This is a genomic window from Curvibacter sp. Hmag1.1, from assembly GCF_059769165.1.
The window spans coordinates 55,695-147,753 of sequence record NZ_JBMBGX010000003.1 but is presented as its reverse complement, the minus strand read 5'-3'; the positions used below and the strand labels follow the sequence as shown (position 1 = coordinate 147,753).

The window sequence follows — 92,059 nt, the reverse complement described above, 5'->3', positions numbered from 1 at the left end:
CGCCGTTTCATTTGCAACATTCCTTCCGCCTATGCGGTGGTTAGTGTGTTGCATCGACCGGTTGAATCCGCCCTGCATAGGCGACCTCCGCGAGCCCGCCTCTTTTGTAACAGATCGGATGTCCGCTTTTGGGCAGGAAATCCAGGGACTCAGAAGTCCGCTTTGACAAGTAGCTGGTCTTATAAAATGCTAGGCTCGCGGGATCAATAAACTATCTTGAAAGTCGGCGAGTCCGGTGAGCGCGTCACCCGACGGTCATAGACTCTTGTGGTGTTGATGTTGGCATGCCCAAGCCATTCTTGGACCTTGGCGATATCGGCATTGTTTTCCAACGCGCAGGTTGCCGCAGTAGTGCGCAAGGCGTGGGGCCCCAAGTTGTCGCCCGCCAAGCCCAATGGCAACATGTACTTTTTGACCACCTCGGAGTAAACGGCGCCGGGGGTCATTCCGCTATTGGGATTTTGGCTATGGTGGTGGCTCACTGATTGAAAGAGCCAATAGCAACTCTGACCTTTGTGACCGGCAGCTGATAAGTAATCGTCCACCAGCTGTAGCGTGTGTGGGTGGACTGGCAGATACCGAACTTTGCCGCCTTTACCGAAGACTCGCATACGTGGACCATCCCGGTCAAGTTGCGCAAAGTCCTTGACCTTGAGCTGGCAGAGTTCAGCGCGCCGCAAACCGTGGTGCAGCATGACCGACAAAATAGCCCGATCCCTTTTCCCTTTCAAGGTGTCAGCCGGCGGCGCCTCCAACAACTGAGCCGCCTGAAGGTTGCTCAAAGCCGGCGTCTTGCCTGTTTGGCTTTCAACACGTGGCCGCTTGACGCCCTTAACCGGGTTGTAACTGACAGAGTTTTGGTTGCAGAGGTACTCAAACAGAGAGGCAAGGGCGGCAAGCTTGCGGCGGATCGTAGAACCAGACAGCGCTTGGTTTTCTAAATCGGTTCTCCACGCTAGGACATGGGCACGAGTGACTTCTCGAAATTCAGCCGGCGCCTGGATACCAGCAAACTGCATGAAACCGGACATGTCATTTTGGTACGCCCGTCTTGTTTGGGGGTTGTCGATATTGGCGAACCACTGGCTCTCGGCAGGGACCTCTGTGAGTTGCTGAAATTCGGGTGCGCTGAGGATTCTTCCGTAGGAAGTAGGTACCAACTCCTGATTTGATGGAGTGATAGCCTGAGCCTGGAGAGGGGATGACCGCTGCTCGGACATGGGCAGTAACGCTAGTCAGAGAGACTCTTCAGTCAGCGCTTTACGAATCGTGTCGAGAGCCTGGCGCATGGCGTCGGCCTCCAAGTCGTCGCCGGACCATTCCCGAATTTGGTGGGCAGGGATCTGCTTGACCAAGTGGGAAAGGGCTAGGGCTTGAGCCTCTGTGAGCTCGAGTTGGAGGTGCAGCATGCGAAGAATTTTACTATTGATAAAATATGTTATCAATAGTAAAATTGTGTCGTTCTTTAGGTTTATTGGGCAAAGGCTTCGGCATACCGGAGCTGACAAAAGCGATTCCAACCTTTAGGCAAGCCAATGACTGCGGACCAAAACTGGTCCCATTCAGGTGGAACAAACAACGAATCTCTCCGTTTTTACAAAACGGCTCTGACAATGAAGAGTCGACTAGGCTCAGAGTCTATGTAGCTGCTCGAGATGCAATTAGCCGATGTGACTCAAGAGTTTTTTAATGAGTTCGAAGCCTTCAGGTGTTTTGGCAACCGCCTCTGGAGCGAGGCCTCCTAACTCGTCTAAAGGTGTATCCAACCAACTGCGCGCCCCCGACAAGGTACCTATTGCTTTGCACGCCAAATTGTCCAACTCCTCCAATCGTTCGTAGTCTGGACTGCCAAACTCCCGACCAATGGGGACAATGTTGTTCCAATCGCTGTTGCATTCGGCCAAATTGCTTGAGTCAACCGGATCAGTCGGATGATGAGCTTTAAAAGACGCTTTTGTCATAAAGATAAGATCCTCGCGGTCTACCTGGATGTGTCGTTGGAGGCAGCAATTGTCGGATATTGAAACAGTGCGGCTGCCCCCGCTGTCTGTGGCATTTAGGTTTGGAGATTGGGGTTAATTGAACTGATTCTTGACTTGCACCACTGCAAGCACATTTGTAGAATTATCACGCTCGGGCTTGCAAAACCCGACCGCACAGGTTTGAGACCGTGCACAGCCGATACGCGTGCGCGACGGCTCCCGCGAAGCTGTGACAGCAACCGGGGATCTGCTTGTTTACCCAAGTATTTTCCCGTGAGTAAAAATCCTATCCAAAAACTTCGTCGTCTTGCTTTTCAACGTCAAAACTGCCTCTGTTACTACTGCAATCTCCCAATGTGGGAAGGCGATTTGACAGAGTTTTGTCAATCGCATGGCCTGTCCTTGCGCCAGGCAAAGTATCTGCAGTGCACGGCGGAACACTTATTGGCCCAACAAGACGGCGGAAAAAATTCACCAGAAAATATCGCTGCAGCCTGCCAGTGGTGTAACCAGCGTAGGCACTTAGGCCGACGGAACAAAGCACCTGATCCGCTCCAATACAAACAGCGTATTCAGCAACTGATCAATAGAGGCCACTGGCACCCCTTAGCCGGGCGACTTTGAGCCCCAAGGGACCAATTGCGGTTCTTGTTCACTTAGCCAATGACTGCGCGCATATTGGTATCCGGGGAATTCCGCTTCTAATGTCGTTTCCCGCTTGAGTAGCCGCTTGGCCAACTGTGCGACCTCTGCCAGATCTCTTTCGTTTCGAACTTCTAGTGGAGCCACAAGACTCACTCCCATGGCCCACCAAAGTCGTTTTGGCTTCCAGTTCGCAGTGATACTGCAATCAATTCCCTCGTCTCTCATGCCTATGTATGTTGCATAAAGCAGATCATGGTGCGCGCGTTCCGCAGGGGAGGGTTGTCGCAGAGTGGTGGAAACATGTTTCTTTCTGGACCTACCCACACATCGGTAATTCTTCGTACCACCTTCGATGAGCAAGTCATCTTGGGGGCCGTCTCCCACGATTTCCCAGACTTTGTCCCACACCGCTTCACCGTAAACATACCTCGGGTGCTGAAACCATACGATGACCCGCCTTCCGTTCAAGATGAATCCTACGTCATCCCAACCTGTAAGACTGTCTGCCGTCTTCTCTTCATAGTTGTGAGGAATAAACAGACCGCCCTGCGATAGTTGCCACGGATGGCTGCGGTGATGCTCGGCCTGCGTTCGGCGCATAGCTTCAAGACGGGGAACTTTCATAGGGCGTTCGGTTTAGGATAAGAAAAAACAATCTTCGCATGTTGTCTTGGTGGACGTTTGACGACCCCGAATCTGGCTAAACCAAGTCATGGCAAGGGACATGGTCTGGCCAGGAAGCAGTAAGTTCGCCGCACGGAGCTTGCAACTCGTACTCCAGAGATGCTCGAAGCTGTTCAGGTCGCCCTCAAGCCATAAACCCTTGCAGGATAGATGCTTGAGGCACGTGGGAGCTTAGGGACTTTTGCATTTCCGCCCTGCAAGGGCCCCATATTAATATTCCTATATTTGTAGGAATTTTAAGTGAATCAAATGTCCAACTAACGTAATTCCTAAAAAATTAGGATTTTATTGCGCATTCCAATTATCTGATCCATAATTCCTACGAAAGCAGGATTTATGAAATACAGAATCACAGACGTCTCCGAACTCGGCACATTACTGCGCGCTACGCGCAAGAGTGTAGAAATGCGTATTGATGATCTGGCAGGGACCTCCAGTCTCAGCAAGCAGTTTGTCAACGACGTGGAACTGGGCAAACCTGGTGTCCAGTTGGGTAAGGTTTTACAGGTGCTGCATGAGCTGGGCATTCACATGTACCTGGATGTACCAGACCGAGTGGGCGATCAGCTAGACAGTGCACGAGCCCAGATCATCAATACCACGCAGCGGCGTAAAGCTCGCAGCGCAAAGAAAGATACCGAGTGATGGCTAGCGCAAGCACCGTCTTTACTCCGATACCGATGCCACGTGCCAGCATGGCACATGAGGTAAAGGACATGCGCTCTCTCAAAGTCTTCAGCAATGAGCGGCTCATAGGCTGGCTCTCTGAATTCAACGATATCTGGCAGTTCGAATATGCACCCGAATGGGTGACATGGGAGCATTCGTGGGACATCTCGCCACCGATTGCACGAGCGGCTGGCAAGATCGTAGACGGTAGCACCATGCGACCGGTGCAATGGTTCTTTGACAATCTGCTGCCAGAAGATCGTATGCGCACGGCGATTGCAGCCAAAGCGAAAATTGCTGAGGCGGATGCATTCGCGCTATTGGAATACATGGGGGCAGAGTCTGCGGGCTCTCTCGTATTGCTTCCGCCTGGTGAGGACATGCCAACGGAAGAGGGCTATCGACAGCTTTCCGATGAGGAATTGGATCAACGAATCAAAGACATGCCCAGGGTGCCAATCGCATCCACAGGACCTAAGCGGATGTCATTGGCAGGAGCTCAACACAAGCTTCTAGTGAATTGGGATGGCACGCAACTATGGGAGCCATTGGGTTTGACGCCATCGACGCATATTCTCAAACCAGAGCATTTGAGCAATGACTATGCCCATTCGGTGATCAACGAATACGCAATGATGAAATTGGCAGCTCGCTTAGGGATAGCGGCGCCTGAAGTTTGGCGCCACTACTGCCCCCAACCGGTCTACATCGTGGAACGCTTCGACCGACACGTCACGTCCATCAAGAACCCCATGCGGGCCCGAGACGGTACAGGCAAACAAGTAACAGATCGGTTGCATGTAATAGACACGTGCCAATTGCTGAATAAGGCACACACCTACAAATACACACAAGCTTCATTGACTACGTTGATGGAAGTGGTCAATGCAACACGAAATAAGCTCGCCACGCGTCTTGGGTTGTTCCGCTGGCTCCTGTTCAATGTTCTCATCGCCAATCACGATAACCATCTAAAAAACGTGTCGTTGATGGTCGCTGAGGATGGAGTCAGCTTAGCCAAGACATACGACTTGGTATGCACTGGTGTGTATCACACTGAGGCCTTCTACAACGGTGGCACAAAGTGGCCCGAAATTGACTTGGCAATACCGCTCCCCAATCAGCACCGCTACTCCGACGTAACTCGTCAAGGGGTGATCGCTGCTGGTGCGGCATTAGGTTTGCCAGAGCGCATCTGCAAAAGAGAAATTGATGCCATGACAGACCGCATAGGCCCGGAGCTAGATGACATCATCGCTGGGATAGAGGAAGAAAATGCTGAGTTACCGGAAAGTACTCGCCAGTATCAAGGCGGAGAGTTACGACTGCTCAGAGCGATCCGATACGTCATCGTTGCGCAGATGCTTCTGAAAGTTTCCTGAAGCGGATTTGACTTAGAAAATCTTCTGTTCAGTCGATCTCATACAAAACAGCTGACACATATCGTGACGTAGATACCGCGGGGGAGGGGGCTTCGTGCAGCTAGCTGGTTTCTATACGCGCTGGGTGTGAATTTAAGGAATTAACTTGTCCGTCGAATACGTGGACAGGCCTGTGAATAACTCAATGAATAAACAGCGAGATGTCGACCCCATGCGGGTTCGCAAGCGGCGCCCAATTTTTAAGCAAGAGTAATTTGCATTCGCGCTCGGTTATTTGGTTTTCCATGACCTCTGCCTCTGTCATAGGAGGCCACTACATGCCTCCGAAGCCGCCAAAGGTCATAAAAGCCGTACTTGCGGGCGACCGGCTAGCCCGCCTTCACTTCGCGACGGAAGCTAGGGATTTTTTCTTAAGTAAATCTCTTGTTCGCTCCCAATCTCCTGTCGCATGGGATTGGACTCCAACATCACCGGCTAACCAAGAACAGGGGGCCGTCGCCAGTCTCAGGTCGTCGATACAGCACTTCTGAACCTCTGCAATGTCCGCCTCGCCAATACGACAGCTTTCGAAAACACACAGTGCACTGATCTGCGACGAACCAAGGCCGTGATGCATGTCTTAGTTCAAGCGCTGTCGCTCGTCACTGAGATCTTGCCGGGCCCCGCTGAAATTTCCTCATCAGCGGCAGCCATTGACCTTTGAGAGGCTGCTGATAGCATCAGGCCCATATCTACTAAGCGAATAAAAATGGAAATTTTGTTTTTAAGCGTCGTGGCTGGATTGGCTGTCTTTGGAGGACTCTGGATTGCGACCAGAGACAATGAGCCCGTTGTAAAAGCGGACCGTGTGGATTCCGACTAAGTCTTCAACTCTTCGAGCTTTACCGCCAACTTCATATTCCCTCTGAAGCTTCTTTAGCTTCACATCCTAGGCTTTATCGCTGGCCAGTCGTAAGTTTTAGCCTGCACTTAGCAGGGCTTCCTTGTTTTTTTGTGGTGGGCGATTAATTTGTCGTTTTCGTCTACTGCGAACTGAAACCGGCATGAAGGCAAATCGAAATTCTTGGCTAAGCCGGACTTGAAGTTCTACAGTTCATTCTCAAAGTTGGTGACGTCAATCTTCCGTGATTTGAATCGTGTCAGTGCGTTTTGATACTTGAGCGAAATCAACGACGCATTGCGCATCATGGTGATGATCGCAATATAGAACTGCGGCAGGATGACACACATATTCGGGTAACGGTACGAGACATCCACAATCCTCGTGTTGTAAGACTCGCTCTCCGGCTGCAGAAAGAGCATCAGAATGGCATACGAGTGAGCCTTTTTCGATGCGGTCCTTGTAAAGCCATGAAAAAGTCTTCGCCACGCCTCTTGGTGGCGATGGTCTCGTTCTTCATCTCGAACATGATGGACGTGATCTCAGTTCTCCTCTCATCCATGTCTCGGGACACAAAGTTGCCTTTGCTGCCGGTGCTGGCTTCGTTGTCTTTTTCGTAATAGGCCTAGGGGATAGCAGTTGCCCGGAATCGGTTGAACTCGGTTTCGCAATGCTGTTCCAGCGTCTCGCTCGCCATCACGGTGAGGGGGCGGACTTTCATATCGCGCAGGCGTTCGATACTCTTCGTCCCAATCTTTGAAAAAGAGCTTCGTACTTGTCTTTCAGGGACCTTTCAAATTGATGGTGTGTAGGTAAAATATGAGATAGGTCGACGCTACTTAACCGTCCCACAATGGGACTTCTCAGACCTTTTTGCTTCACTGGCGAGTCGAGGCAAAGAAAAGTTTGAGATTTATGGTTTTAACTACGCTACTCGCTTTGCCGTTTCATAGTGGCCCCGCGGTTTATAAATCGACCGCATTACGACTGATTGCAGCCAGGAGCAGTGGCATACCGCTCGCGATCAATATCAACGCCGTTTTATCCGTTGGTGGTGGGCATCAAAAACCCCATCTGTGTGATTCAGGTTTTGCCAGCTTACCTAGCGCAAACCAGAAAGCCACATTTCCACAAAGCACTTGGGCTATAGCGATATGAGTGCACCTATCAATCAGCAAAATCATGCGTTCGATTTTGGTGAGAACGATTTTGCTTCAAGCAATCGCACAGGGTTAACTATACGATCATCAAGTGTATCAATCGGGGTAGCTAACGGTGAGGTAGTTGGACAAGAGGTCGCGCAAAGTATCCGACAGGTATACCGCGGACTAGATAAATCCTCAGCAGGTACGCATATTGAAGCCACCTCGAATTCCTGAACCATTCAGAAGTAGAGGTTGGGGAATTTTGTCACACGATATTCGACCGGCGGAACTGACCCCAATGCTTCATGGGGTCGGTGGTGGTTGTAGCGATGGAGCCAGTCCGCAGTCATGTCTCTGACCTCCTGCAAGGAATCGAAGACGTAGCAGTCCAGCACCTCGGTGCGATACGTCCGATTGAATCGTTCGACATAGGCGTTTTGCGTTGGTTTGCCTGGTTGGATGTGATTGAGGGCAATACCCTTGGTCTTGGCCCACTCGGCCAGCGCATGTGCAATGAATTCCGGGCCGTTGTCCAGACGAATGAACAGCGGCGCACCACGCACCTCCACTAGTTCGTCTAAGGCCCGGATAACCCTGGCAGCGGGCAAACTTGTGTCAATCTCGATGCGCAACGCCTCCCGGTTGAATTCGTCGATGACATTGAAGGTGCGGAACCTGCGGCCCGACCACAAAGCATCGGACATGAAGTCACAACTCCAACCCTGATTGGGCTGCTTTCCCGCCTCCAGAGGCTGTCGGATGCGCGCAGGCAGGCGCTTCTTACCCCGTCGTGGCAGATTCAGATTGAGCTGGCAGTACACCCGCCACAACACTGTCTTGCCCCAGGGCTGGTTCTGATGGCGGGCGCTTGCGTAAAGCAGGCCAAAACCATGCCGTGGATTGGTAGCCATATAGGTCTGCATGAACTGGATGACCCCGGAGTCGTCAGGCTGCTTGTGGCAATAGCGCAGTGTGGAGCGGGCAATGCCACTGGCAACACAGGCTTTACGTTGGCTCATGCCATGGTCGGCCATGAGCGTTTGCACCACATCAATCCGACGCTGCGGGGTCAGAGCTTTCGGTCAACGACGTCCTTCAACGCATGGTGCATGAGTGCAAGGTCGGCATACATGCGCTTGAGCTTGGCGTTCTCCTCCTGCAGCTCTCGCAACTGAGAAAGATGCGGGACAGTCATCCCGTTGAACTGATTCTTCCACTTGTAGTAGGTGGGTTCGCTGACGCCGTGCTTCCTGCAGGTCTCACCGACCTTGGCTCCCAATTCGACCTCTTTCAAGATGCCGACGATTTGACTTTCGCTGAACTTTGATTTCTTCACGTAGAGACTCCGTTGGGGGGATTTTCTCTACTTCTACCTGGCTCAAGCTTTCAAGGAGGCTTCACATAGGGGTGATCAAAGTACAGCCAAGGTATCAAGCAGTGCAGGAAAAGGCGCTGAAGGTACGCAAGAAGTCTCCAGAGATACAGAATTGGTATCCGCCAGGGCAGAAGAAAGTGCAACTTTTGAACTGGAGGCCACCAAAGGGTCTGCACAGGTACTCGAAGGTACTCAAGAGGTCTCCCAAGGTGCTGAACTGGTACCCGAGGGGGCAGAAGAAAGTTCAGCTTTCGGAGTTGAGGTTCCCAAAGGTGCGCAAGTGGTCGCCAAAGGTACAGAAAAAGCCCCAACAAGTACAGCAAAGGTCCCCAAAAGAGCGGCTGGTGGCTCGGTTGGTACTGGCGAGGGCTTCAAAGAGCATGAAGTGGCATCCCAGGATTCCGAAGTGGTATCGATTAGTGCTGTTGAGGCCAACAAAAGGCCTTTAAAGGTCACGAAAGGTGCGCAAAGTGGTCTCACAAAGGGCGCTAAAGGTCGCAACCACGCCTACGAAATCAACCCTAACGTCATCCTTGGCGGGACATTCTTTGACATCGACCCACCCAAGCGCCGAAATGCCGGCTACCGAGTCCGTCGAGATCTGGTGCAAGAACGGCAAATCGACATGCCGTTGTTCGTCACTGGCGTCGAAATCAGGGCTGGAATAGCCCAGGATGACAGGCATTGGAACCAAAAATTCGTCAACCTGAGGGAGCAAATCGTCAAAGAAATTGGTGATCTGCGCTTCGTCATTGGTGACCGGATGACGATCGAAGTTAGCTGGAATCTGCCCCTGAACTGGCCCTATGTCGCCCTTCGTGCGCCCGATGGACGCCGTATTGTGGAGACAGATTCCGCAGAGCTTGGCTCTTACGGGCTCCGATCGGTCACCATGCTGTGGAAGCGGATCATCGAAAAGCAAAAGGCCATGCAAACCATGGCCCGGAACTACTCAGCGATGCTGAGATGGTCCGAAAAACTCCGTACCAAAGTTCCGGTGGCCATGGATGGGAGCCGCACTTGCCGGCTGCTGCTTGATCCTGAAATTCATAAGCAAATCAACAGCTTAGAGTGGCCTAGCTACCTTCGGGACTCCGCGGTTGGGCCGTTTTCGCCGCTACCGTTCAATGTGTACGAGTCCATGCGTGTGCGCCTTTGGGCGCACGTTAAAGCAGTCAAACAGCATGTACATGCGATGAACCTGAACTACAACCGCGTGTCAAACGAAAACAGGCTTTCGCTGGGGAAGACCAGGAGCGCAGCACTGGCTGTCGCGATCATGAATGGACCTGCCCGAACACCTCAGCACTACTGGGCGCTTTGGGTGCGTAAAGGTCAGGAAAACTTGTTCTACAAGGTAGTCACTCCAAGATTTTTTAGTCTTGAACGCGGCAAATACATCACCAAAGAGTCATTTCCTGTGTCGGATGGTAATGGTCGTCTACACAACTACGCCATAGACCGTTGCCACATGACCCATATGAAGGACCTTTACAAGGCTGCTGACCATGTATTGGCGGACCTATTGGCCTTGTCCCAAAAAACAGCCGATTTGTTGGTCGAAACAGTCGGTAAAAGACACGGCAAAAAGAGCACAGCCGTAAGCGGAAGGGGCTCCTGGCGCGGCTCTGGAGTCCTTTTCAGATGGATTCCAGGCCAGTGAACCCCCACGCCATTTTGTAAAAAAAGAACCTTTAACTTGTCTACTAAGGCAAAAGAATAAACACAAATACGCGCCCAGCTTTGACGCAATCAACTTTTGGGCAGAACAACCGTATCGAACTAGTAGGGGCCAATCTGGTACTGAGCAATTTATTGGAGTTGCAATTCGCACATTGTGCGTGCACAATGTGCGAATTGCCAATGGGAGTGCTTTTATGAATGATCAATTTCAAGAACAGATGCAAAGTGGACGTTCGCGACTCATGCGCCTTTCAAGCGAGTTTTTTAAGGACGACATTGATTCGGTCGTGAGAGCAATAGAGTCCGTATCAGGACAACATATTTCCGTGCGATCTGTCCAAGCATGGCTCATTGATCCGCGTCGAGCAAGCCATCGCAAAGTGCCAGAGTGGGCCATCCGCGCGTTAGAGGAATACGTAGCGAACCCAGAAAACCAACAAGAATTTCAGCAGCTTGCAGAGCGATTTGACAGAAGGCTTAAAGAGCCTCGCAGCGATTTGGATTGGGTAGATGACGTACGCCAAAAGCATGCTGTTGCCTTTGCGACTTCAGAAATAGAGGCCAAGTCTAGACATCTAGCGAAATGGCAGGAAAAGCTCGGAGTCGTTGCCGGCGAAGCTATCCATGAAGAACTTTGGAATTCAGAGCGAGAGTTAAGGTCGATGTCAAAGGGATTAGCCGCAATCGCGAGGGCATTGAGGGAATCAAAGACCTATGAAGAATTCGCCGCCAATGCAAACAACTCCATGAGGTCCGATGACTTGACATCGTTATTGGTGCGCGAAACGAAAACCATACTGGAACAGAAAACAGGTGAGTTCAGCAATGACGAGGGATTGCCAGTTCCTTCCGGGAAGTAGCGTGTGTCCCACAGCCAATTCATCTTTCAAAAAAATGCCCTTGTCATCTAGTTCTGACTAGACTGACCAAAATCAACTGTACCTCGAATGAAAATAAAGTTTATTGGCGCAATCGGACGCGTCACGGGCTCATGCAGCCTTTTAGAACATCCTGCTGAAAATCTCAGCTTTTTAATAGACTGCGGCATGGCCCAGGGCGAACCCAGTGCTGATGCGTTCAACAACAACCCTTGGCCTTTCTTCCCCTCCCACCTTGACTTTGTCTTGCTTACGCATGCGCATCTTGATCACTGTGGCTTGCTGCCGCGCTTGGTTCGCGAGGGCTTCACTGGGCAGATTTACTGCACCAGATTCACTGGTGAGCTCGCTCGGTTGAACCTATTGAGTGCTGCAGCAATGCCTGGGTCCATCTTCACTCGAGTGGATGTCGAGCGTCTTCAGTTTGAATATGTCGATGTATCAGATGCCTTTGAGTTTGATAAGGTGATCCCAATTTCTAAGGGACTTAGCGCTGCATTCCGAACTACTTCGCACATTGGTGGGGCCTGCAGCATCACGATCAAATGGAACGATTCCAACAAGGAATCCAAGGAGATGGTGTTTAGCGGAGACCTTGGACCTAACACCGAGAGTCACGCTCATCAGCCCCTTCTTGTCGGTCGCACACCGTTACCTCGATCTCCGCAATATGTACTTGTTGAGTCAACGTACGGAGGCCGGGTACGCGAAGAAGTTTACGGTGATGCCAATCGTCGACTGGAAGAATGGAAACGCATCATTAGCCGTGCGATGGAATCCCCCACTTCATCGATTGTGGTTCCGAGTTTTAGCATCCACCGTTGTCAGGAGTTGTTGATCGACATACACGCTGCTTTGGATCTTCACTTGCAAGATGAGATTGTCATCATTGGTCCTTTGTTTGGATCTGATGATCATTGTTGGCAGGCCCTTAAGTCAGGTATCAACGTAACCAAAATCGAAAGAAGCGGAGCCCTCAATCCGATGGCTCATTGGACGGAAAGTCGAAGATCTGACTTCTTCAAGTATTTTGAAAAAAAGAAAATTTCCGATCCCTCTGGCAAAGTCAGATCCGTCTATTTGCCCATCGCTTCCGCCGATGCTCCATCAGTAGAGGCGATACAGCTGCTTCGAGAAATGCGTGCATGTCGTAAGAAGAAGCAGGTACTGGTAATCGTAGATTCGACATTGGCTCAGTCAGCCACCGCTATCTATCGGAAAGCGCTGAAACGTCGTCTGAATGACGGTTCTGACACTTTGATGTATCGAAATCCAGGCTTGGCAAAGCTGCTTGGTGTTGATTCAGAGGCTGATGTTGACGCTTTACTTGATCAAATCTTGCTGGGGAACACGCCTGATCAATCTGCCTTTGCCACATACAACTTGAAATTTTGTAAGCCCGAGGACACGGAAGCTGCAATGAAGGGCAGCGAACTGACGATCATTCTCAGCAGTAGCGGAATGTGTGACGTAGGCCCCATCGTTGGCCATTTGGCGAGGGAATTACCCATAGATAGCTCAACTATCGTTTTGACGGGTTATGCAGACCCATCAACATTGGGGGGCAAGCTGCGTGAAGTTTCGCGCTCGCAGCCTGGCCAAGCGACGGGATCTTTGAAAGTCGGAAAAGAGGTCATTGAAGTAGCCGACGTTCGCGCAAAGATCGAGGACTTGGGGGGCTTTTATTCAGGACATGCCGATAGCGTCGGCTTGCTAGATTTCATATTCAAACGGGAAAATGAGCACCTTGCTCCGCAACCCAAATGCCGAGTCTTCATTAACCATGGAGATGATAAAAAGCGTCTAGCTCTCAGTGACCTGATCACTTCGAGAGCATCCGCGACGGTGACAGGTGATTGCGCTGTTGAGAGCGTCGAGATACCCGGGAGAGACTCAGGTTGGTTCGACTTGGATCGCGGTGAGTGGTTGGAGCACGAACTCGTGAGCCAACATGATGAAACGCAATCGATGCTTTTGCGGCTATTGGTTGAACAGCGGCGAACGAATGACTTGCTATCTGAGATGCTGAAGATGCAACGTTTCCAAATGCGGTCTCAACATTCCAAATAGTGGCTCAAATGTTGGAGGTCCAAGGTCTACAAGCCCTTGGATCATTCCTTTATCAAGGACCCTGGTAGGAATTCAACCCCAGTACGCCTCACTAATTCTCCATAACTGATAGGTTTGGAGCCGCGTGTTTCGTCACTGTTGGCATGCCAATGGGCCCAGGCGACGTTGCGTTCTTCGTCATACACAAGCTTGAAGAGGTAGGTAGGTACTGCTACCCGACCGGCACCGATAGTGAGATTGCTGTCAAAAACTGGCCCTGTGATCACGTATATATTGCCACGCGCTCTGGCCGCGTAGTGGCGGGTTGCCTTCTCAACAGTGTTTGCCCACGCCCCTCCGTTGTGCTTGATTGCTTGAGGAACCATGTTCGCCAAAGAGAAGCTTTGAGCCATCGCTGAAGGAGTCGGCATGTCACCTGCAGGCGCCATATGCCCGCGTGACCAGCCACTGTGCTTGTAGTCGTCCAGTGTGGCGCGCTCGTCATAAGGCAAACGTGCTTCCTCATAGAACTTGTCCCGGCGCTTTTCATCAGCGTCCGCAACAGATTCGCGACTAAGCTTTTGAGCCACATACACAGGTGTCTTGCGCACACCTGAGTGCAGGATGGCGAAGGCATCAAAGCACAGGGCGCGCAGCTTCGGTTGTGGTTTTACTATCGGAGGCTTCGCCTTCGCAAAGAACTCAGAGCAGGGGTCTCCTCGTTTTCAGTGCAATAAGTGACGGTACGAAAAGGGGTCTCCTCGTTTTCAGTGCAATAAGTGACGGTACGAAAAGCTAGCACTGGCGCGGAGGTGGTGTTGGTAGATCGTTGATTTCATTGACTTTCCTGTTCACTTTCAAATCTGCGATTCGTGGCGTCAAACCGTGGTCGGTTTCATCCATTGGTGCCAGTTATCGATGCATTTGGCCGCGAAGGCAGGATTTGGTCAGCATAGCGGTCAACCGGGAAGCGAAACACACCCCGCAAGTTGATGCTCTCCAGCCTGGTGGGCGCAATCTTCCCGATCAGTTCCGGTGGAATGACCTGGCGGCGGTTCGACCAGCGATCCAGGACCGCCTGCATCTGTGAGGTATTCCACGCCATCACGATGTTGGCCATCAGGCTCAACGCATCGGCCACAGCCTGCATTTCATCGACACGTTTGGCCTGCGCCGGGCTGATCCGGCCGGTATAAATGGCGCGCTTGAGGGCGTTAACAGCCTCGCCCCGATTGAGCACCCGGCGCAACTCGTTCCTGAAAGCGTCCTTGACAAAGTAGTCAGCCAAAAACGCCGTACGCAGCAACCGCCCCAATTGCACGCCAGCCTCATAGATTGGATCGCCCTGGGCGGCAGAACCGAACCGCGCAAGAGCTGCCACCGCACTGGCATGTCCGCTCATGACCGAGGCTGCCAGGTGCACCAGACTATCCCAATGCTTTTCGATCAAAGCGACGTCGACATTGGCTTCGCACACCGCAGCGATTTCTGCGGGCACTTTGGTGCCGCGTGGCACAAAGAGGTGGCGCTGTTTGAGTTCCTTCAACCGCGGGCAAAGATCAAAACCAAGCAAACGGGCATGTGACATGGCAAAGTCGGTGTAGCCATGGGTATCCACAGCAAGCTGGCTGGTCTCCAGCTTTTCTTGGCGGATGACACCTTCAATGGCCACGCCCGCCTGGCGCTCATTGAGCACAAAGGGCTGCGCATGGAAGATGCCCCACCGGTCTTTTACATGGGAGTAGATTCCAATGGAAGGTGTGTTGCGCCGAGGATCAAGCCGGGCTTGCCACACCCGTTTGGTGGTCTCCATGCTCATCATGTCAGAAGATGCCAAATCGGACCGCCCCCAGGTGGCGGCAATCGGGTGTCGCTGCATGAATTCCAGCACAGCCTGGCAGGCCTGGCTCAGACGCCGTTCGTCCCGCGCCCAGCGCATGGCCTGGCGAATGCTGGTGGCAGACAATTGCGGAATCATGCGCGCGCATTCGACCGCAGTCAGACTGGTGCCGTGGGCCATGATGCCGGCATAGACCATCAGCAGCTCGTCGGTAGAGCGCGGCTCACGTCCGAGCATGATCCAGCTAAAGCGCACCTGGGCGTCAACGGCCAGAATCACTTCCGGCAATTGAACCTCACCGATGCGGTGATCCAAAGCCGCGCGCAGCTTGGTCACTTCTGGGTCTTCGTCCTCTGCGGGCAATGGCGACAAATGGAGTTCATCATCCACGCGCAGTACGCCACTGCGGGCTGCAGCGGCCACCGCATCGACACCGGCAGTTACTCTGGCCAGCAAAGGCTTCAAGAAAGTGGCAGCCTTGCTGGGTAACGATAGACGGGCATAGTGTTTCTTGGACTCTGCCTGCCAACGCTCGTCCGTGAAGAACAAGCGCGCACGACCCCGAAAGCTCAGGCTGTGCTCAATCCAGACCGAGCCATTGCGCACCGCGCGGCGCAGGGCAAACAGGGTGGCCACCTCCAACGCCTGAAACGCCCGTTCCCGGTCTGGGCTGGAGATCGAAACCTGCCAGATCATTCCCAGACTTGGTGCCACCACTTCAACTGGCAGCTTTCTGGATCCTTTGAGATATAAAGCTTGCAGCTTGGCAAGGTACTCGATGGCAGGATGCTCGCCGGTGGCCTGCCAGGGCAGCTTTGCAATGGCGACGAGCAACGACCGCACGGGGCGAATTCCATCAATCAATCCCTCGCGGACCAGGGAGGCCCTGCTCGGTGGTTTGCGTTTCTGGGTTTCGGTGATCAAGGCTTCAAGACGGGCACGCAACTCAGCATCTGGCACCGCACCTTGCGCGCTCAAGGCAACAAGTTCGCCGAGCAGCGTTTTGTACATTGCGGCCCAATTGACGGTAGCGGGGACATCGGCGGCAGCCTGACGCCACAGATCGGCGATCCGGCGCTGCACCATAAGGATCAACTGGTCTGTGGTGGTGAACAGGCAATACCGAAGAAAGCATGCGACCTCCACGGTGCGCGCTGGCTCTTTGATCTTGGCTCCGGCTGAGGGCGGCCTGGAGACAAGTCGGCGCGCGTAGCGGCGCAAGATGAGATCGGGGATGTCTGCCAGGTGCTTATGAACGTCCAGCGTGTAAAGCAGGTCGATGCGCTCCAGTACCTCGCTGATTTGGCGGGTTGAGTGTTTCGCCGGTGCAGCCCATAGCCAACTCTGCTGGGTTTGTCCATCTGGGCGCAGCTCTGAAACTGAGGCTCGCCAGCGATCAAGTGTTGCTGGATCAACGCTGGCGGCGATGGCGGTGCCTGTTTCAACTTCAAGCTGGGCAAGTGCCGCCGCAATCAGTGTCCGAATTGCCCGCTCGTGCACGATCACCAGCTTGTTCTTGTACAGCCATTGACGCGCCCGCACGAGTAGCTGATCGCGGTCGGCGCAGCGCGCCACTTCGTCGCGCAGTTCACGTACCAGTGAGCGGCGCTGGTGCTCGCTCATCCACTGGAATCCAAGGACCGTGCAGGCTACTTGTTGGTGATCGAATAGCGTGCGCCCGCGTTCATACATGGCTCTCAGCGAGGCGACTTCTGGTGCTGCAATGCCAAGCTCGTTGCCAAGGTGGCGCCACAAGGCTACTGGAATTACCCGAAAGGCACCGAGCAAACGCCCACTCATGCGCAGGAAACCAATATGGAGCGCCAGACCAAGCTTGTGGGAATCACCTCGGCGTGCATTGATTGCGTCGCGCTCGGCACCATCGAAGGTGAAAAATGCCTTCATCTCGAAGTCGCTGATATCGCGGGGGAGCCCACGCATCCCCAAAAACGTTGTGTGCCAACCCTGCATCGTGAACCTCAAAAGTGGGAGGCCACCATACCCGTTTACAAAGCGAACAGGAAAGTCAATGAAATCAACGGTCTACCCAGACCACCCCCGCGCCAGTGCTAGCTTTGCGTACCGTCACTTATTGCACTGAAAACGAGGAGACCCCTTCATGTAGGCGATGGGCTTGCTGCGGGCGGCCTCGGTCGTGCAGACCGGGGGAATCGCGTAGTAAAGGTGGCTGTGGCCGCTTTGGCGGTTGCGGACGATCAGGTTGGGGGCAGGAAGGCCAGCGTCCTCCCAAATCATTGCCTTGGTGTGGTCGAGGTCGAATATCAGCCAGCTCACGAAGCCGGGCCGATTGACCTGCATGTAGGGGTAGCGAATGGCGTATTCGCGCGGCCGGACTCTGGTAGCCGTCTTGTCGTCAGAGCAACGCGGCAGATAGGGCGCTTCCGTGAGCACGCGATTGAGCGCGGTGCCCGCCTGGAAAAAGCGATCTGCGGTCTGGTTGTCTTGTTTTTGTGCCGTTGTACCTGCCATAACCCTTCATCACACGTCCCATAGGGGCGTGCGCACGCTTGCGCGCAGGGCTTAAGACACGTACAATCAAAGCATCGTTAGTCGCTTCGTTGCGTCTTTACAGAGTTCACCCGCCAAAGCGAACGCTGTATGTGTGTGTCTGGGCACCCTGCCCGGTTTATCTGTCAAGGCCCGCTCGCCAAAGCGGGCTTTGTCGTTTCTGACTCTCCAGTTTTCTGCTGTCTGGTCAGCTTTCTCCTTCGCCATTACGGTCACTCAGCTTCCATCGACGCCGGTGCTTGCTTGTAGCCACGCACCATCGTCTTGGGCACCCAGTGCTCCGTGTTCACATCAAACTTCATGATCCCGTAGCCCTGCAAAACACTTGCAGCGCCATCGAGACTCTGGAAGTACCGCAGGCCGCCACGGGCAGCACCCAGCACTCGCTCGTTCATTCCGGCTCGCACCACGATCAGAAGTCCCTTGTCACCGGGCTCCACTCGGGCGGCCGAAACCGACCCAGCGGCGATGAGTTCCTTCAAAACCTTCGGCGCGACCACAGTAGCAGTTGTCGTAAGCATCGTTTATACCCTATTCCGCGCCCATTCGCAACAATATCAGAATTCGTTGCGCTTGTCGCTGCATGATGTTGGTGTCTTCACACGTATATACCATAGTCTATACTGGAAGTCGTTATATATATAGATAGGTATATATATACCTATCAACCCTTCAGGAAGGCTTCCAGCGCCTCGACCACGATGTCCTTCTCGGTCACACGGCCACCCTTTTCGCGTGAGCGAAACAGCGCCTCATCGCGCAGGCGGTCAGCCAAATCCTCGGGGAAGTTGAAGATTTTTTGCACGCGGCCACGGCTGCGGCGGGGCGCTTCTTCTGCCTCGGGGTTGGTTGCGGCCGGCGCTGGGGTCGTCAGCGGCTTTTCTGCCTTGTCGGCCTCACCACCTTCGAGGAAAGCGGTAGGGTCTTTGGGCGGCTTGAACTGAGCTGTGTTCGGCTTTCCCTTCATGCTCATGCCATCACCTCCTGGAAGAATGCTTCCATTTCAGCGATAGCGGCTTGGTCGCGGCCCAGCTCCTGCACGCTTGCGCCTTCGCCGATTGCACGACGAAAAGCCACTCGCTCACAAACTTTTGTAGGCAGCACCGTCAGCTTCTGTTCGGCCAAGAATTCCAGCATCTCTGCCGCATCCTTGGTGCGCGGATCAACACGAGTCAACAGCACGCGCACATCCAGCTCAGGGTTGTAGTCGCGGGCCAGTTCCACGACTTCAAGCAAGTCAGTCATGGCGGCCGCATCCAGGTTGCTCGCGCCAATCGGAATCACGGCACGCTGGGCCAGCAGCAGCGCCGAGCGTAGACCGACCGAATCGCGGCCGCCCGCATCTACCACGACATGCTCAAAGCCGGTGGCCAACTGCTTGCCTTCGGCCAGGATCGCTTTGCCAGCCAGGCAGGTCGTGGTGGGTGAGGGATCGTATTGCGTCTCTCGACGCCAGGCGGCCCAACTCGCGGCCGAGGCCTGCGGGTCGCCGTCGATCAAGAGTGTCTTGCCCAAGCGGGCCAGCATCACCGCTAAATGCACTGCGGTCGTCGTCTTGCCGACGCCGCCTTTTGTGTTCACACACGCGAAGATCATTGCGAGACTCCTATATGTATATATACCAGTGGACGCCCAAGCCGGACGGGTCTGCCGGATTGCTACCGGAGACGCCATAGGTATGTATATATATACCTAATGGGCAAATGATACCACAGTGCAGCCGATGTATATAGGTATATATATACCGATGCCGTAGCGGATGTTTGCTGGGGCTTGCGGACGTTGGGGCTGTCGCTTTGGCTTTGCTACTGGCCAGAAGCCGGTCAACGTGGTAGACTTGTCTTATCGCACTCCGTTTTGGTTTTTGGCTCGCGGCCTTTGGTCAAGATGGGTTGTTGATGGTCTTTGAATCGCCCGGCCTGCTCGCCGGGCGTTTCTCTTTGTGGGTCGGCATCAAGCGCCGGCTGCACGGTTTTCCCTTGGGCCAGCGCCATTTGACGTTGTGCCGCCTCCGAGTCTCCCGGCTCTCCATCGCGCTGAAGCTGGGCTATGTACTCAGCAGCAAAGGTCGGGTCTTCCTGGAACAGCTCGGCCATTGCCTCGTCGTGGCTTCGGTCTTTCATGCGGTTCGCACTTCATGGAGTAGATCGGGGTGGCGATCCAGCAGCTTGAACAGCTTGACCAGCGACAAAGGTGGCTTGGTCTTTCCGTTCTCGTAGCGCGAGAATGCGTTGACGCCACCGCCGAACAGCTCGGCGGCCTGGCGCTGGTCGAGGTCGAGCTTCTTGCGCACCTTGGCGATGTAGCTGGGATCGACATAGGCGGCGTTCACCTGGCGCTGGAACAGTCCGATCAACTCGCTGTAGCGGTCGCCGTGTTCGCGGTTCAAGACCACCTCACCGCAGGCAGGGCAAAAGTCCCCCGTTACCCCTGGGATCGTGGTCGATTCGCCCTTGTAGATGTAGGGCATGTCGCGCGTGTCGTGAATCAGTTCCGCCGCGCCGCAGCATGGGCATTTCATGGTCACAGCTCCTTGAATGAAACGATCAACACGTCTTCAATGACGGTCAGCTTCAGATACACCTCATCACCGCTTGCTGTCTTGGCGTGATACACGTCCTGCCAGACACGATGATCCGCATGGGTCGTCATGCTCTTATAGAAGTTCTCGCTAGTCAGAGCCATAACGATGGCGCACATTCCAGCCAGGTCGTTGATTCCAAGCTCACGCGCGCCCACGTAGGCGCTGCCAGTGGCATTGACCTTCCCAGCCTCTACCAAGGCCTTGACGACAGGCAACTTGCAATGTGGTGTGCCTTTTTCCATCCCGTTATTTTAACCTAATCGGTGAATTTGTCAAATAGGTGAATGGAGCCTGGAAGCCTCGAACGCAAAAAGAGCGCAGGGGCAGTAGACCCGTGCGCTCGTGCATGTGATTGGAGGGCTGGCAGCCTACACATCGCGGCTTAGAAACCTGCTTTTCTCTGCCTTGGGCCGCCAGCCTCCGCTCATCGCGGCGATGGCGTCCTGTTCTGCCCACATCCATTCCCTAACCGCGTCGTCATCCAAGTAGCCCAGCTTGGCTGTGATCTGCTGGAGCTTCCGGTAGGCCTCGCGGTCAAGGGGTTCGTGCCTGGCCAGATCGTGATCGAGCTGCTGGCCCCAAGTGCGTGGGATGTCCTCGCGGCGGACGAAGTAGATGAACACCACGGCCGCCACGAATGCCGGCAGAACGTCGATGGCCATCCGCGCGTATTTCCACGGCAGATCGTGGTAGTCGAGCCCGAGCTGGCCAGCTCCCCATGAGAGCCCCAACAGGCACAGCACCGACGCACCGCACATCGCCATCGCGCGCCCAAAGCGCGGGCCGATGGTTTGCATCCGCCGCATGGCCAGCGTCTTCTCGATGCGGCGCAGGTTCTTCGCCGCTGCTTTCCAGTCTGCGGGATCGCCAGGCGTGCCGGGCGGGCCACCCTGGATGACGCGAAGTTGCTGGGTCATGTCGAGCCCTCCAGCATGAGCGACATGCCGCTTCCCGGCTTGCTGAGCACCAGGGCGTTGTAGTCCTGAGAGACTTCCAAGGGCTTCAGGTTGTACTTACGCATCGTCTGGAAGCTCCTTTGCATAAAGTCGGACATAGCCCCCGATCCGAGAAGGCTCCAGGCCTCGTCCACCATGACGAACTTGGTGCGAACGAAGCGCGTGACCGCCCTTGTCAGTCGCTTCCCGTAGCGTTCCTCAAGGGCCTTCAGCGGCCAGCCCATTACCGTGATACCACCGGCTGTCAGAACGTCTAGGCCAGGGCCTGCGTGAATTTCGCGGGCAAGCACTGCTGCGCGCTGGCCACGGATGCCGGCGCGATAGAGGCGCTTCTTGAGCGCACCGATGCTCAGCGTCTCATGAGGTGTCTTGCGCGTCGTGGGCTTTGTCGGTCGCGGGTTGGCCAGCTCGTGATGCGCGTAGAAGGCATCAGGGTGAGATTGCCGCGTCGGAGCGGTATCGTTGCTCCAAGCCTCGTGGTCGTAGTCCGGTTCAAAAGTGATGCGGTAGCGTGGTTGGTTCCTCGCTCTGTGTTTCGCTGACTTGCGGATATTCATCTGCCTATCCTTTCAAAAGTTTGGCGGCTTTGCGCACCGCGTTCTTGGTCTTCTCCAGCGCCTCGGCTTTCTTGTCCTCATCCGTGCAAGCCTTCAGGGCATCCAACAGGCTGGCCACTTCGAGCGCCAGGTTCTCCGGCATTTCCAAGGTCACACTCACCACGGCGTTCCCCGTGGCGGCGGCTTGTGCCATGTAGTTCCGCTTGAAGTCGCCCATCAGGCTGTTCACGCGCTGCTTGCTGACACCGTACTCGGTGGCAACGTCAGCCTGAGTGCGACCGTCAACCAGTACGGCACGCAGGATCGACCAGGTTTGGTCGTGGAAGCGCGTCTTGGCCATCCAGGGCAAGCCATCGAATTCGTCCGGGGACAGGCGCTTGAGTTTCATAGTTGTTTTCCTGGGCGAGCGAACTTTCGCGCGCGAAAGTTCAGTTGAAGGTCTTGTAGTTGCTCTGCTGGAGCAATCGCAGTATTTCAGCGGCCGTGCGCGAGCCGTTCTGCATGGCGTAAGCCAGCAGCACCTCGGCACGCTCACCACTCGAAGTCGTCTTCGGGGTGGCCATGCTGCCAGGCACGCGGGTAGCGGCGATCACGGCAGTGGCCAGCAGGCGGCCTGCTTGATCTGCCCATTGCGGCAGGGAGTTGCCAGCCTGGAGCCCACAGGAAGCGACGTTCGCGGAAAAAATCTCGCCTTGAGCGTTGGCCGTCACGAAGTCGGCGCGGGCAATCGTGCCGTTTAGTTGCTGCTCCTGCTTGGCCAGAAAGTCAGCCTTGCAGAATGGGTGTGGGTTGCCGGCGCTGGACTGCACCTGGAGCGCATTACGGGCTTGGTCGTCGGTCACTTCAGCGCTGGCCAGGCTGGCAAAGCAAGCCAGGAATGCAGCGGCGATCAGTTGGGTTTTCATCTTGTGTCCTTTCTTCAGTTGCGATGTTTGTACTTGTCCAGGGCCGCCTCGTACTTGTCCACCTCGATAGGTGGCATGTAGCTGCCGTTGTAGACCACAGCCACCATCAAGTCGATGCTGCGGCGATTGCAGTGCAATGAGTCGTCCTTGTTGTCGGCCTTCGGTGCATAGGCGGAACTGTTGACGCACTGCTCATAAAGCGCCGTTCGCACCTGTTCTTTGGTCGGCGTGCTGCTCACGGCATTGCCGATCACGGCACCGGTCAAGCCTGCGGCGATCACCGCCAGGCCAATCAGGGATTTGGTTTTCGTATCCATCGTCTTCACTCTTTAAGTTGATTCATTACGCATTGATGCCACCGGCCGCTCGATACATGCGGCTCACCAGCTTGCCGTTGATGTGTTTGAACACCACCACACCGGCACCATCCTCCAGCTCGTACACCCGCATTGCCGTGGCCGGTTCTTGCCGCACGATCTGAACGATGCGAGGGGAAGGCGCTGGGGCAGGATGACCAACACCTGCCGACGCCATCATCAGCACGCCTGCCGTGCCGGCGAGCACACTCCCAAGCACGGCAGGCGCAGCGAATGCGGCAGCAACCAAAACCAAGAATCCGACCATTGTTTGAAAAGTCTTCATGATTCGTGTCCTATGTTGTGCAACGGCCTTGCGGCCGCTGCTGCTCAGAATCGCCAGCCTTCCGGCATCGAGGGAATCTCGATGCGCGGGCCGTTGTCGTCCTCGGGGTCAGCCTCGGGAGCCAGCGGATGCTGCTCGCGCCACATCAGCAGCGGCGTCTTCGTTTTGAATTCGTCCTGGAGCTTCTTCAGGTAGGCCAGGGCCTTGTTCTCGCCTAGGGCCACCATCATGGGCAGCACCATCGACAGAAAGCCGCTCCACTGCACCCACTCGGTCTGGTTCATGTCGAAGTCCAGCTCGGCCATCTTGGTCTTCATGCTGTTGAAGTGCGCCAGGTTGGTTTCACCCCACTCGAACACGTCCTTACGCAAAGTAGTCAGCGCCTTCTCCGTCTGTTGGCGTTCGGCGGCCGCAACTTCTTCCGGGCTCGGGGTCAGTGTCGGCAGGTAGGTCTGGCCAGGCTTGACGGCTTGCACGCCCTTGCTTGTCGATGCCTCTTGCTGCTCGCCCACGGCATCCGATTGATCGCCACCACCCTGGGCTTTCGCCTTTTTCTCGGCCTTCTTGTCAGCCTTGTCCTGCTTGGCTTGCTCCTGCTGAGCTTGCTGCACTTCCTCGCGGCGCTTCTGGAATTCGGCCTGCTCTCGCTTGAATTGCTTGACGGCAGACACCTTGTTGCGGGCCTCGTCGCGCGACAGCGGCAAGCCATCATGAAGTCGGCGCAGCATGTGGCTGAATTCTTCCTCGCTCTCGACATGAAGCTGGTTGAGGCTGTGCAGTACCTCGAAGTCTTCGCACAACCCATCTTTCAGGAGGCCCAGGACAGGCTCAGCGTAGCGAGTCACAGCCATGCGCTTGCTGATCCAGCCCTCGCTCTGCTTCTCCTTGCCTGGGTTCTTCTTGTCCGTCTTGTTCCAGATGCGGCTGGCTTCCTCGATGCCGTACCGTTCCACGTCCTCGATCACGCCCATCGCCTGGTCGTAAGCCGACAGGTCTTCGCGGTCGTTGTTCTCCGACACCTGCATCCGGCGAATTTCCAGCTCGGACATGCCGCGCTTGATAACCACCGGAGCCTTGCTCAGACCGGCCAAGGGTGCTGCGCGGAAACGGCGCTCACCTACGATGATCCGATAGCGGCCGTCAGCTTCCTCATGGACAACCAGCGGCTCAATGATGCCGTTCAGCTTGAAGCTCTCGGCCAAGTCTTCCAGGTTGCCGAACTTGGTACGAACCTGCTTGACGCTGTAGATACGGCTCAGGTCGATTTCAGCATCCGGCGCTTGCGTGGCCACGGGCTTTTGCACGGCGATCTGCGCCACTGCGGACAGTTTGCCCAGGTTCAGGCCTAGCTTTTTGGGTGCGGTTGCATTCATGTTCTTGTCCTTTTAGATCGTGGCCTTGTCGAAAATCTGGCTGCACACAGCCTTCATTTCTTTCGCGGCGAGAATTTGGCTTTCACCGCTTTGGACGCGCCACACAGGGCGATCCTTGGCGTATTGCGTTGCGGCCCGGTCGTACAGCACGCCATCAAACACCACGTCGCCCAGCTCATCGCGCAGTTGATCCAGGGCGTTGCGGTCGAAGGCTCGCCGGGTGTTGACTCGGTTGGCCAGCAGGCCCAGCGTCACCAGGTTGCTATTCCATTCGAGCTGCTGCACGCGGGCGATGTCCTCAAACAGATCACCCAGGCCGTCGATGGCGTCTTGATCCATCGTGCAGGGGCACACCACGAAGTCAGCGGCGATCAGCGCGGCATAGAGTGGCTGCCCCAGGGTCGGCGCAGTGTCGATCACGCACAGGTCGAAGTTGCCAGCCAGTTTGGCCAGCGCCGCGCGCGGGGCGTGCATGTCTTCCAGCGGCCGCGTGGCCACGTCCACCAACTCACGGTCAGCGGCAACCAGGGCAGCGCCTTTGCCGCACGGCATGGCTTGCTGCTCAATGTTGTCGCCCTCAAAAAGCGAGCTGGCCATCAGGAAGGCCTCGCCTTCTCCGGTATCGCCCAGGTTGCGCTCACGGAAGGCGCGCAGGGTCTTGCTGAAGTTCTTTTGCGGATCGAGGTCAACGCACAACACACGGTGGCCTTGCTCAATGCCGTAGAAGGCCAGATTGCGTGCCAGCGTCGTTTTGCCAACACCACCCTTTTGGTTCGCAATAGCAATGGTTTTCATTGGGATTGTTCCTTGGATGTTGATTCAGGCCAGGGTCAGAGCCGGGGCGGCGACGGGCTGGAAGACCGAATGCAGGTTGAGCATGATGGTCAGCCAGTTGACGGCAAACAGGTTCATCGGAAGACGGCGCGGGTTGGCGCGGTTGTCCTCGGAATAGACCACCTCGTAGCGCCACTCGTCCTGCACTGCCAGCAGCTCGGCTTGCTGGTTCACCACATCGACGCGAAACACCATCCAGGGCGCAGGCTGTTCCTCACCCTTCACTACCTGGTCATGAGCCATTTCCAGCTCGATCACGCCGTCCTGCACGCTCGATACGCTGCAATAGATGGACATATCCCCGGCGATGCGCGGAGGCGCAAAAAAGGTGCTGCCCAGGGTCACGTTGGCCAGGTCAGGCACCAAGTCGCTCAGGCGTTGGTACAGGCGGTGAAAGAGGTTCGGGTTCATGGTCATAGCTCCAAAATTAAGGTTGATGAGGTCTTGCGGGTGGACTTTCGCGCGCGAAAGTCTTTGCCTTGTCCTACGGTCTGCTCACCGCTTTTGGGGGACAGGATCAGCGCCCCACTGAACTGCTGATGTGTGTAATTCTACGCCATAAAGGGGGTGACGGTCAACCCTTTTACAATGTTTTTTGCACTTGGGACGTAAATTTTTTTGCACCTCAATGGCCACGCGGTTTGCCAGCGTAGAGCGCTGTCAAGGGAGCCACCGGAAGCCGCACGCGGAGCGCAGCCGCAGGCGAGCACCGAACGGGTGAGGATGGCAGCGCAGCGGCCCTTGATAGGGATCGAAGCGACAGACGCTCACCGTCTGAGGTGCAGGGGGTTCAGGCCAAAGGCCGCGCCCTGCACCTCTGACGACAGAGGGCGACTCGCTCCCCTCGCTGGGCGAGGGGCGGGGGGGAGTGGGATAGCTCGCGCTGAAGCTATGTATTTCTACCAATCAGGTTTCTCAGCGGTCGATATAAATGCAACAGCTATATCTACAGAGTGAAATGAACGTGCATTAAGGGATAACCGCGATGATTCCTACTACCTGGTTTCGCAGACTTGTTTTCTTCCTGTTCGTCATGGAAGTGGGGGGTGGCGTCCTTTGGGCGACTGCGAAGCTGGCCCCGGATCAAAGCCATACCAATCTGCTACAGACCATTGGAAGCCTGGTCTTTCTATTTGGCTTCTATGCTGGGATGCCCCTGCTTGCTCGCTACCTAGCTCCGCAGCCATGCACGGATGCCGTCAGGCAAGCCAGACTGGCCAGGCTGTTACAGCGGTACGGCAGCTCGTGCCCCGTCTTTCTGTATGACCATTCAGATAAGGAAGCCAACACCGTGGGCTTATGGCCATCGCAGTCCCGCATCTACATCACCACAGGTCTTTTTGACCGCATGAGCGATGACGGGTTGATCGGGGTCATTGGCCATGAGAACACCCATGCGCGGGAGCGCCACATCCTGGTTGCCTTCGTCTATGCCTGCATTTTTGCGCTCGGCTCCAACGCCTCGGCCAGCCGCGCTGTCTTCATGGCTGGATTCCTGCTTTTCCTCGGATTGAGGCGCTACATGGAATACCGTGCGGATGCGGGCGGTGCGCGGCTTGCTGGTCTGGCCTCGATGAGCACCAGCTTGCGTGAGTTGGCGATCCTCTACCCCAGCGCGGCGTGGCATCGCTGGCTCACCATCATCATGGCCTACCCAACCTTGCCCATGCGATTGCGTGCCCTAGAGACAAAACGCCCCGCACTGATTTGACGGCATCTTGCCGCCTTTGTGACGGCCAGTGCATCATGTCGGTTATTTGCATGACTAGGAGAACACGTCGATGAAGGTAATCCAGCGGGCAGCAGTTGCTGCGCTACTCTTGGCCACCGTAGCCGCGACGGCTGCGCCCTTGACCCAGCAAACCACGCAGCTCACCGAGTTCGTGCGCGACACCTGGAAGGTGCCGGAATTTCAACTTGGCAGCTCCGTGGTGTTGTCTACCGTTGCGCTGCGCGTGTCCACCTATTCATCGCCCTTCTTTATCCATAGGTCGCAGATGGACGCTCTCGGTAAGAAAGCTGGTGAGCTGGAGCAGCTTTGCACTGGCCAGACTGGGAGCTGGCAGTACGTTGGTTTGCCACTCACCGAGAAAGGCGAGCCGCCTCAGTACGGCCTCTCTGATGTCGAGGTCTTCCGCCAGATTGTTGTGGCCATGCTGCGGCAACCTGAGCCGCTTGTCGGTGATGCCCTGGAATACGCCCTCAAGAACAAATGGCTGGGCCGCTATGAGTGCTCAATCGGTGGGGCAGTCGCTTGGCGGGCCGCCATCAGTTTTGATCGTGCCCAGGCTCGCACTACCGGCCCAACCACCACATACCGCGACGTGACGCTGAAAATCGGACTGACCGATGGCGGGCAGACTGACCAACAGAAAGCCGTCAATGCCACCCAGCGCTGAGAGTTCATCCAGAAACTGGTTCGCTCAAGGCGGCAGCGCCTATGCGAAGTTCCGTCCTTCCTACCCCGCTGAGTTGGCCACCTTTTTGGCCTCAGTGGCGCCGGATAACGGCCTGGCGCTAGACGTGGGCTGCGGCACCGGCCAGCTCACGGCGCAGCTCGCCTGCCATTTCAGCCAGGTTATCGGCCTCGATCCGAGTGCCGATCAGCTTGCCAATGCGATCCGCCATCCGCACGTCCGCTATGAGTGCGCGCCGGCGGAAAAAATCCCCCTCGACGCCGGCAGCGTGAGTCTGGTGACAGCGGCTCAGGCCGCCCACTGGTTCGATCTGCCTGCGTTCTATGGTGAAGTGCGTCGGGTCGCTGCACCTGGTGCGGTGGTTGCGCTGGCCACCTACGGCGTGCTGGAGCTGGAGCCGGAAGTGGCCCATGTGTTCCAGCGCTTTTACCGCGATGTCATCGGCCCGTTCTGGCCTCCTGAACGCGCTTTGGTGGACAGCGGATACGCCACAATCGAATTCCCTTTTCAAGAGCTTCCAGCGGCTCGCATGGCCATCAGGCAGACCTGGAATCTCACAGAGCTGCTGGGCTACGTCTCCACCTGGTCAGCGGTGCGTGCGGCCGTTGTTGCCGGTCAGCAGGATTTGCTGGCCAGCTTCGCGGATGACATCGGCGGGGTGTGGGGGGATGCAGGGGCTCGCCGGTCGGTGTCGTGGCCCATCGCGTTGCGGATCGGCCGGGTATAGCTGGTCAGGAGCTGGCGGCATCGCGTTGTAGCAGCTCTTTTAAGGACAAGTACCAGGGGCCGGCCAGCGTATCGTCTAGCTCGGCCAGCACAGCGGCCGCCTGCATCAAGGCGAAGCCGAAGCGGCCGGATTCAAGCAGCAGCTTCGGCTTCATCACGATGCCTTCCTTTCCGTGACTGGCCAGCAGCGTGGCCAGCTCGTCGGCCGTAAGGTGCGTTTCCTCGCCACGGCGGTTGATGGAGTCAGCGAGCAAGGGGAGGTAGAACGGCAAGATCACTTCCAGCTCGCGCCAGATGCGCGCGGCCGTCTTGCCATCCGCCAGGATCGTCTTCAGCGTGCCTGCGTCTGCCGCTTCGCACAAGGCCTGGCCAATCTCCCCAAGGTCGCGGACAAATTGCCCGTCATCTAAGCGAGCAGCTTGCGCGCGAACATCCCGAATTAGCCAGTCAGGCACCCCTGTCGATTCCGCAAATTCCATACTTCACCCCCATACGTATTCATCTGAAATAACGACGGAGATTGCAAGAACTTAAATTTTTAAGCGCGTGCTTAATGCTCGCAAAAAGCGAACACAGACCGAGTGCAGCGGATCAGAGGGGGAGGGCGGTTGTATTTCGCGCGGCGACCAGGGTGGCCAGCTCGGTGTGGAAGCGCTCGGCGGCCAGCTCGGCGGGCCAGGGCTCCCAGGGCGCGCAGGCGTAGATCGAGGCCAACGGATCGACGGACAGGATTGGATGCGTGATACCCAGCTCGTGTCGAATCTCTGGCAAGGGGTCTCCTCGTTTTCAGTGCAATAAGTGACGGTACGCAAAGCTAGCACTGGCGCGGGGGTGGTCTGGGTAGACCGTTGATTTCATTGACTTTCCTGTTCGCTTTGTAAACGGGTATGGTGGCCTCCCACTTTTGAGGTTCACGATGCAGGGTTGGCACACAACGTTTTTGGGGATGCGTGGGCTCCCCCGCGATATCAGCGACTTCGAGATGAAGGCATTTTTCACCTTCGATGGTGCCGAGCGCGACGCAATCAATGCACGCCGAGGTGATTCCCACAAGCTTGGTCTGGCGCTCCATATTGGTTTCCTGCGCATGAGTGGGCGTTTGCTCGGTGCCTTTCGGGTAATTCCAGTAGCCTTGTGGCGCCACCTTGGCAACGAGCTTGGCATTGCAGCACCAGAAGTCGCCTCGCTGAGAGCCATGTATGAACGCGGGCGCACGCTATTCGATCACCAACAAGTAGCCTGCACGGTCCTTGGATTCCAGTGGATGAGCGAGCACCAGCGCCGCTCACTGGTACGTGAACTGCGCGACGAAGTGGCGCGCTGCGCCGACCGCGATCAGCTACTCGTGCGGGCGCGTCAATGGCTGTACAAGAACAAGCTGGTGATCGTGCACGAGCGGGCAATTCGGACACTGATTGCGGCGGCACTTGCCCAGCTTGAAGTTGAAACAGGCACCGCCATCGCCGCCAGCGTTGATCCAGCAACACTTGATCGCTGGCGAGCCTCAGTTTCAGAGCTGCGCCCAGATGGACAAACCCAGCAGAGTTGGCTATGGGCTGCACCGGCGAAACACTCAACCCGCCAAATCAGCGAGGTACTGGAGCGCATCGACCTGCTTTACACGCTGGACGTTCATAAGCACCTGGCAGACATCCCCGATCTCATCTTGCGCCGCTACGCGCGCCGACTTGTCTCCAGGCCGCCCTCAGCCGGAGCCAAGATCAAAGAGCCAGCGCGCACCGTGGAGGTCGCATGCTTTCTTCGGTATTGCCTGTTCACCACCACAGACCAGTTGATCCTTATGGTGCAGCGCCGGATCGCCGATCTGTGGCGTCAGGCTGCCGCCGATGTCCCCGCTACCGTCAATTGGGCCGCAATGTACAAAACGCTGCTCGGCGAACTTGTTGCCTTGAGCGCGCAAGGTGCGGTGCCAGATGCTGAGTTGCGTGCCCGTCTTGAAGCCTTGATCACCGAAACCCAGAAACGCAAACCACCGAGCAGGGCCTCCCTGGTCCGCGAGGGATTGATTGATGGAATTCGCCCCGTGCGGTCGTTGCTCGTCGCCATTGCAAAGCTGCCCTGGCAGGCCACCGGCGAGCATCCTGCCATCGAGTACCTTGCCAAGCTGCAAGCTTTATATCTCAAAGGATCCAGAAAGCTGCCAGTTGAAGTGGTGGCACCAAGTCTGGGAATGATCTGGCAGGTTTCGATCTCCAGCCCAGACCGGGAACGGGCGTTTCAGGCGTTGGAGGTGGCCACCCTGTTTGCCCTGCGCCGCGCGGTGCGCAATGGCTCGGTCTGGATTGAGCACAGCCTGAGCTTTCGGGGTCGTGCGCGCTTGTTCTTCACGGACGAGCGTTGGCAGGCAGAGTCCAAGAAACACTATGCCCGTCTATCGTTACCCAGCAAGGCTGCCACTTTCTTGAAGCCTTTGCTGGCCAGAGTAACTGCCGGTGTCGATGCGGTGGCCGCTGCAGCCCGCAGTGGCGTACTGCGCGTGGATGATGAACTCCATTTGTCGCCATTGCCCGCAGAGGACGAAGACCCAGAAGTGACCAAGCTGCGCGCGGCTTTGGATCACCGCATCGGTGAGGTTCAATTGCCGGAAGTGATTCTGGCCGTTGACGCCCAGGTGCGCTTTAGCTGGATCATGCTCGGACGTGAGCCGCGCTCTACCGACGAGCTGCTGATGGTCTATGCCGGCATCATGGCCCACGGCACCAGTCTGACTGCGGTCGAATGCGCGCGCATGATTCCGCAATTGTCTGCCACCAGCATTCGCCAGGCCATGCGCTGGGCGCGGGACGAACGGCGTCTGAGCCAGGCCTGCCAGGCTGTGCTGGAATTCATGCAGCGACACCCGATTGCCGCCACCTGGGGGCGGTCCGATTTGGCATCTTCTGACATGATGAGCATGGAGACCACCAAACGGGTGTGGCAAGCCCGGCTTGATCCTCGGCGCAACACACCTTCCATTGGAATCTACTCCCATGTAAAAGACCGGTGGGGCATCTTCCATGCGCAGCCCTTTGTGCTCAATGAGCGCCAGGCGGGCGTGGCCATTGAAGGTGTCATCCGCCAAGAAAAGCTGGAGACCAGCCAGCTTGCTGTGGATACCCATGGCTACACCGACTTTGCCATGTCACATGCCCGTTTGCTTGGTTTTGATCTTTGCCCGCGGTTGAAGGAACTCAAACAGCGCCACCTCTTTGTGCCACGCGGCACCAAAGTGCCCGCAGAAATCGCTGCGGTGTGCGAAGCCAATGTCGACGTCGCTTTGATCGAAAAGCATTGGGATAGTCTGGTGCACCTGGCAGCCTCGGTCATGAGCGGACATGCCAGTGCGGTGGCAGCTCTTGCGCGGTTCGGTTCTGCCGCCCAGGGCGATCCAATCTATGAGGCTGGCGTGCAATTGGGGCGGTTGCTGCGTACGGCGTTTTTGGCTGACTACTTTGTCAAGGACGCTTTCAGGAACGAGTTGCGCCGGGTGCTCAATCGGGGCGAGGCTGTTAACGCCCTCAAGCGCGCCATTTATACCGGCCGGATCAGCCCGGCGCAGGCCAAACGTGTCGATGAAATGCAGGCTGTGGCCGATGCGTTGAGCCTGATGGCCAACATCGTGATGGCGTGGAATACCTCACAGATGCAGGCGGTCCTGGATCGCTGGTCGAACCGCCGCCAGGTCATTCCACCGGAACTGATCGGGAAGATTGCGCCCACCAGGCTGGAGAGCATCAACTTGCGGGGTGTGTTTCGCTTCCCGGTTGACCGCTATGCTGACCAAATCCTGCCTTCGCGGCCAAATGCATCGATAACTGGCACCAATGGATGAAACCGACCACGGTTTGACGCCACGAATCGCAGATTTGAAAGTGAACAGGAAAGTCAATGAAATCAACGATCTACCAACACCACCTCCGCGCCAGTGCTAGCTTTTCGTACCGTCACTTATTGCACTGAAAACGAGGAGACCCCAAAAATGCACCGATGCCTTGATCCCAGACGCTCAGGTGTGCCTCTTTCTCCAGCCTCCAGACAACTAGCTTTGAGGTGTTGAACTTCGCAGATGCCTGGATACCAGCAGGCAAGACGTTCAAGAGTAAACCCCGTAATCGATTCGCTGCAACAAGGTTTTGACGGCTGCGATGCCTGGCGGCGTAGTGAGCAAATCGATTGGGCGGCTATTCTCCAAGGCGACAGCAGGTCGCAAAAGCCAAGCCTGTGCCTCTTTATCGCTACCAAGTACGTTTTCCGCAAGCTCTGCTATTTCCATGAGTGCAAGAGCAGATCCAGAGTGCGCAAGGCTAAGCTTGTCCGTGGCATTACGCCCAATGGTCTTAGAGCTGATGCCAATGGCCTTCAGTAGGTCATTACTGGGTATGTTCTCCAGTCTTTTAACCAACATCATGAGCTCAGAAGTCTTTACTCCAGAGGACACCAGTCGATGTTTTGCGACATCACTCACGTCCGAAAAGTGCGAATCAAAAGCCCTTACAGTTACCCGTTTATCGAGCACCTCTTTGATAACAAGCCCTTTGAGACTTTTGACCTGAAACACGGAAGTTCCAACGGGAGCCATTTTCTTTGCAACCCGCAACCCGGTAGTTGGACGCCGAATTGAAGCTTTCTTTGCGACTAGCTTTTCAGGGTGTGTGATCTTCATAGGGAACTCCGCGACACGTGTCCATTAATTCTAAGACATTTGTCCATAAGAGTCGATCCTTTTCCTTTAGCACTGCTGGCTAGGTACACTGAAGAAACCAATTAAACGAATGCTACGCAAGAAGGCGGGGATGATGAATTCCCTTAACTTTGAGTTTTCGGGGATCGGGCAACTTTATCTAACTTGAGCCAGACTTTAACTGTGTCATGGTTCCCTCTACCCCGAATGCGGCCGAAAAGCGGCCAAATCAGTCCACCAAGGCAATTTGGACGGTAGGTCGAAGGGCATGGGGCGGGTTATGGATCACACATGCCTAGCGTCGTTTACCGCATCTAGCCGCACCATGGATGCCACCTGCTCTTTTGGTTAACTTTGGGGGGTGCCGCGCAAGGGCTTTGCCCGCCAGCGTGGGGGGCGTAGCCCCCGGGGGGCCGGGGGGCCGCAGGCCCCGCCGTGCTGGGAGCTGCTCGCAGCGGCGCGTGAGCGCGGGGGATTTGCATTGCCCCCTATGGGGGCCATTTATCGTATGCGTGAGCGGTTACGCCACGCGGGGGGACAGTGCGTAAGCACTCTTCCCTTCCCCCCTTTGGGGGGACTATTTATATGTATCTCGCGCTTTGCGCGCAGGGCCTAACTTTATCCACTTAATTCACAGAAAGACAAGGTCAAAGACAGGTATATACCAGGTAGAAATACAGAAAATACAGGGTTAAAGTAGATTGGGAGAAAAATCCTTTATGAATCATAGACTTAGCGAACAAATGACGGATTTTTGCGGGAGTTCATCTGCGCGATTCGGGAGTTCATCTGCGCGATTTCGGGAGTTCATCTGCGCGATTTCGGGAGTTCATCTGCGTGGATAACTCAATCGATTAACAGGTTTATCACCAGCCGATTTGCATTCTTGCGGGAGTTCATCTGCGCGATTTCGGGAGTTCATCTGCGCGCATAAGAGCTGACAAGCTAATAAGACGGAGCAGCTGTCGGGAGTTCATCTGCGTGAAAAACGATGAAGTCACCAATGATCACTAACGATTGAATTTCTGGGAGTTCATCTGCGAACTACACTCATAACGAGTAGTCACAGCAGGTCTAGTTGCCGAGGGATATGTGTAGGCGATGGCAAAAGCACAAGACCTTTCGCCGTCGAATCTTCATCGACGCGAAGCGCAGGATAGACAATCCGGACAAGCTCGAGATTCTTCAAGAAAGCCTTCTTAAAGTCTCGCAGACCTTGATCCGTGAAAGGCAAACCTGATCCAAACTGAGCCTGCAGCGCTTGCCACGGAATGGGGCGCGTAGCTTTCCTCACATAACTCGCCCGATATGTAGCCCACGCATAAATATCCATCGCCATGGGTGCATCGGATAGAACGCGATACGCTCGCAAGTCTATCGGCACCGGACTGTTAATGCATTCATGATAAAAAGACTCCGTTAGTTCAACCGTCGAGTGCCATTTCCCTGCGTTTTCGTGAGGAGCTTTCCATATCGTACTTTCCGCGTCATCTAATGTGTCGCCTTGTTCTAGGGAGTCCAAACGTCGCATATCTCCTTCATCAAGTTTGCCTCGCAAAGCCAAAGATATGTTTTCAAAAGAGAATCCGCGTCCTGGCTCTCTGCTCTGCTGAATAATCGTCACGTTTGAAGTAAACAAACGCTTCATCTGCTCACTGAGAAGCGTACCCGTTCCTCTTTTGCCCCCTGTATGGCTGACATTTGCAGTATTTCTCAAGAACGTGGCAAGTGTGTCACCTAGTTCTATCACCCTTGATTTCTTCTGCACAGTCTCCGTAACTAGATAAGACATCATCAAGCGAGGATACTTGCCGTACGGCACACCAGCTGGAGAAAGCATCGTCATGGTCATGTCGCCATTCTTACGCTCAAAAACCTTTGTCTTCGGATCTTTGTACGGCATCGTTGCATTCACCAAAGCACGCGTCATGAAGCCGACCGAGCCCGCCCTTCTTGCATCTTCTGATTCGATTGCGAAGGCTTCGTCAATGACGTTGCGCACCCATTCCGGCATTTCGTCACGACCGTAATCCAAGCGCACCAATTTTTCCGTTGCCATCTCGATCCCTTACTAGAATGCCTCTTTAGTCATTGTGCGGCATAAACATTAATATCGCTGCCATTACTTCCACCAATACGAAAAGGGGGTTGGACCGTCCAACCCCTCACTCTACATCAGCATTTTTCTCTGTGCGACCAAGGAAACCGGTAATCAGTTCCTGCACTTCATTAAATCTCGATGGATCTACATTTTCCACAGTAATGACTGCAGACCGCTTACTACGATTGAACTGGATTTCACCATATTGACCGCCCTTCCCTTTCAATGAAACCTTCTTCACTTTCGGAGTAGCAACTACACTTCCAACTTTGCTTTCCAGCAAGCGAGTTACGACGTCTTTTGCAGACAGGCTCTGACCCTCGGCTTTAATTTCCCTTGCTCGCAAAAGAACTCCTTCAGGGTCCTTTTCAATCGCATCTTTCAAAGGTTTAGAGAATCTGAATTGAATATCCAAAGGGCTGCTAAATGCGCCTACAACATCGCTAGGCAATCTCGCTAGTGCAATAGCTTTCCCAATGTGTCCAACATCCATGTTGATACTGTCAGCAAGTTTTCTCGCCGATAGAAACAAACCATCGTCCAGCGCTCTTGCATACGAAACACCCTGCTCCCAAGCCGACAAGTCTTTTCGACCTCGATTCTCGCGCTCCATCTCTATAAACAGAGTGGCATCATCCATAGAGGATACAAATGCGGTCACCTGTAGACCGAGCTGCAGACAGGCGGCATGTCGCCGATGGCCAAAGACCAACTCATAGTCATAGCCATCTATAGTGTGGGCCATTTTTCGCAGCTTCACCGGTACTGTGTTGCCGCCTGCCGAAGCAATTTCATCCTTAAATGCCTCGAACTCTATCCCGCCAAAATTTTCCATGATTCGATTGGCGTAACGACTGGCCCGGATTCTTCTAGGGTCTACGAGGACCGGTTCTGCGCTATCAACATTAACCGGCAGGAGAGGGGGGTTGGACTGTCCAACCCCCCCACTCTCAGCTCGCGCTAACATCTCCTCGACGCTGATGTTGTTTGCAGTGGAAGCTGCTTCATTCAATCGCATATTGAGAGCAGGCCTTGTTGCTGCAGCCTCCTGAATCTGTTTTGTAAGGGTTGCAAGCATTGCCGTCTCTCCCATTTGTTTACTCATAAAGGTCCTTTAAATTAAAGAAGTTTCATACGTTCCGCAATGATCCGTGTCGCCTTTCGAACATCGTCCGCAGCAGGTGAGGTGGGCCTTGATAGGAGCAAAGGCATTTTTGGCTCATCATCTAGCGCCCTGGGGAAATCTTCACTTCTTCGCACAGTTTGACCAATCAGCGCATCTTTGTATCTATTGGCAATGGTCGCGATATGCACACTGGATCTGACCCGCTGAGAGTCATGCGCATTACCGAGAATCATGAGTTCTGGACACCTGCCATAACTCTCATTCATATCTTTCAATACAAACGATAAGTACGACAGAGCCTTCGTACTGAAGTGTTCAAAATTTACTGGACTTATCACGCAATCGCTTCCCAGCAGCGCAGCACGAGTAAGCCGGTTCTTTGACGGAGGACAGTCAAAGAGAATTACGTCGTATCCAGAAAGATCACACCCACTGTCCCTTCCGCTGCGTCCTTCTACGATCCACTTAGTCAAGACAAGATCCGACTGCTGCCCCTGTAAAGTCGCTGCGAGTAGCTTGTAGTCCACCATGTCTAACAAAATATCAGCTGGTATCAAATGGGGGCCATGCTCTCCGAAGGGCTTCTTGATAACCTTTTCCAAAGGCTGCTTGTTGTCACTGCCTGGCAACAAGTTCCCAAGGTGATGTTCGACGACCACAGACGGAGACTGGCCCAGCTCAGCCGCCTCATCGGAAGTCATCTCACTGTCGTAACCATAAGACAAGGTCAACGAACCCTGAAAGTCCAAATCAATCACAAGGACCTTCATTCCCATTAAACCCAAAGCAACGGCGAGATTGCCACTCATCGTTGTCTTACCAATACCACCCTTCGGCCCCCATACCGCAGCCGAGACTTTTTTCAAAGGGGAGGGCGCCAGTTTGTTGTTCATTCTCCAGCGCGCAATAGAAAATAAATCGGCAGGATGAAAGATTCGAGCCATTGAGGCACCAACCAGTTTCCTGTCGATCTTGATTCCAGCGTCATCCGCGTTACGGCGCAGCGTGTCTACCGTAACTGAAAGTGCCGCTGCAGCTGCAGCTGCTCTGTAGTTTATGCTCATGGTTAAATCACCTTTTCTATGGAAAAGTCATTTTATCAATAAAACAATTTGGTGCAAGCCAAAAACCTGCTTAACAGCATTTTGGCTTGCACCAAACCCCGCAACTAACGCGTGTTTCCACTTTCAGTATTTGCGCAGCCAACAAGCGCTTGTGGAACGGACACCAGTCATGAAGTGCCATTTACTTCAGCGTTGTCAGACGTACAGCGTTGAGTACTTCTTGTTCATAGCACTACTTTGATGAAGTAGCCGCTGCTGGCAGCACTGGCATTACGGCACCGACTTGCCATATCCAGTGTTGGATGGCGTCATTTTGGGTCAACGAATCAAGCTCAGCCATATATTCAGCCGACGTGTCACCAGGCAACACATACAAAGCTGTTGGCTTCTCCTCGGTGTCATGCAACACCCCAAAACTCATTGGTTTTTTGTGAGGAAGGTTATAGCGGAGCGACTTTACAAACCTTCGCGCGCGCAGCAGATCCAATAGCTCTGCTTCACGCATGTGTTCGAAAGGAATCCAGTTTTCATTCACAAGCATGAGCGAGTGCTGTTCGATTGTTGCCAAGCCTGAGGAATCAATACCAAAAGTGCAGATGCAAATCATGTGCGCGTCAGCCCTAGAGTCCCACAACGAATAGAGATTTTTGAACCTCTTGCGTGACGCTTCGCATGACTTGGTGTCAATCATGAATGGCAATTCAGGTAGGTGTTTAAAGACGAATTTCGATCCATAGCGTGCAGATTGAATGTCTTTCAACTCTGCGATTAGCACCATCAGCTGACGGCGACCGTTATCAATTTTTGTGAGCGGCACGATTCGGGCTTTTCGCGCCTGAATGATGACGTCTTTCTTTTCGCTGTCCCAGGGCTCGGGAATAAAAATCTGCGCGGCCAAATCCTGGCCTTTCGTGTACTTGGCCGCTACCGCAGCGGTCAAATATTTAAAGATCGTTCCCCAACCCCTTTTGCCTTGCATGTTGGGCGTCCACTTTGTGAACTCTGCCTCATCCCAAAGGTAATGCAGTAAGCCCAAGATCGAAAGACGTTGTGTTTCATTTTTCACAACATCGGACGGTTCACCTGCAGAGACTGGGGGAGGGCGGTTACCAACTTTAGTGAGTGCAAAGGCAAGGCTTAACGTGGTAGTCCCGTCGTCTGCGTTTTCCTTAATTGCATGCCCCAAGACTTCACCCAACCCAGACAAATCGCGTGGTGGTTCGTAGGAATCGCAAGACGCTGTGTGATTGCCTCCACCATCGGGCATGCGCCGGAGTCCATATAAGCCATCGCGTTTCACGATCACCATGGCTACACCCTCAGGGACGCATAAACATAGGGGGCGCATTTTGCCTCCGTACATCGTTGCCAACTGAATCTGCATACGTGGGTCGCTACCGCATAACGTCAGATCAAGGCACTTGTACATAGCTCTCTCCCACGAAAAATTGCAGGCTATTGGGTCAAAATGACATTGCAAACAATGTATAACTATATTACAGTTTCAATAAATGAAAAATTTTAATGTTAGATCACTAACGTTGCTGTGGGGTAACGTTTTACTTCAGGTGTTTGATGGCCTGCTCACGACCTTATGCCTCGATCACGGTCTTCACGAGAGCAATCGGCTATTGAGACTTGTTGCTAGTGCTTTCCCAAGCGAGGGCGCAATTTATTTTTCTGTTTGGGTTGGCAAACTTGTTGCAATTGCAGCTTTAGTTTGGTGGTGGAACGTGCTGAGTCGACGTGCTGCTGCACACAGGCACCAGAACGCTCTTTATGCATGCATGGCGATTGTGATGTTCGTGATAGTAGCTCGCAATGTATATATTTTTAACAGCTAAATAATTGCAAAAGAAGAGCATTTAATGAACATTCGCTTCCGAACATCGGTACACACGTTCTTAAGGCAGTCCTGCGCACCATTGATTCTTAGAATCAATGGATATGGAAGATGCGCTGATTTCACTCAACAATTTGCGGTTGGCAGCGCACGCGAAAGCCATCAAACTGGTAGTTATCGAGCGCGTGGGAGATCGGCACGTTTTGAAAGCCCAACTTCAGGCTATCGACCATCTGTTCACAGTGAAGGGCACTCGTGGCGGGGTACGCACCTGGAAGTCTGTCGACAAGCTCTTGGTAACATTAGCTACTCTTTGGCACGGCGAGTCAGAGAAACCCTGCATCGAACTGCGCTTGTAGGACATTCTTTAACAGCGACTTTGTGTCGCTCCCAGAGCGTCCCATTGATGTTGCTGGCAACGGTCGCAAACTCTTATGTTTTTGCACAAGAACCGCCCTCAGCTCGAGGGCAAACGTCACCAATCTCCGCAGAAGAAGTAAGGACGGCTTTAGTACAGAAGTTCCCCGCGACTGCAGGCTCCCGGGTGACGCCAGCATTCTTCAATTTCTACCGTGTAACCAAAGGCAACGAAGTAGGGTTCGTCAGTGATGACTTACGCTATTTAATTCGCGGAGAAGTTTTCGACTTGGCAAGCGGTATTTCCTTAAATCCGGCACCAGATAAAGCGGTGCAACCAGAGCAGGCCATAACAAAGATTGATATCAATCGCCTTCCGCTGGCAGATGCAATTCGAATCGGCTCGGGCAAGAAAAAACTCTTTGTCTTTTCAGATCCGGATTGCCCGTACTGCAAAAAGTTTGAACTAACGCTAGCCGCACTAAAAGATGTTAGCGTGTTCGTATTCCAGTTTCCCCTTGAGCAAATTCATCCCAATGCGAGAAAAGTCAGCACAGATATTTGGTGTCGCCCGGAAGCGCTGAGGGGTTCTGTGTGGCGAAACTACCTGGTCTCGGGCATATACCCCAAAGTCTCCACGGCCAAGGACTGTCAAACACCCATAGACAGGAATTTACAACTCGGTTCCAGCCTTGGTATCAGAGGTACTCCTGCTGTAATTTTTGAAGACGGCAGTTTGCAAATGGGCGCAATGGACGTCGCAAGAACACAATATTTCCTCGACCGTGCTACTAGTCAAGAGGGTGGTAAGTGAAGCGTCTGGTCGTCAGCGTTTTTTTGGTCATGAGTACCAGCTGCTACGCAATGTGTTTCGAGGAGGCTGCGCGAGAACAAGGGCTTCCCGAAGACATCCTCAGGGCAGTGGCATATGTCGAATCGCGTGGCTGCAAAAACCTGAACCACCAAAAAAACAGGGACGGCTCGCTTGACTACGGGTGCATGGGGATAAATTCGTCAAACATGCCCACACTGACCCGTTTTGGCCTCACCGAGAAGATTCTCGTCACAGATCATTGCGCCAACATACGTGCCGGCGCTTGGATATTGGCCGGCATGGTGGGCTTATTCGGTCCGACATGGCGCGCTGTCGGGGCTTATGGTGTCGGCATCGCGAGAACAAACGCTGCAGAACAAGCCAGACGCGTTTATGCCAAAAAGGTTTTCGAGGCACAAAACATCCTCAAGATTAGGGCGCCTCAATGATTTCCCGCTCTGCGAACACTATCGGAGTTTTTTCGGTGTTCAAGGTTGCGCTCATTGGATTTGGCGTGGCTCTGTCATCGACCTGGACTGTTGCAGAAAATCTCGGGCAAAGGGGTGATGTATCAATGCCCGATCGTGACGGGCGTGAACAACTCAAAGATCGTGCAAGGCAGATTCCGAAAGCACAGCTGGATCGCTTTTGGCAAGACTACAGAAACAAAACAGTTGACGCCATCATCAACCCAAAATCCCTAGGTATCCGTACAGACTTAAGTGTGCGAGAGGTTCAAGTCGTACCAACTTTTCGCATGCCATTTGACGCCATTGACAGTCAAGGCAAGGTTGTGGCCAAGCGTGGCTCAGAAATCCGGCCCTTGGATATCAATCCCTTGGTGTGGGGCCTCATTTTTATTGATGGCCAAGATCCGGAACAGGTCCGTTATGCAGTGGAGCAGGGTAGGCGCAAACGCTTGAAGATCGTTCTGACCGCAGGGTCGCCATATAAGCTGCGCCAACAATACAAAAACGCCCCCTGGGTAGGAAACACGTCATCCGTGCCGTTTTATTTTGATCAAAAAAAAATGATCATCACGCAACTGCAAAAACTCTACGGCATTGATATCAATAGCGTCCCTGCGCAGCTTCAAATGGTAAGACAGGGCAGGATTAACGCGTTGCGTGTTGTGTTTGGTAAGGAGAAATCTTGAGAACCATTCATAAACTTAAGAAGACTCTCATATTTGTATTTGGCACATTCGTCTTCATCGTGGCGACCGCGCAGTCGCTGTGCCAAGGCTCTTTCCCGAATCCAATCACCGACGTGTGCTGGGATTGTTTTTTTCCCGCAAAAATTGCGGGTGTTGGTATTAATTTCGAAATTCAGGGTGATGACTACGACTCTAACACCACGGGGTTGCTTTGTCTTTGCGCACAGTCACTCCAAGCTGGAGTAAGTACCAGCTATTGGGAGCCACGCTACATGGCGGATATGACAAACATTCCTGGATGCATGCCAATGCTTGGTGGTGTAGATATAACCCCCCCCGTACAACTCTAGCGAAATGGGTGGCACAAGCCAGCCTTTAGCTTTGATTGATACAAACAACCGTGGCAGCTTTCAACATGTGAATCTCTACGTCAATCCTATCGCCACTGCGTTGGGGATTATTAACAACTCTCCCTGCCTTGATAGTCGTGCTTTTGACACACCGTATGTTAGTTGGGCTGATCCGACATGGGCTGATGACGCGCTTTCGTTAATGCTCACCCCTTACGCATACGCGTTTGCAAACCTGGCAAGTGTTGCCGCTGAAGGCGTGGACGGTATTGCGGCTACCAGTGGCCTTCCTTTGCCGCAGTTGTTTTGGGTTGCGGGTTCATGGGGTCCCATGTACCCCTTGACGGGCAATGTGGCAGTGGCAACTACTCCCGAGCAGGTAAGCCATCTTCTTATCACCAGGGCACTCGCAAAAATGCATGCGGCCGGCGTGCAATTTACATCTGCAGGGTCCGATGCTATGGCGACCTGCGGTCCCTATGGAGTGCCGGAATTAATCATGGATAAGCGCCAGTACAAAAGCAACCGTACTTTCCCATTTCCCGATAACACCTGCACTCCCATTGGACGTCCTCTGGCGTTTCAAGAATCAGGTGCAGCACGCCCGAATGACAAAGATTACGGGTACTTCATTTTTCAGAAAAAGGATTGTTGCACTCCTGTCGTCGGGTTTTAAACATGATTCCCATAATTCGCAATGCTATTTTGAGTGTTTGTTTTCCACTGATTTACAACGCGTCTGCGTCCGCGCAGATGTTTGATTCGATGACGGCAAAACCGGTGTTGTATGTGATGGTGAGCACCAGCATGCCTGAGAGTGTTCTCAATGGCATCGTCTTGGATGCATCACATTCAGGTGGCTCTGTAGTTTTGGTCTTGCGCGGGTTTCCTGTCACTACAGGCCAAAGATTTGATGGATCTATGGGCCAAGCCAGCAATTGGGTCAGTCGGGTAAATAACCAGTGCTGCTCTCATCAAAAGGGGGGCACCGCCTCGTGGATGGTCGATCCAAAGCTTTTTGACAAATATGGTGTTCAAAACACGCCAACATTTGTGTTGGTACATCCTGCGCTGGGCTCTGGTGATGGCAGCTTTACCAAGGTTTCTGGCAATGACTACAGCCTGGGTGACGCGTTGAAGACCATGGCAAAGGTCAGTCAAGTTCCCCGGCTACGGCAAGCGGCCGCACAGGTTTACAACAGGACATTTGCGCGTGACTAAGGTGACGCGTGGGAAGTTTTCCTCATAAAAGCGAAAAATAAATCAATGTTATTATGTATTGTGATATAAATAGAAACATGCGATCCACACTCTGTAAAACCCTATTAGCCGCTCTATTTGGTTGGTCACAGGCGATGGCGCAAAACATCACATTTTTACCAATGCAAAAGCGCGCTGATAGCCTGTCGGTAGTGATCTTTCAATCCAATGGTGAATGGGTCTATTCAAGCAAAGAGGTGCAGCTACCCAAGAACGGTAAACCGAGCTTGCTCGGCGCACCCAAACGCGAAAGCTATGACCTGCTGACAGCCCAAGAGCAAGACGGGCTATCCCGTTTTGTTGCAGACCAACAAGCAGACCTAGCGCGCATAAAAAAGCGACTAAGTGAAGAGCAAGTCGTTGCTACGACACTGCCTGCGAAAGCCCACGTAATCCATCCAACGCGTGGCCACAGCATTAGTCAGCCTTTGCGCTTGGCTTGGCCACTGGTAGTTATACAAAGCCCAAACACAGTGTGCGTGCCTCAATTGGAATGGGCCAAGTCCGCGAGTTGGCAAGATCATTTGACGTGTGCGGAGGTGCCGCAATGAGCCTTCGAAGGGAACCGTTTTACCAAATCCCGGAGTACCCGGATGCAGATCCGCTGGTGCTTGGAGCGCAGCTCCGAGATATCTATCTTTTCCTGTTTTGCCTTGTCGTAGGTCTGGTTCTCTTGTTGGCGGACCAGACTCTGGCAGGCCTTGCTTTCTGGGTTGTTGGCTATTGGGTTAATAAATATTGGATTAAGTTCAAACGCGCCCAGCTGGGTGATTTAACGAACGTGCTTTTTTTCCGGTTGGGTCTCAAGCAGTTCTCAAAAGCGTTTACTCGGCCTTGGCAGTTATTCATAACCGACACGCCTGTTCGCGCTGAAGGAGTAAATGTTGAAAATTAGTGAACGATCTCAGTCGCTAAAAGACAAAGACCGCACTATAGGATTCCTCGCATTGGCACTTTCTCTGCTCGGCGCGGTTCTTGTGGGTCTCATTGTGTACATGCACCTTTATGGCGTCATCGTTATTCAACGAACTCCTGGCATACCATCTGAGTCGGTCATTGAGCGATCAACGCTAGATATGAAGTCGCAAAAAGCGGTGCTCGCGGCCACTTCCAACGCTATTGGCAGCATTAACCCACAAAATGCAGAGTATGTAAAAGCGCTCGCTCAGGTTTTCTTCGCCCCAGAGATATACACCCAATTAACAGGTGAAATTAATAGTCTGGTTCAAAAGATGGTTGCCGAGCGTGAGACCGGTAGTCACTACTTTGTCCTTATTAGCTCAAACTACAACCCACAAGAAAACCGTCACTATCTTTTCGGGGAATATCACACAGTAAATGCAGCGAAGGACACTTCGCAAACCTACGTATTTGAATATCAGCTTCGAATGGAACAATATCGCCCTGTGATAGTGGATTACAAGTTTTATCCTTCTGATACAGCTCCAACCATGAAATATACAGATAAGGAGCAGAGATGAAAACCACTATGATAAATGGATTTCAGAGAATGGCACTGAAGGGGATTCAGTGGGTGTTTGTCATTGTCATTTATGGCCGGGCGATTGCAGATGGTATGCCTCCTCAAAAAGACGTTCCGGCACAAATAGACGAAAACCCCACCAAGGGTAAAACAGCATTCAAAGAGGCATCGTACTACCGTGACACCCCAGCGCCCGCCATTGATCTTCCGGGGGTGATGCGAATTGATGGGATTGATCCTGCCGCATTGGATTTTACAAAGACACGTGTAGTCACTATGCGTCAGTCAGTGGAGCCGGTTTTTGTATCGCTAAATGATCCCAACACCATTATTTTGCCGTTTGCAAATCCTGGCGCGCAGCACTACTCGACATTTGACGTCAGAAAAGACGCAAGCAACCTCGTGTTTGTTTTTACGAAGAGTCAGGAGCCGGGAACTGTTTTTTTCTATCCACCTGACCGCTCGACGGTATTTGGGCTCCAGCTCATTCCCAAAGATATTCCGGCGCAAATGATCATCGTTAAGAACGAGGAAAAGACAGTTCTGGCGGGCTCATCAGTAGATGGCAACACCTATAACGCAAAATTTCAACGTCTATTTGAAACTGTTGCTACTGGGGGCACACCCCCGGGATTTGCCGCCTATCAAATCGAAACCGGCGCTATTCTTTTGGCCAAGGGCGCCTTGATTGAGCGGGTGCGGCGTTATTCCAGTCGCGAAATGGAAATCCACGCGTATGTGGTTGGCAATCCAACAGATCGTCGTATTTCACTGCTAGCACAAAGTTTTGATGGTCCTAACGTTTTGGGCGTCTCGCTTACCCCATCCGGAGAAATTGACCCCGGCAGTAAAGTCACTGTCGTTGTGATCTCCACCAGAGGGGAGGGTGGTTATGTCGGACGTTGATCGCGACGCGAACGCCCTGGGCGAGGCCGGGATACCGCAAGGAAAAATTCGGAGCATCCTGAAGACGTTTTGGGACGATCTGGTCGCGTTACCCTTACCCTTCAAAATCTTGGTGATCTTCATTGTGGCTGCTGGCGTTAGCGCATCCGCTTATGTGATGTTTATTGGAATGTTGGCGAAGCAAGCATCTCCCTCAGCCGAGATCAGAGACATCACGCGCAAGGCCAAGAGTGATCAACAGCAAGGGCGGCCGTCTCCTTACTACGAGCCGAATTTGCCGGTGAGCAATCGAAATCAAGGCCTCGAAGAAGTGCTTGCTAAGTTTGAGACGCTGAACCAACGTCTTGATCAAATGGAACGCAATCAGTCACTCGCTTCAACAAGGTCGGCACCAGGCACGCCTGGTGCTGCACAAGATGTTAGTTCTCAGGACCAAGCCTCCAAAATCGATCTGGATAAGCCAATACGGTCGACCCCGACTTATTCGATTCCAGCTCGTAATCCAACAGCAAACGCACCTACAGCTGATTCAACACAATCCGTGGCCACACTCAACTTGGATCAGGCTGCGGCAACCGCTCCAGCGGTACCGGCGCAGCCAGTCAAGGAGCCTGTTTCTAGCCCGCCCATCCCAGAGACTCCAACGAAGAAAAAAACTAGAGTTATGAGTGTGGCTCGCTACAGCGCAGTAGAAAGCGTCATATTGGTTGGTTTTTTTGCAAGAAGTGCGGCGTCACCCAATGCGGCTGGTGCTGCAGATAGTGGGAGTGGCACTTCAACCAATGCTGCTTTAGGGGTGGGCGCCCGATTCGTTGCACTGATTAAGGGTGATTTGATGATGCCCAATGGCTTTCGTTCCGGCGCACTGGACTCTTGCTTTGTTGGCGGTTCAGCCATTGGTAGCTTGAGCGATTCACGGGCCAAAGCAATTGCTGAGGCCATCTCCTGCATCAGCCCTGACGGACAAATCACGGACATACCTGTCAAGGGTTACGTTCAGGATGCGGATGGCACTAACGGTATTGCTGGCAACCTCGTCAACAAGCAAGGGCCAATTGTGATGCGCTCGGCTCTTGCTGGGCTGGCGTCGGGTATCGGGCAAGCAATTTCGCCCTATCAAGTTCCAGGGCTCAATTCAACAGCTGGCGGCATTGCGTTCCCAAGCGTCAGTGAAATTGCCCGTACCGCAGCCGGACAAGGTATTTCAAACGCGTCAAGTCAACTTGCAGCGTTCTACCTTTCCTATGCCAAGGAAACATTACCTGGCGTGGAAGTAACAGCTGGGTCGCGCGTTACTTGGGTGTTTACTGAACCCTTTGACATTGAACTTCCAGCTTCGGGAGCCAAGAAATGAAACTCATCCACATAGTCTTGTTGTGCGCTGGCAGTACTTTCCTGAGTGCATGTAATTTTGCGCCAGTAGGAAAAAGTAACTTTGATTGCAATCGACAGGAAGACGCCAATTCGCCCTACTGCAGAAGTTTTAAGGCTGTTTTGGTGGGAGCCAATCCGCCGCTCGCACCAACCCGGTTTGATCTCAGGGCGAACCAACAGGAGTACGAGCGCATGGCTGGCATTGCTCCCATAAGCGAACAATCAGGAATGCCTTTGCAGGGCACTACAAAAGACGCTATTGTTTTACCTCATCTCAGTTCTGGACCGTCATTAGTCAGTAGCAGCACAAGGCACATGCCAGTTCGCCAAGCGCCAACCCTCCAGCGTGCTTGGATTAAGCGCCATGTAGAGGGCGACACCCTTGTGGATGACACCGAAATTACCTGGGAGACCTCACCATCGCGCTGGGTCGGCTTACCTAGTGTCACCACTACTCAAGGTTCGCAAACCACAGGGCAAATCATTCCTTTCAGAGCAGACAAAAGTATCGTCGCGCCTGGACTTGCATCGCAAGTCATCAATGACAGCAATGGCTACACGCCTCCTCAAACTCAAGAATTCAGACAACCTGGTGTTGTCGATTCCGCCGCGCCGCCTGCGGTTAAAGGCAGCTTGCCCCTTCCTCAGTAATCAACATACGAAAGTGTCACAACCATGAAATACGCACCCACTGAAAATACTAGCCAAGGCAACGTTTTGGCGATCGGTATTGTCGTTACCCTTGGAATACTCGCGCTGGCAGCAGCGGTAAACGGAGGTACAGCTCTTTCAAGTTCCGCCTGGGCCGATTCCATCATTACATGGATCAAAACCAACTTTTTGGCCTCCACCTTTCTCATCATGCTGGCCACCATCATGACCGTGGTCGGTGTTTCCCAAATGGTAAAGGGTGGGAACTATGGTTGGCTCTTGCTCGGCCTTGGTGTCATTGTCGTCGCAGTGTTGGCGCCCTCATGGTGGACTACCGTTTCGACATCTGTTCCGACCGAGCAACAGATGCTAAGTATTGATCTATCTAGATTCGTTCAAAAACGCTAAACGCGCCGACCAATGAGAGTACGCGCCCCTTCGTTGGCAGTCGCACCGGCATCGCTGATTGTTGGCCAAGAAGCCGTTGCGCGCGATCACCTGATCCTAACCAAATTGGAGCCATCCGACCCCGTAATGTTGGGATGTGCATACCTTTGCGCACCTCTTACGGGAGGCGGAGCCTCAATGGGCGATGCATTGGAGGCGTTGCTAAAAGAACTGCCAGAACAGACGGTGCTGCAGTGTGTGCAGATTATCGCGACGGACCACCACGCTGTTTCCATGTACCGAGAAGGCAAAGACTCAGAAAACCCTTTTATCGCCGAACTGGTAAACCGACAGGCACGCATTTTCGAAAAAATGAAGGAACCTGGTTGGTCAGATACAACCCCCATGCTTAACCAGCGGCATGTTCTTTTAACGTTGTCGACACCGTGCGACGCCACCGATCCCACAGACGATGACATACAAGATGCCCTTCGGCATCAGCTTACCTTTCGCGCAACATTAGAACAGTCGTTCAAATATGAAATATTGCCAGCAGAGCAAGTTCAAGCGTACCAACGTTTGCAGCTGAAACCGTTCTCAGAATTTGAAACATTCGATCTCGATCCCGACGTTGAATTAAATCGTCAGGCGTTTCCGACCGGCGATATCTTTGACTGTCAAGACCCCTATGCAGTTGTAGTCAACCAAGATACCTGGATAGCAGGACTGGCAATTCAGGCTTACCCGAAACCGCCTAACAGTGTGTTCTTTGGGATCATGAACATGCTGTCGGGCGCGAACTTCGAAGGTCCTGATGTACTGGAAGGTGAAGGAAAACGCGTGAGCGGCCCCGTGATGTTTGTAACGACCATTGTTGTTGAGAAGCAAGCCGCCCATATTGAGAGAACTAGAAACTCTTTAAATTCGCGATCTCCAACCGCGATGGCCCAGAAAGAGAAGGAGGTTATTTCCTTGGGATTTGAGGATACGCCGGCCGTCCGCAGAGACCTTGAATATATGAAACAGCGATGCATTGACGGAGGCGATCGCTTTGTAAGAGTTTCCGTGGACTCGTTCGTGTATGGCAAAACAAGAGACGCTATCGTATCCTCGCTCGCCACGCTCAGGGGCACATACAGCCAACTTAAATTTACCGTGCGAACAGTCACTGTGAATACCGGAGTTCGGCTCAGCAATTGCCTGTTATTGAACCACAGCCAGGCCGTAGCGGCTCGACTGCACAACGATCGGCTAATGCCTTCAAGTTCCGCGTCATGTTTGTTGCCCGTCTACGGTGACTTCACGGGTTTTCGATCACGCGGCAATAAAGGTTATGGTTATATGACGGTAACTAGGCGCGGGCAAGCCCATTTCTTCGATCCATTTGCCAGCAATAATCCGCACGGGCTTCTTCTCGGTAGCACTGGTAGTGGTAAGTCAGTAACCGCACAACAATTTGAGAGAGATCTGTTGGCCCAAGGAATACGCGTCATCGTTCTCGAAGTCGGCGCATCTCAAGCTGCACTCGCTCAAATCGTTTCTTCTTCCTCACCCGGCTATGCGCAATACAACGAATTTGGGAGTTTACAAGGTCAATTTAGGCCAAATCTGAACCCTTACCTTGGGTTGGATGCCGACGATTTTGAAATCTATAAGCAAAGCATCGTGGCGATCTTCACGCTCATGGCTTATGGTTCCGAGAGAGCAAGCGGTGATGCCAAGATTGCGATGAACGAAGCATGCACAGCAGCTTGGAACCAAAAAGGCGCACAGGCTACAGGCCATGATGTATTGGCCGCTCTTGAAAATATTCGCAGTGCGGCGCAAGAAAATGCTACCAAAAACGGGCCAGACAAAGTAACCAGCGAAGCTATTGATCTTATTCCTCGTTTACGTGCATTTTTAGATGCCCCAGCCAGAGGAGGATATTTCAAAGGCGGTGCGCAGTATGAAGTGAATGCCCAATTCATAGTTAATGAGCTAAAAGGTGTCGGTGACGATCCGCACCTGCAGTTAGTAGTTCTATTTGCGTTATTTTTCAAAATCAAGGTGCAGCTTGATGTGATGCCTGGAAGGACTGTTGTCCTGATGGATGAATGTACAGACCTGCTCAAAGTCCCAGCTGCAGGCGATGCTATCGAAAGCTTGTATCGCAAAGGGCGTAAGGATGGAATTGCAGTGTGGCTCTCCACGCAACGCCCGACAGACCTGTTGCTGTCTGAGGCTGGAAAAGTGGCAAAAAGTCTTGCTGCCTGGAGGCTGTTGCTTAAATTTCAAGAGCAGGACGTTGACGCAGCGTTGGAGGTTTTCGCAGACATTGGAAAAGATCCATATCTCAAAAAACTTTTCGGGTCACTGCAATTTAGAGCAGGCGAATTCAGCGAACTTCTGACCATTGGTAACGGAGCCTATGAGGTTAGCCGTATTTATTTGGATCACTATAGTCTTACAGCTTTCCAAACTGAGGCCGATCATAGATTGAAACTTTTCGCACAGCTAAATCTAGGTCGCCCTGCTATGGAGATCATTGATGAAATGGCTGGCGAGACAGTTCGTCGCGCAAAAGGATACGTTGAACGATTTGCTCAGGCTATCGGGCAACTCGGTCCTGCTGATGAAAAAGCGGTGGTCGAATTGCTTCTGGAAAGGTTGCGCAAATGAGTCCTTTGAAAATCATAGTGGTTGCATTTGCGGTGATTGGATATTCAGTTGCCTTATTTACAGCGGCGGTTCTTTGGGAGCGAAGCCACCACAATCAGCCTCTTGTAGCCGAGGTAGACAAAGAAACAATCATTTACCAGGCGATATCGGATCACCCTGATATGAGCGGCGATGACTTGGCATCCGCAATTGAAGAGCCAATGGTGACTTTTTTGAATAGCTGGGTTGAAAAGGGCTATGTCATTTACTCGATTCGTTCTGATGCTAACGGCAAGAAGCAGTTGGCAATAGAAGCTATGCCTCCCGCCGTTGATCTGACAGAACTGCTGGAGCAGGTTGTCAACGCCGCTTTGGTCAAGAAAGCAACTAAAGCAGCTCCATGAGACACGCGACAAGACAGGAACCCGGGAGGTCGAGTCAACTGAAGGCCCCGTCATTTTTATGGTACCTGCGTTATCTTCCAGTGTTGCTGCTGGGCTTGTACGTTGCGCTCCCCGTGCATGTTGGCGTGGACATGCAAAAGGAGCGCTGCCTGCAGGATAAATGGCTTTACGTTCTTCTCGAACAAACAGGCTTTGCCCCAAGAAAAGGAGACCTCGTATTTTTCCCTCGTGAGGGCCCGCTAGCGTATGTCCAAGCGGATTACATCGGCAAAAAAGTCGTGGGCATACCAGGAGATCAGGTACGCGTTGATAGTCAAGGCAAGGTATGGGTTAATAGTGTACTTGTTGGAGAAGGTTTTCCGTTGTCACCCATGTACAGGGTGTCTCCTGAACATTTTTTCGAGTCTGTGCAAACCATTCCCCAAGGTCAAGTTTTTGTCATGGGTGATCACCCTCAGAGTAACGATTCGAGATACTGGGGTACGTTACCAATCAAAAAAATCCGTGGCCAAATGTGGGGGATTTTTTGATGTCTATGTTCAAAGTACTTCTGATCTGGGCTCTGCTCGTCTCTGGTGTGGCATGTGCCCAAGGGGTGGCGCAATCAAACAATGCCTCGCCAACTATAAATTCAGAACAGCGGCGTCCGCAACTTCTGGAAGGCTACGCAGACGCATTCACTTATTACGAACCGCTGCCAAGAACCAAGCCGCAAACTGCAATCGCGCCAAAGGTAAGTGCCCCCATACCGGCAACAGCACTGAGACAGGATCAAGCGGTTGATTTTGATTGGCTAAAGGAAAATTATGCGCTTTTACAGAAGCGCGCATTCAACAATCCGGATAACAAAGATAGCGTCCTCGCCTTCGCCTATACGCAAAGAATTCTGATGGACAAGGCGCAGCGCTTCGATGACGCGATGTATGAGGCAGTGCGTACTGACCCCTATCTCAACGAGTTCAATCGTCTCCCAACGTTCTGGACGCAAGGTGCAAAAACAATATTGAATATAGAGCAAAAGGCCCGATCGCGTGCCGCCAGTGAATTAAGTGCTATCGGCGGCCTTCTGGTGTTCGTTGACGGGCAATGTCGATTTTGCGACAGTCAATTAGCCGTTCTGAAAACCATGCGCTCAGTGAACAACATGCAGTTTTTAGCAATCAGCACGGATGGTACGGCTCCACCACAAGCAAAAGGCGAAACGGTCCAAAAGGATAACGGTCTTTTTCGAAAACTCCATCTTCAGCTCACGCCGACCGTGGTCTATGTCCCACGACCCAAAGCCTACGATGGGAAAACGGCTAACGATCCGAACGAATATTTCATTATTGCCCAAGGCTACTACGGGGTCGCCGAACTGGAGAAAATGCTCGCGTTTTCCGCCTTCAAATCAGGAAAATACCTCAGTGCCGAAGTCAGACGCGATCTTGATGTGTGGAGTACAGGTGTCGCAAGTAATGCAGATTTACAAAATCTTAAACTCGATTCCAATCGACCAGAAGAGTTTAAAACGCGCGTTGAGCCCCTGCTACGCAAGCAGTACCCCAGTGTTGGAGGTGTCCCTCAATGAAGAAGCGGATTATCACTGCATCAGCAGCCATTATTTTTTCAGGGAATTTGGCCGCCGGCATGCTTGGTGACCTGAACTCCATGTACATGAGCAACACAACAGCACCCTCGACGTTCACGACTGCTGACAGGATGGGTGTAATGGGTGGGTCTTATCAGATGCGTGCGCCCGTAAAGAATGTCATTCTTTTCGCCGTTGATCCGCCACGCTTGGACGCAGGATGCAACGGTATCGATATGCACGGTGGAAGCTTCAGTTTCATTAACACCGACCAGCTAGCGGACATTTTCAGGAAAATCATATCGAACGCCAAAGGCTTAGTCTTTGCCTCTGCTATTCGGGCTATCAATCCCGGCCTCTATGATTTGATGCAGCAGTTCAAAACCTATCTGCACAACTTGAATTCGCTGGCCCAAAATACCTGCAAGATGGCGCAAAGCATCGTTGATCCGATTGACAGGAAACTACAAGATGCAGTAAGCGGGCCTGGTGGCCAAGGTGTCGTGAGCAATGGCGGCGGGATATTCTCTGATACGTTTGACCAGCTGACCCAGTTTTTTGCTAATCAGAATGATTCGTTCGCTAAGAGCGCACCATTTAACCCGCAATCGGGTAATACGTTGGTTAAAGCTACCGTAGCTTCAAGGGCTACTAGAAATCTTGGTGTTGCAGGAATTGGTGACGGATCTTCTGATGACCCCAGTGATCCTAATAGTTACAGTAACCGGCTTCTTTATTCCCTGCTTGGTGTAGAGGTGACCGGAGCAAACTGTCGAACCGGCAATGAGGATGGATCTACCAACAACGTCAACAGTCAAGGATCGGGGCAAGTCAGCTGCAAAATCAACGCAACGCTCAGTTTGCAAAACTTGTTTGATGGTGGTGGGACGCAATCACCTAAGAGTAACGTTCCTTTAAAACTTCTGCATTGTGACAATCCTGGCGGGTCCTCCGTGCCGGCAGGCGGCGTAGACTCGCAAATCTGCACCAACATGTCTACGCAAGATTTTCAGTATGCTGGAATTCTTGGCCATGTGAATACAACCATATTTGGCGATCCCACCGGCACGACGGTGCTGCCAGGCTCGATCCTCGGAAAGCTTCTCGATAATAGTTCTGCAAAATTTACGCCAAACCAGTTGAAGTTCAATCACGCAATTGATGTCAACATTATTGCCTTACTGTCCAAAGTCAAATCAGCCCAGCGCACGGCCGTTGCGTCGAAACTCAGTGAGCACATTGCACATTGCATGGCCGCACAAATTGGCTCCGCCTTGTACAGTTCGGCTCGCGAGGTTGGGTCACGCACAAGCTACAAATTCCTCGACGTCAAAGAACCGATGAACAAGTTGGCGAATGACACTCGGCAATACAGCCAGTTGTGCGCGTCCAGCAATGCGTCACTGGACGTGATGCATCAAATTGTGTTGGCCACACAGATTAACGCAACGGCACGGCGGTAAAGCATGGATACGATTTACATGCCTGGCTCCGAAATCGGGCTCATGACGGTTATGTTGAATGCTGTGGCTATGATTTGTAACAGCGCAACACTAATTTGGTCCGTCGCCCTGGTAGCCTCGGTCTGGCTCACCTTGAAGGGCGTCGCATCGGCCCCCGTAATGCGGTGGCAGAGCCTCCAAACTGGATTGATGGGTGGCCTTATTGCAATGCTGATGGCCTCCTTTCTAACGAACCCTGCAATGAAGCGCTCAGTCAATGTGCAAAGCAGTACCAGCGGAGTTGTCGCAAGGGTTGACAACATACCCGCCATATTGAGTTTGCCGTACACCCTCCCTTCTGCAATTGTGTATGACGCCCAGGGCTTAATCACCACGGCTATCAGTAACGTCAACCCACCATACGATCAACTCAGCGTGGACTCCAACGGCTTGGTTAACCCACTTAAAAGTTTGCTTAATCTGAGGTCGGTTGCGGTCAAAACAGGGGCTCTAGAGTCTGAAATCAGTGAGGTTGTCAGTGCTTGTTTATCTAGCGACAGTGGGCTGCAAGCAACTGATTTTGCAACTATTGGGCGGCTAGTAATGAACTCCGGCAATACAGGGGCAAGCAGTACTCAGACGGTTGAGATTCCAAGTATCACAAAACTGCCCACCAACATCGGAGCGCTGCTGTACCAAGCAGCTCAAAATACAACTGACAAAGTTCCTGGATATGTTCTCGCATCTGACCCATCTATGGTTTTGAGCTGTCCCGATGCAGTTAACGCAGTTAAATCTGACATAGCAAATACGCTATCGTCCGCAGATTTCCAAAAGTGGATCACAGGGTCAGTCAATGCTTCCGATACGCTTAACCCAAACGGATCACCAACCTTCACAGAACTAGTAGCTAAGTACGGTGCGTCCAGGCAGATGACGGTGGCCAACTACGTAACGAACGCAGCAGCCAACGCTAATGCGGATGTGATTAACATGGCATTTTATGAGTTGGTCGATAGCCAACTTAACTGCCTACGGGCATCCGGTGAAACCAAATCAGCATGTTTGGCCACTGCAAGTCAAACCATTGAAATGGAACGGAAGAATCTTAATGACGCTGCCAACATGTCAGCGTCTCAAGCGTATATGTCACAGTTTGGGCCGCAGATCTTGAGTTTGCTAATGGTGCTCAGTCCGTTTCTTTTCATGTTTGCCATGTTTTCGGGTGTGACCGCAGGAGCAAAACTTGGGCGGGTGATAGGTTACGTAGTCGTTCCACTGGTAATGCCGGCATTGGTGGCCGAGGCGGTCAATGCAATGGTGCTGTACAAGTTCGCATCGTTTTTGAACCAGCTGACTGGTGGCGCTTTTCTTTCTCATTCGTTGGTAAATGAGGCCTACAAAGAGCTTTCCATCAATATTGGAATCGCGTCCTCCGTAATGTCGTCCATGCCTGTTGTCATACTGGGTTTGATTGGCCTGTCTGAAGCTGCCTCAAAATCTTATGACAAGTCAGTCGCAGCGGCTTCATCCTCAACGAATTCAACAACCCCGCAGCTCACCGAAACAGGGCCTGTCTTGGCTACGCGTGCAGCCGGCAACATTCATCCCAATTTGCAAGGTGGGGCCGTCCTGCACGGTAGCGGCGCATCAGATCCAGCTGCGGCTGGCACGCTCATGAGCCTGGCGCGATCGGTAACACAGAGTACTAATGATGCTCGGTTGAGAGAAGTAAGCGTTTCTACTGCATCCAATTGGGTACAAGACATTAGTCGTTCTTTTCATAGTGGAACCTCAAAACAGACTGGTGTTGGAACAGACCTGCATTCGGCAGTGCGCAAGAGCCTTGAGTCCACGCAAGGTGCATTGACTTCAATTGGGCAAGATAGTCGGTATTCGACAGATAAAGTGAACAATAGGAACTCGGCAGTATCAGTTGGGGCAGACCTGAAAGGTGGGGTTCCACTATTGGGTGGCGGAGGCGGCGGTGTCAAATTAGGGGTCAGTGTTGGAGGCACCACGAGTGCTGGTGCTACAGACATCGCATCTGTCGGTCAAACTACCACATCCCACTCCTCTGCAGACCAAGCAAACCGTCTCACCAAAGCAATGTCAAGTGACTTCGTCAAAAAAGCTTACCAAAACGCAAGTAAAGAAGAGCGCGAAGCCTTCGACAAGATATTCCGCCAAACACGAACTGCCGCCCAGACACTAAGCAATCGGGATAGCACATCAGAATCGGCCGGAACCAGCTCCGAGCTGCGAAAGCAGGTTGCAGTTGAAAGCGCTAAAGCCGATGCTGACACTGTCGCTACGGCAGTCAAAACTAATTCGGATTTCAGGTTCGCAGCGTTGGAAGCGGAAATGGCTGCAAACCAAAATCCAGTGCTTAGCAAGGCATTTCAAAGGGAATTGCAAGCAATGCAAACCGGAGGGCGCCCCGGCGCCTCGATTTCAGATAGCGCGTCCAGAAATGCCATTGCAACAATGCGCGCTTTGGGACAGGTTGCTTCTGATGAAAAACCTTCAGCAGAGCGTGACATTGCCCAACAACATTTACTCAACATGTTCGCAGGGCTGAATCACCAACGTCTCGATGCTTTCAAAGCACCGCAAGGTAGTCTCGGTATTTCCGTAGCATCTGCTCAGACAAGTTCAGAGCAAACTCGCAGCCAAGTTGAGGGTAAAGTGTTGCCTCATAAATCTGTTGGTAAAACTGGAGGAAGGGCTAGCTCAACAGGACACAGCCCAGCTTCAGCCCCCTCTTCCGGATCTGCACCTGCAGGCCGGAACTTGCCTCCCCCGCGCGGCAAAAACACCACGCCAACATTGCCTGTCTTGGACAACTTACCATCTGAGTTTCAGAATGTTGTGAATACTGTGAAACAGGGTTCTATTCAGCGCATTACTTCAAGAGCAACGTCACAAGATGCCCTGGACTCGGCACGACGCAATGCTGGCGAAGTGGGTTTAGTCTCTACAGATACCAGTCCTGCAAAGGGCACCGTCCGCCGAGCTGCTGGGAATGCATCGAACGCCGCTCTAGACGACCAAACTCCCGTTGAATTGCATCGCCGCAAGCCAACGGGAAAATAAAATCATAAGTTAACGACCGACATCCCAAACACTTGACCAAGATGCTATAAAGGCGTAAAGTGAATTCTTAATCAATATCAGGAGTAATGTATGAAGCCAAAAGAATTCATACCTTATCTATTCTCTTTACCATTCTTGTATCTGGAGTATCTCCACGTCAATGCGTATGTATCACACGGTTTGTACATAGAGCCAGTTTTCGGTTCTGCAATTTTGTTGTTTATGGCTACAGGGGTTCATTTATTGGTGAAAACACTAATAAATGGGCGATATGTGTCCAAAAGCCAGCATCAACACTTCGACTTTTGGGGAAAAAAGACATTTGCCGGCGCTGTTGGTCCTGGTCAAATTGATCCGGTAACCGAAACAGTCAACACTTTTGTTACGGGTTCCACCTTTGGCCAGCGGCAGATTGATACATTTGTCACAACGGTCAATACTTATGGCGCGGGTTCCTCCTTTGGGTCGGGGCAGACCGACCCAATTGGCTCTGCATTCAATTCTTACGGAATTGGCTCGATTGCCCCCGGGCAGTTCGACTCAGTGACCGGAGCAATAAACGCGTGCGGTTTTTCACAATCCCCAGGTTCAAGCTGTTAAGTCACCAATTCATCGGATCAGTATTGGCGGCACTCTGCACCAAATCCTTTAACTTTCTCCCAGAAGCGGCCCTTGCGCGCTTTTCCTCAATTTGTCGCGTTACCTCCCGCACACTAACACCTCGTCGAAAGAGTGTCATGTAAACCGTTTGTCTGGTGACTTCATACGTTTGGGCTATGGTAGTCAGGGGAATACCTTTGCGAAAAAGTCGCTCCCACCATGAATGTCGACGTTGTACAACCCATTCCGCTGTTATCCCTGATTTAACTCGAAATCGGTAAACTTTTGAATGCGTAAGGCCTAGTTCTCTGGCAATTAGGACGTCAGGGTAACCGCGGTAAAATCCACGCTGCAAAGCAGAAACCTGACTCTCGTCTAATTTTTTCATGTCCCGTATGCGCGCCTGCACTGAATTAATGCTCACCAATTGTACATTGCAGGACAATCTTATTTGATATTGTTTAAGTCACCTTGCACCCATCAATAAATTGCGTGAAATTGCAATTCATAGGGACATTGAGATGATGCCGTTGATTAGTGCCGAGAACACTTCTGGATTGCCCTGAGTGAACTCAGGGGTCACAACGTAGGTGCCGACGACCGCAACAGCGGGGGTGTTGGTGATTTTCAGTTGCGCCTGCATGTCAAGCAGGCGAACGCATGCCGCTTCGATGTCAGTGCGTCGCTGTGACACTTTTTGTAGCAAATCAGGCATCTTTGCAAGCAGCGCCAGTTGGGACATGCCAGACCAATGGTTTGTATCGATGCCTTGATCCTGCACCGCTTTGAATGACATCTCCACAAATTCTGTTAGGCGTTGTGGTTGTGTCAGGCGTACTGTTTCATACGCAAGTGCATATCCGATACCGTCTTTGTGATTGATCACTGGCGTTAATGCAAAAATCCTTTGCTTTGGAAGTGATGCCGCGAGGTTCAAAAAAAACGGCATGTATTGCCTTGAAAAAGGACAGGAAGGCGAAAAGTAGACGCGGACAGTTTTTGCCTCTCCCTTGTACGGTTTGACCTCAAGGTACGGTTTGGCCAACTCTTGCTGCGCTGGCGCTTGTGATCGAGCCCATTGAGCGAACCCTGAGAGCCCGCCGGCCAAGACCACAAGTCCCAGCTCACGTCGTTTACGGTTAGGCACTTGCATCTGTCAGCTCCTTGTCCAGAAAATTCATTGCCTCAACGTGCGTCATGCTGAGACGCATTGCTATTTGCGCAACGCGTGTCTTGAAGTCTTGTGCCCGCAGTGCGGTGCCTAACTTATGACATCCATCAAATTTCGCGCCTCGCTCCAGAAGCGTTCTAAATCCAGCCTGTGCTAGTGTCTCAAATTGAGGTTGCTGTGTTGCAAGCTCAAATATGCGTGTCTCATCCAGCGAACAGATTGCTTCTTCCATACCCAGGTCTACCGCAAGTCCCTCCAGTACGGGCACCACGGGCTCGCTTCTAAGCTTTGCATGATCAGCCGCCTCTTTGATGGTGTCCTTCGAGTGAACAATGCCATTGGCGGTTAGCCATAAACGTTCCTCTTCAGTAATCCGGCGTTCTATGCAGTCGTCAGTCTCGTATACCCGCAGAAGACGCACTGCAACGATGAAGCGCAATACCTGTGCAATTCGCATCGCGGGGCTGTCTACATTCTTTGCTAGATCTACTGCGCGCGTGATGGTTTTGACGGTATCGATTGTGTGAACTGTTGCCAGCACTAGGTGACCGGATTGCGCTGCTTGAATAGCGGTTTCCATGGTTTCTGAGTCGCGTATTTCGCCAACCAATATGACACGCGGATGTGCACGCAATAGAGCTCGAAGTCCGGAAGCGAAATTGATAATTCCTCCCACCTCAAGCTGTACGTGTGCTGACTTGGGCGCCAACTCGTATTCGACCGGATTTTCAATGGTCCCAATGATCAACGTTCCATCGTTGAGATAGGACAGCATCGCATTGAGTAGCGTAGTTTTTCCGGACCCTGTGGGGCCTGTTACCAAAATCAACCCATCGGCACTGTTTAGCGCGCGCATAAGTGCAGTTCTCAGCACACCGCTCATATGGATGTCTTGTAGTGCCGGCGCACGCTGCTGATCCAGCTGGCGCAGAATGAATGCCCACCCGTTGAACGTTTTTGCGTATTGAACCCGTACGTTAATCAGGTACCATTTTCTGTCCGGATCTTCCACTCCAAGACCCCGGTCATTGACAAATCTTGCCGGTAGTTCCATGGAGAAGCGGGTTGACCCAAGGTCCGGAGTCATCCCACCTTGTGGGGTATTCGTTAAGGCGAAAAGCTTTTCTCTAAATTTCTGGATGATTTCATCATCTGCCCATACGGTGCGGTTGACCTGAGAAGAGCCCAACTCTGACGAAATCACAATCTGACCTTGTGAGGCAGTCAAATGAACATCCGAGCCTTTGTAAAGTACAAGTTCGACAAGAAGGTTGCGCAATAGTTTCGCCACCTGTACACGCGGATCGTCATCGTTTCCCGGCGCGATGAACATGACACGCCTAGCGTCATTCGGTGCCAATGCATCTAGCTCTGGATATGAGGGTGGCTCTGCACCGCTTATGACGAAGTTTTGGTTCACTAAATCGCCTTGCAAATATTGCATTTCAAATGCATAGTAATATATACTAAATTTTCATATTTGCTTGCTCTAACAATCAAGCACATTCTTCATGCCTTTTTTTTATGATCAACTGAAGCTGCACAGGCGCCGGTCAATGGCTGCGGGATACGCTATGACGGCTCTGGTAGGTGTATTGGTAGTTCAATCTGGTTCGGCTCAAACGATCACTAAGTCACAAGCAAATACTGGGAATTCACTTAGTACGCAACTAGACACTGCAGAATTTAGAGATCTGAAAGACGCTGTGAAGGCCCAAAACGCTGGCGTCCTATCTCGGATACAGCAAAGCGACACTGTCAAAGAGGTGTTCAATGATTTGCGCTACGGGAAACATCTGGTACGCAATGCTGAGCGCGGTGAAATCATCATTGCTGCTGCTATCAATTTACAGCGAGGAATTGACGTCTCTAAAAACCTGGCCGTAATCAGAGACTATGCACGTCGCGATTATGCTGAAGCACAAAATATCCTCGGTTTTTATCATGAGTATGGGCTCAACAACTTTTCGCGCGATATTGCTCGCGCGAAGGAGTTCTACAGCGCATCCGCTCAGTCCGGTTATGCGGCAGCACGCCTAAACTTGGCTCTGCTTGCTCTCTACGGGAAAGAAAATGGCACAAGCAACCCACGTAACGCTCTGCTGGAACTCGCTCGCGCAAACGCCCATGAAATGGATTCGTCCGGGCGCGTCTGCGGTCTTGGAGCATTCATTGCCAATCGGATTGACAAAGCACAAGTCACGACATTTGCGGCTCGATGTTCATCCAGATTGGCCAAGATGGCGGCCGCAACCGTAAGGACTGATCTCACTCTTTCTGAACGCATTGATGACCTCAAGGGCGCCTATGCACTCGGAGTTATAGACGGATTGTATGCAATTCTTGAAATAACCAGCAAAATCAATTCGCCAGAAGCACTGACCCAAAATTGTCGGTACCGGCAAGTCATCGATGCACTGCAGCACAAACCTTTACCAGTTCAGATTTGCAATGCGGACCCGTCCACAAAAGCGTTTGTGATGATGGAAGTCCAAGCTCTAGAACGCCAGCGACAGTCACCAGGCATTCATCTTTCATGGGCAGTACCGTATTTACCCTTTTCTGTTATCGACGAAACCTATTTCGCGAATGCCATTAAGCAAAAAGAGGGGACACCGTGAAGACCAAGCCGCTCATATCGATTGGATTGATTGTGAGTTGCATGACAGTTTTAGTATTGCGCGTTTACGCCAATGACATAGTTGAGCAACCCGGCGTTGTTGGCATCAATCCAAATCACCCCTTCGTTAAGGCGCTGACTGATGGCTCGGTTCGTGTACCTTTAGAGAAGACACCGGAGACTGAGCAGATCGCAGCTGCAGTACTCGCAAAAACTGGCAGCAGCGCTACTTTGTACCTTGTTGCAAAGCGCATCGAAAGGTTCAGCAATCAAAAAACATGCGGCCGCATTGTTTTTGCCATTGGTCAAGGCATGGAGGTATTTAGTCAACTTGGTGGCCAGCTCAATATTTGTGAAGACGGTAGGCCCCCCTGGAAAACCTGCGACCCAGGCAAGCCACTGATTCCTGCAGACGTCCTCTGTACTGACGGCAAAGTGCCGCAGGATACCTTAGAGGTTAAGACCGCCATTGATCGGGCAGTCGAATCTGGTTCGTTTTCACATGAGCAGGCAAAACAAAAATTCTTTGCAAATTGAACTTATGGTCCACGCCGTAAACCAAATTTTGCGATCAGTTCTGAAACTTGCTCCTATTGCAGGACTAGCACTTTTGTCTTCTGTTGGCACTTTTGCCCAAACAGCAGCTACAACTCAGCAGGCGTTGGATTTTGCTAATACGTTAGCGCCGCAAAATACAAAGCAAATCGCAAATCCTTCGGCTCTGCCTGGGGGTGGTACTGTGCCTTCATCGATGCCTAGTGGTCTTGGAATGTTTTCAAGCCCATCAACCACGTTTGACCAATTCCAAAAGGCCAAGGCCAGCGGGTTGACTTTCATGGGGCAACAAGCCCAACGAAACTGCGCCAGCTATTCGCAAGGCACCGATCCCAGCAAAGACGAGGAGTGTCAGGCGATCAACGTGCTGACAACCCGATGCATGTATCCGTCGAATTCACAACAAGCCGTGTTGGGTAACTACGGCCAGAACCAAGGTTCAGCGGCGAATTGTGAGGGCACGTATGGGGCTAATGCACAGAACAGCGGATACGCCGAACAAATCTCAGCAAATGATTCGATGTTTAGACAAACATCAAAAAGTGCACTAACGACCCAGCTAAAAAACATGGATGTGTGCACTCCTCAAACGGTAGAGACCTCCCCAGCGCAATATGAAACACAAGTATGTATACAAAGTCAAGACACCTCTATTCAATCTTGTTCGCAATATACGAACATTACCGTCGAAACGACGACGACGAGTGCAACCAAAACCAATTTTTGTCCTCAGGGAATCCGATCCGGGGATTATTGTCAGTACGATAGCACTGGCGCAGCGAAACAGGAATTGGTTTGTCCTTTTGGTTTCAATCTTTCGGGCACCTCATGCACCAAGACAACCACAACGTCAGCCACGCCCATATATAGTTGCCCCAGCGGAGCTGTGCTAACTGGCTCCACTTGCTCGACAAGCACCTCTAGTTCTACTGCCGCCAACATAGCGAGTTATTCCTGCCCAGCTGGCGCCAGCTTGTCTGGTTCTAATTGCCTCACTACCAGTACACAAGTAGCCACCATTGCCAGTTATGCTTGTTCAAGTGGGCAAAATTTAATTGGCTCAACTTGCAATTCGACATCTAATTCCATTCTGCCAGCAACAACAACCTACTCTTGCCCAACTGACTACAGCAAATCAGGCTCATTGTGTACATATACAAACACAACTGCGGCTACCCCGAATTTCACATGCCCAAAGGGCTATACGACCAATTATCACAATTGTTCGATGGCAACGACAGTAGCTGCAAACGCAACATATAGTTGCCCAGCCGAAACAGTGCAAACATCTCCGAGTACTTGCATGTTAAGTTATTTGTCTAACGGTTGGTGCCCCGCATTGTCAGTACCATTTCTCTACCAATATGACTTGCAGCCAGGTGATGCGGATCAGACTGTCTGTGTTTACGGTTCACAAACAAACTACTCATGCCCGATTGGGCAAACGCTGTCAGGCGCGACATGTAATGGTACCGTCACAACAACAGCAACCATAGGTAGTTATACATGTCCAACTGGTTCAACACTTTCTGGTAGCAGTTGCTTAACCACGATATCTTCTACTGCTACTATTACTTACTCTTGTCCGCCCGGTCAAAATCTCAGCGGTTCGACTTGCACCCAGACCATTACAACTTCAAATCCCGCCACACCAATATACGGTTGCCAATCAGACTTCAATCTTTCCGGAACAACCTGCACAAAGACAATCACAACGTCAGCCTCACCAGTCTATAGCTGCCCCAGCGGATCTATTTTAAATGGCTCTACTTGCTCGACAAATACTACTAGCTCTACCTCAGCCAACATTGTCAGCTACTCCTGTCCAATTGATACTGTCTTATCTGGTTCAATCTGCGAAACAACAGTTTCGCAGAATCCGTCAATCATATATTCATGCCCTAGCGGATCGACACTTTCAGGTAGTACATGTTCCTCTACTATCACGATTCCAATGACGATCCAGTATTCATGCGTCGATGGGAGTGCCGCTGTAAATGGATACTGCATATTTAAATCTAGCAAGCTGTCGTGGGTGTCAACGTGTACAGCTTATGAAAACAGCGCCGGACAACTTTTGGGAACGCCGTGATGTTAAAACGCGTTTCCTTTATTGCCATATTGCTATTCACAGTGAATGCGTCATCACAGACATACGCACCAGGTCAATGTCGTCAAATACCGGACAGCAAAACATGTATTGATCAGATGCCGTGCAAAACAACGTCTAAGGGAGATACAGTTTGCTTGCAAGATGCAACAATCCCCATCGGGGCATTAACTGTCGCTCAATCCTGCTGGCAGTATAGTTATAAATATGCTTGTGTTGATCCTGGTACGAATGTTGACACATGCAAGCCGCTATCAAGTAATCCAGCTTGTTCTATGCAAAAGACAGACTGTATTTCTAAAACTGCCGAATCTGGTGCTTGCAATCAGTGGCAATATACATATTCATGCCAAACAAAAGCACCACAGCAGACTACGCAACTCATTTGCTCAAATGGTGCCCTGTCCGGTGGACCGCAAATACCGGCGAATTCAAAAGCGAATCAGAGTTTCTCAAAAGCAGCCCTGGCTATGGAAATTGCACGTCAGGCAAGTGTTTATGGTGAAGGTGGCAACAACATGTTCGCCGGTGTTAGCGAGAGTTGCAAAACTGGTTATTTTGGAATTAAAGACTGCTGCAAAAGCTCACCTGGTGCCAAATCCAATTCCCAGGCAATGTCACTTGCGCTATCGGGTGCATTTTCAGTGTCCAAATACGCAGGAGCTAAAGCAATAGACACCGTATCACCGTACGTATTTGATACCATGTACAAATCAAATCAATTCACTGCGGGTATGGCAAGTAGTATAGCTGCAACCGGTAACTCTAGTATTGTTCAGAATTCAGAACATCTTGTTACAGGCACTAATTTTGCGAGCAATGGCTTAACATTGAGTGCCTATGGTTTTACATATGGAACTGGCGCGGCCAGCGCTGCTGGTTCGGGCTTTATGAATGCTTCTCAAACTTTATGGGAATCCCAAGCTGGGTCCGGCTACGTAACATTTAATCCCTATATTTTTGCCGCCAATGTTGCCATTCAGATAATTACTGATCTTGCGTCTTGCAGTGCAGATGAACAACTGTTGGCACTACACCGCGGAGCTAACCTAAGCGTTTTCATAAGGCAGTTCTGCTCCAACAAAATACCAATATTAGATACATGTATTGAATGGACATCTGAATACTGTAGTTACAACAGTATTTTGGCTAAAATAATTGATACTCAGGGCAAAATTCAAATGGGTCGATCACTTTTCGATTGTGCCGGACTAACAATTGAAGACGTGTCAAAGATAGATTTTTCGAAAATTGATTTCTCAGAGTTCACGCAAAGTATGCTTAACCAAGCAAAGAATAACGATCCCTCGGATATTAAGGGGAGCTATCAAAAAACGTACGAAGGCAATTTATTCAAGGGCAGCGCCCAAGGAAATAATTCAGCAAATCCAACCATGCAAGGCAAATAACATGCTTTATTCAATAAATCGGAGAAATATCATTCTAACTGGCATCCCAATAATTGCCATTCTTGCTTTAATGAGCTTTCTTTTAGTTGCTTTAGCACGCCTTTATGGAATGCAAAACGAGATCAACTTAGCAAAAAAAGAAATGTCGGAACTATCCGAAAAAATTATAACCATCGAAAACACAAATCGAAAGAACAAAGAAAATGTTCTTGATTTTGAAATGAAACTTAATGGTGCTTGGGCTGAACGAAACGCGTTTGCGATACAGGCGAAATCATGTACAGATATTAAAAAAACGTTAGTCAAAAAAGGATTAATAAAACCATGATGAAGATCCTCATTGCAATAGTAGGACTTTCTTTAAGCAATCTGGTTTACGCTACAGATGTGCAACGTCTAACATTTGATGAAGCGGATGTATTCATTGTTAGGCGGTCTGATATATGGACTCCGAACGAAATTGAGTCCAAAAATCTTAAGCTACCTATTAAAAATCGAAATTTCACATTCTATTTTTATGACGATGCTAATCAATCAAAATTAGGAACCCCAACTGGAAACGGTAACATACCGGAAAACCCTATTGCTCAAGCGATTGTTCCTGAAATTAAGAAACGTAAAGCGAGTCCGGACAGATCAGGAAATTGGGAATATATACAACAAAGCCTGCTTATTCAGTCAGGAGACATTAAGCCTTTTTTACATGCACATCGCAAAATTTACGAATATTCGGTGATTAAGGCCGGAGATCCTGAAAAGCTCGTATCTAAGGTGAAAACTCAGTCTTTCTTTGGCGATGCTCTGAGCATCTTTACGATGGTCGGCTTAGGCGCGAAGCTTGGATCTGAGTTTGCAACAGGCATTGGCGGATCGGCCATGAATGATATTGCGGACCTACCTAGATCTCTCGCTACGATCGCAATCCCCGTTTCGTTAGATGGCTTGGATATTGATGCATTACCTGAATACAAGATTTTAGAATTCAAGCGTATTGGACCTAGAGAAAAGGTATGGGCCAATGGTGCAATTTTGATTGCATACAAACAAGAACGTACACTGGAACTTGCACAGGACCTGTTTATCCGTTCAATTCCTACCGCGCTGGGAATTGATACTACTGAAGAGGCGGTTGATGCTGCCCGTGAAGCCGATTTTCAGGCCAGAAAAGCGATATGGACACGCTGCGTAGCTGCTGCGGACGACCGTTGCAAATAGTCGATATATTTTTTTAGTATTTTTGAGAAACTGTCGACTTTATGCTACTTAAATATTTTCGGTATAACGATCATTTAACTTTGTTTCGCAAGCGGATGTCTTTCTAACGGGTGTAACGGCTGTCAACCCAAGGGGGCCAGGGGGATATCAAATAAATTCTTTATGGCTGACTATGAATCCAAATGTGGTAAACAACTGACAGTTGATGGGTATAGAGCACTTGCTTCAAACAACAAAGCTTTTGCGATCTGAAATGCCGTCATTGAAAAGTCAATTCAATGCCCACCGAAGTCTTTTAACTATCGTTGATTGGTAGAAATGAACCCTTGTAAATTTTGAAACAAAGCTAATCTCCAATAAGTCGGTCCCGCAAAATTCAGAATTAGGTGGTGCGGCGTAAATGGTTAAACACTAATTCTAAGGCTTGCCCGCCCTCATTAGTTCATTATTCAAGCAGCAGCCAAAGTTTGCACCGGCATAGTGGCCTTGTTTGGACTGGAGCAGCTCGCAGAGTTCGAATTGGAATGGGTGGCCAATTTTATTGGAATATACACGTCAGATGAAATCGGATTGATCAATCGCCGCATCAGGGGTAGTTGTTCAGACCTTTCCCAGGTACCGAAATCAACTTCTTTTCGCCAGAATTGTATTTGACTGAACAAATAAGATGATTTCAAGATCTTTATTTTGATCAAATAAACGATCCACAAAATCAAAAATAGTGGCTCGGTTTGAAGAGTGCATCAACAGTAGATTGAATGCCAAAGAAGTAGCCTGCTACTTTGGAATCGTGGACTTTTATGCGAAGTTTGATTGCGGTCGACAGAGAAAATTCTGGCGGCGCAGACCGTAGTGCGCTTACCCCGGAGATAGGAAAGATGACTAAAGCCCTTCTGAGCGTTTCTGAGGCCCATCTCCGGAGGTCACTCACGTCGCTATCGCTAAATCTTCGGAAAAGGTCGGACTTTGTCCGTCCAGATGTGCCAAGGTTTGTGTCTTATGATCAATTGCGTCAACCAAACGGGGTGGTGGTAGGGCGAAAGAAGGTGATCCTCATGTCGGGCGGATGTTCGGTACCAACATGCACGATGTGCCCCTTCACAAATGAGAACAACTATCGCCTCGGACGCTCCCCAGCTGCGCTTTTGGAGCAGGTGGACGCGGTCTTAGCGCGTACTACGGGGGAGCCTGATTACTCAGTGCTGGCGCTCTACAACGACGGTTCATTCTTCGCGCCACGCGAGATTCCACACACTGTGCAATTGCAGATTGCTGAGCGTGTAGCTGCTGCAGGGATCACGCACCTCATTGTGGAATCTCTGCCGCAATTTATTACTGATGAGGCTTTAGGCCCTTTCGTTCAAAAGCTTGGGCAGGTGAAGTTAGAGATCGGCGTCGGGCTGCAGTCATCGGATGACCTAGTCCGCGAAACACTGGTCAATACAAAGATCACGAAGCTGGCTTTTGAGCGAGCTCTGGTGGTAATGCGTGAGCATCTGGTTGTTCCAAAAATCTATCTAATGATCAAGCCACCGCTCTTGACGGATGGTGAGGCAATTACGGACGTAGTGCAGTCGGTCACCTACGTACGCGATTTGGGAATTGAAGGAGTCACTCTGTGTCCTACCAGAGTATCTCGCCAAACGGTTGCTTGGTACCTTTATGAGAATGGCATGTACCAACCACCGAACCTTTGGACTGTAGTTGAAGCGGTACGAAGTGCACATAATATTGCAGCAGTGCGGGTGGCATGCATTAACCTGCGCGGCACCGACTTTGAGTCTGTCTTCCCGAGTAGTTGCCCAGCGTGCGCAGATGGCATTGTCGACGCTCTGATGCGCTACAGCGAAAGTGGTGACCTATCTGACCTGCCATTGTCTTGCAATTGCCGGCCGGACATTGCACCTACTCCAATCGATCATGACGCGATCGTGGCAAGAGGTCTAAACGCACTTGCGACGAGCTGCACTAAGGTTGCCGCGTGATTTCTTCGGCGCAGCCCCGCTTGGTCGAAGGTGCAAGCGGTGAGTTTTATGCAGACCCGGTTGCATTTTTACTGCGCCGGCACCGTGAGTACGGAGATATGTTTGCGGTTGAACTTGACGGAGTTCCGACCGCAATATTTGGCGGTCAATTTGGAGCGGCAGTTCTGTTCAGAGCAGAACGCGACCATTTGGCTGTTTACAACACACCGTTGGTACACGAACTTTTTGGCCGAGCCATATTCAACCTTTCCGGCGGGCCACATCGTCAGGCACAACAATTGTTGCGAAGTGCGGTGACGGGCAAATCCCTGCGAGTCATGACTCCAGCTATTAAAGAACTCGCAGAGAGCCATGTCGAGCGATGGTCAGAAATCGGCCCGTTTGAAATCTACGAGGCGGCCCGCGAGTTCACCCTCGAAGTATGCTCTAGCTTGATTCTAGGCCTGCCACCTTGCGGCGGAGACGCTCAGTATTTCCCCGATTTGTTTTCCGCATTTGTTGATGCGACTGATGTGGATTCCCGCACCCGCGTCGAAAGTCCGATATACCGACGAGGGTGGGCCGCCGCTAACGAGTTACGCGACATGGTTGCCCGACAGGTGGTTGCACTATCTGGCGCACCAGGCCCGAATATGCTTTCGAATTTCGTGGCGAATGGGTACACCACACTGTTGGATGTTGGGGATCATATGTTGGCAGCGATGATCGCCGCTCGAGAGACAACTGCCAGCCTTCTGACTTGGTTGTTGATTGAACTCGCCCAGTCGGCCACTGCAGCGAATGCAATAGCCAACGAGATCTGCGTAGCTGAAGGGGCAGTCCCACCCACTTTACGGTCCATGTTGTGGGAAACCGAGCGGCGGCACTCGCCAAACGTTCTCAGCCGTCGAAAAGTACTCGTGGAACTGGCCACGCCGTATGGGGTAATTCCGCAGGGCTGGTGCGCGGCATACTCGCCGTCGGTGAACCATTTGCAAGCCGACCTTTCCGACGATCCTGAGTCTTTCATAGGAAATCGGTTTAACGATGTGCGAAGCGCAACAGGACTGCTGACCTTCGGGCGGGGTGTGCATGCCTGCCCTGGTAAGCAGTTCGCTGAATTGCTAGCTGTCACTTTAGCGAAAGCGGTTTTGGGCGCTCACCGAATTAGCCTAGCCGGGCCAGCTCCAAGTATGGTCCGATATCTGCCCGTCAAGGCCCCAGCCTGCCCAGTCCAGGTAGTTCTGCACCGTCGGGAGATTACGTGAAAAACTCGAAGCTTGTAGAGCTTGTCGATTTAGTAGAGCGATTTCACAGACACAGTATGAGTCGTCTGCACTTGATTCCCAGCGAGAACACGTTGGGTACAGCAGCACGGTTGCCCTACGTCTCCGATGTGCTGCAGCGCTACAGTTTTCCTACTACCGGCCCCAATTGGGCCTGGCCAGGTAACGACGATCTCGCCATGATCGAGCGCTCTGCAGCGGAAGGTCTTCGTACTTTGCTGGGCGCGTCGTTTGTCAATATAAAGCCCGTGTCAGGCCTCAACGCTATGACAGTCGCGATATCCGCACTATCTCACCCCGGAGGAACGGTTCTGAGCATCGATGAGACCGACGGAGGCCATGGTTCTACCCGCTTTATCACCCGTCAGCTCGGCCGTAGCCACCACTGCCTGCCGTTTGATCCGAAACGATACACCGTCGACGTAGACGCCTTGCACTCGCTTGTTAATTCCCGGAATTTGGCCGGTCCGGTGCTGGTATACCTTGATAATTTCATGTGCCTATTCCCGCACGACCTGCCTGCAATTCGAGCAGCCGTTGGACCAGCATCGGTTATATGCTACGACGGCTCACATGTGCTTGGGCTGATTGTCGGTGGACAATTCCAGAACCCACTCGGTGAAGGCGCCGATGTCCTAACAGCCTCGACCCACAAGTCGTTTCCTGGACCGCACAAGGGTTTACTTGCCACGAACAGTAGCCATTTTGCCGGGTGCATTGACACGCATGCAGGGCACTGGGTGTCACATCACCACTCCGCGGACGTTGCGGCCCTAGCTATTACCGTCGCAGACCTTCATGAAACCGGTAATTCGTACGCTAAGAAGACCGTCACCAACGCTCAGACCCTGGCTGCGGCTTTGGAGACATTAGGTTTCACGGTCTGCGGAGCCGACCTTGGATTCACTCGCTCGCATCAGGTGTGGATTGATGTGGCACCAATCATTAAGCCAGCTGAAGGCAGCAGATTGTTGCTAAACGCGGGGATCGTCGTAAACGCTATTGAAGTGCCGTATCTCGCAGCGGGGGTAGGTTTGCGCCTCGGCGTGCAGGAGGTCACCAGGCGGGGAATGGGCAGTGCAGAAATGATAGAAATCGCCTCCATCATTGGTGCGGTGCTAATCGATCGCGTGGATGTTGGCCGCGCTGGCGACCGAGTCGCTACCTTGCTTAACTGCTATCCCTGCAGCGACGGGATGCTACTTCAACCGCTCATTGAAATCGTCCGAGCCGGCTTATTAAAGAACGCCCCAACATGACTCAACCCGAAACCTTATGCAGAAGTGAGCTCCAACATCAGAAATTCGCATGGAAGTCCGACTGCCGGTATTTTGCCGGGGGCCTTCCTTGCAAGTATCTCCGCGCTTGTCCCAGTTGTCCAAACTATGCGCCAATCCAAAAGCGTGTTCTGATCGTAATGCTCGGATTGCTTGGCGACATGCTAATAGCGTCACCACTTCCAGCTCGGATAAAACGCGAAAACCCGGCAACACACATCACTTGGCTTGTTGACGAAGCTTGCGCACCCATTTTGAGGATGAATCCAGATATTGACCGTATCCTACTTTTCGATTGGCACACAGTGACCCATTTGATGTCCGAGAGGTTCACGGCTGTCTACAGTTTCGAGCGAAGTCCGTCGGCGGCAAGCCTCGTCGACCGTATTTCAGCAGACCATAAAGCCGGTCTTGCTTACGGCGGCTCTCAGAACGGGCTGTACGCCCTAGGCGACGCTGCTGCACACTTTTTTCTATTAAATACGTGGAACGATTATCGAACCCGGTTGAATACCACCACGTGGACAGAGTTGTACTTTTCCATTGCGGGCTTCAAATACCAGCAGGAGCCATACGTGTTGCACGTTCCTCCACTCGCTCTCGCAAGGGTAGCCGGGATGCTTCCTGTCACAGATCGCCCGCGAGTTTGCCTGAACTTAGGCGGATCCCTATCTACCAAGATATGGCCTGCTGCACATTGGCTCTCGCTTGGATTTGCCTTGCTGGAGCAAGACTGCGAACTCGTTATCACTGGTGGTCCTACTGACGAAATTAATTGTCAATCCTTGCATCGCGGACTGAGCTTTCGCGATTATTGTGGCGGCCGAGTGCACTACTCCCCAATGTCGATCGAAGAATTCGCAGCCGTCGTCCCCCGTTGCGACGTTGTCGTTACCGGAGATTCTTTCGGCTTCCATCTCGCTTTGGCACATTCGACACCATGTGTGCTGTTACTCGGACCAAGCAATGGCGCAGAGGTCATCCCAAAACATGTAACGACCGTAGCCGCCCTCCGGAGCCCCCTGCCTTGTTCGCCGTGCGCACATCAGGTCACCTGCGGCGGAGTCGGTGGCTGCATGGAATCGATAAGCCCCACCGAAGTCTTGGCTGAGACCCGCCGCTTACTTATTAGCAGCGCTGACCGCAAAGTTATGGGAGTGAACAGTTGATGGGCTACATCCTAGGACTTGGTGGTCCCTATTATCACGACGCGTCTGCGTGTCTAGTAGACACTAACGGGAATATTGTTGCCTTCGTCGAAGAAGAGCGCTTTTCGCGCCGCAAGCACCATAAAGACTCCCGCTCATGCGCCAACGCCGCCGCGTTTTGTCTTGCGAAAGCCGGCATTGCTCTACAGGATCTCGATGAGATTGCAATTGCATTCAATCCTAAGTGGCCAGATATGGCCGAATACATTGTCGACCGCGAATTGATAAGGGAATTACTTAATCCCGATAAATTTGACGGAGCAACAGTCAAACAGCTGACCTGCATACCACACCACATTTCCCATGCTGCCTCAGCGTTTTATCCTTCTGGCTTCACAGAAGCGGCAGTATTGGTCATTGATGGTTCGGGCGACGGCGTTTCAGCTAGTCTTTTTCACGGTACTCGTTCGGGGCTGACCGCCCTGCGCCAGTACCCGTTCACACAGTCTTTGGGCTGGTTCTACGAGACCGTCGCTGAACACCTGGGCTTGGGCGATTGGACCAGTACTGGAAAACTTATGGGTCTGGCCGCCTACGGTCAGCCCATATACGATTTCGATTTCCTGAGGGCCGACAGTAATGATGGATATCGACTAGATTTGACCGGATACGGGCTGCCGCCGAACCGTGGGCGCGATACTGACTACTCGAATCTCGAATACTACCGCGCCCTTAAACGAGCCTATGAAGCGGCTTACACCGACTTGGGTGTTCCGGCCCACCACCGTAAAGGGTCGTATTGCTCACGCACCGGACGTATAGTTACCGACTCAAGTTTTTCCCAAGCTCAAGCTGATCTAGCTGCCTCAGCTCAGCACGCTCTAGAGCAACACCTGTTGACTCTTGCCCAGATCGCGATGCGTGAAACCAATTGCAACCGACTGTGTATCGCGGGCGGTATTGGACTTAACTGCTCCGCCAATGGAGTTCTATACCAACACTCTGGTGCCACCGAAATATTCGTGCAACCCGCAGCCGGTGATGCTGGCTGTGCCATCGGCGCCGCACTGGAATGCGTTCGCCGAAAAGGCAGCCTCAAGATACCCGGTGCGCGGCAGAGAATTTCAGCTTGGGGCCCCGCCTTCACCGACGCTCAGATCTCCGACACTTTGCGCGAGAATAAGATCAGCCATACCTGCCACGGTGACGGCATTGCCGCGATAGCTGCTAGACACATCGCCCAGGGACAGGTAATTGGCTGGTTCCAAGGGCCTGCGGAAGCGGGCCCACGCGCCCTTGGCAACCGCAGCATACTCGGCGACCCACGCAACGTCGCCACGCGCGACCGCATTAATCGTGACATAAAACGACGTGAATTGTGGCGCCCTCTTGCTCCGAGCATCCTTACCAGCGCAGCTAACGCCTACATAAGCAACCCCGGCCCCGCCGACTTCATGATAGTTGCTTATCAGGCAACCGAAGATGGCGCCACTCAGATACCAGCAACCGTGCACGTCGATGGGAGCTTGCGTCCCCAAACCGTTGATCCAAGAACACAGCCTCGATATGCCGACTTGCTTAGTGGTCTAGCAAAGGAGACTGGAGTGCCAGCCGTGCTAAATACTTCGTTCAATCACGAAGCCGAACCTGTCGTTTGTACTCCGACCGACGCATTGCGAACTTTCTATTCCACTCCGCTAGATGCGCTCGCCATTGGCGGAATCTTGATAACAAAGGAGCACCTAAGTGGTGTCTGATATGCCTTTCAACGCGACTTGGAAGTCGCGACGCTAGACGGACACAAGCCAAGGAATTATCACAATATGACGATAAGTTCAGTTTCAAACTATCTGAAGACCAGATTCGGAGAAGCCATAAAAATCGGTTCCGAATGTGACCTTCCACCCGATTTGTGCGTCGAAATTGACGAGCGTGCTCTGCTGGTGCTTGGCGACCGCGTATCAATTCGACGCGGTACAACTATTCAAGTGCATTGTGGTGCAACAGTTATCATCGGCAATGACGTGGCCATTGGCGAGAACACCTTCATCTCAGCTATGGTTGGAATTCAAATTGGCGACGGCGTAGGAATATCCAACATGGTCGACTTGCATGACCATAACCATCGCGACCGCACAGGGATATTATCAAAAGGGCCGCCAACACCGTGGGAAAGCGGATTCATTGGGGCGCCTATCATCATCGAAAATGGGGCGGTGATTTCCAACAAAGTATCGATAACTGCTGGTGTGCGTGTGGGACAGAACACAATCATCGGAGCAAACTCTTCCGTGATCCGTTCGATTGGCCCCAACACCATGGCTGTGGGCTGTCCTGCCGCTCCGAAGCGCACCTTTGACGCCTCGTTGCATGAGCTTCCTCGTATGAAGATTGTCGTCGACTGGTTCGGAACCAGCATCATGCAGCACTTCGAAGGTTTCAACGCCCAAATGGCTAATCAGGCCGCTCTACCAGCGGTCGGTTCAAACGTCATGGTCGAGGGTTGGTGCAACCGCGGATACGTTAACCGTCTACACACAACCCTGCAAACCCGTTGGCCATTCTTGGATATCGCATTCCGTAATTACGGCGCTGGCGGGGCGACTTCTAGAGATATTCTTAAAACCGTCCACAACCATTTCGGAAAGAATCTCGCCTCCGCTTCCATCAGCATGCTCGGCTGCGGAATCAATGACGTCTGGCGCGGCCTCCAAGGCCGCAACGCTGAAGCTGTCGACCTTTCGGAGTTCACAGCCAACTACGAGAAGATACTCTCCGTCCTCACGGCGAACTCCCGACAGGTCATTTGCATTGGCGAGACGCCATTCGGTTGGGATGATTCCATAGACATCATTGCCGGGAATGAAATCCTTGAGGGTTACAACATTGCTGCAGAAAAGGTCGCAGCGGCGGCAGGCGCAGCCTTCATAAACGTTTGGACGGCGTTCAAAACAACTTCACGGCAGTTCGGCGCCGGTAGCGGTCTGAATCTCTGGAGCGACGGTGTCCATCTCTCCGAACACGGCGACGCCCTATTACACGACCTCGTCGATGCTCACCTGCGAGAGCACGACATTATTGCTCAGATGACCACTTATGAGATTCAAGACCGCGACACTGCCGTTGAGCTTTATCGACCCTTGTTTATTGCCGCCGACCTAAAATTGACAGTCGGGGGTGCGACATAAACCAGTCCAAGATTTACGCCACATCCCCATTGGCCCATTATTCAATCGGAAGCCATAGTACTGGAATGAGTGACCTACTTTTAACTGGAACGGGCGGCGGTATTCACTGGAATACGCACTGTAATTAAGTATAGTATTCCCGTGCTACTTCTGGTTAGCCGGCAACTGCAAATTGGGAACGATCTTTATTTTCTAACCATTTGGGTGTTTTCCCTCTGCCAGACCAGGTCGCACCAGTTACCGGGTCTTTGAATTTAGCGTTTACAGTACTTTTTTTGCTACCGTTGACTTTAGCGGACTTTTTTGCGCCAAATATATCTGACGCCGATATACCATATTGCTCAACGAGTCCCTGAATTGTCGCTACGGCTTTAGAGACTTCCACATCCCTGGCCTCCTTAATAGCTTGTTCGAGGGATTCTCGTTGCGAGAGAAGTTCAGCAAGTGTTGACATATTTTTCTTTCAAGTAAGGGCATTAAATAATTGTAGTGATAACGAGTTCAACTGATTCCATATTGTTTCTTATGCAAACATTACTGATTACCTTCCTCTTACCAAACTTGGCGAGTTTTGTTGCTGTTTTGGAGTCAGTTCAGTTGCTGGAATATTGGTGATTGAAGTGGTCTGGCCATTACGCTCACGGTGAGCCACGATTTTCTTCCATACTTGACCAATAGACTCGTCAATTGACTGACTCTTCTGCACTTCCATTGCAATAGTCTTTTTATCTTCTCGGGCAACCGCATCAAGTGTTTGTTTACGTGCTGGCGTGATCAATACCGTATCAATTTTTCCGCGTGTGGCCGCAACATAAGCGGCGCGCTCTTTTAGTATAAAATTACCCGTTGATGACAGGGCAAATAACTCAACGTGGTTGTCATTTCCCTGTTCTTTAAGACTTGTTCGTGCATAAGCCCAGTCCACCATTCGCATTTGCTTGGTATCTAAAGTAATGGTGCGACCATCAGCCCACTCAATGGTTGCTGACTTCGAATCGAGCGAAGTTACTTTACCTGAAAGTCCATTCTTTATGCGTGTCAGGTCTTTCTCTGCCTGCTTGGATAGGACTGTTCCTTCGGTTCGAGTGAATTGACCGTCATTCAAATTGATAATGTGCCGAGCAACAACTTTATCGCCAGTAGCATACTCTCGGAATTCTTTTTTGGCCAATGAGAAGAAATCTTCAACACTTGGGTTGAAGGTCATTTCTTTGCCGGTGACTTCACTTGTGCCTTTTAAAAGGTTTTTATTCAAATCAAAACCTGTGATTTTTATGATGTCATGCTTAACGATGCTCTTCTTCAAATAGGCCTTGTTGAATATTGCGTAAAGCTCTACCTGTCCACCCGTGAAACTTTTATCTGTATGTTTTCGCCATTCGATCATTTCACTGACAAACCGTTTTTGAACAGTTGTCAAGTTAGACATATCGAAGTGCTCGAACGAGAAGTTCTTACTATCAATATCACCTCGCTGCGATAGCATCTGGTGCACCGCGAATGAAGCGTCCTTTCTGTCTGCGTTGGTTAGCGTAACGACCCCAACCGTTGGCTTATCAATGCCTTTTTCCCGCAACGAATCCATTGCTCTTCCATATTGGTCCGCCACCACTTCGCTGAGTACGCCTTTTTCCCCATATTCTATAAATGGAAGGCGCTCGAAAGCGTCTCGGTACTTCCCTGCAGCTAGCAAGTCCATTGCCGCTTTGGTCTTATTTGACGCATTTTTAAACCGATACGTTTCATTCAAGATGTTGAAGTTAACGCCCAAGTCTTGAAGTTGCTTCATGGCACGCCCAGCTGCGATGGAATGGTGTTGAGTCTGATCACCTTGCACCACTACCCGTGCATTCAATTCGCTCGCCGTCTTTAAAATCATTTGCGTGTCTTTGGTGCCCGTCATGGAGGCCTCGTCCAGCACGAACATAAATTGTTTACCCTGGACGTTGCCCGTTTTCGCGAGGTTGTCCAGTTCGGCACTAACTCTGCCGAACGCAACAACGGCCTGGTTTCGCTTGAGCAGCAGGGAGTTACGTGCTTCTACGTTTTCAGTGGCGTCTACGATCTCATAGCGTGACAACGATCGCGAGACTGTCTTCCCAATAACTGAGACTTTAATAGCCGCCTGGTGTCTCCAGTCGCGGTTCGTCGGGTCAACTCCGACGCCAAAACGGCCTGCTTTTAGGCTTTTTTCCAGCATCCACCCGCCAATCGAGCTTCTAAGGCCCTGCTCCAATCGAAAGACAGATCCTTCTTCATGGTCAAAAACATACCTCGAACGACCAAAATTTTTGCCAGGCATATTCACATCAAGCTTGGCCACCTCAATTTGCGCTGCGCCACTTCCGCGAAGTGACGTGTCGGCATTGATGCGCTTTTGCAGCGCAGCTAACTCCTGTTTTTTGGACGCGATCAATTCGTCTCGCTCAATATTAAAGGCGGCCACGGTGTTAGACAGTATTCCTGACGTCTCCTGCAACTTAGATGCAGCACTCGAAGTCGTGGCCATGCCCATCACCAACATACCTTTTTCCTGTGCAACCATGGCCGCGAACTTGATTGACGCTGTTTTGCCGGTCCCGGCGCCACCCTGGACGCCCTGAATGGACTCGGGGTGCATGAGTAAATCTTTGGCTGCCACAGCCTGCTCACCACTAAGTTTGAAGGGTGTGCCGCGTGAAGCGCTTTCGCGCCTTTCGTAGACTTCACGAAAGGCTTCAAACTCATTCGTATCGGTCACGACCGGGTTGTGCCACTTGCGCAAGGCCTCCGCTGTCTTGAGCATCTGAACTTCCATTTCCATGGAGCTGCGAAGCATTACAAGAAGCTTGCCTTCTTGAGCGAATTCCAAGGCAAATTCGTTACGCACAAGTTCGTCCATAGCCCACTCGGCCGCCTCCGGCCCCAGGTGCTTGCCCATTCCAAAGCGCAGGGCTGCGTCGATCACGTCTTTGCGTTCAAACACCTGTTCTCTTTCCGAAAGATGCAGGGTTGCCCACTGAACTGATCTAATCGCATCTTTTTTGGCCAACTCATGGGTTGGAGCCACGGAGTGATTCGCATGCAAAATCTGCTCGATAGATTTGCCTATCTGCTGGCTTGGAGTAGATGGTTTGTTTGGCGGACTTTGACCAGATCCACGCTCACTCAGCCTTGGGGTTTGACCGCGGTCCGCTATAGTGCCATCAGCGCGACCTGAATTCCTCTCGTTGTTGGTTTGACCAACTTCTTGAGCGTGGCTCATTGCCTTGGTCAACGCAGCTTTGACTAGCGCATCTGCGTTTAAGCCCAGCTCTGTAGCCCTGACACTCCAAATCTCATCAAGCTGTGGCCTCGTTAACTCATTTTTATCATCCCGCGTTGCGAGTCCCGCAGCTTGTCGCTGAGCGTAATCTGCTTCGTCGCGTTTGATTCCCCATTTCGCGAGCATTTCCTCAATTTGTTCACTACGTGTGCTGAAACCCGTAATTTGCTCTTTGCTGATACCTACGATTTCAAACCCCGCCTTTCGGTCGGTGCGCAGTTCGTAGCCTAGCTCTTTAAGATCTTTTGCGAGTGCTGCTTTGTAGCGCCCGTCCATCTCGGTACGTATCCTCAGAATTTCGTCATTCGTCAGGCTTCGCCAAGTCGTTGAATCTGAGTCATAGGTGATTGCTGGTACAACATTGTGCGAGTGCAGCTGTGGTTCGTTCGAACGATTGGATTCATGAAGAATCGTTGCCCATATCAAGTTGCCGGTGCGAAATACTTGCGGCTCGCCGTTGTTTCGTGCGCGGGCTAGCGCTCCGTAGGTTTCAAAGCCACGCATCGCAGTCTCCACGGCCCTTTTATGTGCCGCTACGACACGCTCATCCTTTCCCACCAATGCAACGATGGAGACCGATTTCGGAGGTGCGATTTGCAAGTCGAATCCGGGCCTGCGTTGCTTGGAATTTTCGTCCAGCCGCTGGATTTCTCCGGTAATAGGGTTAGCGACATGTCCATCGAGCAGCGCTTTGAACTGTGATCGCGTTACGTTCTGGCCGCTCAACCCCAACAATTCCGCGCCTTTTCCACGCCATTGGGCAGGTGCTGTCTCGTTGACATAATAATTGTCGGCCGACCGTTTAGCCTCTATGTCAAACGCTTTGGCGAAATAGTCAGAAGCTCCAGCAGCACTTTTTATGGCGCTAATCGTGATCATTGACCTACTTCCCTTGCGGTTGCAACACTCACCTGTACTGCGTTTTCTTCGGTTTTAACAGCTAAGGTGAGCCGCACAGCGTGCGCTTGAAGTAATTTGCCCGGATGCTCGTATGCATCCGGCGCGACCATAACCTCGCGCGAAACGCTTGAGCCTTTGAGTAACCGCACTTTGAGCGCTGGAAATGCACGAGCGGCCGTGCCTAAGTTCTGAAGCTCCAGACTAATGACGATTTCACCGTCCAAGGCGGATGGTGTGATTGCAACCTTTGCTATCCGGTAAAGGGATGTATCGCTTTCAGCGATGACCCTGACTGGAGCTTTAGTTGCTGAGAACATGCCTGGTTGTGACACCGGGCTTGATGTGGACACCGAATACCATACATCTCGCCAAAAAAGAACTACACCAACGACCAGGACCACCATGGCCAGAAAAACGAGCTTTTTCAATCTTGCCTCCGTCCAGCGTCAAACAATGCTCGCTCGCCCCAACGCATACCCGTGTCTACGCGCGTAGCATTGTTTTCTGGCTTTGTGTCTTTAAGCACACTGACTTGCGCATTCGGTTCGCTCAACGGTGAGGATTCCAGTTCTTGGACATTTTCTTTCACGACCGCTTGTCCATCTTTGCCGCCGTCAGCTGTCGCCGACGACCCCTCTTGGGCGGCGTAAGGACTCTTGGGTGCCTCTTTCAACACATCTTTGATCATGGTTGAAATGACCTCAAACGATTTAGGGATCACCTCTCCGGTTTCTGCATCAATGTCATATGGCAGCACCGCAAATCGTGAATCCCGGACTGGCAAGGTTGCGCTGGGTTGATATCGATTGACCCGCGTTGGTGCAAGTCGTTCCAAACCCACTAGAGTCCAGAAAAGGCTTGGCGTTACCCAGGATGAATAATCAACCTTTGCGACCGGATAAGAGCCTGGTAATTTTAGGTACCCTTGGCAAGGATCTAACGAACCGAACTCACTTGGCATGACCAACCACTCTTCGTGCTGACTACGGGTAAGCCCCGCTGCGTCTCTTGCCTCAACCACGGCTAATGCCTGGTTAGACCCCGCTATAGACACCTCACGCCGACCTAACCGCTCGGCTGCTGCCTTCTGCATTTTGTCGTCGTTGGCCGAAAGCAGCAAACTGGTATTCAGACAATTAAGGGTTGTGTGCCCCCTCTCAGGACCCAACATATCTACAACTTGAGCGCTTGACTGAACCGTCGGAACAAGGCAAACACCGTATTTACGCATCGTGGTGGCGACGTTGTCGACGTTAATATCACCCAGCTTATTCAACTCATCCAAAAAAAATACATAGCGCGGCTCATGTACGATTTCTTGTTTTGCAGCAATCGCCGTGAACCCGACCGATAAAATCAGTCGAAAAAGCGGACTAATCATCGCATGCGTATCTTCACTGCCTAGTAAAAAGAAGCGTGAGTCATCCTTCGCATTAAGCCATTCGCTAAAGCACCAACTGCCTTCATTAACGGCTGCAATGCCGTTCAAATAAATCGCAATGGATGAGATAACACCTTGTCTCTGGCCTTTGCTGTCACCACCAACCGCACTGCTAGCCACAGTCTTCTTAATAAGCTCATCCATTTCGGCATCCGGCATCTCGAAAAACACCCGCGCGATATCGCACGTATTTACCGCGCCCATTTCTCTCAAACGCAACAAGATCACCGAAAACAAAGCCCTTGCAGCATCCTCAAAGAACGCATTGGACCCAGAGGCACTTTTATGTCCTTGTTTTGGCGGCAAAAAGGCTCTGGCCAATTCATCTGCGTCATAGCTGCGATTTAACTCGGTAAAAATCGACCAAGGAACCGAACCCTTCATTGTCGGATTAAAGAAGAAGTCTTTACCAGGTCTGTAATGCAGTCTGAAATATTCTCCCGATGAATCGTGAATAATAGTCTTGCATCCGGATTTGAATACTTGTTGCATGAGGTCATTGGTAGCAACTGATTTGCCGCTGCCGTTAGCTCCCTCAATCAAAACACCGCGCACTAAAGCACCTATTGGAAGCCACACACCAACGAGAGAAAACTTGCTTTTCTGCCGGCGCTTTCTAACAAGCCTATTTAACTGTTTTGCGCTCAAAATGTCAGCAGCACCACGCAAGTAGATCTTTAACCGTGAAATTCTTCCGGCATAAGACTCCCACATCAACACAATTGAAAAACACAAAAATCCGATAAACAAAGACCATTTAAAACGAACAATAAAGTCAGCCCATGCCGAAGAAAGGCGATTTATTAAAATAACCGCGTCATTTGGATTAATGTGTTGAACCCATAAAGTGCGGTCATTCAATACAGACAAAAGCCCCGCACCGGATTCAGTACGTATAAACCACAGTGTTGCCTTATTGGGTGAAAGGAACTTAGCAAGGATGTTTAACTTAACGACATCAAATGACTCAGGTGTGCAATACCAGAACCACAATGTCAAGGGTATTAAAAAACCAGGTATAAAACCAAAATAGACACAAGTCCGAATAGCTTCCAGTGTAAGTCTAATTCGCGTCCATAAGTATGCACGACCAACACCTATATCCGTTCCAGCCTTTGCACTCATTGCAACTCCACAATAAAGTCGTTCATTTCGTATTGAAATATGATCTTTGAAGTTGCCAGCTCTACTGGCATCAGCTCTTCGATGGTATCCGCATGCAATCCATGACAATCCCGCCAACGCCCATTTTTAAGGCGAAGAAAATCTGCAGCATAGGAGAGCCCCGATTTAAGGGTAATAAACAGATCAATGCAGCTGATGCGTTGAGATAAATCGCCACTCAATCGAAATGAGTGAACGCAAGCTGTTAAATCAGCGTTCATATAAACATCTACCCGCCATTCATATGGCCCTGGCGTCAAGGCGGATTGCGAATTAACGGAAGTAAAGTTGACAGGGATTATCAAATTAGTGCTCCTTCGGCCTGAATGCCACTTTCAATGCATCGCCTAAATCTTGACTTTCAAAGATTATTTGTCTTATAAAATCTTCAACAGCATTATCTGCAATGCGCTCACTCTTAATCCTTGTTAATAGGATCATGGCAAGGATGGAGAGCATTTTTGACTCACTGGACTCGAAAGAGTCCATCACGCTTTTGAGATCGTTCTGAAGTGTCTCAACCGCCAGACGAATTGAATTCTCAGTGCGCACACTGGCGCCCAAAGCCTCACTCAATAGCAGCCGAGCTAGCTCTCCGGGCTTCACACCCTCCCTGACAGCTCGTTCAGAAAGAAGCTGTAAGGTCTCATCTGGGAGACGAACCGAATAATTCGTCAAACGCTCACTTTTAGAAGTTGCCATGCGCTGCCATGCTGTATAAGTTATTGATAAATAATGATTTTTTATTTTATGAATTTTGACTTTGGATTGACTTCCAATTGTTGCCATGCAAACAATTTCTAATAAAAACATGAACTTAGGAGTGAAATCAATGCACGCCGCAGGCGTGCGTAATGTGTGCTAAAAATCACCGTGGAAGACCGGTTGTCCACGTCGTTGTATGGGTGGGCCCAGAGCCTGGTTGGCCACATGCACATGTGGCCTCGAAGCCTGCGAGGGATGCTCCAGCAATCCCAGCGAGGATTTCTGCAGGGCGTTACCACCATATACGGTGGTAACGCCCTGCAGAAAGTGCGAGGTTTACATACGGGCGACACTTACGAATTTTGCGTATGCAAAATTTTGTTCTTCCGAGAACCGAGAGCTTGGCATTAATGCGCATCGTCCCATTAATGCCAAGTTTGGTAGCCAGGGTCGTGGTGGATTGCAATAGGACTGCGACGTCCTATCTCGGTAGCTGGTTAAGTCACTGTAAGTGATGACACGTAAAGCAATGATTATTCGCGGGACATGAGTACACACTTAAACCAAGTGTCACCAGCTTTAGGATAAGTACTGTCATGAACTGGTCGTCCACATATATACTGACCCATTGCTGAGTGGGATGCCTCAGCAATCCCGACGAAATTTTTTTAACGGACTTGTCCATTTCATGTGGGCAAGTCACGAAAAGTAGAAAGTGGATATGTGGGTAACGTCCGTGCTTTTGATTTCATCAAAAGCACCACACTCTGTTAATCGATCATAATCCGATCTGGTTGGCGTTGCAGCCTTGATGTCGCAACCAAATGCGATGATCAAGCTTAGCGTTGAACGATCCGTGTAAAACAAGCGAATCCGCATGGCCTCGATAAGAGGCCATTGTCCTGGGACGCTAACGACCCATAGGGAGTTCCGGCACTGGACCGCCGCAACCTACATCTACGATGTTTAAAACAGGAGATTTTATCAAGAAATAATTCTGATTATTTCGCCTGAAGTCCAATCAAAAGAGACGCTATTGTTTTGATAGCGTCTCTTTTGGAGATTAGCTTAATATGAATATCGCAATTAAAAGCAGGATTGTCATGGAGTTGCTCTGTTAATGGTTGTGCTTACGGATGTCGACCGCAGGGGCAACAGTTCACGTCAATGCCCGAAAATCCACATTCACCGGCTTGTGGCTCGTATGGGGTAAAAGCAGGGTCATATCCTCGCTTTTTAAGTGCCGTCTCGACTGCGAGGCGTTCAGATTCTGGAGCGTTATCTAGAATGCTGATATAAGAGGCTTGTACCCGGTTTTCGTAAAGAACGTCTGATTGCCCACAGCCTCGGGCTGCCTCTTTCTCGGCATTCTCGATTAATAACGTGTAGTCATAATGTGTCATAGTGTTGGCCATATGGGCGAGCTGTGGCAACCTGACGCCGGACCGCCGTGTTATGGCGATGTCGGCAAGGCTCTTGCAGGTCAATCCAATGACCAGCAAGCCAAGCTCCGGCTAGTTCCTCCTGGTTGTCGTTAGTTAATTGGGCATGTCGCCATCAAGTGCAGCCGCCCACTCCCGGTTTTCCTTTGTCCAGCCATCGTTATCGCCTCCATCGCCTTGAGCTGCATCTTTTGCAGAATTCAAGAACTGAATATTGGTCGCTATGAAATTAATCCCGAATTTTCCTTCACTACGCCAACTTTCCAGCTCACCATGGGCGAGAATCGAACGGCCCTTTTTGAGATATTTATTGCAAACATCAGCCAGTTTGAATTTGGTTGAGATTCTGAAGAAATCAACGTGATCAACGGTCTTTCCATCGCTATCTTTGCGGCGCGAGTTGACAGCAATAGAAAATGTACAAATGGGCGCGCCAGCGGGCGTGTAACGCATTTCTGGATTAGCTGTGAGATTGCCGATCAAAGTGAAGGAGTTAAAGGAAGCCATTTATTTTCTCCAAAGAGCCCATCGAGAGCCATCCGGTAACCGACCGGCTCGGACGTAATCGCTGCCGATTACATGCCCATATTATAGTCCGGTTTCCGGTCTATATGCAAGCATTATTTGCAACGTATCCAAACAAAATTACGTCGATTTCGGTGGTGTATCTCTAGGGGGTATGGGGGCCGTGGCCCCCATGATGGCCATGGTCTACGCCTTCCATTCATTCCACCCGCGTGCTATTCCCCCAGCACTCCAGTTGCACCTCTTTCGCGCTCTGAAAGACAAGCCAGCGTGGCAGTTAGCCACGCTACGGGCAACGCCCGTTCCCTCCCCTGCCCTACGGGTGCTTTGCACCCGTCTGTCATTGCCCCCGCATCCACCGCAAGCGTCAGCGCGCAGCGCCGCCAGGCACGAAGGCGTCAGGCCCGAAGGGTGGCGAAGCCAGATCGTTAGCCCGTAAGGGGCGAGACAAGCTCAGCGCAGGCTCGATGCGCAGCACCAGAGCCCGGCCCCGAAGGGGAGACGCGCTATTCGGTAGCTGTCACCCAGTGCGATTGATGTAGAACTTGGGGTCCATAGACAAGGCATTCCTACCTGAACCGATACCACAACGATTGCGTGCCTCTTGCGAAATTTTTTCCGGGTCTCGGGCTAAACTGGTGACGAGATAGAAGGAGGGATGACATAAGCACAACCTTGCCGGTCTCGTGATGCGCCGTATCGTCGTCTGTATTGGGGCGGCGGCGTCACTACGGCCGGCGTTCGCGGCCTCCCAGACCTGACAGCTTGCCTTCTGCCGTCACATACATGCGGCATGTTGGGCGGGGATTGGGACGCAAAAGTTACTGAGCCATTTCGAACTCGGGGGGGTAATTCATTGGGTCGATGATCACGAGCTCGCCATCACCCCTGATTCCCCAGTTGATCGTCGTGTACAGGTCTGGTTTCACAGAAGGCCCATGATTCGCAAGTACGTACTCCGCCAGCAAATGCAAGGCAGCCCCCAGACTTTTCGGGTATTCGGCGCCAAATCGCTCTTCCGTCTGGATCAAATATGCTGCTTCCATCAATGAAAAGAGCCTGTTGTGCTCTTTGCGCCGATACAAAAAGTCCGTGAGAGTGCGGATTTTTGAATCAGGGGCCAACAGCACACGCTCCAATTCGATTGCATGGCATTTGCTGCCATCAAGCATGGCGGCATTGTCAAAGCGACGATAGGTAGCTGGGTAGTGATGAGATGCACCGGCAAGCACTTCAAGCGCATTCAAATCAGCTTTGGAATGCGAAATTTTCACTACTTTATCTGGTGCGGTACCGGCAAAGACTTTGCAATACGAGCCTTTAGCAATGAAGCGCGAATCTTGCAATGATTCCACTGCCCAATCTGGCGCATCGATCGCGAGTTCAAGGCCCTTCAATTCGGTGGTCACTCGCTCATTCTGATTTTCCATTTTGACTTCATTTCTTTATTCAATAACAAGGATGGCGGGAGCCTCAAGAAGACTTGTCATGCAAATCCATGGATGATAGGCAAGGCGTAGAGCTAATACCCGATCCGCGGGACTGCGGGGTCGGGTTGCGTCATTCATTAGGCTTTGAGTTTGCGCATCTCCTCGGCCAGCACCCACAAAGCGCGGTTCAGTTTGATATTTTGGTCAATCCCTTTAACCTCACGGGTTGTTGTTCGGCGACCTTGGGCAGTACGGGCCATGAGACCACCGCGCACCACGTTCTCCTGAACGCGGTTAAAGGTAGTCCAAAGATCAGCGGAGGTGTCTGCGGTACGGCGGGGGCGCAGCACCTGCGACTCTGTAACCGGCGCAGGGGCGCTTTCTGTGTCGTACTTGATCGCCAGCGCGGCGCGTGCGAATGCATTTTGTTCGCCGTCATTGAGGGTCAGGGCTTTCATACCATCGCGGCTCTGGTCCACCAGCTCGAAGTCATCGAGCACGCGAAACGCGCCTTCAATCACGTTGTCCACAATATTGCCGGAATGGCGCATGCGGACATCGTTGGTAGTGTCTCCAAAAACCATTCCATTGGCACACACAAACCGGAAAACGCCGGCGAGCATTTGATAGGCGCTGCTGCCGTCGTGGCTGTTCAGAAGCACGATTTCATTGGCTTCTGCGGCCTTGATTTGGCTGGCATGACGCAATCGCATCATGTGTTTGGTGTGCTCTTTCTTTCCTTCATCGCGGCAACGTGTCTGGCAGACCATGAAAGGCTGGAACCCCTCCTTGCGCAGACCATTGAGTACGTCGATAGTTGGAATATAGGTGTAGCGGTGGGAGCGGCTGCCGTGGGCTTCTTGAGCGAAGATAGAAGGGGCAACGCAGCGGATTTGGTCATCGTTCAATGGGGAATCGGAACGGAACGAGGAAGCATTGCGAAAACGGCTTGCAAGCAACATAAACATCTTTCGTGGTGGTACTGATGGGGCCCGCATTGCGCGGGCCTGGGCTACTTAAACGCTGGCGGTCTGGCCGGAAAACCAGACAGCGGCGGCACTCGGTCCGTTGTGGTAATTGCCGCTTGGTTTCTGCTGGATACAAGCGTCGAATGCTTGCATGTCGATCGTCTCGCCATCACTCAAAGTAATGGCTTGCGCTGCGGTGGCGCGTTGCGTGGTAGCTGACAAGTGCATGGTTTTTTCTCCATGTGAGCGGCCTGAAAGGCCATCCGGTAACCGACCGGCTCGGACGTAATCGCTGCCGATTACATGCCCATATTATAGTCCGGTTTCCGGTCTATATGCAAGCATTATTTGCAACGTATCCAAACAAAATTACGTCGATTTCGGTGGTGTATCTCTAGGGGGTATGGGGGCCGTGGCCCCCATGATGGCCATGGTCTATGCCTTCCATTCATTCCACCCGCGTGCTATTCCCCCATCACTCCAGTTGCGCCTCTTTCGCGCTCTGAAAAACAAGCCAGCGTGGCGATTAGCCACGCTACGGGCAACGCCCGTTCCCTCCCCTGCCCTACGGGTGCTTTGCACCCGTCTGTCATTGCCCCCGCATCCACCGCAAGCGTCAGCGCGCAGCGCCGCCAGGCGCGAAGGCGTCAGGCCCGAAGGGTGGCGAAGCCAGATCGTTAGCCCGTAAGGGGCGAGACAAGCTCAGCGCAGGCTCGATGCGCAGCACCAGAGCCCGGCCCCGAAGGGGAGACGCACAAGGCCTCCTGCAGCACCAGGAACAGCAGCACCACCTAATAACCCACAACTTTGACAACAGCGGCATTTGTGCCTATCATCCAAACATAGGCGCTTGTGCCTATTCAAAAGACAGCACACCGAAAGGAACAGCCATGGAAAACACGACAGATCAAAAAGAATTCGGAAAAGTAGCCCGTGTTTACGTCAATGAAATCGAGGTCGGCTCCATCCCGACAGACCTGTATCACGCTTTAGTGAAGGTGAAAAAAAGGGACGTTACTCTTTACTTGAAGCAAGCACTTAACATACTGTATAGCGCCAGTAACGCAGTCAGTAGAATTGCATTTCTCACCACCATAGCTTTCGTCGCGATCTTCGTGGTTATGTTTATGTTCGACGGACAAAGCGCCGTCGAAATGGTGAAGCAATTTCGCGAAGCTAACCCTGAACAAATCGTTAGCAGCATGCAACGGTTCATACTGAGCATGGTAGTCATCACGACCTTTGCCACCGTCTTCCATTTCAGCGTGAACCCTTCGCGGTACGGTTACGTCAATCACATTCACAAAGCGATCAACCAAAGCATTCGCAAGGTCATGGAAGTTCCGGCTGAAGGCAACATGCGTGTAATGGTGGAAACAAAGGTTACTCGCCATGTTAAACAATAGAGAAACATACAAGGCATTGTTAGCCGAGTATCGAATTTCTCAGGCAGAAAGCGCTGCGCTCATCTGCGAGCACACACAAAGACCCTGCTCAGTGCGCACCGTGCGAACATGGCTCAATAACCCGGATAGCCCGCATTCACGGCCCTGCCCCGATTGGGCCGTGAAAGTCCTGCGCGAAGCGCTAGTCGCCAAAAGCAAGGCAGTGCGTAAGCACTACCTTGCTCAGGAATCGTTCCCTGATTCTGCGCAAAGCGCCCAATCAATAGACTTCTGGGATAAGCCCCGCGGCTAAGGGTGAAGGTTGCGGGAGGCGAAGCCCAGCAAAGCCCCCGCAAGCCTCAATCACCCTTATTGAGCGCCCAAAGAAAAGCCGGCTTAAGCCGGCTACTAGGAATTGCTCTGCGATCAGAGCAATGTCGCGTCAGGTCGATCGGGCTGATCTTTACCGAGCGTGTTCCGCAAAACGGTGGCCAGAACTGCAACAGCGATAAACCCGCCCAAAACAAGGTAGTGATCCAACATAAGGCCTCCATTTCACCAATTGACGCACGTGATCACTATAACGATCGCGCCGCTGATGATCAACTCCAGAACCGTAGACATCGAGCCGCCAGTCACCAATTGAACAAACCCGTTGCCGGCAACCAAGGCACCGGCAGTGCGCACTGCCGCCTTAAAGGCCGGGTAATCGAAAGAAATTCTCTTCATAAAACGCTCCAGACACTGAGCGAAATTGCTCACCGCCAGAGCACCGGATCGCAGCGCAGAAATCAAGTGGAGCGTGGAATAAATGGAGCGGACCCGCCATGCGGGGAGCATCCGTTTATGCCGCGAAAGCCGCTTGAATTCGAGAACGATCCGGTACGCTCGGAAAGACAGCAAGAGCCTCCACCCACACAGTGGAGTGCCGAAGGTGCAATACCCAATTAGCGTGCCGATGGCACGCTCTGACTAAAGCCATAGCGCAAAGCGCTCTAGCAGTGTCATACCCGCGGTTGCAATGGCGGAGCCTTTGCTCGCTGCGGAGATAAGCCATGCGGCAAAGGGGTGTGTGAGCAGCACCTGGCGATACAGGCCGAAGGCCGAAAGCCGGGGTGCTGCGAACACTCCCCTTTTTGAGCCAGTCACACCGATCACCTTGCGAAACCTCGCAAGGCTGACAAAAGCCCTCGCGCGAAGCGCGCACGAGTCAACCCGCAGCCATCCAGAACCTTGGCACCAGGCAGGGCCCATGCCCTGCCATTCACCTAAGTTTCATGAGTACGCCGCGAAACTAGAAACGCACGGGCCATCGCCTCACGAATGCTACAGACGGACACTTCCGCAAAGTCCAAACGATCGCTAAAGCGCGTGTCCAGAGTTTCAAGCTGGAAAGTGTCCAGCGCGATCGCAGTGAGCTGCTTGCGTTGCACATCTGTCAATCTATCCCAAAGCGCCGATCGGCACGGGTGTTGTGATTTGAGGTTCATCCAAACCTCGCTACATATCGGGCGTAGTCATGGCCCTCGCTGTCCACAAAAAGCACCGGTCTCTCTGGCGATGTCACCATGACACAGGCCCTGGCCCGTGGATAAGGGACGGCGAAAGCTGTGCCGTCCAGCCAGTGGCGCGCGCGCGTCAAATGGTTGGCGAACTCATCGAATTCACATGGGTTGAGAGGGTGATGCCGATGCACAAATACCCGCTGCGGCGCACCGCATGCGAAGTCCGATAGATTTACAGGCTTACGCGCAAACGGCAAGGAGCGCCCCAGTTCATGCACGGTCATTGCTTGCCCTGCGATGTGCATGATTCGCGGTGCGAAGCTCACGCGAAGCAAGAGCATATCGTGAAAAATGGCGAGATTTTCATTCATGGTTACCTCCCTCATTCTCTAGGGCTTGTAGGTCAGCAACTACGCAAGCGGCAATGACGCGCACATCGATGCCCCCGGTCTCGATTTCCAAAAGAACTGCATCATCGAGCGCTTCGAGAAACTTGTACTGTCGCTTGTCCAGCACCGCACCTGCGTGCGCAGCCCATTGATTGCGTTGGCTGATAGCGCGTAAGCGATCTAGATTTCCGCGGCCATAGCCGCGCAGATAGTCAGTGAGATAGCTGTTCGCCCTTTCTGCCGATGTAGGTAGCAAAGGCTCTGACGTCGGCGCGACACTCATCTGAATATGCGGCCAATACACAATCGTGTCACGTCCCATGGAATCGGTTCGGTGACCCTCTATAGCGCATCGCAAAGTGTCGTTGATGACACTGTGGGGGCGATCTGTGACCACACCAACGCAGTGCTCGCCGAACATGCACCGACCGCTGTACCGTTCGTAAAAACGGCCATAGGCGTCGGCCAGTTCTCGGATGCGTTGCAGTACCTCTTTGGTGGAAATTGTGTTGTTCATAGTTCGGGGTACTTTCATGCAGCAAGCGCTTGGGACTCTGTCGTGTGGTTTGCAGCCGGTCGAGAAGAATCGAAGATCGAAGCTAGGCGGTTTTCGTAGGCTTGCATCCGTTGGGAGCCAATACGGTGCATATGAGGTTCAATCTCCATGCCCAAGTACTGGCGTCCAGCTGCGCGCGCAGCCAGTAGCGTGGACGCTGACCCGCTGAATGGGTCCATCACCACGCCACCACGCGGACAAAAACTTTCAATCAGCGGGGTGAGTACGGACAGAGGCTTTTGAGTGGGATGTAGCTTGTTGCCGCTATAGGTCCAATCCACCACATCACCAATAATGTGCGCGGGGGGCACTGGACTTCCCTTGGCCAACAAATATGCGTTTTCGTGTTGATAGCGCATCAG

General features: G+C 52.1%; 90 protein-coding genes and 1 pseudogene (1 of these 91 running past the window's edge). 43 read left to right on the top strand and 48 right to left on the bottom strand.

The features are described from left to right. Window positions 1–203 precede the first annotated feature (203 nt). The 3 genes from ACOAP0_RS19970 to ACOAP0_RS19960 form a co-directional block, all read right to left on the bottom strand. Entirely contained in the window at window positions 204–1,220 is a 1,017-nt protein-coding gene (locus tag ACOAP0_RS19970; RefSeq protein WP_498391543.1) for a tyrosine-type recombinase/integrase, read from the bottom strand. Between the two features lie 15 nt (window positions 1,221–1,235). After that, window positions 1,236–1,409 carry a DUF7706 family protein gene (locus tag ACOAP0_RS19965; RefSeq protein ID WP_498374555.1) on the bottom strand — a complete coding sequence of 58 codons (174 nt, stop codon included), beginning with the start codon at window positions 1,407–1,409 and terminating at the stop codon, window positions 1,236–1,238. Window positions 1,410–1,661: 252 nt separating this feature from the next. Further along, on the bottom strand, window positions 1,662–1,961 hold the full coding sequence (locus tag ACOAP0_RS19960; RefSeq protein ID WP_498374556.1) for an antitoxin Xre/MbcA/ParS toxin-binding domain-containing protein: 300 nt from the start codon (window positions 1,959–1,961) through the stop codon (window positions 1,662–1,664). A gap of 375 nt (window positions 1,962–2,336) precedes the next feature. Here ACOAP0_RS19960 and ACOAP0_RS19955 point away from each other — a divergent pair, with 375 nt between their 5' ends. Then, on the top strand, window positions 2,337–2,606 hold the full coding sequence (locus ACOAP0_RS19955) for an HNH endonuclease (RefSeq protein WP_498374636.1): 270 nt from the start codon (window positions 2,337–2,339) through the stop codon (window positions 2,604–2,606). Here the strand turns inward: ACOAP0_RS19955 and ACOAP0_RS19950 are convergent. Then, complete coding sequence (locus ACOAP0_RS19950; protein WP_498374558.1) at window positions 2,589–3,251, bottom strand: hypothetical protein; 663 nt, start codon at window positions 3,249–3,251, stop codon at window positions 2,589–2,591. The two genes, ACOAP0_RS19955 and ACOAP0_RS19950, sit on opposite strands and share 18 nt — an antisense overlap. A gap of 396 nt (window positions 3,252–3,647) precedes the next feature. On the opposite strand from ACOAP0_RS19950, the gene ACOAP0_RS19945 reads away from it, so the two are divergent. Further along, window positions 3,648–3,956, top strand: coding sequence for a helix-turn-helix domain-containing protein (locus tag ACOAP0_RS19945; protein ID WP_498374559.1), 309 nt, complete (start codon window positions 3,648–3,650; stop codon window positions 3,954–3,956). Between the two features lie 71 nt (window positions 3,957–4,027). Then, window positions 4,028–5,362, top strand: coding sequence for a HipA domain-containing protein (locus ACOAP0_RS19940; protein WP_498374560.1), 1,335 nt, complete (start codon window positions 4,028–4,030; stop codon window positions 5,360–5,362). 1,086 nt (window positions 5,363–6,448) lie between these two features. On the opposite strand, the pseudogene ACOAP0_RS19935 reads toward ACOAP0_RS19940, so the two are convergent. Both ACOAP0_RS19935 and ACOAP0_RS19930 read right to left on the bottom strand, forming a co-directional pair. Beyond that, a pseudogene (locus ACOAP0_RS19935) lies at window positions 6,449–6,804 on the bottom strand (DUF2130 domain-containing protein). Window positions 6,805–7,626: 822 nt separating this feature from the next. Continuing rightward, a protein-coding gene (locus tag ACOAP0_RS19930) for an IS3 family transposase (protein WP_498374497.1) occupies window positions 7,627–8,723 on the bottom strand; the annotation gives its coding sequence in 2 pieces (ribosomal slippage) (window positions 7,627–8,471 and window positions 8,471–8,723; 1,098 coding nt in all). A gap of 151 nt (window positions 8,724–8,874) precedes the next feature. Between ACOAP0_RS19930 and ACOAP0_RS19925 the strand changes: the two genes are divergently transcribed. The 3 genes from ACOAP0_RS19925 to ACOAP0_RS19915 all read left to right on the top strand — a co-directional run bounded on the left by ACOAP0_RS19925 (window position 8,875) and on the right by ACOAP0_RS19915 (window position 13,393). After that, the gene (locus ACOAP0_RS19925) at window positions 8,875–10,425 is read left to right on the top strand and encodes a hypothetical protein (RefSeq protein WP_498374561.1); all 1,551 of its coding nucleotides are present in this window, start codon (window positions 8,875–8,877) and stop codon (window positions 10,423–10,425) included. A gap of 214 nt (window positions 10,426–10,639) precedes the next feature. After that, window positions 10,640–11,305: a hypothetical protein gene (locus tag ACOAP0_RS19920; RefSeq protein WP_498374562.1), complete on the top strand. Its 666-nt coding sequence runs from the start codon at window positions 10,640–10,642 to the stop codon at window positions 11,303–11,305. A gap of 87 nt (window positions 11,306–11,392) precedes the next feature. Continuing rightward, window positions 11,393–13,393: an MBL fold metallo-hydrolase gene (locus ACOAP0_RS19915; RefSeq protein WP_498374564.1), complete on the top strand. Its 2,001-nt coding sequence runs from the start codon at window positions 11,393–11,395 to the stop codon at window positions 13,391–13,393. 41 nt (window positions 13,394–13,434) lie between these two features. On the opposite strand, the gene ACOAP0_RS19910 is transcribed toward ACOAP0_RS19915, so the two are convergent. The 18 genes from ACOAP0_RS19910 to ACOAP0_RS19825 form a co-directional block, all read right to left on the bottom strand. Then, complete coding sequence (locus tag ACOAP0_RS19910; protein WP_498391546.1) at window positions 13,435–14,019, bottom strand: DNA/RNA non-specific endonuclease; 585 nt, start codon at window positions 14,017–14,019, stop codon at window positions 13,435–13,437. Window positions 14,020–14,267: 248 nt separating this feature from the next. Further along, on the bottom strand, window positions 14,268–17,183 hold the full coding sequence (locus tag ACOAP0_RS19905) for a Tn3-like element IS1071 family transposase (RefSeq protein ID WP_003049965.1): 2,916 nt from the start codon (window positions 17,181–17,183) through the stop codon (window positions 14,268–14,270). A 114-nt stretch (window positions 17,184–17,297) separates the two neighbouring features. Next, window positions 17,298–17,702, bottom strand: coding sequence for a replication initiation protein (locus ACOAP0_RS19900; RefSeq protein WP_498374565.1), 405 nt, complete (start codon window positions 17,700–17,702; stop codon window positions 17,298–17,300). Window positions 17,703–17,953: 251 nt separating this feature from the next. Then, window positions 17,954–18,262 (bottom strand): ParC family partition-associated protein, encoded by a 309-nt coding sequence (gene parC, locus ACOAP0_RS19895; protein ID WP_498374566.1) that lies wholly within the window; start codon window positions 18,260–18,262, stop codon window positions 17,954–17,956. A 143-nt stretch (window positions 18,263–18,405) separates the two neighbouring features. Continuing rightward, on the bottom strand, window positions 18,406–18,714 hold the full coding sequence (locus ACOAP0_RS19890) for a hypothetical protein (RefSeq protein ID WP_498374567.1): 309 nt from the start codon (window positions 18,712–18,714) through the stop codon (window positions 18,406–18,408). Continuing rightward, window positions 18,711–19,337 (bottom strand): nucleotide-binding protein, encoded by a 627-nt coding sequence (locus ACOAP0_RS19885; RefSeq protein WP_498374568.1) that lies wholly within the window; start codon window positions 19,335–19,337, stop codon window positions 18,711–18,713. Before ACOAP0_RS19885 ends, ACOAP0_RS19890 begins: the two co-directional genes overlap by 4 nt. Window positions 19,338–19,564: 227 nt before the next feature. Then, on the bottom strand, window positions 19,565–19,864 hold the full coding sequence (locus ACOAP0_RS19880; protein WP_498374569.1) for a hypothetical protein: 300 nt from the start codon (window positions 19,862–19,864) through the stop codon (window positions 19,565–19,567). Continuing rightward, window positions 19,861–20,262, bottom strand: a complete 402-nt coding sequence (locus tag ACOAP0_RS19875) for a type II toxin-antitoxin system MqsA family antitoxin (RefSeq protein ID WP_498374570.1) — start codon at window positions 20,260–20,262, stop codon at window positions 19,861–19,863. Before ACOAP0_RS19875 ends, ACOAP0_RS19880 begins: the two co-directional genes overlap by 4 nt. A 2-nt stretch (window positions 20,263–20,264) precedes the next feature. After that, on the bottom strand, window positions 20,265–20,567 hold the full coding sequence (locus ACOAP0_RS19870) for a type II toxin-antitoxin system MqsR family toxin (protein WP_498374571.1): 303 nt from the start codon (window positions 20,565–20,567) through the stop codon (window positions 20,265–20,267). 126 nt (window positions 20,568–20,693) lie between these two features. Next, window positions 20,694–21,242, bottom strand: a complete 549-nt coding sequence (locus tag ACOAP0_RS19865) for a hypothetical protein (protein WP_498374572.1) — start codon at window positions 21,240–21,242, stop codon at window positions 20,694–20,696. Next, window positions 21,239–21,838: a hypothetical protein gene (locus ACOAP0_RS19860; RefSeq protein ID WP_498374573.1), complete on the bottom strand. Its 600-nt coding sequence runs from the start codon at window positions 21,836–21,838 to the stop codon at window positions 21,239–21,241. The genes ACOAP0_RS19865 and ACOAP0_RS19860 overlap by 4 nt, the downstream gene beginning before the upstream one ends. Window positions 21,839–21,842: 4 nt before the next feature. Further along, entirely contained in the window at window positions 21,843–22,226 is a 384-nt protein-coding gene (locus ACOAP0_RS19855; protein WP_498374574.1) for a TrfB-related DNA-binding protein, read from the bottom strand. A gap of 40 nt (window positions 22,227–22,266) precedes the next feature. Beyond that, window positions 22,267–22,743: a hypothetical protein gene (locus tag ACOAP0_RS19850; protein WP_498374575.1), complete on the bottom strand. Its 477-nt coding sequence runs from the start codon at window positions 22,741–22,743 to the stop codon at window positions 22,267–22,269. A gap of 14 nt (window positions 22,744–22,757) precedes the next feature. Beyond that, window positions 22,758–23,060, bottom strand: a complete 303-nt coding sequence (locus ACOAP0_RS19845; protein WP_498374576.1) for a hypothetical protein — start codon at window positions 23,058–23,060, stop codon at window positions 22,758–22,760. A gap of 25 nt (window positions 23,061–23,085) precedes the next feature. After that, window positions 23,086–23,385, bottom strand: coding sequence for a hypothetical protein (locus ACOAP0_RS19840; RefSeq protein ID WP_498374577.1), 300 nt, complete (start codon window positions 23,383–23,385; stop codon window positions 23,086–23,088). 44 nt (window positions 23,386–23,429) lie between these two features. Further along, the gene (locus ACOAP0_RS19835) at window positions 23,430–24,758 is read right to left on the bottom strand and encodes a ParB/RepB/Spo0J family partition protein (RefSeq protein ID WP_498374578.1); all 1,329 of its coding nucleotides are present in this window, start codon (window positions 24,756–24,758) and stop codon (window positions 23,430–23,432) included. A 12-nt stretch (window positions 24,759–24,770) separates the two neighbouring features. Next, a complete protein-coding gene (locus tag ACOAP0_RS19830; protein WP_498374579.1) occupies window positions 24,771–25,553 on the bottom strand; it encodes a ParA family protein in 783 nt (260 codons plus the stop codon). Window positions 25,554–25,577: 24 nt separating this feature from the next. After that, window positions 25,578–26,003, bottom strand: coding sequence for a hypothetical protein (locus ACOAP0_RS19825; protein ID WP_498374580.1), 426 nt, complete (start codon window positions 26,001–26,003; stop codon window positions 25,578–25,580). A 574-nt stretch (window positions 26,004–26,577) separates the two neighbouring features. On the opposite strand from ACOAP0_RS19825, the gene ACOAP0_RS19820 reads away from it, so the two are divergent. The 3 genes from ACOAP0_RS19820 to ACOAP0_RS19810 all read left to right on the top strand — a co-directional run bounded on the left by ACOAP0_RS19820 (window position 26,578) and on the right by ACOAP0_RS19810 (window position 28,736). Next, window positions 26,578–27,303, top strand: a complete 726-nt coding sequence (locus ACOAP0_RS19820; protein ID WP_498374581.1) for a M48 family metallopeptidase — start codon at window positions 26,578–26,580, stop codon at window positions 27,301–27,303. Between the two features lie 70 nt (window positions 27,304–27,373). Further along, the gene (locus ACOAP0_RS19815) at window positions 27,374–27,991 is read left to right on the top strand and encodes a hypothetical protein (RefSeq protein ID WP_498374583.1); all 618 of its coding nucleotides are present in this window, start codon (window positions 27,374–27,376) and stop codon (window positions 27,989–27,991) included. Beyond that, on the top strand, window positions 27,975–28,736 hold the full coding sequence (locus ACOAP0_RS19810) for a class I SAM-dependent methyltransferase (protein ID WP_498374584.1): 762 nt from the start codon (window positions 27,975–27,977) through the stop codon (window positions 28,734–28,736). Before ACOAP0_RS19815 ends, ACOAP0_RS19810 begins: the two co-directional genes overlap by 17 nt. Window positions 28,737–28,740: 4 nt before the next feature. On the opposite strand, the gene ACOAP0_RS19805 is transcribed toward ACOAP0_RS19810, so the two are convergent. Further along, entirely contained in the window at window positions 28,741–29,190 is a 450-nt protein-coding gene (locus ACOAP0_RS19805; protein WP_498374585.1) for a hypothetical protein, read from the bottom strand. 136 nt (window positions 29,191–29,326) lie between these two features. Next, on the bottom strand, window positions 29,327–29,506 hold the full coding sequence (locus ACOAP0_RS19800) for a hypothetical protein (RefSeq protein WP_498391541.1): 180 nt from the start codon (window positions 29,504–29,506) through the stop codon (window positions 29,327–29,329). A 145-nt stretch (window positions 29,507–29,651) separates the two neighbouring features. Between ACOAP0_RS19800 and ACOAP0_RS19795 the strand changes: the two genes are divergently transcribed. Next, entirely contained in the window at window positions 29,652–32,567 is a 2,916-nt protein-coding gene (locus ACOAP0_RS19795) for a Tn3-like element IS1071 family transposase (protein ID WP_003049965.1), read from the top strand. A 261-nt stretch (window positions 32,568–32,828) separates the two neighbouring features. Here the strand turns inward: ACOAP0_RS19795 and ACOAP0_RS19790 are convergent, their stop codons facing one another. The 5 genes from ACOAP0_RS19790 to ACOAP0_RS19770 form a co-directional block, all read right to left on the bottom strand. Continuing rightward, a complete protein-coding gene (locus ACOAP0_RS19790) occupies window positions 32,829–33,398 on the bottom strand; it encodes an Xre family toxin-antitoxin system antitoxin (RefSeq protein ID WP_498374706.1) in 570 nt (189 codons plus the stop codon). Window positions 33,399–34,479: 1,081 nt separating this feature from the next. Further along, window positions 34,480–35,475, bottom strand: a complete 996-nt coding sequence (locus ACOAP0_RS19785; protein WP_498374707.1) for a replication protein RepA — start codon at window positions 35,473–35,475, stop codon at window positions 34,480–34,482. Between the two features lie 106 nt (window positions 35,476–35,581). After that, a complete protein-coding gene (locus tag ACOAP0_RS19780; protein ID WP_498374708.1) occupies window positions 35,582–36,622 on the bottom strand; it encodes a ParB/RepB/Spo0J family partition protein in 1,041 nt (346 codons plus the stop codon). 14 nt (window positions 36,623–36,636) lie between these two features. After that, a complete protein-coding gene (locus ACOAP0_RS19775; protein WP_498374709.1) occupies window positions 36,637–37,707 on the bottom strand; it encodes a ParA family protein in 1,071 nt (356 codons plus the stop codon). Between the two features lie 232 nt (window positions 37,708–37,939). Next, window positions 37,940–39,136 (bottom strand): DUF1173 family protein, encoded by a 1,197-nt coding sequence (locus ACOAP0_RS19770; protein ID WP_498374710.1) that lies wholly within the window; start codon window positions 39,134–39,136, stop codon window positions 37,940–37,942. 518 nt (window positions 39,137–39,654) lie between these two features. Here ACOAP0_RS19770 and ACOAP0_RS19765 point away from each other — a divergent pair. The 21 genes from ACOAP0_RS19765 (at window position 39,655) to ACOAP0_RS19665 (ending at window position 58,040) form a co-directional block, all read left to right on the top strand. Beyond that, window positions 39,655–39,909 (top strand): hypothetical protein, encoded by a 255-nt coding sequence (locus ACOAP0_RS19765; protein WP_498374711.1) that lies wholly within the window; start codon window positions 39,655–39,657, stop codon window positions 39,907–39,909. 47 nt (window positions 39,910–39,956) lie between these two features. Then, a complete protein-coding gene (locus ACOAP0_RS19760) occupies window positions 39,957–40,721 on the top strand; it encodes a DsbC family protein (protein WP_498374712.1) in 765 nt (254 codons plus the stop codon). Then, window positions 40,718–41,170: a lytic transglycosylase domain-containing protein gene (locus tag ACOAP0_RS19755; protein WP_498374713.1), complete on the top strand. Its 453-nt coding sequence runs from the start codon at window positions 40,718–40,720 to the stop codon at window positions 41,168–41,170. Before ACOAP0_RS19760 ends, ACOAP0_RS19755 begins: the two co-directional genes overlap by 4 nt. After that, window positions 41,167–41,877 (top strand): conjugal transfer protein, encoded by a 711-nt coding sequence (locus ACOAP0_RS19750; RefSeq protein ID WP_498374714.1) that lies wholly within the window; start codon window positions 41,167–41,169, stop codon window positions 41,875–41,877. Before ACOAP0_RS19755 ends, ACOAP0_RS19750 begins: the two co-directional genes overlap by 4 nt. Then, entirely contained in the window at window positions 41,874–42,227 is a 354-nt protein-coding gene (locus tag ACOAP0_RS19745; RefSeq protein WP_498374715.1) for a TraU family protein, read from the top strand. Before ACOAP0_RS19750 ends, ACOAP0_RS19745 begins: the two co-directional genes overlap by 4 nt. 4 nt (window positions 42,228–42,231) lie before the next feature. Further along, window positions 42,232–42,903, top strand: a complete 672-nt coding sequence (locus ACOAP0_RS19740; RefSeq protein ID WP_498374716.1) for a TraU family protein — start codon at window positions 42,232–42,234, stop codon at window positions 42,901–42,903. A 2-nt stretch (window positions 42,904–42,905) separates the two neighbouring features. Further along, entirely contained in the window at window positions 42,906–43,448 is a 543-nt protein-coding gene (locus ACOAP0_RS19735) for a TrbC family F-type conjugative pilus assembly protein (protein WP_498374717.1), read from the top strand. A 77-nt stretch (window positions 43,449–43,525) separates the two neighbouring features. Then, complete coding sequence (locus ACOAP0_RS19730; protein ID WP_498374718.1) at window positions 43,526–44,038, top strand: hypothetical protein; 513 nt, start codon at window positions 43,526–43,528, stop codon at window positions 44,036–44,038. Continuing rightward, the gene (locus tag ACOAP0_RS19725) at window positions 44,035–44,382 is read left to right on the top strand and encodes a hypothetical protein (protein WP_498374719.1); all 348 of its coding nucleotides are present in this window, start codon (window positions 44,035–44,037) and stop codon (window positions 44,380–44,382) included. Before ACOAP0_RS19730 ends, ACOAP0_RS19725 begins: the two co-directional genes overlap by 4 nt. Beyond that, complete coding sequence (locus tag ACOAP0_RS19720) at window positions 44,369–44,968, top strand: TraE/TraK family type IV conjugative transfer system protein (protein WP_498374720.1); 600 nt, start codon at window positions 44,369–44,371, stop codon at window positions 44,966–44,968. The genes ACOAP0_RS19725 and ACOAP0_RS19720 overlap by 14 nt, the downstream gene beginning before the upstream one ends. Further along, the gene (locus ACOAP0_RS19715) at window positions 44,965–45,876 is read left to right on the top strand and encodes a hypothetical protein (protein WP_498374721.1); all 912 of its coding nucleotides are present in this window, start codon (window positions 44,965–44,967) and stop codon (window positions 45,874–45,876) included. Before ACOAP0_RS19720 ends, ACOAP0_RS19715 begins: the two co-directional genes overlap by 4 nt. Next, window positions 45,863–47,230, top strand: coding sequence for a TrbI/VirB10 family protein (locus ACOAP0_RS19710; protein WP_498374722.1), 1,368 nt, complete (start codon window positions 45,863–45,865; stop codon window positions 47,228–47,230). Before ACOAP0_RS19715 ends, ACOAP0_RS19710 begins: the two co-directional genes overlap by 14 nt. Further along, a complete protein-coding gene (locus tag ACOAP0_RS19705; RefSeq protein WP_498374723.1) occupies window positions 47,227–47,901 on the top strand; it encodes a hypothetical protein in 675 nt (224 codons plus the stop codon). The genes ACOAP0_RS19710 and ACOAP0_RS19705 overlap by 4 nt, the downstream gene beginning before the upstream one ends. A 24-nt stretch (window positions 47,902–47,925) precedes the next feature. Continuing rightward, window positions 47,926–48,309, top strand: a complete 384-nt coding sequence (locus ACOAP0_RS19700; RefSeq protein ID WP_498374724.1) for a hypothetical protein — start codon at window positions 47,926–47,928, stop codon at window positions 48,307–48,309. A 12-nt stretch (window positions 48,310–48,321) separates the two neighbouring features. Then, entirely contained in the window at window positions 48,322–50,949 is a 2,628-nt protein-coding gene (locus ACOAP0_RS19695; protein ID WP_498391540.1) for a TraC family protein, read from the top strand. Then, window positions 50,946–51,332 (top strand): hypothetical protein, encoded by a 387-nt coding sequence (locus ACOAP0_RS19690; protein ID WP_498374725.1) that lies wholly within the window; start codon window positions 50,946–50,948, stop codon window positions 51,330–51,332. The genes ACOAP0_RS19695 and ACOAP0_RS19690 overlap by 4 nt, the downstream gene beginning before the upstream one ends. After that, complete coding sequence (gene lepB / locus ACOAP0_RS19685) at window positions 51,329–51,862, top strand: signal peptidase I (RefSeq protein WP_498374726.1); 534 nt, start codon at window positions 51,329–51,331, stop codon at window positions 51,860–51,862. Before ACOAP0_RS19690 ends, lepB begins: the two co-directional genes overlap by 4 nt. Further along, entirely contained in the window at window positions 51,862–52,902 is a 1,041-nt protein-coding gene (gene traF / locus ACOAP0_RS19680; protein ID WP_498391539.1) for a conjugal transfer protein TraF, read from the top strand. The genes lepB and traF overlap by 1 nt, the downstream gene beginning before the upstream one ends. After that, complete coding sequence (locus ACOAP0_RS19675) at window positions 52,899–54,365, top strand: conjugal transfer protein TraH (RefSeq protein WP_498374728.1); 1,467 nt, start codon at window positions 52,899–52,901, stop codon at window positions 54,363–54,365. Before traF ends, ACOAP0_RS19675 begins: the two co-directional genes overlap by 4 nt. Before the next feature lie 3 nt (window positions 54,366–54,368). Continuing rightward, on the top strand, window positions 54,369–57,440 hold the full coding sequence (locus ACOAP0_RS19670) for a conjugal transfer protein TraG N-terminal domain-containing protein (RefSeq protein ID WP_498391538.1): 3,072 nt from the start codon (window positions 54,369–54,371) through the stop codon (window positions 57,438–57,440). 90 nt (window positions 57,441–57,530) lie between these two features. Then, a complete protein-coding gene (locus tag ACOAP0_RS19665) occupies window positions 57,531–58,040 on the top strand; it encodes a hypothetical protein (RefSeq protein ID WP_498374730.1) in 510 nt (169 codons plus the stop codon). 505 nt (window positions 58,041–58,545) lie between these two features. Here the strand turns inward: ACOAP0_RS19665 and ACOAP0_RS19660 are convergent. Both ACOAP0_RS19660 and ACOAP0_RS19655 read right to left on the bottom strand, forming a co-directional pair. Then, the gene (locus ACOAP0_RS19660; RefSeq protein ID WP_498374731.1) at window positions 58,546–59,193 is read right to left on the bottom strand and encodes a thioredoxin domain-containing protein; all 648 of its coding nucleotides are present in this window, start codon (window positions 59,191–59,193) and stop codon (window positions 58,546–58,548) included. Then, entirely contained in the window at window positions 59,180–60,655 is a 1,476-nt protein-coding gene (locus tag ACOAP0_RS19655) for an ATPase, T2SS/T4P/T4SS family (RefSeq protein WP_498374732.1), read from the bottom strand. The genes ACOAP0_RS19660 and ACOAP0_RS19655 overlap by 14 nt, the downstream gene beginning before the upstream one ends. A 67-nt stretch (window positions 60,656–60,722) precedes the next feature. On the opposite strand from ACOAP0_RS19655, the gene ACOAP0_RS19650 reads away from it, so the two are divergent. The 11 genes from ACOAP0_RS19650 to ACOAP0_RS19600 all read left to right on the top strand — a co-directional run bounded on the left by ACOAP0_RS19650 (window position 60,723) and on the right by ACOAP0_RS19600 (window position 75,983). Continuing rightward, window positions 60,723–61,832, top strand: a complete 1,110-nt coding sequence (locus ACOAP0_RS19650; RefSeq protein ID WP_498374733.1) for an SEL1-like repeat protein — start codon at window positions 60,723–60,725, stop codon at window positions 61,830–61,832. Continuing rightward, window positions 61,829–62,368, top strand: a complete 540-nt coding sequence (locus tag ACOAP0_RS19645) for a hypothetical protein (RefSeq protein WP_498391537.1) — start codon at window positions 61,829–61,831, stop codon at window positions 62,366–62,368. The genes ACOAP0_RS19650 and ACOAP0_RS19645 overlap by 4 nt, the downstream gene beginning before the upstream one ends. A 2,109-nt stretch (window positions 62,369–64,477) precedes the next feature. Further along, window positions 64,478–65,905 (top strand): conjugal transfer protein TraN, encoded by a 1,428-nt coding sequence (gene traN / locus ACOAP0_RS19640; RefSeq protein ID WP_498374751.1) that lies wholly within the window; start codon window positions 64,478–64,480, stop codon window positions 65,903–65,905. 1 nt (window position 65,906) lies between these two features. Next, window positions 65,907–66,233, top strand: coding sequence for a hypothetical protein (locus tag ACOAP0_RS19635; protein ID WP_498374736.1), 327 nt, complete (start codon window positions 65,907–65,909; stop codon window positions 66,231–66,233). Further along, window positions 66,230–67,120, top strand: a complete 891-nt coding sequence (locus ACOAP0_RS19630; RefSeq protein WP_498374737.1) for a hypothetical protein — start codon at window positions 66,230–66,232, stop codon at window positions 67,118–67,120. The genes ACOAP0_RS19635 and ACOAP0_RS19630 overlap by 4 nt, the downstream gene beginning before the upstream one ends. Before the next feature lie 992 nt (window positions 67,121–68,112). Next, window positions 68,113–69,105 carry a hypothetical protein gene (locus tag ACOAP0_RS19625; protein WP_498374738.1) on the top strand — a complete coding sequence of 331 codons (993 nt, stop codon included), beginning with the start codon at window positions 68,113–68,115 and terminating at the stop codon, window positions 69,103–69,105. Then, window positions 69,102–70,352, top strand: coding sequence for a cytochrome P450 (locus tag ACOAP0_RS19620; protein ID WP_498374739.1), 1,251 nt, complete (start codon window positions 69,102–69,104; stop codon window positions 70,350–70,352). The genes ACOAP0_RS19625 and ACOAP0_RS19620 overlap by 4 nt, the downstream gene beginning before the upstream one ends. Beyond that, complete coding sequence (locus ACOAP0_RS19615) at window positions 70,349–71,629, top strand: PLP-dependent aminotransferase family protein (protein ID WP_498374740.1); 1,281 nt, start codon at window positions 70,349–70,351, stop codon at window positions 71,627–71,629. The genes ACOAP0_RS19620 and ACOAP0_RS19615 overlap by 4 nt, the downstream gene beginning before the upstream one ends. Next, window positions 71,626–72,816 (top strand): glycosyltransferase family 9 protein, encoded by a 1,191-nt coding sequence (locus ACOAP0_RS19610; protein ID WP_498391536.1) that lies wholly within the window; start codon window positions 71,626–71,628, stop codon window positions 72,814–72,816. The genes ACOAP0_RS19615 and ACOAP0_RS19610 overlap by 4 nt, the downstream gene beginning before the upstream one ends. Then, window positions 72,816–74,552 (top strand): carbamoyltransferase family protein, encoded by a 1,737-nt coding sequence (locus ACOAP0_RS19605; RefSeq protein WP_498374741.1) that lies wholly within the window; start codon window positions 72,816–72,818, stop codon window positions 74,550–74,552. The genes ACOAP0_RS19610 and ACOAP0_RS19605 overlap by 1 nt, the downstream gene beginning before the upstream one ends. Window positions 74,553–74,618: 66 nt before the next feature. Then, complete coding sequence (locus ACOAP0_RS19600) at window positions 74,619–75,983, top strand: GDSL-type esterase/lipase family protein (protein ID WP_498374742.1); 1,365 nt, start codon at window positions 74,619–74,621, stop codon at window positions 75,981–75,983. Window positions 75,984–76,137: 154 nt separating this feature from the next. Here ACOAP0_RS19600 and ACOAP0_RS19595 read toward each other — a convergent pair whose 3' ends face one another. The 10 genes from ACOAP0_RS19595 to ACOAP0_RS19550 all read right to left on the bottom strand — a co-directional run bounded on the left by ACOAP0_RS19595 (window position 76,138) and on the right by ACOAP0_RS19550 (window position 88,090). Next, window positions 76,138–76,437 carry an H-NS histone family protein gene (locus ACOAP0_RS19595; protein ID WP_498374743.1) on the bottom strand — a complete coding sequence of 100 codons (300 nt, stop codon included), beginning with the start codon at window positions 76,435–76,437 and terminating at the stop codon, window positions 76,138–76,140. Between the two features lie 87 nt (window positions 76,438–76,524). Continuing rightward, complete coding sequence (gene mobF, locus ACOAP0_RS19590) at window positions 76,525–80,166, bottom strand: MobF family relaxase (RefSeq protein ID WP_498391535.1); 3,642 nt, start codon at window positions 80,164–80,166, stop codon at window positions 76,525–76,527. Then, the gene (locus ACOAP0_RS19585; protein ID WP_498374745.1) at window positions 80,163–80,615 is read right to left on the bottom strand and encodes a hypothetical protein; all 453 of its coding nucleotides are present in this window, start codon (window positions 80,613–80,615) and stop codon (window positions 80,163–80,165) included. Before ACOAP0_RS19585 ends, mobF begins: the two co-directional genes overlap by 4 nt. After that, window positions 80,612–82,753 carry a type IV secretion system DNA-binding domain-containing protein gene (locus ACOAP0_RS19580; protein ID WP_498374746.1) on the bottom strand — a complete coding sequence of 714 codons (2,142 nt, stop codon included), beginning with the start codon at window positions 82,751–82,753 and terminating at the stop codon, window positions 80,612–80,614. The genes ACOAP0_RS19585 and ACOAP0_RS19580 overlap by 4 nt, the downstream gene beginning before the upstream one ends. After that, window positions 82,750–83,013, bottom strand: coding sequence for a hypothetical protein (locus ACOAP0_RS19575; RefSeq protein WP_498374747.1), 264 nt, complete (start codon window positions 83,011–83,013; stop codon window positions 82,750–82,752). Before ACOAP0_RS19575 ends, ACOAP0_RS19580 begins: the two co-directional genes overlap by 4 nt. A gap of 85 nt (window positions 83,014–83,098) precedes the next feature. Beyond that, window positions 83,099–83,605 (bottom strand): hypothetical protein, encoded by a 507-nt coding sequence (locus ACOAP0_RS19570; RefSeq protein ID WP_498391534.1) that lies wholly within the window; start codon window positions 83,603–83,605, stop codon window positions 83,099–83,101. 1,430 nt (window positions 83,606–85,035) lie between these two features. Beyond that, window positions 85,036–85,446, bottom strand: a complete 411-nt coding sequence (locus ACOAP0_RS19565; RefSeq protein ID WP_498374749.1) for a single-stranded DNA-binding protein — start codon at window positions 85,444–85,446, stop codon at window positions 85,036–85,038. 839 nt (window positions 85,447–86,285) lie between these two features. Next, window positions 86,286–86,873 carry a hypothetical protein gene (locus ACOAP0_RS19560; protein ID WP_498374639.1) on the bottom strand — a complete coding sequence of 196 codons (588 nt, stop codon included), beginning with the start codon at window positions 86,871–86,873 and terminating at the stop codon, window positions 86,286–86,288. 158 nt (window positions 86,874–87,031) lie between these two features. Next, window positions 87,032–87,856, bottom strand: a complete 825-nt coding sequence (locus tag ACOAP0_RS19555; RefSeq protein WP_498374640.1) for a DUF932 domain-containing protein — start codon at window positions 87,854–87,856, stop codon at window positions 87,032–87,034. A 54-nt stretch (window positions 87,857–87,910) separates the two neighbouring features. Next, window positions 87,911–88,090 (bottom strand): hypothetical protein, encoded by a 180-nt coding sequence (locus ACOAP0_RS19550; RefSeq protein ID WP_498374641.1) that lies wholly within the window; start codon window positions 88,088–88,090, stop codon window positions 87,911–87,913. 662 nt (window positions 88,091–88,752) lie between these two features. Between ACOAP0_RS19550 and ACOAP0_RS19545 the strand changes: the two genes are divergently transcribed. Further along, window positions 88,753–89,268 carry a hypothetical protein gene (locus ACOAP0_RS19545; protein ID WP_498374642.1) on the top strand — a complete coding sequence of 172 codons (516 nt, stop codon included), beginning with the start codon at window positions 88,753–88,755 and terminating at the stop codon, window positions 89,266–89,268. Window positions 89,269–89,802: 534 nt separating this feature from the next. Here ACOAP0_RS19545 and ACOAP0_RS19540 read toward each other — a convergent pair. From ACOAP0_RS19540 to ACOAP0_RS19520, 5 genes are all read right to left on the bottom strand, one after another. Further along, complete coding sequence (locus ACOAP0_RS19540) at window positions 89,803–90,042, bottom strand: hypothetical protein (protein ID WP_498374643.1); 240 nt, start codon at window positions 90,040–90,042, stop codon at window positions 89,803–89,805. 473 nt (window positions 90,043–90,515) lie between these two features. Next, window positions 90,516–90,737: a DUF6900 domain-containing protein gene (locus ACOAP0_RS19535; protein ID WP_498374644.1), complete on the bottom strand. Its 222-nt coding sequence runs from the start codon at window positions 90,735–90,737 to the stop codon at window positions 90,516–90,518. After that, entirely contained in the window at window positions 90,734–91,123 is a 390-nt protein-coding gene (locus ACOAP0_RS19530) for a hypothetical protein (RefSeq protein WP_498374645.1), read from the bottom strand. Before ACOAP0_RS19530 ends, ACOAP0_RS19535 begins: the two co-directional genes overlap by 4 nt. After that, a complete protein-coding gene (locus ACOAP0_RS19525; protein WP_498374646.1) occupies window positions 91,116–91,658 on the bottom strand; it encodes a hypothetical protein in 543 nt (180 codons plus the stop codon). The genes ACOAP0_RS19530 and ACOAP0_RS19525 overlap by 8 nt, the downstream gene beginning before the upstream one ends. 14 nt (window positions 91,659–91,672) lie before the next feature. After that, window positions 91,673–92,059, bottom strand: the 3' portion of a protein-coding gene (locus ACOAP0_RS19520) for a DNA methyltransferase (protein WP_498374647.1). Its footprint extends 321 nt past the window's final position; only the last 387 of its 708 coding nucleotides appear in the window; its start codon lies beyond the right edge, outside the window — the gene reads right to left on this strand; the stop codon is at window positions 91,673–91,675.

Bases quoted from the DNA above. Each gene is read 5' to 3' on its own strand.
- ACOAP0_RS19970 (WP_498391543.1), bottom strand. From the start codon at position 1,220: ATGTCCGAGCAGCGGTCATCCCCTCTCCAGGCTCAGGCTATCACTCCA.
- ACOAP0_RS19965 (WP_498374555.1), bottom strand. From the start codon at position 1,409: ATGCTGCACCTCCAACTCGAGCTCACAGAGGCTCAAGCCCTAGCCCTT.
- ACOAP0_RS19960 (WP_498374556.1), bottom strand. From the start codon at position 1,961: ATGACAAAAGCGTCTTTTAAAGCTCATCATCCGACTGATCCGGTTGAC.
- ACOAP0_RS19955 (WP_498374636.1), top strand. From the start codon at position 2,337: ATGTGGGAAGGCGATTTGACAGAGTTTTGTCAATCGCATGGCCTGTCC.
- ACOAP0_RS19950 (WP_498374558.1), bottom strand. From the start codon at position 3,251: ATGAAAGTTCCCCGTCTTGAAGCTATGCGCCGAACGCAGGCCGAGCAT.
- ACOAP0_RS19945 (WP_498374559.1), top strand. From the start codon at position 3,648: ATGAAATACAGAATCACAGACGTCTCCGAACTCGGCACATTACTGCGC.
- ACOAP0_RS19940 (WP_498374560.1), top strand. From the start codon at position 4,028: ATGCGCTCTCTCAAAGTCTTCAGCAATGAGCGGCTCATAGGCTGGCTC.
- ACOAP0_RS19920 (WP_498374562.1), top strand. From the start codon at position 10,640: ATGAATGATCAATTTCAAGAACAGATGCAAAGTGGACGTTCGCGACTC.
- ACOAP0_RS19915 (WP_498374564.1), top strand. From the start codon at position 11,393: ATGAAAATAAAGTTTATTGGCGCAATCGGACGCGTCACGGGCTCATGC.
- ACOAP0_RS19905 (WP_003049965.1), bottom strand. From the start codon at position 17,183: ATGCAGGGTTGGCACACAACGTTTTTGGGGATGCGTGGGCTCCCCCGC.
- ACOAP0_RS19900 (WP_498374565.1), bottom strand. From the start codon at position 17,702: ATGGCAGGTACAACGGCACAAAAACAAGACAACCAGACCGCAGATCGC.
- parC (WP_498374566.1), bottom strand. From the start codon at position 18,262: ATGCTTACGACAACTGCTACTGTGGTCGCGCCGAAGGTTTTGAAGGAA.
- ACOAP0_RS19890 (WP_498374567.1), bottom strand. From the start codon at position 18,714: ATGAGCATGAAGGGAAAGCCGAACACAGCTCAGTTCAAGCCGCCCAAA.
- ACOAP0_RS19885 (WP_498374568.1), bottom strand. From the start codon at position 19,337: ATGATCTTCGCGTGTGTGAACACAAAAGGCGGCGTCGGCAAGACGACG.
- ACOAP0_RS19880 (WP_498374569.1), bottom strand. From the start codon at position 19,864: ATGAAAGACCGAAGCCACGACGAGGCAATGGCCGAGCTGTTCCAGGAA.
- ACOAP0_RS19875 (WP_498374570.1), bottom strand. From the start codon at position 20,262: ATGAAATGCCCATGCTGCGGCGCGGCGGAACTGATTCACGACACGCGC.
- ACOAP0_RS19870 (WP_498374571.1), bottom strand. From the start codon at position 20,567: ATGGAAAAAGGCACACCACATTGCAAGTTGCCTGTCGTCAAGGCCTTG.
- ACOAP0_RS19865 (WP_498374572.1), bottom strand. From the start codon at position 21,242: ATGACCCAGCAACTTCGCGTCATCCAGGGTGGCCCGCCCGGCACGCCT.
- ACOAP0_RS19860 (WP_498374573.1), bottom strand. From the start codon at position 21,838: ATGAATATCCGCAAGTCAGCGAAACACAGAGCGAGGAACCAACCACGC.
- ACOAP0_RS19855 (WP_498374574.1), bottom strand. From the start codon at position 22,226: ATGAAACTCAAGCGCCTGTCCCCGGACGAATTCGATGGCTTGCCCTGG.
- ACOAP0_RS19850 (WP_498374575.1), bottom strand. From the start codon at position 22,743: ATGAAAACCCAACTGATCGCCGCTGCATTCCTGGCTTGCTTTGCCAGC.
- ACOAP0_RS19845 (WP_498374576.1), bottom strand. From the start codon at position 23,060: ATGGATACGAAAACCAAATCCCTGATTGGCCTGGCGGTGATCGCCGCA.
- ACOAP0_RS19840 (WP_498374577.1), bottom strand. From the start codon at position 23,385: ATGAAGACTTTTCAAACAATGGTCGGATTCTTGGTTTTGGTTGCTGCC.
- ACOAP0_RS19835 (WP_498374578.1), bottom strand. From the start codon at position 24,758: ATGAATGCAACCGCACCCAAAAAGCTAGGCCTGAACCTGGGCAAACTG.
- ACOAP0_RS19830 (WP_498374579.1), bottom strand. From the start codon at position 25,553: ATGAAAACCATTGCTATTGCGAACCAAAAGGGTGGTGTTGGCAAAACG.
- ACOAP0_RS19825 (WP_498374580.1), bottom strand. From the start codon at position 26,003: ATGAACCCGAACCTCTTTCACCGCCTGTACCAACGCCTGAGCGACTTG.
- ACOAP0_RS19820 (WP_498374581.1), top strand. From the start codon at position 26,578: ATGATTCCTACTACCTGGTTTCGCAGACTTGTTTTCTTCCTGTTCGTC.
- ACOAP0_RS19815 (WP_498374583.1), top strand. From the start codon at position 27,374: ATGAAGGTAATCCAGCGGGCAGCAGTTGCTGCGCTACTCTTGGCCACC.
- ACOAP0_RS19810 (WP_498374584.1), top strand. From the start codon at position 27,975: ATGCCACCCAGCGCTGAGAGTTCATCCAGAAACTGGTTCGCTCAAGGC.
- ACOAP0_RS19795 (WP_003049965.1), top strand. From the start codon at position 29,652: ATGCAGGGTTGGCACACAACGTTTTTGGGGATGCGTGGGCTCCCCCGC.
- ACOAP0_RS19790 (WP_498374706.1), bottom strand. From the start codon at position 33,398: ATGAAGATCACACACCCTGAAAAGCTAGTCGCAAAGAAAGCTTCAATT.
- ACOAP0_RS19785 (WP_498374707.1), bottom strand. From the start codon at position 35,475: ATGGCAACGGAAAAATTGGTGCGCTTGGATTACGGTCGTGACGAAATG.
- ACOAP0_RS19780 (WP_498374708.1), bottom strand. From the start codon at position 36,622: ATGAGTAAACAAATGGGAGAGACGGCAATGCTTGCAACCCTTACAAAA.
- ACOAP0_RS19775 (WP_498374709.1), bottom strand. From the start codon at position 37,707: ATGAGCATAAACTACAGAGCAGCTGCAGCTGCAGCGGCACTTTCAGTT.
- ACOAP0_RS19770 (WP_498374710.1), bottom strand. From the start codon at position 39,136: ATGTACAAGTGCCTTGATCTGACGTTATGCGGTAGCGACCCACGTATG.
- ACOAP0_RS19765 (WP_498374711.1), top strand. From the start codon at position 39,655: ATGGAAGATGCGCTGATTTCACTCAACAATTTGCGGTTGGCAGCGCAC.
- ACOAP0_RS19760 (WP_498374712.1), top strand. From the start codon at position 39,957: ATGTTGCTGGCAACGGTCGCAAACTCTTATGTTTTTGCACAAGAACCG.
- ACOAP0_RS19750 (WP_498374714.1), top strand. From the start codon at position 41,167: ATGATTTCCCGCTCTGCGAACACTATCGGAGTTTTTTCGGTGTTCAAG.
- ACOAP0_RS19740 (WP_498374716.1), top strand. From the start codon at position 42,232: ATGGGTGGCACAAGCCAGCCTTTAGCTTTGATTGATACAAACAACCGT.
- ACOAP0_RS19735 (WP_498374717.1), top strand. From the start codon at position 42,906: ATGATTCCCATAATTCGCAATGCTATTTTGAGTGTTTGTTTTCCACTG.
- ACOAP0_RS19730 (WP_498374718.1), top strand. From the start codon at position 43,526: ATGCGATCCACACTCTGTAAAACCCTATTAGCCGCTCTATTTGGTTGG.
- ACOAP0_RS19725 (WP_498374719.1), top strand. From the start codon at position 44,035: ATGAGCCTTCGAAGGGAACCGTTTTACCAAATCCCGGAGTACCCGGAT.
- ACOAP0_RS19720 (WP_498374720.1), top strand. From the start codon at position 44,369: ATGTTGAAAATTAGTGAACGATCTCAGTCGCTAAAAGACAAAGACCGC.
- ACOAP0_RS19715 (WP_498374721.1), top strand. From the start codon at position 44,965: ATGAAAACCACTATGATAAATGGATTTCAGAGAATGGCACTGAAGGGG.
- ACOAP0_RS19710 (WP_498374722.1), top strand. From the start codon at position 45,863: ATGTCGGACGTTGATCGCGACGCGAACGCCCTGGGCGAGGCCGGGATA.
- ACOAP0_RS19705 (WP_498374723.1), top strand. From the start codon at position 47,227: ATGAAACTCATCCACATAGTCTTGTTGTGCGCTGGCAGTACTTTCCTG.
- ACOAP0_RS19700 (WP_498374724.1), top strand. From the start codon at position 47,926: ATGAAATACGCACCCACTGAAAATACTAGCCAAGGCAACGTTTTGGCG.
- ACOAP0_RS19695 (WP_498391540.1), top strand. From the start codon at position 48,322: ATGAGAGTACGCGCCCCTTCGTTGGCAGTCGCACCGGCATCGCTGATT.
- ACOAP0_RS19690 (WP_498374725.1), top strand. From the start codon at position 50,946: ATGAGTCCTTTGAAAATCATAGTGGTTGCATTTGCGGTGATTGGATAT.
- lepB (WP_498374726.1), top strand. From the start codon at position 51,329: ATGAGACACGCGACAAGACAGGAACCCGGGAGGTCGAGTCAACTGAAG.
- traF (WP_498391539.1), top strand. From the start codon at position 51,862: ATGTCTATGTTCAAAGTACTTCTGATCTGGGCTCTGCTCGTCTCTGGT.
- ACOAP0_RS19675 (WP_498374728.1), top strand. From the start codon at position 52,899: ATGAAGAAGCGGATTATCACTGCATCAGCAGCCATTATTTTTTCAGGG.
- ACOAP0_RS19670 (WP_498391538.1), top strand. From the start codon at position 54,369: ATGGATACGATTTACATGCCTGGCTCCGAAATCGGGCTCATGACGGTT.
- ACOAP0_RS19665 (WP_498374730.1), top strand. From the start codon at position 57,531: ATGAAGCCAAAAGAATTCATACCTTATCTATTCTCTTTACCATTCTTG.
- ACOAP0_RS19660 (WP_498374731.1), bottom strand. From the start codon at position 59,193: ATGCAAGTGCCTAACCGTAAACGACGTGAGCTGGGACTTGTGGTCTTG.
- ACOAP0_RS19655 (WP_498374732.1), bottom strand. From the start codon at position 60,655: ATGCAATATTTGCAAGGCGATTTAGTGAACCAAAACTTCGTCATAAGC.
- ACOAP0_RS19650 (WP_498374733.1), top strand. From the start codon at position 60,723: ATGCCTTTTTTTTATGATCAACTGAAGCTGCACAGGCGCCGGTCAATG.
- traN (WP_498374751.1), top strand. From the start codon at position 64,478: ATGTTAAAACGCGTTTCCTTTATTGCCATATTGCTATTCACAGTGAAT.
- ACOAP0_RS19635 (WP_498374736.1), top strand. From the start codon at position 65,907: ATGCTTTATTCAATAAATCGGAGAAATATCATTCTAACTGGCATCCCA.
- ACOAP0_RS19630 (WP_498374737.1), top strand. From the start codon at position 66,230: ATGATGAAGATCCTCATTGCAATAGTAGGACTTTCTTTAAGCAATCTG.
- ACOAP0_RS19610 (WP_498391536.1), top strand. From the start codon at position 71,626: ATGACTCAACCCGAAACCTTATGCAGAAGTGAGCTCCAACATCAGAAA.
- ACOAP0_RS19605 (WP_498374741.1), top strand. From the start codon at position 72,816: ATGGGCTACATCCTAGGACTTGGTGGTCCCTATTATCACGACGCGTCT.
- ACOAP0_RS19600 (WP_498374742.1), top strand. From the start codon at position 74,619: ATGACGATAAGTTCAGTTTCAAACTATCTGAAGACCAGATTCGGAGAA.
- ACOAP0_RS19595 (WP_498374743.1), bottom strand. From the start codon at position 76,437: ATGTCAACACTTGCTGAACTTCTCTCGCAACGAGAATCCCTCGAACAA.
- mobF (WP_498391535.1), bottom strand. From the start codon at position 80,166: ATGATCACGATTAGCGCCATAAAAAGTGCTGCTGGAGCTTCTGACTAT.
- ACOAP0_RS19580 (WP_498374746.1), bottom strand. From the start codon at position 82,753: ATGAGTGCAAAGGCTGGAACGGATATAGGTGTTGGTCGTGCATACTTA.
- ACOAP0_RS19575 (WP_498374747.1), bottom strand. From the start codon at position 83,013: ATGAACGCTGATTTAACAGCTTGCGTTCACTCATTTCGATTGAGTGGC.
- ACOAP0_RS19570 (WP_498391534.1), bottom strand. From the start codon at position 83,605: ATGTTTTTATTAGAAATTGTTTGCATGGCAACAATTGGAAGTCAATCC.
- ACOAP0_RS19565 (WP_498374749.1), bottom strand. From the start codon at position 85,446: ATGGCTTCCTTTAACTCCTTCACTTTGATCGGCAATCTCACAGCTAAT.
- ACOAP0_RS19555 (WP_498374640.1), bottom strand. From the start codon at position 87,856: ATGTTGCTTGCAAGCCGTTTTCGCAATGCTTCCTCGTTCCGTTCCGAT.
- ACOAP0_RS19550 (WP_498374641.1), bottom strand. From the start codon at position 88,090: ATGCACTTGTCAGCTACCACGCAACGCGCCACCGCAGCGCAAGCCATT.
- ACOAP0_RS19545 (WP_498374642.1), top strand. From the start codon at position 88,753: ATGGAAAACACGACAGATCAAAAAGAATTCGGAAAAGTAGCCCGTGTT.
- ACOAP0_RS19535 (WP_498374644.1), bottom strand. From the start codon at position 90,737: ATGAACCTCAAATCACAACACCCGTGCCGATCGGCGCTTTGGGATAGA.
- ACOAP0_RS19530 (WP_498374645.1), bottom strand. From the start codon at position 91,123: ATGAATGAAAATCTCGCCATTTTTCACGATATGCTCTTGCTTCGCGTG.
- ACOAP0_RS19525 (WP_498374646.1), bottom strand. From the start codon at position 91,658: ATGAACAACACAATTTCCACCAAAGAGGTACTGCAACGCATCCGAGAA.